This is a genomic window from Tsukamurella paurometabola (assembly GCF_900631615.1).
Taxonomy (GTDB): domain Bacteria; phylum Actinomycetota; class Actinomycetes; order Mycobacteriales; family Mycobacteriaceae; genus Tsukamurella; species Tsukamurella paurometabola_A.
This window is the reverse complement of the sequence record NZ_LR131273.1, coordinates 2461743-2572388: the sequence shown is the minus strand read 5'-3', so window position 1 is coordinate 2572388 and position 110646 is coordinate 2461743. Positions and strand designations below refer to the sequence as shown.

Sequence of the window (110646 nt, the reverse complement as noted above, 5' to 3'; positions counted from 1 at the left end):
GCCGGTCGGCGCCCGCTCCGGAGCCGGTGGAACCGGGAACCGCCGAGGTGCTGCAGGTGTGGGTCCCGCCCGGGAGCCCGGCCGTCGGCCGGCTCTCCAACGACGGTCCGCTCATCTCCCACGCCGTCGAGATCGGGCGGGACGCCGCGCTCCGCGCCCTCGCCGGGTAACGCTCGCGGGGAGCGCTCGCCGACGCCGTGCGGAGCGGGTCAGGTCTCGACGACCGTGCCCTGGTGGAACATCACCGACCACCGGTTCTCGCGGCGGCGCCACACGGTGAGCCGACGGGTGACCCGGCCGCCCTGCGCCAGCGTGTAGGTGAGCAGGTAGACGGAGGCGCCCATCGCGCGGACCTGGAACTCGCTCGTCTCCCAGTCCGATTCGTCCGGCGGCGCGGCGATCCGCTGTTCGGTCACCGCCCGGACGTGCTCGCGGCTGTACCGCCGGCCCGAGGCGCCGACCTCCCAGAAGTCGGGAGCGACGGCGGCGTCGAAGTCCTCGAGCGTGCGCCAGTAGGGACCGTGGAAGACGGGTTCGCGACGGCGGAGCTCCGCGAGCACCTCGCGCAGCTCCGGCGCGGTGGTCCGGTCCGGTTCGTGCGCCTCCTCCATCACTTGCCTAAGGCTACCCTCACTGCCAATCGCGGGACCGCGAGGGCACCGACAGGTCCATGCGCTGCAGCCGATCGGCGACGACGGTGACCGCCCCCTCCGCGTTCTGCAGCTTGCCCCGGATCAGTAGCGCGGGCGCCGACTGCGCCAGCCGCCGATACCGCGCCCACAACCCCTGGCTGCACACCACGTTCACCATGCCGGTCTCGTCCTCGAGGTTGATGAAGGTGACGCCGCCCGCGGTGGCGGGCCGCTGCCGATGCGTGACGGCCCCACCCACCAGCACGCGGTCACCGTCGGGCAACGAGAGCAGGCGGTCGGCCGGGACGACGCCGAGGCGGTCGAGGGTGGGGCGCAGGAACTCCGTGGGGTACGTACCGACGGTGACCGACGTCGCCCAGGCGTCCGCCGCCGCGAGTTCCGTCTCGCTCATGCCGGGCAGGGTCGGCGGGACGCCCGCAGTGGCGGTGCCCGGCAGCCGGTCCGGGCGTTCCCGCGCGGCGGCGCCGGCCTCCCACAGCGCCTGCCGGCGGTCGCGGCCGAAGCAGTCCAGCGCGCCGGAGGTCGCGAGGGCCTCCGATTGCGCGACCGTGAGCTCGACCCGGGCCGTGAGATCGGTGAGGCTCGTGTAGGCGCCGTGCGCGTCCCGCTCGTGGGCGATGCGCTCGGCGAGGTCGTCGCCGATGGTGCGGATCGCGGCGAGCCCGAGCCGGACCTCCGCACCCGCGTTCTCCAGGTTCGCCCACGGCAGGCTGCGGTTCACGCACGGCCCGTGCACGGTGACGCCGTGCCGCCGCGCATCGGCGACGAGCGACTGCGGCGAGTAGAAACCCATCGGCTGGGCCCGCAGCAGCGCCGCGCAGAACGCCGCCGGGTGATAGAGCTTGAACCACGAGGAGTAGAAGACCAGCGACGCGAACGACTGCGAATGACTCTCGGGGAAGCCGAAGTTGGCGAAGGCCGCGAGCTTCTCGAAGATCCGGTCGGCCACCTCCCCCTCGATGCCGTGCCGGTCCCGCGCACCGTCGTAGAAGCGCTGCCGCAGCTGTTCCATCTTCTCGGTGGAGCGCTTGGATCCCATGGCGCGCCGCAGCTGATCGGCCTCCGCCGGAGAGAAGCCCGCGACGTCGGTGGCGAGCTGCATGAGCTGCTCCTGGAAGAGCGGCACCCCCAGGGTGCGCTCGAGCGCCTTCCACATCGACGGGTGCTCGACGGTGGGCTTCTCCTGCCCGTTGCGGCGGCGGATGTACGGGTGCACGGAGCCGCCCTGGATGGGGCCGGGCCGGATGAGGGCGACCTCCACCACCAGGTCGTAGAAGTTCCGCGGCTTCAGGCGCGGCAGCGTGGCCATCTGCGCGCGCGACTCCACCTGGAAGACGCCCACGGAATCAGCGCGGCAGAGCATCTCGTACACGTTCTCGTCGGCGAGGTCGAGCTGCGCGAAGTCCACGTCGATGCCCTTGTGCTCGGCGAGGAGGTCCTTCGCGTAGTGCAGCGCGCTGAGCATCCCGAGGCCCAGGAGGTCGAACTTCACCAGGCCCGCGGCGGCGCAGTCGTCCTTGTCCCACTGGAGCACGCTGCGATCCTCCATCCGGGCCCACTCGGTGGGACAGACGTCGGCGATCGGGCGGTCGCAGATCACCATGCCGCCCGAGTGGATGCCCAGGTGCCGCGGCAGGTCCGCGATCTGCGCGGCCAGCTCGACCACTCGTTCCGGAATCCCCTCGGGCACCGGATCGTTCCGCCAGCCCCAGCTGGAGATCTGTTTGCTCCAGGCGTCCTGCTGGCCCTGCGAATAGCCGAGGGCGCGTGCCGTGTCGCGCACCGCGGACCGCCCGCGATAGGTGATGACGTTGGCGACCTGCGCGGCGTACTCGCGGCCGTACTTCCGGTAGACGAACTGGATCGCCTCCTCACGACGGTCGGACTCGATGTCGACGTCGATGTCGGGCGGGCCGTCGCGCTCGGGGGCGAGGAAGCGTTCGAAGAGCAGCTGATTGCGCACCGGGTCCACCGCCGTGATCCCGAGCGCGAAACACACGGCCGAGTTGGCGGCGCTGCCGCGGCCCTGGCACAGGATGTCGTTCTCGCGGCAGAAGGTCACGATGCTGTGCACGATGAGGAAGTACCCCGGAAAGGTGAGCGTCTCGATCACGTTCAGCTCGTGCTCGATCTGCCGGTACGCCTGCGGGTTCCGCTCCGGTGGGCCGTACCGTTCCAGCGCGCCGCGCCGGGTCAGCTCGCGCAGCCAGGTGGCCTCCGTGTGGCCCGACGGGACGTCGAAGGGCGGCAGGTTCGGCGCGATCAGCTTGAGACTGAAGGCGCACTCGGCGCCGAGCTCGGCGGCTGCGGCGATGGCGCCGGGGTGCTCGGGAAGCAGCAGCGCCATCTCGTCGCCCGAGCGCAGGTGCGCCCCGCCCGCGGCGGGGAGCCATCCGTCCAGCTCGTCCAGGCTGCGGCGGGCGCGGATCGCGGCGAGGGTCGACGCCAGGCGCCGCTGGCCGGGCCGGGCGAAGTGCGCCCCGGTGGTGGCGACGGTGCCCACCCCCATCCGTGCGGCCACCCCCGCCAGGAGGTGATTGCGCTCGTCGTCCTCGGGCACGCCGTGCACGGTGAGCTCCACGCTCACCCGGTCCTCGCCGAACCGGTCGACGAGCTCCGCGAGGGCGGCGGCCGCACCGTCGGGACCCCGCTCGGCGAGGGCGCGCCGGACCGCACCCTTGCGGCAGCCGGTGAGGATGTGCCAGTGGCCGCCGGCCCACTCGGCGAGGCGGTCCGGATGGAAGCGCAGCAGCCCCTTCTCCCCCGCCTCCATGTGCGCCTCGGCCATGGCGCGCGAGAGGCGGCGGTAGCCCTCCTGGCCGCGGGCGAGGACGAGCAGGTGCTCGCCCGACGGGTCCTCGGTGCCGGTGCGGTCGGCGTCGTGCTCGAGGGACAGTTCCGCACCGAAGACCGTGGGCACGCCCAGCTCCAGCGCGGCCTCGGCGAACCGGACGACCCCGTAGAAGCCGTTGTGATCGGTGACCGCGAGCGCCTTCAGGCCGAGCGCGTGGGCCTGCTCGACCATCTCCTCCGGCAGCGCGGCACCGTCGAGGAAGCTGAAGGCGGTGTGCGCGTGCAGCTCCGCGTAGGGCACCCCGGAGACCCCCGGACCGCCGGCGGGCGGCACGTAGGGCTCACGCTTGCGGGACCACGCGGGGGAATCGCCCCCGTCGCCCGGCGGCTCCTCCGCCCGGCGCACCGGCGCCCGCCCGGAGAGCACCCGCTCCATCTCCGACCAGCTGGGCCCGTTACTCCATCCCACACCACCATCGTACGCTCACACGTTCGATCAATACAGAGTGATCGAACACAACGCGCCGCCCGGCAGCGCGCCGCCGGATTCCCCGCACAGCTCGATCGCCGACTACCCGGGACGGCGCAGGGCGGCGAGCAGCGTCGACAGCGCCGGGAGCGGATCGAACTCCGGGTCCGGCAGCGCCAGCTGACGAGTTATCAGGGCGTCGGAGACGTCCATGACCAGGGCGGACTCGGCCGGCCCCAGGCCGATCGCCGCGCCGATCGCCGCCCCCATCCGTTCGACCGCCGCGCGGCCGCGGCGCAACGGCTCCTGCAACTCGGGCTCGACGGCCGCGGCGGCGAACAGGTTGAGCCGCGCGATACTGCGCACCCGCCCCTCTCCGACCGCCCACCGCACATAGGCGGCCGCCCGCGGCAGGATCTCGTCGCCGGACCCCGCGGAGGCGGCGCCGTCGAACCCCGCCCAGAAGGCGAGGTCCTGCTCGACCATCCGCTCGACGACTCCCTTGACCAGCGCCGACCGTGATCGGAAGTGATTCGATGCGGTGCCCTGCGGGGCGGCGGCCACGTCGTCGACGGCGCGGTGCGTCAGGCCGCGGAGGCCCCGCGTTCCGAGCACCTCGATGGCCGCATCGAGCACCTCTTCCCGTCGTCCCACAATGCCGAACACTACCCGTCACTACATCTGTAGTACCGTGAGCGCATGACCACGGCAGCGATCATCGGCGGCGGCATCGGCGGACTGGCCACGGCCGCTCTCCTCACGCGAGCGGGATGGGAGGTGGAGGTCTTCGAACGGGCACCGTCGTTACCCGCCACCGGAACCGCGCTCGGGATGTGGCCCGAGGCGATGGCGGTGCTCGAACGAGTGGGCGCGGCGGACGCGGTGCGCGCGATCGGGATCGATCAGCGGATCGCGGAGATCCGCAGCGCCGGCGGGCACCGACTCGGCCCCGAGGTGCGGGCGAAGGGCGCCACCGTCATCATCTCCCGGCCGCGGCTCCTCGAGTCCCTCGCCGCGTGCGCGCCCGCGGTCCGGTTCGGCGACCGCCGCACCGGCATCGACGGACTCGGGCACGACGTGATCGTGGGCGCCGACGGCATCGGCAGCGTCGTCCGCGCGCACGTCGTGGGGCACGAGGTGAAGCCGCGGCCACTGGGCGTCGACGTGCTCATCGGCCGCTGCCCCGGCAGCACCGACACGTTCACCGAGTACTGGGGCCCGGGAAGACTGTTCGGAGTGACGCCGCGCGACGGCGGCTACATCAACTGGTACTCGGAGTTCGATCCCCGCGCGGTGCCCGCGGGCACACCGGACCCGGACGAGGACCCGCGCGGCTGGCACCCGCGCGTGGTCGAGACCATCGAGGGGATCGAGACGGAGACGGCGCTGCACTACCGCTCACGCGACCTGCCGCGACTGCCGCGGATCGCGCGCGGCAACGTCGCCCTCCTCGGCGACGCGGCCCACGCGATGGCCCCCAACCTGGGCCGCGGCGCGTGCGAGACCCTGCTCGATGCGGCCGCACTGGCCGACGCCCTCGGCACGGCAGCGGATTTCGACGGGAACGCGGCTCCGGCGCTGCGCGTCTACGAATCGGCGCGGCGCCGCGCGGGGCAGCGGACGATGCTGCTCTCCCGGGCGATGCGGCACGTCGCGCTCGCCTCGCGACTGCGCACACCACGGGACCTGCTGCTGCGCACCGTCGCCGCGGCGGCCTGACCGGACCGCGTCACGCCTCGTCGGCGAGGCCCGGGGTGATCTTGGACAGCGCGGCGCGCAGGGCCGTGACGTCGCGGGCCGTGAGGTGATCGAAGACCAGGCGCCGCACCTCCTCGACGTGGCCGCGCGCGGCACCGTCGAGCGCCGCGAATCCCTCGTCGGTGAGCTCCGCGTAGGCGGAACGCCCCTCCGCGTGCCGCACCAGCCATCCGCGCTCACCGAGCTTGCGCAGCACGTGCGACAACCGCGAGGGCGACGAGTTGGCGGCCTCCGCGAGCGCCGACAGGCCGAGCGTGCGGTCCGGCGCCTGCGACAACTGCGAGAGCACCATGAACTCGTAGTGGGTGATGCCGGCATCGGCACGCAACTGCGTGTCCAGCTTGGCGGGGAGCCGCATCGCGACGTGGATGAGGGGCAACCAGGCCGCCATCTCCTCATCGGACAACCACCGGGTGCTTCCCGCGTCCACCATCACACACCCCCGAGCATCACGTCCGCCCAGTTTACCGGCTCGGCATTTCGGTGAACGGCACCTCACCGAGGTGGGTACATTGACCGGTATGAGCAGTCCGAGCACGACGCCGGGACCGACCTCCGACGAGGAGATCCCGGCGTACCTGGAGACCCTCGGCATTCCCGGCCTCGCCGACATCCACGTGCACTTCCTGCCCGAGCCGATGCTGGTCAAGGTGTGGGACTTCTTCGACCGTGCGAGCTCCGAATACGGTACCGAATGGCCCATCCGGTACCGGTTCGACGAGGACACCCGGCTCGAACTGATCCGCGGCATGGGCGTGACCGCCATCCCCGCGCTCACGTACCCGCACAAGCCCGGAATGGCGGTGTGGCTCAACGACTGGTGCGCCGAATTCGCCCGCCGCGTGCCCGACGGCATCCACTGCGCGACCCTCTACCCCGAGCCCGGCGTCGGCGAGTACGTCGCCAAGGCCGTCGCCGACGGCGCCCGCCTGTTCAAGATGCACGTCCAGGTGGGCGTCTTCGCTCCCGACGATCCGCTGCTCGACCCCGCCTGGGACGTGCTGTCCGCGGCCGCGATCCCGGTGGTCATCCACGCCGGATCGGGCCCCGTCGAGGGCCCGTACACCGGGCCGGACCGCGTCGCCGAGGTGCTGCGCAAGCACCCCGACCTGACGCTCGTCATCGCGCACCTGGGCATGCCCGAGTACGACCGGTTCGCCGACCTCGCCGAGCGCTTCCCCCACGTCCACCTCGACACCACCATGGCGGCCACGGACTTCACCGAGCGCACCGCGCCGATGCCGCCCGGCTACGTCGACCGGCTCGGCGCGCTCGCCGACAAGGTGGTGCTGGGCAGCGACTTCCCGAACATCCCCTACGACTACGCGCACCAGCTCTTCGGGCTCGCACGGCTGGGCCTCGGCGACGATTGGATGCGCAAGGTGCTGTGGCACAACGGTCGCGCCCTGCTGGAGCGCGCGGGCGCCTGAGCGCGGGCCGTACGATGGCCCTCATGCAGATCCGGCGCGCCGTGGCGGCGCTGTTCGTCGCGGGAACCCTCGCCGCGTGCGGCGGCGCACCGTCGGCGCCGGACGCCCTCTCGCTCGAGCGGTCCAAGACCGCCTTCGAACAGGTCGGCATCGACGAGACCCGCGACGACGCGACGGCGCTGGTCTCCACCGCCACCCGCCTCGGTGCACGGCTGGCGGCCGGCGACCCCCGCGCCGGGAGCACCGCCGTCTCCCCCTGGTCCGTGCTGAGCCTGCTGGGCATGCTCCGGGCCGGGGCGCAGGGCGAGACCGCCGCCCAGCTCGACGGTGCCGGGCTCGGCGCCGCGAAGGATCTGCCCCGGGCGATGGCGGCCCTCACCGGGCAGGCCGCGCAGTGGGCGGGCGACCCCGGGACCGTCCCCGCCGGATCGCCGCCCGCGACGCCGCTGTTCCAGTCGCAGGTCGCGGTCCTGACCGCGAAGCAACCCGAGGACCGCCGGGTGCGGTCCGAGTACCTCGACGCGTTGTCCGCGAGCTACGACACCGGCGTCTACCCCGTGGACTTCGGCCTCGGCGTGGGGCGACCGCTGGGCGAGTGGGTGGCGGTGAACACCGGCAGCAGCCTCACCTCCGCGCCGCTGCGCACCGGATCCGACACCCGCCTCGCCGCCGCGACCACCGCCTACCTCGCGGCGGCGTGGCGCTTCCCGTTCGACGCGGCCCGCACCCGGCCCGCGCCGTTCACCGCCTCCGACGGTGCGGTGCTCGACCCGCCCACCATGCGCGGCACGGTGCCGGCCCGCGTGGCGGCGGGCGAGGGGTTCACCGCGCTCCAACTGGACTACGGGACCACGCTGGCCCTGCAGATCGTGCTGCCCACGCCGGGCACCCCGCTCCCGGACGCGGCGAGCGAGAGCCGGTTCACCGCGGCCAGGATCGCGCTGGCGGGGGCACCGTCGACGCCGCACGAGGTGAGCCTGCCGAAGTGGCGCACCGCCACCTGGACCGGGCTCGCCGACCCACTCCGCGACGCGGGCCTGACGGCGCTGTTCGCCGGCCCGGGACTCGACGGGGTGGCCCCGGGCGCACCGTTCCTGTCCGACGCCCGTGCCGCCGCCGTCCTCACCGTGGGCGAGAAGGGCACCGCGTCCGACACCGCCACCGCGGCGCCGACACCGGAACCCGCGCCCGGTCCGGCGCCGTTCGTCGTGGACCGGGCCTTCGCCTACTCGGTGGTCGACACGGCGACGGGTCTGCCGCTCATGATGGGGACGGTGAACCGCCCGGGCGGTTAGAGCACCCTCGGCTGTTCGTCATTGCAACACCAGAGTTCGTTCCAGCAGTTGTCCTTTCACCAAAGTCTCGACTTCACGTTAAGGTTGAGGCATGACCTCGAAGCTGACCCGCCCGCTCCGCGCGGCGGCCCGTTCGGCGTGGGCCCTCACGGGCACCGCGCTGCTCGCCGTGCTGATCGCGCTCGTCGCGGGCGGCGCCACCTTCCTCATCGCCGCGGGGACCACTCCGCCGGCGCCCGCGCAGGAGCGGGAGAACGCCGAGAACACGCGCGTCGCCCTCAAGGCCGCCGACGAGTCGCGCGCCCTCTTCGGCCTGCTGTCGAACGCCGTGGTCTCCGCCGGGAACGGCCTGAACACGTCGGCCGGGTCCGTGCCACAGATCTTCGACAGCATCGATACCGCCAAAACCGGTGCCGAGCAGCTGGTCTCGGGCCTCGACGAGGCCTCCTCCCTCTCGGCGGCGCTGAACCAGGTGAACCGGGCGACCGCCACGCTCGGCGGCGCACTCGAGCGCACGCAGGGGCTGCAGCAGGTGGCGGCCGGTACGCGCGCCGCGCTCGTGGCGCTGCGCGGACGACTCATCGAGCACCCCGCGCCCGGCTCGGCCGAGGCCGTCGCGCAGCTCGATCGCGCGCTCGCCGGCTCGAAGGGCGTGGGCGCGCTCGACGACGTGGCCGGACTCCGCGGCACGCTGTCGACCATGACGAGCAGCCTGAGCAGCGCCTCCGCCAACGCCGACGCCTCGCTCACCTCCGCGCGCAGCGCCGCCCGACAGTTGCGGGACGGCTTGACCAAGCTGGCCTCGGCGCGCAAGGACGTCAACGCCTCCGTCACCAACCTGACCACCGGTGTGGGACAGCTGAAGACGGCGCTCGGCGCCATCGACGGCCAGCTCGCGCTGACGCAGACCCGGCTGCGGTCCGTGACCAGCGCGCCCGCCCCGGCGCCGGATCCCGGCATCGCGCGGCCGCTCGCGTGGGCGCTCGTCGTGGGCGGCGCCGCGGGCACCGTCAGCTACCTGGCCGCACTCGCGGTCGCCCATCGCCTGCGCCGCCGGGAGGCGGTCGCCGTGGAGGCAGTCGCAGTGGAGGCGGTCGCCGTGGAGGCCGTCGAAGTCGCGACCGCGGACCTGGCCGAGTCCGCTGGGGACGCCGCCACCGAGGCCACCCCCGCCGAGGAGGTTCCCGTCACAGGACACCACCGGGTTCTGCCGCCGGCCGACGCGATCCCCGACGGGGCCGCGGAGGACGCCCTCGCGGATCCCGTCGGCGACCCCGCCCCCGAGGACGCCGAGGGCACGGCGCTCACGTCCGGGAAGCGGCCGAAGCACCGTCGGAACCGGTTCCGGCCGGCCCCTGCGGACGACACCAATCCGTACCTCTCGGTGGCCTTCTCGGGCAGCGCTGGCTGATTCGCTCGGGCGTTCTCACTCGTACACGCCCTCCACCTCCCATCCCCCGGCGTACTGCAGCAGCAGGGCCCGGCCGTCGTCGCGGCCCGGCGCAGGCTCGAGCAGCACCTGGGCACGGGCCCGGGGCTCGGCGGCACCGTCGGCGGCCCACCAGCGCTCGTCGACCAGCCACGGCCCCGCCCACCAGCGCAGCGGCCAGTCGCGCGAACCCCACACCAGGTGCGTGGGCTCACCCGTGAAGGCGCCGCGCTCGGTGACCCGCACGGCCGCACCCGCGGCATCGGTCATCGTGACCGATGCCCCCGTGACCAGCACCGCGGGCGCCGGCTCCGGCATCCTGCCCGGCCACGGGGCGGCCGGATCGCGGTCCGGGACCGCCTCGTCGCCGAGCGGCACCCAGGTGACCCGCTCGGCCGGGCCGCGACCTCCGCTGCGCACCCCCACCCGCACCGCCTCGCCGCCGAGCAGGCCCTGTACTCGGACCAGAGCGCGGCGGAACCGGGCGGCACCGTCGGCATCGTCGCCCCACATGCCCGCCTGCAGCGCGCCGGCATCGACCACCTCGACGGGCTCGAGCCGCAGCAGGGAGATCGGAGCACCCGGACCGCCCTCCCCGCCGCGCTTCGCGGACCGGCCGGACCGGCCACCGGTGAGCCAGCCGTCGATCTGCCAACGCACCCGGTCGGCGGTGCCGTCCGGGGTGAGCGGTTCGGCGCAGCGCCAGATGCGGCTGTGCCGTTCGCCGTTCGCCGCGATCGCGGAGACCTCCAGCCGCAGGCACGCCACCCCGGCCGCGGACAGCTTGCCGTGCAGTTCCGAGGCCAGGGCGCGGCCGGCGAAGGCCGCCGCGTCGACCCGGTCGATCGGCGGGTCGGGCCGCAGCTCGACCTCCAGCCCGGGTGGCAGGGCAGCGGTGGACGGCGGCCGGTCTCCGGCCGCGCGGGCCTGCCGGTGCGCGGCGATCGCGTCGGTCCCGAAGCGGGTGGCCACGTCGGTCGCGGAGAGCGCCGCGAAGGCGCCGACGGTGCGCAGCCCCAACCGGTGCAGCAGGTCGAGGAGCTCGGTGCGGTCGTCGCCCGCGAGCGCGGGTTCGGCCCCCAGCTGGGCGATGGGCAGCGGGGCGAGGAAGGCCGTCGATTCCCCCGGCGGGACGACGGTGCCGCGGCGGGCGGCGAGGGCCGCGGTGAAGACCTCGTCGGCGATGCCGGCGAGCGACTCCGCCCCCACGGAGGAGGCGGCGTCCACCAGACGCTCGGCGGCCTGCTCCTCGCCGCCGAAGAACCGCGCCGCGCCGCGCGCCGGGATCACCACGAGCCCCGGGCGCAGCACCTCGATGAGCGGGATCAGCGCGGCCACGGCGCCGGCCACGGGCTCGAAGAGCCGCGCGTCCCGCCCCTCGTCGGCCTGGGCGACGTGCAGGCCCGGGCAGCGGGCCTGCGATTCGCGGCGCTTCATGCCGCGGCGCACCCCGTCGGCCCGGGCGGGCGCGTTGCAGGCGACGACCCGGTTGCCGTGCAGGACCGCGACGGGGCGATCGGGCGGCAGGTCCGCGTCCGCCGCCGCGGCAGCCGCCGGCCAGTCCGGGCACCACAGCGCGAGGATGCGCTGCGCGGTCATCGCGCCACCGCCAGGTCCGACGGTGCGCCCTGCGCCGCCCCGCGGTAGGGATTGACGCAGCCGCGGCCGCGCGCGGAGAAGACCAGGTCGATCCCGCGGATCCGGCCGCGCCCGGGGCGGGCGCCGAGGCCGGTGTAGCCCTGCACGCGCGCGCCGAGATGCAGCGCGGCGCCCTCCCAGCGGCCGCCGGTGACGAGCAACACCGAGCCCCGGGAACGGGCCCGGGCGGCGATGGCCCGGCCGCGGCTGGGCGGCACGGCGATGCCGCCCAGCTCGCACAGCACCACGTCGGCACCGTCGAGCAGGATCGAGGCGATGGCGACCGGGTCCGCGAGCGGGCCGGCGATGAGCGCGATGCGCTCCGGATCGGCCCCCTGTTCGAGCGCGGCGGCCATGCCGAAGCCGGACACACCGCACAGCGCGACCCGCGATCCGGCCCGCGAGACGCCGGCCACCAGCGAGACCGCGAGCGAGCCGGCGCCCGTGACCTCCGCGACCGTGCCGCGGGGCAGGCCGCCGCCCGGCAGCAGCCGGGCCAGCTCCTCGTGCACCGGGAGCACACCCATGCCGAGCTGCGATGATTCATCCCGCAGCGGCGCCGCCACCGGCGCCTGCGCCTTCGCCGGACGATGTTTCTGCGGCAGCGCCGCGAGCCGCTTACGCAGCTCCGCCAGCTTCTCCTCACGATTGCCGGCCATCGCCTGAACACGTGCGGACATGTGTCACACCCCTCCCCTACCTTCGGATCCCGCGTCACCGATCAGTGCGGAAGCCGAGCCACGGGGAAGACATGACTAGAACTTCTGTTCGATCTGATCTCAGCGTAAGACCGCCACCGGAGCGGCGTCAAGCGCCGAGGTGGGAGCGGTCCCCGAAAGGCGATGCGCCCAGCACATCACCTGATCTCCGCAGCTCACGACCGATTTCCGAGGCGATGCGTCGCGCGCATCGCCCCACGAGCCGGCCGCGACCCCGGAGACGACGGGCCCGGCGAGGTCCGCCGTCATCGAGCGACGTCGTCAGCCGACGGTGTCGGGATCCCGGTGCGCGGACGCCGCCGCCCGGGGCGACAGGTCGGCCGTCGCCAGGTCGACGGTGGGCGTCTTGGTGATGAGCTTGTGGCCCCACCACAGGCCGAGGAAAAGGATCAGCGCGGCGTAGGTGGTGAGCATCAGCCCGATACCGCCGCTCTCGCCACCGCGCACCGCGACGTAGTACTGGCCGGCGATCACCGCGACGGACATGAGCAGGGCCACGATGGGGCCGGCGGGGTACAGCCAGGCCTTGTACGGCAACTCGTTCAGGTCGCGGCCCTGCGCGTTCCACGCCCGGCGGAACCGGTAGTGCGCCCACGCGATACCGATCCAGGTGACGAAGCCCGCCACCGACGACGCGGTGACGAGCACCGTGTACGCCTTGCCGTCGCCGACCTTGCTCGCCAGGAAGCACAGCGCGCCGATCGCCGCGGTCGCCGCGACCGCGGGCCCCGGCACGCCGGTGCGGGTGACCTTCGCGAAGATCTTCGGCGCGTTGCCCTCGACCCCCAGTCCGTACAGCGCACGGGTCGCCGCGAACAGGCTGGCGTTGCCCGCCGAGAGGATGGCGATGAGGATGACGGCGTTCATGATCGACGCCGCCGCGTCGATGCCCGCGAGCTTGAACACCAGGGTGAAGGGCGCCACCGCGACGTTCTCGTCCGAGGCGTCGAGCAACTCCGGATTGGTGTACGGGATCAGGAAGGCGATGATCGTGAGCGTGCCGATGTAGAACAGCAGGATCCGGAAGAAGACCGTGCGCACGGCCCTGGGGATGGCGCTCTTCGGCTCGACCGCCTCGCCCGCCGCGACCGCGATCATCTCCGTGCCCTGGAAGGCGAAGCCGGCGATGAGGAAGACCGAGAGCATCCCCAGCGGCCAATCCACGAACGGTGCATCGCCGATGGTCCAGTTCGAGAAGCCGGGCGACGGACCGCCGACCACGCCGAACACCATGAGCACGCCGACGATGAGGAAGACCACCACGGCGATCACCTTGATCGAGGCGAACCAGAACTCGGCCTCGCCGAAAGCCTTCACCGCGAACAGGTTCAGCGCCAACAGGCCCACCATGAAGACCAGTGACCAGATCCACGAGGGCACGTCGGGCAGCCAGAACTTCATGATCAGGCCGGCCGCCACCACCTCCGCGGCCAGCGTGATCGACCAGTTGAACCAGTAGTTCCACCCGGCGGCGAAGCCGAAGGACTTGCTGACGAACCGGGTGCCGTACTCCTCGAACGGGTTGCTGCACGGCATGTACGCCGACATCTCGCCGAGGCTCTGCATGAGGAAGAAGACCATGAGGCCCATGACCGCGTAGGCCAGGAGCGCGCCGCCGGGCCCCGCGTCGTGGATCGTGGCGCCGGACGCCACGAACAGGCCGGTGCCGATGGCACCGCCCAGCGCGAGCATGCTGATGTGGCGACTCTGCAGTCCCTTGCGGAGCGAGTCGTCGGGGGTGATTCCAAGAGGGCTGGACACCCGATGAGAGTAGCGACCCCGACACCCATACGGTTAGCATTCGCAGCGTCATGTTCTCCTACGACACCCGATCCGCCCTCGCGAGCGCCGCCGATCTGGTGAACACCGCCCCCGACGCGCGCACGGAGCGCCCCGAGCGCCTGCCCGACGTCGAGTCGCTCCGGGCCTTCGTCGAGCGCTGGGGCTGGACCGGCCCCATTCCGCTGCGTGAGGACGAGCTGGACCGCGTGCACGCCGTGCGCCGCGTCCTGCGCGGCCTGTGGGACCTGGCGGGCGACGAGGCGGGCACCGTCGACCTGGTGAACCGGATGCTCCGCGACGCGGCGGTGCTGCCCCAGCTCGTGCGGCACGACGACTGGCCGTACCACCTGCACGGCTGGAACGATGCGACGCCGATCGCGGAGCGCTTCCTCGCCGAGCCCGCGATGGGCATGGTCGACGTGGTCCGCGCGGGTGCGCTCGACCGGCTGCGCCGCTGCGCCGCGCCGGACTGCGCAGGCGTGCTCGTGGACTTCAGCCGCAACAGCTCCCGCCGCTTCTGCGACGACGGCTGCAACAACCGCTTGAACGTGGCCGCGTACCGCGCGCGCCGGGCCTGACCCTTAGGATCGACGGCGTGGCGGAATCGACGGGTGCGGGCGGAGCGATCAGAGGCGTGCCCGGGCCCGATTACCTGGTCGCCGGCCGCTACCGCCTGACCTCCAAGATCGGGGGCGGCGGCATGGGGGCGGTGTGGCTCGCGCGCGACGAACGACTCGACCGGGACGTGGCAGCCAAGCAGGTCATCTCCACCGAGGGTCTCTCCCGGGAGGAGGCCGACGAGTTGCGTCGGCGCGCCCTCCACGAGGGCCGGCTCGCGGCGCGACTGCAGCACCGCAACGCCGTCGCGATGTACGACGTGGCTCTCGACCGGGGCGAGCCCTGGCTGGTGATGGAGTACCTGCCCTCGCGCTCGCTGGCGCAGGTACTGCACATGACCGGGTCCATGCCCGAGCGGCAGGTCGCCCAGATCGGCGCGCAGATGGCCGACGCCCTCGTCGAGGCCCACGAGTCGGGGATCATCCATCGCGACATCAAGCCCGGCAACATCCTCATCGCGAACCGGGGCCGCGCGTCGGGCACCGTCAAGCTCTCGGACTTCGGCATCGCGCGGGCCAAGGGCGACGATGCCGGGCCAGCGGGGATCATCACCGGCACACCCGCCTACTTCGCGCCCGAGGTGGCCCGCGGCACCGAGCCCTCCGAGGCCTCCGACCTGTACTCGCTGGGCGCCACGCTGTACACCGCGCTCGAGGGCGCACCGCCCTTCGGCGTCGACGAGGACTCCATCGCGCTGCTGCACAAAGTCGCGCTGGGGCAGATCAATCCGCCGAAGAACGACGGTCCGCTCATCCACGTGATCCTGGACATGCTGCAGCCGAGCCCGAAGCGCCGGCCCTCCATGTCCGAGGCGCGGGACCGCCTCGCCGCGGTGGCGGCGGGCGGCGGCAACCCCGCGGCGATCCTGGCCGCCCCGCTGCAGGCCACCGAGGGCGCGCCCGCGGTGTGGCTGCGGCGCACGGCCGGCGAACGCTCCGCCGGTGACCGGGCCGGCACGAGCCGTTCGGCGGCGTCGGGACCGATCGAGCGGAAGCGGCCCGTACCTCCCCCGCCGCGGCCCAGCACCTACGTACCGCCGCCCGTGGCGCCGCCGTCAGGGATGTCGAACACCGTTCTCGCAGCGTGGATCATCGGCGGGTTCATCGTGCTGGCCGCGATCATCGCGGGCATCATCATCGCGATCGGGTGAACGCCCCGGGGCGAGTCAATCGGCGAGGTGGCGCGTGTGCGCCCAGCGGGTCAGAGCGTTGCGGTTGCTCTGCTGCGTCTTGCGCAGCACGTTCGAGGCGTGGGTCTCGACGGTCTTGACCGAGATGAACAGATCCTCGGCGATCTCCCGGTAGGTGTAGCCGCGCGCCAGCAGGCGCAGCACCTCGAGCTCACGCGGGGTCAGTGAGTCCAGCTCCGGATCCAACGCGGGCTCGGGCACGGGCGAGCGGCCGGTGAAGGAGTCGAGCACGAAGCCGGCGAGCCGGGGCGAGAACACCGCATCGCCCTCCGCGACGCGGCGCACCGCGTCGGCCAGCTCCTCCCCCGAGATCGTCTTGGTCACGTAACCGCGAGCGCCGGCGCGGATCGTGGCGATCACGTCCTCCGCGGCATCGGAGACGCTGAGCGCGAGGAACACCGGCGCCTTCTCGAGCTTCGCTCGCGGGGCACCGTCGGCCACGCCGCGCAGCACGGCGACGCCGCCACCGTCGGGCATGTGCACGTCGAGCAGCACCACGTCGGGGGCGGTGGACAGGATCCCCGCCACGGCCTCGCCGACGGCACCCGCCTCGCCCACCACCTCGATGGAATCCTCACGGGCCAGTTCGGCGCGCACGCCGGACCGGAACACGCCGTGATCGTCGACCAGGAACACCCGGTAGCTCACGCACTCTCCTCCGCTGTCTCCGGCGCGACGGTCTCGTCGCCCTCGTGGAGCCTCGCCATCGACAGCCGCACCTCGGTGCCCCGGCCCGGGGCGGTGCGGACCACGACGCTGCCGCCGCGGCGCTCCATCCGGGACCGGATCGACTTGGCCAGGCCCTGCCGGTCCGACGGTACCCCGTCCGGGTCGAATCCGACGCCGCGGTCGCGCACGAAGACGGACACCGACGTCTCGTCGACCTCCGCGTAGGTGTCGATGCTCTCGCAACCGGAATGCTTGGCGGCGTTCACCATCGCCTCCTTCGCCGCGCCGAGCAGGGCGGTGAAGCGGTCGTCGACGCCGAGCTCGGCGCCCTCGACGTCGCCGACGGTGATGACGTCGACCGCCACCGAATGCGCGTCCTCGACATCGGCCGCGGCGGCCTTGAGTGCCGCGGCCAAGGACTGCGCGGGCGCCTCGGAACCGCCGAACAGCCACTCCCGCAGCTCGCGCTCCTGGCTGCGCGCGAGCCGCTTGACGGCGGCACCGTCGGCCGACTGCTTCTGGATCAGGGCGAGCGTCTGCAGCACGGAATCGTGCAGGTGCGAGGCGATCTCCTCGCGCTCGATGGTGCGGACCCGGGCGGCGCGCTCGGCGCCCAGGTCGCGCCACATGCGCACCCAGATCGGCACGGTCAGCAACGCGACCCCCACCAGGGTGAGGACGACGGCGGCGAGGGCCGTCGGGAGCGCTGCCACGTCGACGCGGCCCAGGAACACCACGGCCAGTCCCACGACCACCAGCGTGGCGCCGCCCAACACGCGCAGCCACGTGACGAACCGGGAGCCGCCGGGCGTGGACGACGGTGTCCGCGACGCGGAATCGGCCTCCCGCCAGACGAGAGCCGCGCCGATCCCGATGACCAGGACGGGCACCACGAATCCGGCGCTGGTGTTGCTCGCGACGGACGCGAGCGTCGCGGCACCGACCACGCCGAGGACGGCCAGCGCGAGCCCCTGCCGTCGCTCGGCGGGATCGGGATGCTCGGTATCGGTGCCCGGCCTGCACATGAACCACAGCAGCGCGTACATCACCACGCCCGCACCCAGCAGCGCGAGCAGAGTGAAGGCGATGCGGACCTTGGTGGCGTCGACGCCGAGGTGGTCGGCGATGCCGCCGCACACGCCGCCGATCACCGCGCCGCCGTTGCGGCGGTGCATCCGGGGGTACGACGGTGCCGGGGCCGGCTGCACCGGGGGCGGGACGACCGCCGGCGACGGGCCGGGCGCGCGGAACCCGGCGGCCTGCGCCTGCCCCGCGCTCGGCTGCCACTCCCGCTGCCAGTTCTGCCAGCCCTGCTGCCACGCCTGCTGGCGAGCCTGGTGCCGCACCCACCGGCGCTGTGCTCGTCTGCTCATGATCCCTCGATGGTGGCACGGATCCTCGCCCCCGGGTATCGGGGAAGCCCCTGAAAGATCACCCCTCACCCCGAGGCGCGGCGCCGCGATTTCAGGGTAGATCCCGATGGACCGGGGCGGCCGCGGCCCGCAGGATCGATGGCATGGATACGACAAATCTCTCCAGCCAGCTCCGGCAGATGTGGGAGACCAGGCCGCTCCGGGCCCGCAACGCGCCGATCGCCGGCGTGTGCACGGGCTTCGCGCGCCGCTACCAGGTGGACGTCGCGCTGGTCCGTGCGGCCTTCATCGGGGCGACGGTGCTGGGCGGGCTCGGTTTCATCGCCTACATCGTCGGTATCTTCGTCCTCCCCAAGGAGTCCGAGTACGCCTACGGCACGCCCGTGCAGCGCTCCGGACCTCCGACCTTCGTCCTCATCATCGCCGCGGTGCTCGCGGTGACCATGGGCAGCGGCATGAGCTCCTCCTGGCCCGGCGCCGGGGTCATCAGCCTCGCTCTGCTCCTGGCGGGCTGGTACGCGCTGCACCAGCGCCTGCCGGTTCCCCCGCCCGGCACCGCCGTCTCCGCGCGGCTCGCGCCGCCGGCCCCCGTCGGGGCGTGGCAGCCGCCCGCGGCGCAGTTCCCGTGGCAGCCCGTGTGGACCCCGCCCACCGGCACGCAGCCCACCGGCGGACCGACGGCGACCCCGCCGGCCGGCACCGTGCCGGAGGACGCACCCGAGAACGACCGCACGGAGCCGACCCCGGCCACGGCACCGTCGGACCCCCTGAACCTCCGGAAGGCACCGGCTCCCGAGCCCGCCCCGCGCGTGCAGGCCCCGGTGACCGAGGAGATCCACCCGCCCCGCTGGGACCCGCTGGGCGCGGCCCCGTTCGCGTGGGATCTGCCCGAGCCGGCGGCGGCGAACGCCCCGGTCCCGGTGGAATCCAAGCGCCGCACCCGGATCACGCCCGTGACGCTGGGCATCGCGCTGCTCACGGCGGCGGCGATCGCCACCGTCTCCCTGGTCTTCGGCGTGCCGATCTCGCCCGTGGTGGCCGCCGCCATCGTGCTCGGCGTGGTGGGCACCGGGCTCGTCGCGGGTGCCTTCCGGCGCAGCGGCTACGGCCTTCTCGCGGTCGCCATCCCCCTGGCCGGCTTCGTGATCGTGGGGACGATGGCGCAGAACGTGATGAGCGGGCTCGCCGACGCGCCGCGCGGCGACAAGCAGTTCGTGGTGCCCGCCCCCGCCGACCTGCAGGAGCAGTACGTCCTCCAGGTGGGCTCGCTCCAGCTGGACCTGCGCCAGCTCACCCTGGACCACGACCGCACCGTGACCACCCGGGTCGGCGTGGGCGACACCCGGATCCAGATCCCCGCCGGGATGAACGTGAAGGTGCAGTGCCAGGTGTCGGTCGGGGACTCCGACTGCCCGACGGCCCTGAACACCGTCGTCACCCCCGGCGCTCCCACTCTGACCATCGACGCCCAGGGCAACGTGGGCAACGTGGAGGTGAACCGTGTCCGCTGAGACCGAATCGAGCCGCGCCCGCGGCGTCTCGCCCGCCCTGCTCGTCGCCGGGATCGCGGCCCTCGCGATCGCCGTGTGGGGCGTCGTCGGCGGCCCCCGCCTCGTCGACGCCGGCACCCTGCTCGGGATCCTCGCGATCGGCGCCGTCGTCGTGGCGGGGGTGACCCTGATCAGGCCGCGAAGAGGCTCCGATTCCGCGCCGCCCACTGCGCCAGGCTCATCGCCGGACGCCCACTGAGTTCCTCGACCAGCGAGTTCGCCTCCTGCCGGTACCGGCGGGAGGCGTCTTGCAGGTCCAGGTACCAGCCCGCCATGTCGCCCATCTCGGCGCGCAGCGCCTCCTCGGCCTCCTCGCGGCTGATCTGCTCGAAGCCCACCTCGCGGCCGATGCCCTCGCCGATCTGCGCGGCCATCTCGACCCGGGTGAGGAAGCTCGGTCCGGTGAGCTCGTAGACCTTCCCGATGTGCGCCGAGTGGTCCTCGGCCGCGAGCAGCGCCGCCGCGACCGCCGCGATGTCGTCCATCGCGATCGGCGCGCTCCCCGCATCCGGGTAGGGCTCGCGGACCACGCCCGTCGCGACCTGCCCCGCCCAGCCCGCGAAGTTCTCCATGAACTCGCCCGGACCGAGCACCGTCACGTCGAGGCCGCTCGCCAGGATCGTGTCGGTGAGCGCCTGCCAGTGCGCGCTGCCCGAGGTGGCGACCACGTACTCGACGCCGGCGTCCTTCGCCCGCCGCAGCACCTCGGTCGCGGTCGGTTCGTAGGGCGCGAGGTACATCCCCGTCACGCCCTCGAAGGCGCCGTCGAGCGTCTCCGGCTTGCCGATGAAACCGCTGAAGGCCTCCACCCCGCTCGGCAGCGCCGCCTTCGCGGGGTTCGTGGTGAGCGCCCGGATGTCGCCGACACCCCTCGCCACCAGCTCGTCGACCACTTTCCGCCCGATGTTGCCCGTTGCACCCGTCACCAGAATCGTCATGGCATCGACGGTACCGACGGCACCGGTCAGAACGTGACCGTTACGTCATTCCCCCGGGGGCTCCGCCCCCGAGCCCCCCGCCCTACTCCCACTCGATGGTCCCCGGCGGCTTGCTCGTCACGTCGAGCACCACGCGGTTGACCTCTTCGACCTCGTTGGTGATGCGGGTGGAGATGATCTCGAGCGTCTCGTACGGCACGCGCGTCCAGTCCGCCGTCATCGCGTCCTCGGAGCTGACCGGGCGCAACACGATCGGATGACCGTAGGTGCGGCCGTCGCCCTGCACGCCCACGCTGCGGACGTCGGCGAGCAGCACGACCGGGCACTGCCAGATGGTCCCGTCCAGGCCCGCGGCGGTGAGCTCCTCGCGGGCGATCGCATCCGCCTTGCGCAGCAGGTCGAGGCGATCCTTGGTGACCTCGCCGACGATGCGGATCGCCAGGCCCGGCCCGGGGAAGGGCTGGCGGCCGACGATCTCCTCCGGCAGGCCCAGCTCGCGGCCGACCGCTCGCACCTCGTCCTTGAACAGCAGCCGCAGCGGCTCGACCAGCGTGAACTCGAGGTCCTCCGGCAGGCCGCCGACGTTGTGGTGGCTCTTGATGTTCGCGGTGCCGGCGCCGCCGCCGGACTCCACCACGTCGGGATACAGCGTGCCCTGGACGAGGAAGTCGATGGTGTGCCCCTCGGCCGCCCGCGCCCCCAGCGCCTCCGACACCACGTCCTCGAACGAGCGGATGAACTCGCGGCCGATGATCTTCCGCTTCTCCTCGGGATCGGAGACGCCCTTGAGGTGACCGAGGAACGTGTCCTCCGCGTCGACCGTGATCAGGCGCGCGCCCGTCGCCTCGACGAAATCCTGCTGCACCTGCTCGCGCTCCCCCTGCCGCAGCAGGCCGTGATCGACGAAGACACAGGTCAGACGGTCACCGATCGCCTTCTGCACCAGCGCGGCGGCGACGGCCGAGTCGACACCGCCGGACAGGGCGCACAGCGCGAGACCGTCGCCGACCTGCTCGCGGACGTCGGCGATGAGCTGCTCGGCGATGTTCGCCGCGGTCCACGTCGGCTGCAGCCCGGCGACCTCGTACAGGAAGCGGGTCAGCACTTCCTGGCCGTGCGGGCTGTGCAGGACCTCCGGGTGGTACTGGACTCCGGCCATCTTCTTCTCGACGTTCTCGAACGCCGCGACCGGGGCGCCCGGCGTCGACGCCACCGTCGCGAACCCCTCGGGGGCGACCTGCACGGCGTCGTTGTGGCTCATCCACACCGGCTGCTCCGCCGGGAGCCCGGCGTGCAGCACACCGTCGCCCGTCGGGGTCAGGGTGGTCCGGCCGAACTCGCGCCCGCCCGTGTTGGCGACGGTGCCGCCCAGCGCGCGGGCCATCATCTGGAAGCCGTAGCAGATGCCGAACACCGGAACGCCCAGGTCGAAGACCGCGGGGTCGAGGTTCGGCGCGTCCTCCGCGTACACCGATGCGGGGCCGCCCGACAGCACGATGGCGGCGGGGTTCTTGGCGCGCACCTCGTCGGCGGTGATGGTGTGCGGCACCACCTCCGAGTAGATCCGCGCCTCGCGGACGCGGCGCGCGATCAGCTGCGCGTACTGCGCGCCGAAGTCGACGACCAGAACGGGGTTGGGTGAGGAGTCCGTCACCCGCGTCAGTCTAATCGCCGGCCGGGGCGTGCTCCGACATCAGGGCCGGTCATCGGGGCACGTCGACCAGCTCCCACAGCGGCACGTGCGCGTACCAGGGGAACTCGTCGGGGGTGACGCGGACCTCACGCCCCGCGAGGATCGCCTCGTTCTCGCCGCGCGCATGCGGAGAGAGCACGTCGATCGCGGCCTCCGCGACCCGATGGAGGTCGGCCTCGTCGAACCGGGCCCACAGCACCCGGCAACGCCGGTCGGCCGGCGGGGTGCCCGGGTGTTCGATCGCCCACTGCCGCAGCAGCGACGGGTCCTCCGGGGAACTCGCGAACTCGAACAGCGCGGCGCCGGCGCCGAGCCGATCGCCGATGGACGCGGTGACGCGCGGCTCGTCGTCGGGCCGAATGAGGACGGTGACGAGAGGGAATCCTGCGGACATGCGGTCACGCTACGGCGGAGGTGCCGCCGCCGTCATCAGGGTTTCTCCCTGTTCCGCCCCTGATAACGCCCGGTCTACCCCTCGCGGCGGCGGACGATCTCGGCGATCCAGATCGGCGCGAAGGGCGAGGTGCATCCCTTCGACACCGGGTAGTCGGCGAGCACCTGCAGGTCCTCGCCGATCGCGATGGCGCGCTCGCGACGCGACGCGTCCTCGATGCCGATGGTCGCGAGGGTCTCGTTCATCGCCCACTGCAGCTTCGGTTCGGCGTCGCGCATCTCGCAGGCGACGGTGTCGAGCAGGGCGTCCCGGTCGAGGTCAGCGGTCGTCACCGCGTGCGTCGTGAGCGCCCAGCCTGCCGCCCGGACCCTCGGGTCCGGATCGTCGAACCACCGGGTCCGCAGGGCGGCGGCGTGCGGCGACTTCTTCACCACGTAGTTCAGCAGCCAGTCGTGCGCCTTGTCGCTGCGAGTGGTGCGCAGCATCGTGTCCAGCTCGTCCTCGGTGAACGCCTTCGGCTTCACGATGAGCAGTGCGACGAGCTGCGCGGCCACGTCGCCGCAGGTCCACAGCTCGCGGGCGAGATCCGGGTCCGTGCCGATCGCCTTCGCCACGGCCCGCAGCTTCGTCAGGTTCACCCCGTGCGGATCGCCGTGCCGCTCGTTGACGGCCCGTGCCTTCGGGTCCTCCAGCGCCGCCAGCTCGGCCACGACCTCATCGACTCGCGTCATGCCCCGAGGTTAGCGCTGACGAAAGTCGCATCCTGCGGGCGGCCGAGGCGAAATCCCGCCTCGGTGGGCCGTAGAACGCGACTTTCGGAAACCGTGATCGGCTCAGGCCTGCGACTCCTGCGCCGGACGGACCTTCGGCAGGGGCAGCAGCAGCTGGCCGGGCGCACCGGCGGGCACGGCCGGCGCCTTCGGCGCGGTGGGGGCGATGCGCTGGTAGCCGGTGCCCTGCGCGGGGCGCGGGTCCTGCTCGCCCTTGTTCGGCCACAGCGACGCGGCGCGCTCGGCCTGCGCCGCGATCGACAGCGACGGGTTGACGCCGAGGTTCGCGGAGATGGCGGCGCCGTCGACCACGAACAGCGACGGGTAGTTGTGGATGCGGTGGTACGGGTCGATGACGCCGGTCTCGGGCGTCTCCGAGATCGCCGCACCGCCGAGGAAGTGCGCGGTCATCGGGACGTTGAAGATGTCGCCCCAGGTGCCACCGGCGACGCCGTTCAGCTTCTCCGCGCCGATGCGGGCGGCCTCGTTGCCCGCGGGGATCCAAGTGGGGTTCGGCGCGCCGTGCCCCTGCTTGGAGACCATGCGGCGCTTCTTCGAACCCGGGATCTTCTTGGTGTAGGTGGTGATCGAGTTGTCGAGGCTCTGCATCACCAGCAGGATCAGCACGCGCTGACCCCAGTCCTTCTGCGTGAGGAGCAATTTCAGGTCCGAGGGCTTCTTCGCGAGGCCCTTGAGGAAGCCGCCGAGGCGGGTGCGCTGCTCGCCGCCGTCGACGAGCAGCGTCTGCAGCAGGCCCATGGCGTTGCGGCCCGGGCCGTAGCGCACCGGCTCGATGTGCGTGTCGGGCGTCGGATAGAAGGAGCTGGTGATCGCGACGCCCTGCGACAGGTCCTGCGACGGGTCGGCGTGCACGCGGGCCGACCCGAGGATCGACTCGGAGTTGGTGCGGGTGAGCACGCCCAGGCGGTCCGAGAGCTTCGGCAGCGCGCCGGTGTCCTTGAGCGAGTGCAGCAGCGTCTGCGTGCCCCACGTGCCGGCGGCGAAGACCACGTTGTCGGCCGTGTAGACGGTCCGGTTCTTGCGCGCGACCGCGCCGGTGCGCACCGTCGAGACCTCCCAGACGCCCTTGCGGCCCTCACGCAGGCCGGTCACCGTCGTCATCGGGATGAAACGCGCCCCACCGGCCTCGGCGAGGTGGATGTAGTTCTTCATCAGGGTGTTCTTGGCGCCCACGCGGCAGCCCGACATGCACTGGCCGCACTCGGTGCAGCCCGTGCGGGCGGGGCCGGCGCCGCCGAAGAACGGGTCCGCGTCGGTGCGGCCCGGCTGGTTGAAGTACACGCCGACCGGCGTCTCGGTGTAGGTGTCCGCGACGCCCATCTCCTCGGCGATCTGCTTGATCACCCGGTCCGACGGGGTCTCGTGCGGGTTCTTCACCACGCCCAGCATCCGGCGGGCCTGGTCGTAGAACGGGCTCAGCTCGTCGTCCCAGTCCGTGATGTCGCGCCACTGCGGGTCGTTGAAGAACGGCGCCGGCGGCTTGTACAGCGTGTTGGCGTAGTTCAGCGAACCGCCGCCGACGCCCGCGCCCGCGAGCACCACGGCGTCGTTGAGCACGTGGATCCGCTGGATGCCGTAGCAGCCGAGCTTCGGCGCCCACAGGAACTTCTTGAGGTTCCAGGTGGTCTCGGCGAAGTCCTCGTCCTCGAAGCGCTGACCGGCCTCGAGCACGCCGACGCGGTAGCCCTTCTCCGTGAGCCGCAGCGCCGTGACGCTGCCGCCGAATCCGGAGCCGATCACGAGCACGTCGAAGTGATCGCCCGACTTCTGCTTGACTGCCTTGGCCATCTGGCACCCCTCACCCGTCCGCGGTGGACATGTGTCGTCACCGGGCCGCGGCTGAAGCGGCCCTACTGACGGGTAACGGTACTACTAAACGCCACTCAATAACAGGCCTTCGCGGTCAGTACGCGACGTTGAGGCCCACCTTCTGGAACTCCTTGAGCTCGCTGTAGCCCGCCTTCGCCATCGACCGGCGCAGGCCGCCGACCAGGTTCATCTGGCCGTTCGGCTCCGTCGACGGGCCGGTGAGGATCGTGGCGAGCGACGGCGCGGTGCCCGCCGCGGCGCCCTCGCCCGCGTCCAGTCCGCCGAGCTGCGCGGGCGCGACGGCGCCGCGCGGCATCGACGGGTGCGCCGCCACCGACGGCCAGTACCAGCCCTTGCCCGGGGCCTCCGCGGCGATCGCCAGGGGCGCGCCCAGCATGGTGGCGTCGGCGCCGCAGGCGATGGCGCGGGCGACGTCGCCGGAGCTGTAGATGTCGCCGTCGGCGATCACGTGCACGTACCGGCCCCCGGTCTCGTCCAGGTAGTCGCGACGGGCCGCCGCGGCGTCGGCGATCGCCGTCGCCATCGGGACGCCGATGCCGAGCACCTCGCGGGTCGTGGTGGCGCCCTCGGCCGAGCCGTAGCCCACGATGACGCCCGCGGCGCCCGTGCGCATGAGGTGCAGCGCGGTGCGGTGATCGCTCACGCCGCCCGCGACCACCGGCACGTCGAGATCACCGATGAAGGTCTTCAGGTTGAGCGGCTCGCCCGACGAGTCCTCGGCCGAGACGTGCTCGGCGGAGATGATCGTGCCGTGGATGACCAGCAGGTCGATACCGGCCTTGACCAACACCGGCGTCAGCTCACGGGCGCGTTGCGGCGAGACGCGCACGGCCACCGTCACCCCGGCATCCCGGACCCGGCCGACGGCGGCGGCCAGCAGCTCCGGATCGAGCGGCGCGGCGTGCAGCTCCTGCAGGCGGCGGATCGCCGCGATGCCGGTGATGTCCGACGCGGCCAGTTCGACGACCTGCTCCAGCTGCGCCTCGGCGTCGCGGTGCCGCGAGAACAGGCCCTCGGCGTTGAGCACACCCAGGCCGCCCAGTTTGCCGAGCTCGATCGCGAAGTCCGGTGATCCGATCGCGTCCGTCGGGTGCGAGAGGATCGGGGTGTCGAAACGGTACGCGTCGAGCTGCCAGGCGGTGGACACCTCCTTCGAGGAGCGGGTGCGCCGCGAGGGGACGATGTTCACGTCCTGCAGCTCGTAGGTGCGCCGGGCCGTGCGGCCCATGCCGATCTCAACCATGTCGCGCAACGCGCTCAGTCCTTCCGGTTCCGGAGCGAACGCCCCGAATGTGCCTGTTCAGCAGGGGTCTAGCGCGTGGTGTAGTTCGGCGCCTCGACCGTCATCGTGATGTCGTGCGGATGCGATTCTTTCAGACCCGCTGCGGTGATCTGCACGAACTGGGCGCGGTTGAGGTCGGCGATGGTCTGGCTGCCGGTGTAGCCCATGGCCGCGCGGAGGCCGCCGGTGAGCTGGTGGATCACCGAGCCGAGCGGACCGCGGAAGGGCACGCGGCCCTCGATGCCCTCGGGGACCAGCTTGTCCTCGGAGAGCACGTCGTCCTGGAAGTAGCGGTCCTTGGAGTACGACTTGCCCTGGCCGCGGCCCTGCATGGCGCCGAGGCTGCCCATGCCGCGGTAGCTCTTGAACTGCTTCCCGCCGACGAGGATGAGCTCGCCCGGGGACTCCGCGGTGCCTGCGAGCAGCGAGCCGAGCATCGCCGTCGACGCGCCGGCCGCGAGGGCCTTCGCCACGTCGCCCGAGAACTGGAGGCCGCCGTCGGCGATGACGGGGACGCCCGCCGGCGCGCACGCGGCCGTCGCCTCGAGGATGGCCGTGATCTGCGGGGCGCCGACACCGGCGACCACGCGGGTGGTGCAGATGGAGCCGGGGCCGACGCCCACCTTGACGCCGTCGACGCCCGCCGCGACCAGCGCCGCCGCGCCGCCGCGGGTGGCGACGTTGCCGCCGATGAGCTGCACGTCGTCGCCGATCTCGTGCTTGAGCTTCTCGATCATGTTCAGCACGCCGCTCGAGTGGCCGTGCGCCGAGTCGACCACCAGCACGTCGACGCCAGCGTCGCGCAGCGCCATGGCGCGCTCCCACGCCTCGTCGCCCGCGCCGACGGCGGCACCGACCAGCAGGCGGCCGTCGGAGTCCTTGGTGGCGTTCGGGTGCTGCTCGGTCTTGACGAAGTCCTTGACCGTGATGAGCCCGGTCAGCTTGCCGCTGCCGTCGACGATGGGCAGCTTCTCGATCTTGTGCCGGCGGAGCAGACCCAGCGCGGCCTCGGCGGTGACGCCCTCCTGCGCGGTGATCAGGGGCGCCTTGGTCATCACCTCGGCGACGGGGCGGTCGAAGTCGACCTCGAACCGCATGTCGCGGTTGGTGATGATGCCGACCAGCGTGCCCTTGTCGTCGGTCACGGGCAGGCCCGAGATGCGGAACCGCGCGCACATCTCGTCGACCTCGCGCAGGGTGTTGGTGGGGCTGCAGGTGACCGGGTCGGTGACCATGCCGGCCTCGGAGCGCTTGACGGTCTCGACCTGCTGCGCCTGCGCCTCGATGGAGAGGTTGCGGTGCAGCACGCCCATGCCGCCGTTGCGGGCCATCGCGATGGCCATGCGGGCCTCGGTCACGGTGTCCATCGCCGAGCTGATGAGCGGCACCTTGAGCGAGATCTCGCGGGTGAGTTTGGTGGAGATGTCGACCCCCGACGGGATCACGTCGGAGGCGGCGGGAACGAGGAGGACGTCGTCGAAGGTGAGACCGAGCATGGCGACCTTGGCGGGGTCGTCGCCCCCGATGAAAACGTTGCCGGATGCGGGCGCGGAAGAGGCGGAGCGCGTCATGTATCCATGGTACGCGGCGGATTCCTGCGCTCGTACAGCGCGTGTGACTGGCCTTCCCCGGGCATTTCTGCGTACCGTGGGGGCGTGCGCAACAATCTTCCCCCCGGCCTCCCGCCGGACCCGTTCGCCGACGACCCGAGCGACCCGACGGCCGCGCTGGACTCGCTCGACCCCGGTCAGCCGCTCGATCCCGCCGAACGACTCGCCGTCGAGGAGGACCTGGCGGACCTCTCCGTCTACGAGGCGCTGCTCGCGCACCGCGGCGTCCGCGGTCTGGTGATCTGCTGCGACGACTGCCAGGAGGATCACTACCACGATTGGGACATGCTGCGCGCGAACCTGCTGCAGCTGCTGGTCGACGGCACCGTCCGTCCGCACGAGCCCGCCTACGACCCGGCGCCCGACGCCTACGTCACGTGGGACTACTGCCGCGGCTACGCGGACGCGGCGATGAACCTCGCGAACGAGGACTGATCGGCTCCGGCGCACCCCGGACACGGCGAAGGCCCCCACCGCTGCGGTGGGGGCCTTCGCCGTCCTGCGCCCGGGCGGCCGCCCGTGTACCGGGGACCGTCAGCGCGGGAGCCACTCCTCGGGAACGATCGTCAGCACCGAGGTCGACGCGGCCGTCGTGGTCGTGGCCGTCGGGCGGGGCCGCGTCGTGGTCGTCGTCGGTGTGGTCGTCGTCGTGGTCGTCGTGGTGGTCGGGTCCGTCGACGTCGGATCGGGCGTCGTGGTCGTCACCGTCGTCGTCGGGGTCGTCGGCCGCGTCGAGGTGGGGCGCGTCGGCGTCGTCGGGTGCGTCGGCTCGGTCGGGATCGTCACCGTCGGCTCCGTGGTCGACGTGGGCGAGGTGGGCGGGATCGGCGACGAGGGCGTCGTCGGCCGCGTCGAGGTGGGCAGGTCGGTGGACCCGACCGGCAGCCCGGCCCGCGCCTCCGCGGCCCGGATCCGCTCCTCGAGCGCGGCCCGGTCCTTGTCGTTCTTCACCTTCGCGGCCTGCTGGCGCGCGCTGACCAGCGCGGCCTGCGCCTCCGCCTGGTTGCTGGAGTCGATCGCCCGGTCCGCGTTCTCGAGCTGCACCTTGGCCTCCGACGTGGCGATGGTCTGCGAGGCGGCGTCGGAGAAGACGACCTCCTTGACACTCCACAGCGCACCGTCGCCCGGACTCGCCGAGTTCACGAGCACCGTGCCGCCGCCGAGGATCGCCACTGCCGCGGCGGCCGCGCCGGCCACGAGACCGAAGCGTCTGCCGCGGCGCGACGGAGCATCCCCGATGGGGGTGACGTCGCCGTCCTCGTCGCCCGACGGTGCGCCGCCGGCGGCGGGCGCCGGGGGCACCGGCCGGGTCGCCCGCGACGGGCGGGCGCTGCGGCCGCGGCGCCCCGTCTCGGTGGCCGCCACCAGCTCGTCGATCGACGGGCCGGACGGGACCGGTGTGGTGACGATCTCGTCGCGCCAGTCCGCGAGGAGCGACGCGAGCGCGAACTCGGTCTGGTCCGCGGTCGTGACGGCGCCGCCGGCGGCGAGCGCCTCGATCAGGTCGTCGTCGCGGCGGACCGCGGCCACGTCGACGGGTGCGCCGTCGTCCGTGACCCGGTCCACGAAGCCGGTGTCCTCGGCTCCCAGCTCGCGGGGCGCGCCGGGCCGCATCGGGCGCATCGGCGGACCCAGACGGTGAGCGGCCGTGCGCTCGGGGTCGTGCGCATCGCGCCCGTGGTTGCCGCCCCGCTTGTCGTTGTCGTCGGCCATGTCAGTTCTCACCTTCTTTCGCGATCTGGTTCTTCAGCTTGGTCAGCGCTCGGTGCTGAGCCACGCGGACGGCACCGGCGGTACCGCCCACGGCCTCCGCGGTCTCCTCGGCGGACATGCCGACGACCACGCGGAGGATCAGGATCTCGCGCTGCTTCTCGGGGAGCGTGCTCAGCAGGCGGGCCATGTCACGGCTCGCCTCGGTGGCGAGCGCGTGGCTCTCGGGTCCGCCTTCCAGCGACGCTCTCTCTGGAATCTCGCCGACGGGGTCGGATTTGTTACGGGAGGCGTTCCGGAAGCCGTCCGCGACCTTGTGCGCGGCGATGCCGTACACGAACGCCATGAACGGACGCCCCTGGTCTTCGTAACGGGGCAGAGCCGTCATCACAGCCATGCACACCTCCTGCGCGAGATCCTCAGCCGACAGCGAGTGCCGCTCGCCGCCCCCGACCCGCGCGCGGCAGTACCGCACGACGAGAGGTCGGATGGTGTCGAGGACATCTGCGAGCGCGGACCTGTCACCGCGCGCTGCCTCGCGCACGGCCCGGTCGAGCTCCTCACCTGTCAGATTCATCGCCAGCCTGCATTCCGCCGTTACACCCCTGCCAGATCCGCGCCATCACGAATCCATTCCTCCTCCAGAGCAGCGACGATCCTCGCCGTGGCCGCCCCCCGCTCCTCTCCTGACGTGCCGCTCATCATTTTCGCACCGGCCCACCTTAGAGGATTCAACACCGACTCCGTGGCGACCTGGTAGCCCTGCTCGACGAGTTCGGCGGCGCGGTCCCCCTGCCCCGCGGCCATGGCGGCGGCGCCCGCGATGAGGAGCGTCTTCGCGTGGTGACGCGCCCGCCCGACCCCCGGATCGGCCGTGAGCAGCGCGTCGACGGCGGCCGCAGCGCCCGCGGCGTCCCCGGAGTACACGGCGAGCTCCGCGGCGACCCAGTCCCGGCGCAGGCGCGCGCGGGGCACGGTCCACCACGGGGCCGGCGCCCCGTCGCGGAGCGGACGGTCGGCCGGTGTCGCGGTGTGCGCGGTGTGCGCGGCGTGCGCGGCGAGGTGCTCGTCGGCCCGCTGGAGGAGGCGCGCACTCAGCGCGAGGCGGCCGGTCCCCAGGGCGTCCGCCGCGAGGCCCACCGTCGCGTCGACCGTCGACGCCACCCCGAGGTGGTATCCGGGTTGTCCGAGTGCGGAGATCGCAGCGGCGAGCGCGGCACCGTCGGGCACGGTGGCGGCACGGTGCCTTCCCGACTGCCGGAGCATCGACGCCTCGAGGCAGCGCGCGGCGGAGACGAAGGGGCCCTCCGCGATCCGGGCACAGCGCGTCCGCGCGGCGGCGAACCGTCCGGCCCCCGCGAGCGCCACCGCGCGGAGCCACGCGCGCCCGTCGGGTCCGTCGAGGAGCCCCGCGGGACCGCAGTCCGATCCGAAGGCCGCGACGAGGAGCGCGTCCGCCGAGGCGCCCGGATGTCCAGTTTCCAAAGATTTAACCTTCCAGAATTTGCAGACGTGACAATGGCTCAGGAGGCTTGTTCTCGGGCGTTGACGTTACCGTCATGTAAGAGTCAAGTCGCGCACCGACCGGCCCTCGTCGCGTCCGCATCCCGCCGGAAAACGCCGTAAAACATGTCGTTACCTGCGGCGACCAGGCCGCCGATTCGGGGTTCACGGTCGCAATTCATCAGGTTCACATCGACTCAATGAATGAACGCGACGTTAATTCTCACGCTGATCGAATCACCCCCCAGATGCCTCGGAACGGGTTGACCTTCGTCTGGCGAACTGCCTACGGTGAGAGCGCGAGAGGAACAACGACGTTTCCACGCCCGCGAGAACGCCGAGTGTCTGGAGAATGCGCATGCCTCAACCCAACGAACTCCCCGGTCCCAACTCGGACTTCTGGGATTGGCAGATGCATGGCGTGTGTCGCGGGGTCGACAGCTCGGTGTTCTTCCATCCCGATGGCGAACGCGGCCGCGCCCGCGCTCAGCGCGAGCGTCGCGCGAAGGAACTGTGCCGCACCTGCCCCGTTCTCGCGCAGTGCCGCACCCACGCGATCGCGGTCGCCGAGCCGTACGGCATCTGGGGCGGCCTGTCGGAATCGGAGCGCGCCGCCCTGACCGCGAAGTCGCGGGTCAAGACGAGCCGCATCGCGGGCTGACCCCCGCTCCCCGGAACGCCGGAGCGCCCCCGACCTCGCGGTCGGGGGCGCTCCGTTTCTCGGTCGAGCCGGGGGCGGCTAGTGCGCGTGCCCCGCGTGCGCGTCCTCGGCCTCCTCGGCCGGCTTGTCGACGACGGTCGCCTCGGTGGTGAGGATCATCCGCGCCACGGACGCGGCGTTCACCACGGCGCTGCGGGTGACCTTCACCGGGTCGATGACGCCGTCGGCGATGAGGTCGCCGAAGGCCAGCGTGGCGGCGTTGAAGCCCTTGCCGGTCTCGGTCACCTGGTTGACGATGACCGCGCCGTCCTCGCCCGCGTTGCTGGCGATCCAGAACAGCGGGGCGGTCAGCGCGCGACGGAACGCGCGCACGCCGAGCTTGACGTCGCCCTCGGCGCCGTCCTCGAGGTCGGCCAGCTGCGCGCTGACCTTGACCAGCGCGGTGCCGCCGCCGGAGACGATGCCCTCCTCGACCGCGGCGCGCGCGGCGGAGACGGCGTCCTCGACGCGGTGCTTGCGCTCCTTGAGCTCGGTCTCGGTGTGCGCACCCACGCGGATCACGGCCACGCCGCCGGCCAGCTTCGCGAGGCGCTCGGAGAGCTTCTCGCGGTCCCAGTCGGAGTCGCTGTTCTCGATCTCGGCCTTGATCTGCGCCGCGCGCTTCTTGACGTCCTCCGAGGAGCCCGCACCGTCGACGATGGTGGTGGCGTCCTTGGTCACCTCGACCCGGCGGGCGCTGCCCAGCAGGTCGATACCGGCCGTGGCCAGGGTCAGGCCCAGGTCGGTGTTGATGACGGTGCCGCCGGTGACGATGGCGAGGTCCTCGAGGAAGGCCTTGCGGCGATCACCGAAGAACGGCGCCTTCACGGCGACGGCGCGGATCGTCTTGCGCAGGGTGTTGAGCACCAGGGTCGAGAGCGGCTCGCCCTCGACGTCCTCGGCGACGATGAGCACGGGCTTGCCGGTCTCGACGATCTTCTCGAGCAGCGGCAGGAAGTCGGGCAGCGACGTGATCTTGTCGCGGACCAGGAGCACGAGGGCATCGTCGAAGACGACCTTGCGCTCCTCGAGGTCGGTGACGAAGTTCGGGGAGATGTAGCCCTTGTCGAACTGCACGCCCTCGGTGACGACCACGTCGGTCTCGACGCCCGAGCTCTCCTCGACCGTGACGACGCCGTCGGCGCCGACCTTGGTCATCGCCGAGCCGATCATCGTGCCCAGCTCCGCGTCGCGCGAGCTGACGGTCGCGACCTGCGCGATCGCCTTCTCGCCGTCGACCGGGGTGGCCTGGGAGACGAGGATCTCGGCGGCCTTGTCGGCGGCCGCGCCGATGCCCTTGCCGAACTCGATCGGGTTGGCGCCGGCCGCGACGTTGCGCAGGCCCTCCTTGACGAGCGCCTGCGCGAGCACGGTGGCGGTCGTGGTGCCGTCGCCGGCGATGTCGTTGGTCTTCGTGGCGACCGACTTGACCAGCTGGGCGCCCAGGTTCTCGACCGGGTCCTCCAGCTCGATCTCCTTGGCGATGGTCACACCGTCGTTGGTGACGACGGGGCCGCCGAACGCCTTCGCCAGCACCACGTGCCGGCCGCGGGGGCCGAGGGTGACCTTGACGGCGTCGGCGAGCTCGTCGACACCGGCCTCCAGGCTGCGGCGCGCCGACTCGTCGAATGCGATTTGCTTAGCCATGTTTCAAAGCTCCTAAGCTCTGCGGAAACGGCCGGACCGCCCGTCCCCGGCGGTTTCCCAGGGGGCCGGGCGGTCCGGAATTCGCACGTGTGCGCCGTTACTTGCCGATGACGGCCAGGACGTCGCGCGCGGAGAGCACCAGGTACTCCTCGCCGTTGTAGTTGAACTCGGTGCCGCCGTACTTGCTGAACAGCACGGTGTCGCCCTCATTGATCCCGGTGGGGACCCGGTTGCCCTGCTCGGTCACGCGGCCCTCGCCCACGGCGACGACGGTGCCGGTCTGCGGCTTCTCCTTGGCGGTGTCCGGAATAACCAGGCCCGAAGCAGTGGTGGTCTCGGCCTCGGTGGCCTTGACCAGGATCTTGTCGTCAAGCGGCTTGATGTTCACGCTTGCCACAGTTCGCCTCCATGTGTGGATATCGGTGTCATGTTGTCTGGCCCGAAAGTCACAGCCGTCGTCGCGGGTGCCGGCGTCACCTTGTGCGCGCGGGATGCCCCGCACGCACGAACCACTTAGCACTCTACCGATGGGAGTGCTAGCACTCAAGGGCGGCGTTGGAACAAGCTCCGGATCACCCCGATCGATCGGCCCCCGGCGGCAGGTAGCCGGCCAGGTGCGGCGCCCTCCCGAGGATCTCACCGAGCGCGGCGTCGGCCCCGTCGGCGCCCCGGCCGAGGGCGCGCCGCGTCCCGTCGTCCATCGGATAGAAGGCCTCGAGAACGAGACTCTCGAGCACCACGTCGTGAGGCCCGCCGAAGGTGGTGAGCGTGCTGACGAAGGCGAGCTCCGCGCCGTCCTCGCCCCGCAGCCGGAACGGGACGAAGACGCCGGGCACCGGGTCGGGCGCGGCGGCGACGGCCGGCGCCGGATAGTCGCGCAGCTCGCGGTACAGGTCGGCCAGGCGGGGGTCCGCGGTGCGCTCGTGGGTGCGCCGGACCCGCGCGAGCACGGACTCCCGCACCTGCGCGTGGTTGAGCAGGCGCGGTGCGAGCCCCGCGGGGTGCAGCGTCAGCCGCATGACGTTGAGCGGCGGGGCGAGCAGAGCGGCGTCGACACCGGCCACGAACAGCGCGGCCCCGGTGTTGGCGGTCACCAGGTCGAATCCCGCACCGAGGACCAGCGCCGGATACGGCTCGTGCGCGGCGAGAACGGTCTCGAGCGCCGCGCGGACGGGCCGCATCGGGGCGTCGTCGAGACCGTGCGCCGAATAGGCCGGAGCGAAACCGGCGGCGAGCAGCGCCGCGTTGCGCGCGCCCAGGGGCATGTCGAGGTGCTCCCCCAGCGCGGTCACGAGGCGCCGGCTCGGCCGGGCCCGGCCGGTCTCGACGAAGCTCAGGTGGCGTGCCGAGACGCCCACCGCCAGCGCCAGATCGAGTTGGGTCCGCCGCCGTCGCAGCCGCCAGTCCCGGATCATCTCGCCGCAGGTCACGGTTCGACGCTAGCGCCGGCCGGTGCGTGGCCGCTTTACCTCCGAGGTAATCGACGGTCCCACTGCGCCGGCGCAGACTCGGCGGCATGACGATCACCGAATCCGTCTCCGACCGCCTGGCGCCCGCCTTCACCGCGATGGCGGCGGGCCGTATCGCCTGGGGCGCCGCCGCCGTTCTCGCCCCGCGGGCCAACCTGCGGATCGCGGGCGCCCCGTCGCTCGGCGCCCCGCACACCGACTACCTCATCGGGGTGTTCGGGGTCCGGGCCCTCGCGATCGGGCTCGGGTACGTCACCGGCGACGCCGCGACACGCGCCCGGTGGCGCCGCCTCGGGCTGCTCGTCGACGTGGTCGACACCGTCAACGGGGTGGCGCGGCTTTCGGCGACCGACGATGCCGAGTCGCGCCGCGCCGGGCGCCTCCTGGTGGCGATCACCGGCGCGTACGCGACCGTCGGGCTGGCGGACGCCGCCGCCGGGATCCTGCGATCGCGTCAGGCGGTGCGCCGCGGGTGGTCCGAGCGGGCCGCGTAGGCCGCACCCACCCCGAGCAGGGTGATGCCGACCAGCAGGAAGGCGATCACCCGCGCCGCGCCGTCGAGCGCGGCGAGGTCGAACAGGAAGAGCTTCGCGACCGCGCCGGCGATGAGGGCCAGGCCCGCGACGGTTCCGGTGGCGCCCCCGTCCCGGCGTCGCTGCAGCAGGAGGTACGCGCCGGTCGCGATCCACGCGACGGTGGCGGCGCCGTGGCCCCACCGCGCACCCTCCTCACCGCCGAACGCCCAGCCGAGGTTCGCCAACAGCGCCGTCGCCGCGCCGAGCGCCGCGACACCGCAGACCACGCCGACGAGGTTCCGCGTGTCCTCGGCCACCTGCGGCACCAGGCGCCACGCGGCCACCGCCGCGAAGGCCAGCGCGAGCGCGGCGGTCGCGATCACCGGCCCGGTTCCGGCGCCCCGACGGACCGCCTCGTCGGCCACGGTCACGGTCGCGCCGTACTGCTCGAGGGCGATCGCCAGGCCCGCGCCGCCGAGGGCCGCGCCGGCCCAGCAGGCCGACGGTTCGCGACCGCCCGCGACGAGCGCGCCGAGGCCGAGCGCGAGGACGGCCGCGGGCAGCGCCGCGGCGGGCGTGGCGACCACGGCGCCGATGAGCGCGGTGAACGCGGCGACCCCGAACCACACGCCCCGAACCGTGGGCGCCGTGCCGGGCATCAGCCCCAGCGCGACCGTCCCGGCCGCGAGCGCGAGGGCGGCGAACGCCGCGGCCCAATCGGGGGCGCCGATGATCGCGAGCAGGACCGGAGCCGAGGAGACGATGCCGGCCGCGACCAGCGCCCCCGAGCGGCCCGACCGGGCCTCCGGATCGGCGGCGGCGAGCAGGCCGACGACCGCGCCGAGAACCGTCGCTCCGAGGACCGGCAGGGCGTCGGACGGGCCGGCGGCGAGGGCGAGCACCGCGAGGGTCAGCGACGTGCCGGCCGAGCGGACCACGTGCAGCCACGGCCACGCGGCCGGGCGCGAGACCCCGATCGACGCGATCGCGAGGATGAGCGTGAAGCCGCCGAGCAGATAGGCGTTGTCGGCGAGCGGAGGCGCCAGCAGGTAGACGGGCGCGTACAGCGCGATGCCGAGCCACTGGCTGCGCCACCGCATCGCGAGCGCGAGGCCGCCGAGGGCGATCAGGCCCGACAGCGTGAGGCCGACCACCGGGGGAACCCACTCGTAGATGCCGGTGACGGCGACCGTGTCGAGGTAGGCGGCGGCGATGCCGGTCGCGGCGAGAGCCGCCGACCCGATCCCGCCGCCCGGACGGCGGTGCAGCCACAGCGCCGCACCGAGGAGACCGGCGGCGAGGACGGTTCCGAGACCGACGCGCACGGCGGGTCCGAGGAGTCCGGCCTGCGCGGCGAGCACGAGCAGCAGCGCGACACCGATCAGCGTGACGAGAACGCCCGCACCGGCGAGCATCCGCGCGACGGTGAACACCGGCGGCCGGGCGGGCCGCGCCGGCGCCGGGGCGTGGGCAGGGGCAGGGGCGGGGGCGGGGGCGGGGGCGGGGAACGGTACGGGCGGAGGCGGCGGCACCGGCCGCGCCTGCGGCTGCGGCGCGGGCCGCGCCGAAGACGCAGCGGGCGGGGTCGCCGGCCGCTGCGCCTGGGTGATCAGCACGGGCGCGGCGGCGGGCCGCCGCAGCGCACCGAGCTCGGCCTGCATCCACTGCAGGCGCTGGACGGTGATGGCGAGTTCGCTGGAGAGCCGGGCGAGCCGGGCGTCCGTCTGCGGGACGTTCTGAGGCATGCCCTTACGCTGCCGCGCCGGGATGCGGCGCGGCAGCGTAGGACTACTCAGTGGGTGCCGGTACTTCCCACCCCGGCCCGCGCCCCGGGCGCGGCCTCCGCGGCGGGTGCGGCGCCGTCGGACCGGCCCGGGCGGGCCAGGGCGAGGACCGTGACGGTGCCCGCCAGGCCGACGAGCGTGAGCCCGACGACCACGGCGATGGCGGTGGTCATGCCGGGCAGCAGCTGCCCCGGCAGGGCCTGCGTGCCCGCGCTGGTGGTGATCGCGGTGACGACGGCCATCATCACGGCGCCGCCGACCTGGATGAAGGTGTTGAGCAGGCCGGAGGCGAGGCCCTGCTCGTCGTCATCGACGCCCTCGGTGGCCTGCGAGTTCACGGCCGGGAAGGTGAGCGCGAAGCCCACGCCGAGCAGCAGGATCGTCGGGAACAGGAACAGCCAGTAGCTGGCGCCGGCCTCCGCGCGGAGGAACCAGACGTACGCGCCGAGGAAGGCGGTGAGCCCGATCGCGACGAGCACGGTGCTGTTCACGCGGTCGAGGACGGCGTCGATCTTGGTCGCCGAGGCCACCACGAGCAGGCCCGCCGGCAGGAAGGCCAGCGACATGGCGACGGGGCTCCAGCCCAGCGAGTCCTGCACGTACAGCGTGACCAGGAACTGGAAGGCCGCGTAGCCGCCGAACATGACGAAGCCGGCGAGGTTGGCGTGCACCAGCCGGACGGAGCGCAGGATGCCCAGCCGGACCAGCGGGTGCCGGTGCTTGGCCTCGATGACGACGAAGGCGACCGCGAGCAGCGCGGAGACGGCGAACAGGGTCAGCACCGTCGGCGAGGCCCAGCCCAGGTGCGGCGCCTGGACCACCGTGTAGACGAGGATCAACAGGGCGCCGGTCGAGGTGACGGCCCCGGCCACGTCGAAACGCTTGAGCGCGAACGTCTCCGACGGTGCGGTGCGGGGGATGACCTTCCAGCCCAGGACGACGAGCGCGAGGGCGATCGGGCCGGGGAAGAGCAGGGTCAGCCGGTAGGAGACCTCGGTGAGCAGGCCGCCGAAGACGAGCCCCATCGAGAAGCCGGAGGCGCCGGCGACCGTGTAGATGGAGAACGCCTTGTTCCGGGCGGGCCCCTCGGCGAAGGTCGTGGTGATGATGGACAGGCCCGCCGGGACGGTGAAGGCCGCGGCGACGCCTTTGACGAAGCGCAGCGCGATGAGCGCGGCGGGCAGGTCGACGACGGCGGTGGCGACGGAGGCGACGCCGAAGACGAGGACGGCGCCGAGGAAGACGGGGCGCCGGCCGATCAGGTCCGCCGCGCGGCCGCCGAGGAGCAGCAGGCCGCCGTAGCCGAGGACGTACCCGGAGACGATCCATTGCAGGGCCGAGGGTTCCATGCCGAGCGCGGCCTTGATGGAGGGCAGTGCCACGCCCACCATCGAGATGTCGAGGGCGTCCAGGAACAGGGCGCCGCAGAGGACGAGCAGGAGCAGCCAGGTGCGGGAGGTCCAGCCGGAGGCGGTGGTGACGTGGAGCTCTTCCCTCCCGGGGGTCGGGGTCGACGGTGCTGTCGGGGGTTCGTGTGTCGTGGTCACTCCCGAGACTCTATGCGCATGCATTAAATGTGTCTACATTTAATGCGAAGGAATATTTTGCGGAGGTCCGGTGTAGACTGCGGGCATGAGCGTCAAAGGTGACGTCGTTCCGGCCGACGCACGAACCTGCACCCCCGCGGATGACGCGCTGGCGGAGCAGTGGCACCGCCTCATGCGCGACTACTCCCGGATGACCTGCGCGCTCGACCGCGCGCTCGCCGCCCACGAGCTCACCTCGTCCGAGTTCGAGGTGCTCGAGCAGCTCGAGCGTGCCCGGTCGGGCGCGCTCGACGGCGGCGAGAAGGTCCGCATGGCCGACCTGGCCGAGCACGTACATCTCTCGCAGTCGGCCCTCTCGCGCCTCGTGGCGCGCCTGGAGAAGGACGGCCTCGCCACCCGCGCCATGTGCGAGAGCGACCGCCGCTCGGTGTTCACCTCGATCACCGACAGCGGGCGGGAGCGCTACGCAGCGGCCCGGCCGACCCAGCGCGCGGTGCTGCGCGCCGAGTCGGCCGAGTGCGAGATGCGGGAGTACCTCTGCGGCGACGAGTGACCACGCCACGCAGGACCGGCCCGCCGGTCAGCCCGCGAGGCCGGCGACCGCGCGGTCGATCAGGTCCGCGATCTCCCGCGGGTGCGAGGCCAGCGAGGCGTGACTCGCGTCGAGTTCGACCACCTCGCGGGCGCCGATGCGCTCCGCCATCCGGCGCTCGTTGTCCGGGTGGATCATGCGGTCCTGGGTGGACACCTGGTACCAGCTGGGCTTGTGCCGCCACGCCGGATCCGTCACGGTGTCGCCGAAGGTCGAGCCGAGCGGCGCCTTCTGGGTGACGGCCATGACGAGTGCGGCGTCCTCGTCGAGGTCCTGCGCGAAGCTCTCGCGGAAGCGGTCCTGCGCGATCCACAGGTAGCCGTCGGAATCGGGGGCGATCGCGTCGACGGCGGCGGGCGGGTGCTGCTCCGTGATCGCGCCGGGGCTCTCCCCCGCGTCGGGAGCGAAGGCCGCGATGTAGACCAGCCCCGCGACGTTCGGCTGGTTGCCGGCCTCGGTGATGACGGCGCCGCCGTAGGAGTGGCCGACGAGCAGCACGGGGCCGTCGACCTGGGCGATCATCTTCCGGGTGCGCTCCGCATCGTCGGCGAGGGAGGTGAGGGGGTTCTCGACGGCGCGCAGCTCGGGGTAGCCGCGGCGCCGCAGCTCGATGATGAGCTCGCCCCAGTGGGCGGCCCCGCCCCAGAATCCGTGAACCAGGACGATCGTGGGCTTCTCCGTCATCGGTCGTGACCTTTCGTCTGCAGTGGACTATCGTTACCCTGTCCACGCTAGAAGGATGCGGAGTCAAATCCCATGCCTGATTCACCCTCATTCTTTGCCGATCGTCCAGGGGATTCGCCGGATGCACTGAGCGCTCTCCTGCGCGCCGTGCACCTGCGCGGGAACCGTGTGCGGCGCGGATCCCCGGCCGGACCGGTCGCGCTCCGCGTCACCGGCCGCCGGGTCGTGCACCTCGCGGTCTCCCCCGGCATGACGGTGCGGGTGGACGACACGACGGTGCCGCTGGGCGCGTCCGACATGGCACTGCTCCCCCGCGGCGACGAGCACGTGCTGACGGGACCCGCGGGCTCCGAATGGGTCACCGGGGAGTACACCGCCGACCACACCGTCGCCGATCCCGTGCTCGCGGTCCTACCGCCGGTGATCCACTGCTCCGGTGCGGCGCCGGACGCGCAATGGCTGCGTGCGAGCCTGGAACTCCTCCTCGCGGAGACGGATTCGCCGAGCCCGGGCAGCCATGTGATGGCGGCGCGGATCCTGGATCTGCTCTTCATCCACGCGCTGCGCCAGTGGGCGGCCGAGGCCGATTCCGGACCGGGGTGGCTCACCGCCGCGATGGACCCGCGCCTGGGCCCCGTCCTGACCGCCGTGCACGCGCATCCCGAACACCCCTGGAGCATCGACGAACTCGCACGCGTGGCGAACCTGTCCCGGTCGGCGCTGGCCGCGCGGTTCACCCGCTCGCTGGGTGTTCCACCCGCGGCCTACATCGCCGCGCAGCGCCTCGATCGCGCCGCGAACCTGTTGCGCGAGATCGATTCCCCGGTGGCAGAGGTGGGCCGCGCCGTCGGGTACGCGTCGGAGGCGGGGTTCAGTCGCGCGTTCCACCGCCGCTTCGGCGCCCCGCCCCTGCGGTGGCGCGCGCAGCAGTAGGACGCGCCGTCACGCCCCGGCGGGCGCGCGCTCTACTCCGCCTCGGCCGGAACCGCGGCCGGTGCGGCCTCCTCCGCCTGCGCGGCCTGCGGCTTGGGGATCAGCAGCGCGATGACGCCGGCGAGGATCGCGGCGACGGCGGCGACCACGAAGATCGTCTCGAAGGCGCCCTGCGTCGGGATGACGTGCCCCGCCATGGTGACCGATTTCGCGGAGATGATCGCGGCGGCGACGGCCGAGCAGATCGTCGTGCCCAGCGAGCGCATCAGCGCGTTCAGGCCGATGGCGGCCCCGGTCTCGTTCTGCGGCACCGACGACATGATGATCGTCGGCATCGCGGCGTAGGCGATCGCGACGCCGACGGTGCCGACGATCGACGCGAGCGAGAGCTTCCAGGCGGCGTCCATCAGGAAGTAGGCGAGCACGTAGCCGCCGGCCACGACGAAGGCGCCGATCGCGAGGGTGACGGCGGGGCCGACCTTCTTGATGAGGATGCTGGAGACCGGCGCGAAGATCATCATCATGATGCCGCCGGGCATCATCCACAGCCCCGCCTCGAGCATGCTCTTGCCCAGGCCGAAGCCGGTCGCGGTGGGGTACTCCATGATCTGCGGGACGCACAGCATCATCGCCATCATGCCGAAGCCGATGGTCACGGTCGCGATGTTGGTGATGAGCACCCGGGGCCGCGCGGAGGTGCGCAGGTCGACGAGCGGATCGTCGTGCCGCAGCTCGTAGGCGCCCCACGCGAACAGCACGATCAGGCCGCCGATGAGCAGGCCGAGGGTGGTGCCGGAGGTCCAGCCCCAGTCGTTGCCCTTGGAGACGGCGACGAGCGTGGCGACCAGTCCGACGGCGAGCCCGATCGAACCGACGACGTCGATGCGGCCGCCGACGCCGGGGGCACCGTCGGGCAGGACGAACAGCACGGCGGCGAGGATGAGCGCGGCGAGCACCGTCGAGACCCAGAACAGCATGTGCCAGTCGTAGGTCTGGGCGATCCAGGCCGAGAGCGGCAGGCCGATGGCGCCGCCGACGCCGAGGGTCGCGCTCATGGCGGCGACGGCGGTCGCGGTCATCGCCGGCGGCGTGACCTCGCGCATCATCGAGATGCCGACGGGGATGAAGGCCATGGCCAGGCCCTGCAGCACACGGCCGAGCAGCATCAGCAGGAGCCCGGTCGAGAGGGCCGCGGCGAGCGACCCGGCGACGAGCAGCGCGGCACTGAGGACGAGGACGCGCCGCTTGCCGATCATGTCGGCGAGGCGGCCGCCGATGGGCATGGCGACCGCAGCGGCGAGCAGCGTCGCGGTGATGACCCAGGAGGCGTTCGCCGTCGAGGTGTTCAGCAGTTGCGGCAACTCGGGCTGGATCGGGATCACGAGCGACTGCATCAGAGCCGCGACCATGCCGCCGAAGCACAGGATGATCACGGTCACGAGTGGGTGGTTCCGGCGGGAGCCGCTCGGCGCGAGCGCTCCCTGCTCGGTAACGGTGCTGGTCACGAGGACCACCTCTCTACGCAGGGCACGATTGGATGTGTGTAACATACATATCGTTGAACTGTGCAACCATATGCCTCGGGCGGGCACCGTGCAACACGGACATTCCGCCGGCCTGACAGAATCGGCGGATCGATCGTCGAGGAGGAAGCATGGACGACGCGGCGCGCCGCCTCGAGCGGGAGATCAACGCCCTCGGGCGGCACATGCGGGCGCGCCCGCGGTCGATGGAGTTGCACCTCGACCGGTCCGCGTACGTCCTGCTCCTGCTCCTCGACTACGCGGGCCCGAGCACGCTCAAGGAGATCGCGACCGAGCTCGAACTCGAGCAGTCCACCGTGAACCGTCAGGTCAACAAGGCCATCGAGCACGGCCTGCTCGAAACCGACGGTGCGGTGTCCGGCCCGAAGCGCATCTGCGCGACCGACGCGGGCCGCGCCGCCTTCCACCGCGATCGCGACGTGAAGCTGCGGGGCATCGGCTCGATCCTGGCCGACCTCGACGAGGCCGACCGGGAGGCGCTCATCTCCGGCCTCACGGCGCTCAACGCGGCGCTGGGGGCCCGCGCCGCGGAGTCCTGACTGCCGGGCGCCCTACAGCTTCGTCAGCCTGACCGAGAGTCCCGGGTCGGTCGCGGCACCGAGGTCGGTGGGCGTCGGATCCGCGTCGATCACGTGGGCACCGAGTGCGGCGATCATCACGCCGTTGTCGGTGCACAGCCGCGGCTTCGGCACGCGCAGTTCGATACCCGCCGCGTCGCAGCGCTCCTGCGCGAGCGAGCGGATGCGGGAGTTCGCGGTGGCACCGCCGCCGAGCACCATCGTCTCGACGCCGACGTCCTGCGCGGCGCGGATCGCCTTGAAGGTCAACACGTCCGCGACCGCCTCCTGGAAGGACGCGGCGATGTCCGGAACGTTCAGGGGACGTCCCGCGGCGTTCTCCGCCTCGACGTGGCGGGCGACCGCGGTCTTGAGCCCGCTGAACGAGAAGTCGTGCCGCGCGTCCTGCTGCCGCGTCATGGCGCGCGGGAAGCGGATGGCGTTCGGGTCGCCCTCGCGCGCCAACCGGTCGATCACGGGTCCGCCGGGGTAGCCGAGGCCGAGGAGGCGCGCGACCTTGTCGAAGGCCTCGCCCGCGGCGTCGTCGACCGTGGTGCCGAGCTCGGTGATGGGGGCGCCGAGGTCGGTCACGTGCAGCAGGTGCGTGTGCCCTCCGGAGACCAGCAGGGCGATGCACGGCGGCATCGGGCCGTGCTCGAGCGTGTCGACGGCGACGTGACCGCCGAGGTGGTTGAGGCCGTAGAAGGGGACGTCCCACGCGGCCGCGTAGGCCTTCGCCGCGGCGACGCCCACGAGGAGGGCTCCCGCGAGGCCGGGCCCGATGGTGACGGCGAGGGCGTCCGGCCGGTCGACGCCGGCGGCGGCGAGCGCGCGGTGCATCGTCGGGACGATGGCCTCGAGGTGCGCCCGCGAGGCGACCTCGGGCACCACGCCGCCGTACCGGGCGTGCTCGTCCTGCGAGGAGGCGACCTCGTCGGCGAGCAGCCTCGCCGTCCTCGACTCCGGATCCCACTCGACGATGCCCACGCCCGTCTCGTCGCACGAGCTCTCGACACCCATCACGATCATCGCTGTCCCTGCGCTTCCCGCTTCATCGTGTACGCGTCGGCCCCGGACGGCCGGTAGTAGTTCTTCCGCACCCCGACGGTGGCGAAGCCGTTGCGCTCGTACAGGGTCCGGGCGGTGTCGTTGTCCGTGCGCACCTCGAGGAAGACGGCGCCGCCGTGACGGTCGGCCTCGTCGAGGAGGGTGCGCAGGAGCGCGTACCCCACTCCCCTGCCCTGGTACTCGGGGTCGACCCCGATGGTGAGGACCTCGGACTCGGGGAAGAAGGTGTTGCCCAGCAGGCCGATCCCGGCATAGCCGACGAGCCTGCCGCCCGCGGTCTCATCGCGCGCGGCGAAGAAGCGGGTGTGCCGCTCGGGCGTGAACGCCGATGCGGGCCACGGGCTGTCGCCGGCGAACAGGACGGTCTCCAGTTCCGCGCAGCGCTCGGCCTCGTCGGGACGCAGCGGTCCGATCGGGATATCAGGCACGCGCGGCCATTTCGACGGCGTCGGGGCGGCGCAGGTAGAGCGGTACGAGCGGCTGCGGCTCGGTGCCGAGCAGATGCTCGCCCACCGCGACGAGACTCGCCGGCGTGGGCGAGCCCTCGACGACGCGGGCGCCGTCGGCGTCGAGCTCGGCGGGTTTGAGGACGCCCGGGCCCGCGGTCCGGACACCGTCGGCGTACCGGGCCCAGTAGACCTCCTTGCGCCGGGCGTCGGTCACGACCACCACATCGCCGGGCTCGCCGTGCGCGATGGCGTCGAGGCTGCACACGCCGTGCACCTCGATGCCGAGGGCGTCGCCGAACGCGGCTCCGGTGGCCATGCCGACCCGCAGGCCGGTGAACGGACCGGGACCGCAGCCGACGATGACGGCGCCCAGGTCGGTGCGTTCGAGCCCGGCGTCGGCGAGGCATTCGAGCAGGTACGGAACGAGCACCTCGGCGTGGCCGCGGGCGTGGGTGCGGTCGCGGCGGGCGAGCACGGCCCCGGTCTCGGAGTCGACGATGCCCACCGTGAGCGCCGGCGTGGCGGTGTCCAGGGCGAGCACGTACATATGTCCAGGTTACCGCCTCGCGGCCGGTCGCCCGAATCCGCGAGGGCGGTCAATCCGTGCGCATGAGCGCGCGGATGAATCGGGCGATCACGGCCCGGACCTCGGCCGACGCCGCGTCCCGGTCGTCGGCGCGCGTCACGTAGAGGGCGGATTCGTCGAGCATGCCGAGGATCACGTGCGCGAGCGGACGGACGGGCTGCGGCGCCATCCAGCCCTGTTCGACCGCCCGCGTGACGAGCCCCTCGATGACGGCGAGCCCGTACTTCTCCCCGCGGGCGCGCCAGCCCTCCCAGCCGAGCACTGCGGGCGCGTCGATCATGGTGATCCGCGTGATGCCCGGGGCCGCGATCGCCTCCAAGAAGGTGTCGACCGCGAGCAGCATGCTGTCGACCGGATCGAGGTCGCCGGCCGCGAGCACGGCACGGGCCGCACTGCTGACGGTCTCCTCCTCGACCGCGTCGAAGACGGCCTCGAACAGGCCGCGCTTGTCGCCGAACTGGTGGTAGAGCGCGCCGCGCGTGACGCCCGCGGCCTCGACGATCGCCTGGGTACCGACACCGGCGTAGCCGCGCTCCGCGAACAGCGTCCGGGCCGCGGCGATCAGCGCGGCGCGGGTCGCGGCGGTGCGCTCCGCCTGGGTCCGGCGGCCGCCCCGATCCTCACCATTGACTTCCATACAGGTTGCACGTAACTTTCATACCGAGTGTTCGTAACTACGCTCAGACCTTAGCCCCCGACTCCGAACAGGGTGTGTCATGCGGCGGTTCTACCTGGTCATGATGGTGATCGGCACCGTGGTGCCGTGGGCCTGCTTCGGCGGCTTCTTCGCCGCCGAGGGCCTCGATCTCCCCCTGTTCGCGACGAGCCTGTTCGCCAACGGTGCGGCAGCGGGGTTCACGGCCGACGTGCTGCTGTCGATCGTCGTCTTCCTCGCCTGGTCGGCGAGCGACGCGCGACGGATCGGGGTCCGGCGATGGTGGCTCGTGATCCCCGCGACGTGCCTCGTCGGGCTGTCGCTCTCGCTCCCCCTGTACCTCTACCTGCGTGCGGGCCGCGCCGCCCCGGAGCCCGCCGGCGGCGCCCCGTCCGTACCGCAAGGAGCCCCCGCATGAGCCTCGCCTCCCTCCCCACCGGCACCGTCGATTTCCACGTCTACGGCCCTGAGACCTCCGAACACCCGGCCGTGCTGTTCGTCCACGGCGCGGTCGTCGACCTCCAACTGTGGGACCGCGTCGCCGGCACGCTCGGTGCCGCCGGGCACCGCTGCTGGTCGGTCACGTGGCCGCTGGGCTCGCATCGCATCGCCTGCCCGGACGCCGTCGCCGACGGTCCGCGCGGCGTCGCCCGGATGATCGCCGACTTCATCGACGATCAGGGCCTGGCGGGCTGCACGCTCGTCGGCAACGACACGGGCGGCGCCATCTGCCAGTACCTGCTGCGCGACCGACCCGAACTGATCGGCCGGGTCGTCCTCACCAATTGCGACGCCTTCGAGACCTTTCCGCCGCAGCCGTTCGCGATGCTCTTCGCGCTGCTGCGGCACCGCGCGCTGATTCGCCCGCTGATGGCGACGATGCGGTCAACGGCGCTGCGGCACTCACCGATCGGCTTCGGACTGCTCGTCGGCGACCCCGACCCGGAGGTCACCGCGTCCTGGGCGCGGCCCACACAGGTCGCCGCGAAGATCCGCGCCGACCTCGCGGCGCTGCTCGCCGGGATCGACCCGTCGGACCTGGCCCGGGTGTCGCCCGCGATGCGCGACTTCCCCGGCCCCGTGACGCTGGTCTGGGGCATGGCCGATCGATGCTTCACGCCCGCGCTGGGGCGCCGGCTCGCGGCCGCGTTCGGGGACGACCGGCCGGGCGGCACGCGGTTCATCGAGGTCGACGGTGCCCGCACCTTCGTCTCACTCGACGAACCGCGAGCCGTCGTGCGGGCGATCACCGAGATCGCCGCGGTCCCAGCCCGATAGCTCCCGCCGGCGCATCGCCGCCCCTCCGGTCAGAAGGGTGGAGATTCCGCACCACCGACCGGATCCGTTCATATCTTCATCGCACTCCTGCTCTATGGCATCGCACGAGCCGAACATGGCGGAACCGTCGAACTCGTCGGTGCCGGGGAGCACCATGGAGTCATGAGCGAGAACACCGATCCCCTCCCCGACTGGGCGCCGCTCGTCCGCGGCCTGCACACCCGATTCCGCACCCGCGACTTCACCGCCGGCCTCGAGCTGGTCACCGCGTTCGCCGCCGAGGCGGAGGCCGCGAATCACCACCCGGACCTCACACTGCGGTACGGCACCGTCGACGTGCTGCTCTACAGCCACGACGCCGGCGGCGTCACCGACCGCGACCGGAGGCTCGCGGCCCGGTTCTCCGAGATCGCCCGCGAGCGCGAGATCACCGCGAACCCCGGGGAATCCTCGGTGGTCGAGCTGGGCCTCGACACCGCCGACGCCGCGGAGATCGCGCCGTTCTGGTCGGCTGTGCTCGGTGCCGAGGTGCAATCCGGAATCGAGGGCGTGGAGGTCCGCACCCACGGCGCGGACGCGATCCTGTGGTTCCAGCACACCGACCCGCACGAGACGCCACGACAACGGTTCCACCTCGACGTCTGGGTCGATCCGCGGGAGGCACGCGGCCGCATCGACGCCGCCCTCGCGGCGGGCGGCCGCCTGGTGTCGGACGCGCACGCGCCCAGCTTCTGGGTGCTCGCGGACGCCCAGGGCAATCACGCGTGCATCTGCACGGTCGCCGGGAGGGACTGAACGGACCGGGTCAGGCCCCGTCGACCCACTCCCAGGTGACGGTGCGGACGTCCGTGCCCTCGGCGCGCCGCAGGCGCACCATCAGGTGCCGGTCGGCGAGGCGTTCGGCCACGCCCTCGCCCCACTCCACGACGACGACGCAGTCCTCGAGATCGGTGTCGAGGTCGAGGGCGTCCAGCTCGTCGAGTCCGCCGAGACGGTAGGCGTCCACATGGACGAGGCCCGGGCCGCCGGGCTCGCCGGGCCGGTGTTCGCGGGCGATGATGAACGTCGGCGACGAGACGCGCCCCGTGACGCCGAGGCCGGCGGCGATTCCGCGGGTCAGCGCGGTCTTGCCGGCCCCGAGCGGGCCGTCCAGGATGACGAGATCGCCGGCGGCGAGACCGGCGGCGAGTTCCCGGCCGAGGGCCTCGGTGTCCTCCACCTCGGGCAGGACCCGCTCGCCGCGGGCATCGTCGCCGCGCACCCCGCCGCTCACCGGGTCACCCGCGCCACGAGGTCGGCGATGGCCCGCGCCACCCGCGGCGCGGACTCGAGGATCAGCATGTGCCCGGTGTCGGCGAGCACGATGAGCTCGGAGTCGAGCTCCTCCGCGAGCGCCGCGGACTTGCCCAAGGGCGTCATCCAGTCGTGGTCGCCGCACACCACCGACGTCGCGATCCGGCGGAGCACCGGCAGCGCGGCCCGCTCGTCGTAGTCCTCCAGCGCGGGCATGAACCCCGCGTAGGTGCCGAGAGGCGCGGACAGGCTCATCGTCGACGAGAAGTCCGTCATCGTGGCGCTCCGGTCACCGGGCGCGTACGCGCCCGCCGTCACGAACGGCGTCGCGATCGGCTTGATCACCTCGCGACCGCGGCCCACCACCGAGGGCAGGAAGCGGATCGCGGTGCGCACCACGTCGAGCACCGGGTTGCGCAGCGCCGCGGCCAGTCCCGCATCGGTGAGCGCGTGCGAGGCGGTGCCGAGCAGCGCGGCGCCCACCACCCGCGTGCCGACCAGCTCGGGGTGCCCGGTGGCGAAACCACAGATCGCCATGCCGCCCATCGAGTGCCCGGCGAGCACGACCGGCCCCTCGGGGACCAGGGCGCGCAGGAGGGTGGCGATGTCGTCGCCGAGCAGCGCGACGGTGCTCTGTTCCGGCGTGCAGCCACCGGAATCGCCGTGGCCGCGGCAGTCCGGGAAGACCATCCGCACGTCGTCGCCCCATCGGGCCCGCAGCTCGTTCCGCACGAGCACCCACGACGCCGTGCGCAGCGTGAAGCCGTGCACGAAGAGCACCGTCACCGGGGCGGACCGGGGGCCGACCTCACGGACGTGCAGCGGCACCCCGTCGGTGCTCATGACGATCGACTCCCGGTCGGCCCGGAACACCAGATCGTCGGGCGAGACGGGATCCTCGCCCGCGCCGCGCACGCCGAGAGCCCTTGCGGCGGCGGCGATCCCCGTCAGCGCGGCGACCGCGACCCCCGTGCCGAGCCCGGCAAGCAGCGCCGGCCCTGGCGGGCGCGCGGGGATGTGGATACGGCCGCGGTCGTCGTTCACTGCTCCCCCGTGTACGTCCGGACGGCGCGCCCGCGGACGCCGGTGAGGATCTCGTAGTCGATGGTGCCGACCTTCTCGGCCCAGTCGGCGGCGACATCGGCACCGGGAGCGTCGCCGAACAGCACGGCGGTGTCGCCCTCGGACACCCCGCCACCGTCGGGCCCGAGGTCGATCACGCTCTGGTCCATGCAGACCCGGCCCACCTGCGGGAACCGCCGCCCGCCGATCGCCACCTCGATGCGGCCGCTCAGGGGGCGCCACACGCCGTCGGCGTAGCCCGCGGGTATCAGCCCGACGACGGTGTCGCGCGGCGCGATCCAGGTGTGGCCGTAGCTCACCCCGTCGCCCTTACGGAGCCGCTTGACCAGGATGACGGGCGCGGCGAAGGTCAGTGCGGGCCGCAACCCGAAGTCCCTGCCGGGCACCGGCACTCCGCCGTAGAGCGCGATCCCCGGACGCACGAGGTCGAAATGCAGGTCCGGGCGCGTGAGCGTCGCGGCCGAGTTCGCGGCGTGCACCTGCGTGGGCGTCAATCCGTGCGCGCGAGCATCGGCGACGGTGGCGGCCAGGGCGTCGCGCTGCACGTCGAGGAAGGGGTGTTCCGGCTCATCGCCGTGCGCGAGGTGCGTGAAGAGACCCTGCAGTTCGACGGTGCCGTCCCGCTCCGCCGCGATCAGGCCCTCGCGCAGGGCCGGCCACTCGTCCGGCGCGACGCCGTTGCGGTTCAAGCCGGTGTCGACCTTCGCGTGGACGATCGCGGGCCGGCCGACGGTCCTCGCCGCGGCCACGACGGCGGCCAGTTGCCGCGGCGAGCTGACACCGATCCGCACGTCGGCGTCGATGGCCCGCTCGAAGCCGCTCGTGCTGAGCCAGCTGAGCAGTGGCGCGGTGACGCCGCCCTCGCGGAGCGCAACCGCCTCGTCGACCGTGGTCACCCCGATCTCGGTGGCGCCGCCGGCGAGGACCGCCCGCGCGACCTGCAGGGCGCCGTGACCGTAGGCGTCGGCTTTGAGCACGGCCATCACGGCGGCGCCGGGGGCGTGGTCCGCCACGATCCGCGTGTTGTGCGCGATCGTGCCGAGGTCGATCTGCGCGGTCAGCCGCTCCAGCCCGGTCGCGGGAATCGATGTCTTCATGGCGCTGCCAGCCTAGTCGCGCAGCACGGCGCGCAGGACGCCCGGCACCGCCGCGCTGATCGCGGCGGCGTGCGTCGGCGCACCGTCTGCGGCGCGGGCCGCGGCGAGGCCGTGCACCCGCGCGGCGCAGGCGGCGGCGTCGAGCGGCGTGAGCCCCGAGGCGAGGAGCTTGCCGACGAGGCCGGTCAGCACGTCGCCCGACCCGGGCGTGGCGGCCCACGACGACCCCGCGGTGTCGGCCACGGCGGTGCCGTCGGGCGCGGCGATCACCGTGACGTGCCCCTTGAGCAGCACCGTCGCGTCGAGCTCGCGGGCCGCCTCCCGCGCGGCCGCGACCCGGTCGTTGCCGATGGGACCCACGAGCCGCGCGAACTCCCCGGCGTGCGGGGTGAGCACCGTCGGGGCGGTACGTCCCGCCAGCAACCCCGGGTGCTCGGCCAGCAGGGTCAGGGCGTCCGCGTCGAGCACCGTCGGGAGGTCCTGGTCGAGGACCCGGGCCAGCCGGTCCGCGGCGGCGCCGTCGACGCCCATGCCGGGGCCGGCGGCCCAGGCCTGGACGCGCCCGGCGTCGGCGACATCGTCACTCGCGACCGCCTCGGGCCACGCCGCGAGGACGGCGGCGCGGGCGGTGCCGGCGTACCGGACCATCCCCGACGTGGCGCGGATCGCCGCTCCCGTCGCCAGCACGGCGGCGCCCGGGTAGGCCTCGCCGCCCGCGACGACGCCGAGCACGCCGAGGCTGTACTTGTCGTCGGCGGGGCCGGGGACCGGCCAGCGCGCGGCCAGGTCGGCGTCGTCGTAGGCGCGCAGCTCGCCCGTCCCGAGCGCGAGCCCGATGTCGACGAGCTCGACGCGGCCGCAGTGCGCGGGAGCGAGGGCGTGCACGGGCTTGAGCGCCCCGAACGCGACGGTGACCGCGGCGGCGACGGCCGGTCCGTGGACGACGCCCGTGCGCACGTCCACGCCGGAGGGCGTGTCGGCGGCGACGATCGGCGCGGCGAGCCCGGCGACGACGGCCGCGGCCTCGGGGCGGAGCGCGCCGCGGGCGCTGATCCCGACGATGCCGTCCACCACCAGGTCCGGGCGGTCCGGGGCGGCGACGATCCGGCCCCCGGCGCGCCGCAGCGCCCGCAGGCCCGCGGCGTGGGCGCGGTCGGGCGCGAGCAGCACCGCCTCGACAGCGACGCCGCGGCGGCGCAGGAGGGCGCCGGCGTGGAGTGCGTCCCCGCCGTTATCGCCGGAGCCGACGAGCAGCGTCACGCGGCGGCCCGACGTGCCGCCCGTGCGCACCGACAGCTCGGCCGCGCAGACCCGCGCCAGTCCGTACGCGGCGCGGCGCATGAGGGCACCGTCGGGCAGGGCGGCGAGGAGGGGCGCCTCGGCCGCACGCACGGAGTCGGGGTGGTGAAAGTGCCGCACACGGCCACGCTACGGCAGCCGGCCGGAGGGCGATCGACTAACGTGAGCCCCGTGACTGACGCGGGCAAGCTGGTGAAGAAGCTGCAGAAGCGCGGGCCGCACCGCGTTCTCAAGGGCGACCTGGGCGTCGCGGGCCTGCCCGGCGTGATCTACACGCCCGAGAGCGGCTCCAACCTGCCCGCGGTGGCCTTCGCGCACGACTGGCTGACCCCGCCGAAGCGGTACACCAAGACCCTGCAGCACCTCGCGTCGTGGGGCTTCGTCGTGGCCGCGCCCGACACCGAGGGGGGCATGCTGGCCTCCGACGGCCGGCTCGCGATCGACCTGGGCACCGCGCTCGACGTGATCACCGAGGTCCGCCTCGGCGACGGCGCGATCACCGTGAACAAGGCCAAGCGCTCCGTGGTCGGTCACGGCTGGGGCACCGGCGCCTCGCTCATCGCCGCGGCCGCGGACTCCCGCATCGAGTGGCTCGCCGCGCTGTTCCCGGCGCCGACCTCACCGCAGGCGGAGAAGGCCGCGACCGGCACGCACGCCAACGCGCTGATCCTGGGCGCACCGGGCGACGAGCACTCGATGACCTCGAACGCGGGCGTCCTCTCCCTCCGCTACGCCGGACCGACGGAGCTGCGGATCGTCCCCGGCGCCGAGCCCGGTGGCCTGGCGGAGGGCATCTCGCTGCGCGGGGCGCTCGGCGCGGGCGGCTCCGACAAGTCGACGCAGCGGACGGTCCGCGCGCTGCTCACCGGCTACCTGCTCGGCGGGCTCGCCGACGACAAGGAGTACAAGGTCTTCGCCGAGGTCGGCGCCGACCTGGGCGACAGCTCGTACGTGTGGGACCCGAACGCCGAGCCGGAGCAGCCCAGCGCGCTGCAGCGGCTGCGCAGCCTGGTCTGACGCCCGGCCCCGGCGCTCAGCCCGCGCTGAGCCAGGACTCCGGCTGCTCGGTGCGCGCGATCACCGGGATCGGCTGCGTGATCGCCGCCGGTTCCGGGGCGACACCCGCGACGCGCAGCAGCTCGTCGAACAGATCCTGGCGCTCGGCGATGCGGATCGCGCGGGCGTGATCCTCGGGACAGGGGTCGGTACTGCTCATCGTGTCTCCTAGCTGCCACTGACCGCGAACTCCGCTCCAGTGCCCTGGTCCGCCGCCTCCGCAGGCGGGCAGGGCTCCTCCGCGGGTGCGGAGTTCGGCGCGGGCGCGGGGTTCTGCGCGCCGTCGTTCGCGGGCCGGGCCGGAGTGACGGGCACGACCGGGCTCGGGGTGGCCGACGGGGTCGCGCCCCCGGCTCCGCCGCCCGTCCCGGAGGGGGATGCCGCCGCGGGCGTCGCGCCCGCGCCGGTCTGCGCCGACTCGGGCTTCGCGCCGGAGCCGTCCGCGCCCGCCCCGTCGTTGCCGGTTCCGCCCTGCGCCGCGTCCTTGCCGGCACCGTCCTTACCGGCGGCGTCCTTGCCAGCCCCGTCCTTGGCGTCGACCGCGGTGAGCTTGCCGTCCTCGCCGACCTTGAGGGTGGCCTTCTCGGCGACCGTGCCGTCCGGCTTCTTGGCGGTGACCTCCACGGTCTTGCCGTCCGGGCTGAGCGTCGCGGTGACGGTGCGCCCGAGGGCGTCGACGCCGAGCACCTTCTCGCCCTTCGCGGCCTTGTCCCCCGCCTTGTCCGCGTCCTTGTCGCCGGCCTTGTCCGTGTTCTTGCCGTCGCCGGTCTTGTCCTTGTCGCTCAGGCCGAGCTGCTCCGCGATCTTCGGGAGCAGCTGCGAGAGCCAGGACGGCGTGCCGCTGCCCGTGCCCGTCCCGGTGCCCGTGCTGGGCGTCGCGCTCGACGGGGTGGTGCTCGCGCCCGTCGTGGTGGGCGTCGTCGTGCCGGTCGTCGTGCCCGTCGTCATGGGGCTGGTGGACGTCGGGCTCGTGCTGGGGCTGGTGGAGGTCGGGGACGTGCTGGACGGGCTCGTCGACGTCGGCGAGGCGCTGGACGGCGAGGACGTGCTCGGCGACCCGCTGCCGCCCCCTCCTCCGCCGCCGCTGGTGACGGGGGACGTGGTGGTCGGGCTCGTCGTGGTCTGCGTGGTGGTCGCGGTGATCGCGCCGAACGTCGGCGCCGGGAACGCCGACGAGTCGATTCCCTTCGCCGCCTCGGGCACGGTCGCGTACGCGGCCTGGATCGCGGAGCTCGCGGTCGTGCAGGCGCCGCGGAACGTGACGAGATCCGCTCCCAACTGCTTCTCGAATCGGATTCTGACTTCGTTGAGCTCGTCCATCGTCACCGTACCCATGGTGAGCGCGCCGACGACCGTCATCTTGAGCCCGCTCCCCCAGCCGATGTTGAACTCCTTCGTCGTGAACTCGCTGAGCGCGGAGATCTTGGCCGCCACGGCCGCGACCACCGCGTCCGGTACGGCCTCCGCGGCGGTCGCGGCGCGTTCCAGCACGGTCGCTACCGGCTCGCTCCGCGTCTGATGCGCGTTCAGGGTGGTGACGGCGGCGCGGCCGGCGTTGTCCGGCCAGGCCGTCTGCACACTCGTGCGCGCGCCGGACTGGTCGGTGGCCGCCTGCCGCGCCGCGGTCGCCTGCTGACGGAGCATGACCGCGTCGCCGCGGAGCGAAGCCAGGTCGATGCCGCGTTCGTTGTCGTAGTTGCGGCAGACGTAGTCACGCCAGTCGGGCCACTTCCGGAACGAGAGCCATTTCGCGATGTCCAGCATGTCCTTGAAGTACTGCAGACACGCCGCGCCGCCGTCGAGCATCTCGTCGACGGTCTTCTCCGCCACGGATCAGGCCCCGGTGACGGCGGCGGCGCCGCTATCGTCGGTGGTCTTGTGCGCCGACGCGGAGGTGGTCAGCCCGGTGCCGCACGCACGGGAACCCGCCTGCCAGGCGTCGATGCCCTTCGCGAGACTCTCCATCGTGGCGGCGTAGGCGGCGCCGTCCGCCTGGTACTTCCGGCCGAAGTCCCCGGCCTCCGCGGTGAATCCGCGGATCCGGCCGGCGACGGTGCCGAGGTTGTCGGCCACCGTCGAGTACGTGCCCCCGGCCGCGCTGACGGCGGCCGCGTCGATCTTCGTGCCCATGCGATCCCCCTCGCTGCGACGTCCCCTTACTCATTGGACGCACCAGTGGGCGGATCGGTTCCCCCGAATCCGTCAGATCGCGCCGGCGGCGCGCACCGCGTCGAGCAGCCCGGCCGGTCGCCGATCCACCGGAAGCGGCTCGACCTGCGCGAAGCCGCAGCCGAGGGCGCGGGCGGCACCGTCGGCCTCGGCGCTGTCGCCGACCATGAGCACCCGCTCCGGCGGCAGACCGAGTGCCTCCGCGGCGGCACGGAAGACCGCGAGGTCCGGCTTGGCGTGCCCCACCTCGAAGGAGAGGACGAACTCGTCGACGAGGCCGTCGATGCCCTCGCGCGCGAAGGCCGGCCGGATGTCGTAGCCGATGTTCGACAGCACGCCGACCCGCAGACCGGCGGCGCGGGCGGCGCGGAGTACGTCGGCGGTGTCGGGGTAGATCGTCCAGTTCAGCGGGTTCGAGAACTCGCCGTACAGCCGGTCCCGCTCGGCCTCGTCGGCGATGCCGGAGTGCTCCAGGATGTGCAGGTACGCGCCCCGGTGATCCGCGGACGAGAGGTCGCGGGCGTGCCAGGTGCGCAGCGCCTCGCCCTCCATCGGGACGGGCGGCCCGACGGGCACCGTCATCCGGTGCAGCAGCTCCCGCTGGGCGGCGTCGTCGAGGACACGCCCCGCGGCGTCGGTGAGGCCCGCGAACCACGCCGGGTCCGGCTCGAGCCGGAACAGCGTCCCGGAGAAGTCGAACAGCACACCCTCGTAACCGGTCATAGCCACACGCTACCGGTTATGAAAACGTTTCGACAAGAGGTCGGGGGAACCGGGTGCTCAGGAGATCAGGCCGGCGAGGCGCTCCGCGGTGCCGCGCGCGACCTCCTCGGTGGGCGCCTCGACCATGACGCGGACGAGCGGCTCCGTGCCCGACGGGCGCAGCAGGATCCGGCCGGCCTCGCCGAGCGCGGCCTCCTCCGCGGCCAGGGCCGCGACCAGGTCCGACGAGGCCATCGCGGCGGCCTTGTCGATCACGCGGACGTTGACCAGTACCTGCGGCAGCACCGTGAGCACGGACGCGAGCTCGGCCAGCGACGAGCCGGTCTGCGCCATCCGCTCCATGAGCTTGAGGCCGGTGAGCACGCCGTCGCCCGTCGTGCCGAGCGCCGGCAGCACGACGTGCCCCGACTGCTCGCCGCCCAGGGCGTAGCCGCCGGTGCGCAGTTCCTCGAGGACGTACCGGTCGCCGACGGCGGTGGTGCGCAGGGTGATGCCCGCGGCCTTCATCGCGAGGTGCAGGCCGAGATTGCTCATCACCGTCGCGACCAGCGTGTTGTCGGTGAGCTCGCCCGCCTCGTTCATCGCGATGGCGAGGATCGCCATGATGGCGTCGCCGTCGACGGTCCGCCCGTTCGCGTCGATCGCGAGGCAGCGGTCGGCGTCGCCGTCGTGCCCGAGCCCCAGATCGGCCTCGTGCGCGAGCACCGCCGCCCGCAGCCCCTCGAGGTGGGTCGAGCCGCAGTCGCGGTTGATGTTGAGGCCGTCCGGAGCGTCGTGGATGGCGATCACCTCGGCGCCCGCATCACGGTAGGCCTTGGCGGCCACCGTCGAGGCGGCACCGTTGGCGGCGTCCACGACGACCTTGATGCCCGTGAGCGGGACGTGCACGGCCGACTCCAGGTGCGAGACGTAGCGGTCGACCGCGTCGAAGGCGCGCGTGACGCGGCCGATCGCGGCGCCCGTCGGGCGGGGCGGGGCGGGATCGTCCAGGGCCGCCTCGATGGCGTCCTCCTGCGCGTCCTCCAGCTTGTGCCCGCCGCGGGCGAAGAACTTGATGCCGTTGTCCGGCATGGGGTTGTGCGAGGCGGAGATCATCACGCCGAGCGCCGCGTCGTACTCCGCGGTCAGGTGCGCGACGGCGGGCGTGGGCATGACGCCCACGAGCAGCACGTCGACGCCCGCGCTGGTCAGGCCCGCGGAGACCGCGGCGGAGAGCATCTCCGACGATGCCCTCGGGTCCCAGCCGACGACCGCGAACGGCCGCTGCGGGCCGTCCGGGTCGTGCGCACCGAGCACGGCCGCCGCGGCGGCGGACAGGCGCAGAGCCAGGTCGGCGGTCAGATCCTTGTTGGCCAGGCCGCGCACACCGTCGGTCCCGAACAGACGCCCCATGGGTTCAATACCTCACACGTAGAGAGACGGGTGGAAACGAGACCAGGGCAGGCGCCCGCACGGATGCGGGTGCCTGCCCTGGTGGAAAGCCTGCAATCAGCGCTTGCTGTACTGCGAAGCCTTGCGGGCCTTCTTCAGGCCGTACTTCTTGCGCTCGACGGCACGCGGGTCACGCGTGAGGAAGCCGGCGCGCTTGAGCGCGGGGCGATCCTCGGGCGAGACCTCGATCAGCGCGCGGGCGATGGCGAGGCGCAGCGCGCCGGCCTGGCCCGACGGGCCGCCGCCGGAGAGGTTGGCGGCGATGTCGAAGGACTCGAGACGCTCGACGGTGACCAGCGGGGACTTCACCAGCTGCTGGTGCAGCTTGTTGGGGAAGTAGTCCTCGATGGTGCGGCCGTTCAGCACGAAGTTGCCGGTGCCGGCGGTCAGGCGCACGCGGACCACGGCCTCCTTGCGGCGGCCGACGGTCTGGACGGGGCGCTCGACGACCACGGGGCCACGGGGGGCGCGGGTCTCGACGGCGGCCTCAGGGGTCTCCGAGGTGTACTCGTTGGGAACGACCTCGGCGTCGCCCTCGAAGTTCTCGATCGTGTCGCTCACTGCGCCACCTGCTTGATCTCGTAGGGAACCGGCTGCTGCGCGGTGTGGGGGTGGTTCGGGCCGGCGTAGACCTTCAGCTTGCCGCCGATGGCGCTGCCCAGCTTGTTCTTGGGGATCATGCCCAGAACGGCCTTCTGCACCACGCGCTCCGGGTTCTTGGAGCCGAGCACCTCACCGATCGAGCGCGAGCTCAGGCCGCCCGGGAAACCCGAGTGGCGGTAGTGCCGCTTGTCGGTGAGCTTGGCGCCCGAGAGGGCGACCTTCTCAGCGTTGATGATGATGACGTAGTCGCCGCTGTCCACGTTGGGGGCGTAGGTCGGCTTGTGCTTGCCGCGCAGCAGGTTGGCGGCTGCGACGGCGAGGCGGCCGAGCACCACGTCGGATGCGTCGATGACGTGCCACTGCCGGGTCACGTCACCCGCCTTCGGGGTGTAAGTAGGCACAGGAGATCCTCTGCTCGATGGTTCGGTGCCGGTCCCATGCGTGACGAGAGCGCTCCCGGCGACCAACGGAGACCCGGGACTCGACTCCGCACCGCCCCGAGAGGGCAGCGCGGCGCCACACACCAGCGGACCAGAGTACTCGGGCGCCCCGCCGCAGGTCAAAACGGGCCGGGTCCGATCGCCGCCGTCTCGCCCCGGGCCCGGCGGTGCCGCACCTCAGGGTCCGGTCGGGGGCTTTCCCGGATGTGGGCGGGCACCGTCGGGAAATAGCGTCGGGGCATGACGATCGCGACCGACCCCGTGGAGCATCCCGCGGACGACATCTCCCCCGCCCCCGCCCCGTGGACGCCCGCCCGGAAGGTGGCGTTCCGGCTCCTGTTCACGGTGGGCGGCGGGCTCGTCGTGCTGTCCGTCTTCGGCAGCCTGCTGTTCAACTTCGCCCTCGCGCCGGTCCAGACGTGGTTCGGCCGGCTCGGCGCCTTCCTCAGCGGCACCGGCTACGACGTGATCCGCAGCACCGCCTCGGGCGACAGCGCCGCGATCTGGCAGTACCACTTCGGCTGGGCGGCGACCGCCGTCGTGATCACGGCCGTGTGGACGCTGCTGGACCGGCGCAGCACGGACTACCGCGCGCTCGGCGGGCTGCTGTGGCAGGTGGGCCGGATCGCGCTGGCGAGCGGCATGCTCTTCTACGGCCTCGGTAAGGCCGTCCCCTCGCAGTTCGTGTTCATGCAGCTGCCCACGTACGCGCTGCAGCCGGCCGGCGACATCAGCCGGATGAACATGCTGTGGGGCTTCATGGGCGCCTCGGACGGCTACTCGATCGTGACCGGGCTCGTCGAAGTGGTCTCCGGCCTCCTGCTGCTGTCCCGGCGCACGTGGATCCTCGGCGCCCTGGGGTCCATCGTGTCGATGGTCCAGGTGGTCCTCATGGACACCTTCTACAACGTGCCCGTGAAGTTCCTCGCCGTCGAGTTCCTGGTGATCGCGATCGCGATGCTCGCGCCGCAGTGGCTGAACCTGATCCGCGTGACCCTGGGACGGGCGGCGGGGCCGATGCCGGGCCTGTGGCGCGCGGCCGGCGCGGACCGGACCTGGCTCCGCCGGACCGGCGTCACGGTGGCGGCGCTGATCGTCGCCGTCATGCTGGTGCTCGGCACGGCGATGGGCGTCTCGTCCCAGCTCGCCCTCAAGCAGCCGCGCACAGCGATCGACGGGGTCTGGACCGCGACGTCGGTCCGCGTCGACGGCCGCGAGGCGGCGGTGGCCGACCGCCCGTGGATCAATGTCGCCATCACCTACCGCGGCCGGGGATTCTGGGAGAAGGTCGGCGACGGCTGGACGAACTTCGTCTCCCAGGATCCGACGGGTGCCGTCACGCCGTGGTTCCTCGAGGTCGGCGACGGCTCCCTGACGATCAAGGCGCGGAAGAACGGCCCCGAGTCGGTGCTGTCGTACGCGCAGCCCGACCCCGATCGCCTGACGCTCTCCGGCACCGTCGACGGCCGTCCCTTCGCCGCGACGTACGAGCGCCGCGCGATGGCGCGCGCGTCGGAGGACATCCGCATCACCCACCCCGCCCCGGACATCGACGCCCCGGTGCTCGACTTCCCGTGACCCCCCATGACATCTGACACTGGATATGGTCGTGAGCGATACATACGATTCGGGCATGAGCGCACCGGAACCCGCACTCGGCCCGCAGCAGCCCTCCATCCCCGTACCGCAGCCCACACCCCGGCCCGCGACACCGCCCGTGCCCCAGCCCGCCGGCCCGCCGCCGGCGGCCGGAACACCGTGGACCTCCGCGCAGAAGCTGGCCTTCCGCCTGCTGTTCGTGATCGGCGGCGGGTTCCTCGTCCTCTCGCTGTACGGGAACCTCGGCCTGCTGTTCGTGTGGTACTCCAGCGGGATCTACTGGGTGCTGGCGCAAGTGGGCAGCTACCTCACGCGCGGCGAGGGTGTGGAGGTGTTCCTCTCCAACAACGGCGATCCCCTGTGGGTGTGGTGCTGGCACCTCGGGTGGATCGTGGTGAGCATCGTGATCGTCGCGATCTGGAGCGCGCTCGACCGGTCGCGCCGCGATTACCGTTCCCTCCTGGGGCTGCTGGGCGTGTTCGCGCGGGTGAGCCTGGCGCTCACCATGATCAAGTACGGGCTGATCAAGGTGCTGCCCACCCAGATGGGCTTCATGGAGCTGCCGGCGTACCGGCTCCAGCTCACGGGCGACACCAGCCTGTTCGGCACGTTGTGGGGCTTCATGGGGGCGTCCACGTGGTACTCGGTGGCGACGGGGCTGGTGGAGCTCGTCGCGGGGCTGCTGCTGCTGTGGAAGCGGACCGCTCTCCTCGGCGCGCTGCTGGCGGTCGTCGCGACCGTGCAGATCTTCCTGCTCAACTTCTTCTACGACGTGCCGGTCAAGATCCTGGCGACCGAGCAGCTCGTGATCGCGGTCGGGCTGACGGTGCGGTACTGGCCGAACCTGCTCCGGGCCGGCACCAATCGCCCGGCGGGGCCGCCCGTCCCGGACCTGCCGGTCGCGGGGGCCGGGAAGTCCGGCCTGCGGATCACCGGCGTCGTGGTGAAGTACCTGGCGGCGGCGCTGCTGATCATGTCCGGCATCGCGAACGGCATCCTCGGGATGTACATCATCAAGACGCCGCGCTCGCCGCTCGACGGCGAGTGGCGAGCGACGTCGTTCCGCATCGACGGTGCGCCGGCGACGCTGACGCAGCGCGGGCCGGCGCCGTGGCCGAACGTGGCGATCACCCTGCGCGGCAACGCCACCAACGAGGCGTTGAAGGCGATCAGCACCAGTTACGACAGTGTGGTGACCCAGGATCCGTCCGGGTACACCACCGCGTGGCGGTTGGAGCTCGACGGCGACGTGCTGCTGCTGCGCAAGAAGGAGGGCGATGCTCCCCTGCGCGTGACGGCGCGCCTCGACGGCGACCGGCTGCACCTGAACGGCACCGTGGACGGCAAGACCGTCGAGGGCGTCTACGAGCGCCGCTTCATGGAACGGGACCGTTCGCACTTCCGGTTCGTCCAGCCCGACGGTGCCGCCGGCGCCGCCCCCGACCAAGGAGGTTCCTGACATGACCAGACCGTTCCGCTTCGCGGTGACCGCGATGCCGGTGCCGCAGCTCGGCGACTGGGCCACGTACGCCCGGTCGGTGGAGGCCGACGGCTTCGACGTGCTCGCGCTGCCCGAGAACTACCCGTTGCCCGACGGTTTCACCGCGGCGGCGGTGGCGCTGGGCGCCACGTCGACGCTGGAGGTGGCGAACTACGTGGTGGCCTCGCCGCTGCACGATCCGAAGCACGCGGCGTGGCAGGCGCATTCGCTCGCGACGATCAGCCGTGGCCGGTTCCGGTTCGGTATCGGCACCGGCCGTCCCGACGTGGCCGGGGACGCCGCCGCGCTCGGCGTGCCGTTCGGCACGGGGCCCGAGCGCCTGGCCCGGGTGGTGGAGACGCTGGACGCGCTCGCCGCGCTCGACGGTGCCGAGCACACCCCGGTGCTGATGGCCGCGGGCGGGCCGAAGGCCCTCGCCGTGGCGCGGGAGCGGGCCGATACGGTGGCCGTGGCCGCGGCGCCCACCACCCCGGCCGCGGCGCTCGCGGAATCGACCGCGCCGCTGCGCGACCGGGTGGAGTTGGCGACGTCGGTCTTCGCGGTGAACGGCTTCGCCCCCGACTACGTGAGCGCGTTCATCGGCACCGACCTCGACGCGCTGCGCGCCGTCGACAACCCGGCTCTGGTGGACGGCTCCGTGGACGAGATCTGCGAGACCCTGATCCGCCGCCGCGAGGAGTACGGCTTCTCGCTCATCGTGCTCGGTGGGCACACGGTGGACGCGATGCGCCCGGTGGTCTCGCGCCTGGCCGGCACGTGAGCCGCCGACGGTGTCCGTCCCCCACCGTGCAGGCGCATGATGGAGGTATGCGTCCAGAGTTGAGGTCCGTGCCCGGCACCGCCCCGCGGGGCGTGATCTTCGGCGATCCCCACGTCACGTCCGACGGGACGACGGTGATCACCGTCTCGCGGGTGCGGCGCAGACGCACCGGCGAGGACCGCGTCACCGCGATCGGCGTGTACACCGTCCGCGAGGGACGGACCACGTGGACACCGGCCGTCGATGCGGACCGGATCGCCCTGATCGGCGTGGTGACCGGCCTCATCGCCGCGACGCTGGGGTCCCTCGCCGTGCTGCGCAAGCCGCCGTGGCCGGCGATGACCGGGACGATCACGGTGCACCGGGACCGCTAGGCGGCTCCGGCTCGGCCACCATCGCGACCTGCACCAGTTCCACACCGCGCGCCCGGGAGACCCAGGTGCCGCGGCCGGGCGGCTGCGGCGACATCTTCACCGCACCGAGGACCGTGCCCTCCTCGCGGGAACCGCTCATCACCAGGCCGTCCGCCGCCAGGTCGCGGAGCCGGGCGAGGAAGCTCTCGTACAGGCCGCGGGCGAGGCCGCCGCTGCGGCGGGCGACGATCACCTTGAGCCCGATGTCGCGCGCCTGGGGCAACAGATCCAGCAGCGGCGCCAGCGGGTTGCCGGTGGCGCTCGCGACCAGGTCGTAGTCGTCGACGATGAGGTAGATGTCCGGGCCGGTCCACCACGAGCGGTCCTTGAGCTGCTGCGGCGTGACATCCGCGCCGGGGCAGCGTTCGCGCAGCACCCGCACGAGGTGGTCGACCATGGGGGTCAACGCGTCCGACGAGGAGGCGTAGCCCGCGAGGTGCTCGCCCTCGACCGCGCCGAGGAGCGTCCGGCGATAGTCGACGAGGATGATCTTCGTCTGCTTCGGGGTGCCGCCGGCGACGAGGCCGGCGATGATCGTCCGCAGCGTCTCGGTCTTGCCGCACTCGCTGTCGCCGAGCACCAGGAAGAACGGCTGCGTCTCGAACTGCAGCGTCGCCGCGGCGAGCTCGGACTCCCCGACGCCGAACACCGCGTGCGTCGGCGGCGCGTCCCGTCGCGCCGGGATCCGGTCGCGCAGCACCAGGTCGGGCAGCATCCGCACCTCGGGCGCGCGCTCGGCGTGGCGTTCGCCGATCTCGGCGACGAGGGCCTCCTGCGCGGCGGGGAGGTCGTCCGGTCCCGCACCGCAGGGCAGGGCGATCAGCATGTGCAGCTGCTCGGACGTGATGCCGCGGCCGGGGCGGCCCACCGGCACGGAACCGGCGACGCGACGGCCCATCTCGGAGTCCATCGGGTCGCCGAGCCGCAGTTCGATCCGCGTGCCCAGTTGGTCCTTCACCGCGGGGCGCACCTCGCCCCAGCGCGACGCGGAGATCACCAGGTGCACCCCGTAGGACAGGCCCTGCGCCGCGATGGCGTTGACCTGGGGTTCGAGCGGCTCGAACTCGCTACGGAGCACCTGCCAGCCGTCGATCACCAGGAAGACGTCGCCGAACGGGTCGGCCGCGGCGGCCGGGTGCGCTCGGTACTGCTCCATCGACGCGACGCCGTGCGTGCGGAAGGAGGCCTCGCGCCGGCGGATCACGCCGGTCACCTCGGCCACCGTGCGCCGCACCCGGTCCGGGTCGAGCCGTCCGGCCACCGAGCCGACGTGCGGGACGCCCGCGATACTCGCGAGTGAGCCGCCGCCGAAGTCGAGCACGTAGAACTGGACCTGCCGGGGCGTGTGCGTGAGTGCCGCCGAGGCGACGAGTGTCCGCAGGGCCGTGGACTTGCCGGATTGCGGGCCGCCGACGACCGCGACGTTGCCCTGCGCGCCGTTGAGGTCCACCACCAGGAGGTCGCGCCGCTGGTCGTAGGGGCGATCGACGACACCGATCGCGACGCGCAGCGGCGTCGAGTCGTTCCGCCGCAGGTGCTGGGCGAGCTCACCCACCGCCGCGGACTCATCGAGCGGGGGCAGCCACACCTCGTGCGCGGGCAGCCCGTGGCCCGCCAGTCGCGCGACCATCGTCTGCAGCAGCGACGGCGCGCCCACACCGGGAGCGGCTGCGCCCGCCGGGCCGGCCGGGGGCACGGGATCGCCGGGCTGCGCGGGGATCCGCATGAGCCCCTCGGGCAGCCCCGGCGATCGCCGCCGCTCGACCGGGGCGGGTGCGTTGAGGTACTCCCGGACCGTCGCGCTGCCGACGGCCCCGCGGCGCACCGTCGACGACGCGGCGGCGCTCGGCGCCTCGTACTCCCCCGAGACGTAGCAGGCGTGGAATCGGCGCGGCGGGTCGGCGTCGAACTTGAGGTAGCCCGCGCCGGGAGTCGACGGCAGGTGATAGGCGTCCGGAACGCCGAGGACTGCACGGGACTCGCTGGCGGAGAAGGTCTTCAGTCCGATCCGGTACGACAGGTGGGAGTCCAGACCGCGCAGCTTGCCCTCCTCGAGCCGCTGCGAGGCCAGCAGCAGGTGGATGTGCAGCGACCGTCCGAGGCGGCCGATCGCGACGAACAACTCCGCGAAGTCCGGCTTCTGCGCGAGCAATTCGGAGAACTCGTCGACGATGACGACGAGCGCGGGCATCGGCTCCAGCGGCGCGCCCGCGCGGCGGGCCTTCTCGTACTCGCCGACGTTGGCGAAGTTGCCGGCCCGGCGGAGCACCTCCTGGCGGCGGTTCATCTCGCCGGAGAGGGCGTCCCGCATGCGGTCGACCATCGCGATCTCCTCTTCGAGGTTCGTGATGACCGCGGCGACGTGGTTGAGCGACTCGAGGCCGAGGAACGTCGCACCGCCCTTGAAGTCGACGAGCACCAGGTTCAACGCCTCCGGCGGGTGCGTGGCGACCATCGACAGCACCAGGGTGCGCAGGAACTCGGACTTGCCGGACCCCGTGGCGCCGATGCACAGCCCGTGCGGCCCCATGCCGTTCTCGGCGGCCTCCTTGAGGTCGATCTCCACCGGTTCGCCCCGGGGCCCCACGCCGATCGGCACGCGCAGGCGCTCCCGGGCGGTGCGCTCGCGCCACACGGTTTCGGGTGTGATCGCGGCGGCGTCGGTGATGCCGATCAACGCGGGAAGACCCGGGTCGGTGGCGCCCGCGTCCCCGTCGAAATCGAGCAGCTCCGCCATCGACGCGGGACGGTACCGACCGATCCGGCGCGCCGTGACCTGTGCGGCTCCCGCGGTCACGGCGTCCGGCTGGGCGAAGTACTCCACACCGGCGGCGCTCCGTGCGCCCAGCCGGCGGGCGTCGTCGATGACCAGTTGCAGCCCGCTGCGGACCGCGAGCGCGTCGGGCTCGGGCGAGAGATCGAGCACGGTGACCCCGTCGATGCCGACCGCGGCGTCGAGCGCGCCGCCGGGAGTCACCGCGATCCCCCGGTCCAGGAGGATCACGTAGTGCGTCCGGGTGGGATCGACGGGCGCGGACCGCGCGAACGGCCCGCGCTCCGCGAGCTCCGGGGCGATCGCGGCCTCGAGTTCCGCGGCGGAGCCGTACACGGTGCGCACCGGGCCGAGGCCGTCGCACGCCGACGGGTGCGCCACGTGCGGAAGCCATTTCAGCCACCCCCATTCGGCGGAGTCGACCTCGGGGGTCGCGGCGACGATCCGAACGTGGTCGGGGCCGTGCAGTGCGGCGAGGGCCAGCAGCATCGCGCGCGCGGTGTCGAACACCTCGGCGCGCGGCCCGCTCAGCCCCACCGCGGGGAAGCCGCGCAGGGCCACGGCGACGGGCAGTCCGGGCACGGAGGCGCCGTGCCGGACGAAGCGCCGCAGGGCGACCGTCGACACGGGTTCGAGGTCCTCGAGCGGGCCCGTCTCCGGCGGCACCAGGCGCGTGGCGAGCCGTTGGCTGCCGACACCGACCCGCACGTGCAGGAAGTCCGGGTCGGCGGGCCGGCGCTCCCACATCCTGCGGGTGCCGACGCATCCGGGCAGCGCGGCGGGATCGGGATGGATCCACTCGAGCGCAGCGCGCTGTTCGGTCCGGGTGCGGTCCACCTGGGAACGGATCTGCCCCAGGTACCGCAGGTAGTCCTTGCGGTCCTCGTTGAGCTCGGCGGCGGACGCGCCGTTTCCGCGGTTGTTCATGCCGTACATGCCGAACATCGACATGAGCATCATGATCGGGAACATCATCATGAACGGGCTCTGCATCATGGCGCTGCCCGAGGTGAACATCAGCGCGATCATGCCGATCACCGCGACCACCATGACCACGGGCAGGAGCTTGCCGAGCAGTCCGCCCGGCACGGCGCGCGGGATCTCGGGCGGCGCCTGCAGCGCCACTTCGCCGCCGGGCGTACGCGGCGGCGCGAGCCGCTGTTTCCGCGCGAACCCCTCTGTGACCGGCTCGAAAACCACGTCGGTCGTGTCAGCCACCGTCGGCCTCCCCCACGGACTGCGGCGCGCCCCCACGCGCCGTCGTGGCACCACTGTGCACGCCCTCGTCCGGACGCGGACGACTTTCGGCGAACTCGGCACGGAAGGGAACCGAACGGGGCGCTGGTGCGTCCAATGAGTATCGGGCCCTGTCGTCACGGGCGCGGGTGAGGCACGCGAGGGGGCGCTATGACCGACGTGATGGAGGAGACGACCGCCGAGGTGGCGCGGCTGAGCCGCGTCTCGGTGCTGTGCGGCGGAACGCAGGTCGACGTCTCCCTGCCGCTGCTCACCCCGACGGAGGTGCTGATCCCGGAACTGGTGCGGCTCTTCGGCGACCGGATCGGCGGCTCCGCCGAGTCGGCGTGGTCGCGGCCCTGGCGCCTCGCGCCCGTCGGGGGTGAGCCGCTGCCCGGCCCGCAGACGCCGGCGGACGCGGGGATCACCGACGGCGCACTCCTGGTCCTGTTCGTGGCGGAGGCGCCGCCCCCGCCGCCGGTCTTCGACGACGTCTTCGACCGCACCGCGGCCGATCTCGTCGCGGGCCGTCGCTGGGACGAGCGCTCGGCGATGATCGTCGGGCTGGTGGTGCTCGGCCTGGCGACGGTGGCGTCGGGTGCCGTGGCGCTGCGACTGGGCCTCGCCCCGCGCGGAGCCGACGGCGCGCGGCCCGCGGTCGATCACGTCTTCGCGCAGCTGTGGTGCGGTGCGGCCGCGCTGGCCCTGCTCACCGGTTCCCTGCTGTCCGCGCGCCGGATGGCCGCCCCGGGGCCGGTGCCCACGGCGCTCGCGATGTGCGCCACCGTGCTCGCGGGGGTGACGGGTGCCCTGGTCGTGCCCCTCGGCGCGGACGGCCGCTACGGGCCGCCGCACGCGCTGCTCGCCACCGCGACGGCCGCCGTCGCCGCACTGGTCGCGCTCCGGTTCACGGGCCGCGGCACGGTCGTGCACACGGCGCTGCTCTGCGGCGCCGCGCTCGCCGGCCCGGCGATGTTCGCCGCACTGTGGCTACCCGGTCGCCGCGCCGCGATCGCCGCCACCGGCGCGATCGCCGCGTACCTCGTGCTGGTCTTCGCCGCCCGGATCGCCGCCGTCGCGGCGCGCCTGCCGTTGCCCCACGTGCCGGCCGCCGGGGAGCGGATCGACCCCATCGACGACGACCCGCCGCCCACGGTCGCGGGCGTCGGCGCGGTGGCGTCGGGCCTCGACGAGGACCCGCAGGAGCGGGACGTCCCGCCGCGATCCGATCTGGCCCAGCTCATCTGCACCGGGATCACGGTGGGCGCCGCCGCCGCGGGAGCGGTCGCCACGCTCGCGGTCGGTGCCGCAGCGCGCGAGCTGCCGGGCCACCATCTCGCCTTCGCCCTGGTCATGGCGGTCGCCTTCTGCCTCCGGGGACGCACGCACGCGGAGCCCGTACAGGCGGGCGCCGGCGTGCTCGCCGGGGCGGTCATCGCGATCGGCACCGCCACGGGTCTCGCCTGGGGGTTCGGCTCGTGGCCGGTGGTCGGGCTCGTGGGGTTGGCGACGGTGGGCGTCCTCGCGCTCGCGTGCGGCGTGCTCGCACCCGGTGTCGTCTTCAGTCCGGTGCAGCGGCGCCTGGCGGAACTGGGCGAGTACCTCACGATCGCCGCGGCCGGCCCCCTCCTGGGCTGGGTGTGGGACGTCTACGCCACCGTCCGGAACCTCTGATGGGTCGGCGGTTCCGGGCCGCCACGGCGGCGGCGGTGCTCGCCCTGGCCGTGCCGGTGGTGCCCGGCGGGTCCGCGTCCGCCGACCCGCCGCCCGACGGGGCGCCGCGCGGCCCCGTCGGCCCGTTGGCGCCGACGGTGCAGCGCTCCCAGTGCAACGCGCTCCGCACGCAGCCCGGAACCGACTACACGCGCGCGGATCACGCCGCCCGATCCCTCCGCTTCGATCAGGCTTGGCGGTTCACCCGCGGCGAGGGCCAGAAGGTCGCGGTGATCGACACGGGCGTCACGCCGCACCCGCGGCTCGGCGAGGTGATCCCGGGCGGCGACTACGTCTCGGCGGGCGACGGTCGCGACGACTGCGATGCGCACGGCACCGCCGTGGCGGGGATCATCGCCGGCCGGCCGGCGCCCGGCGACGCCTTCTCCGGCGTCGCGCCCGCGGCGTCGATCATCGCCATCCGCCAGGCCAGCGCGGCCTTCGAACCGCAGCAACGCGGGGTGAACAGCCACGGCAACGTGACCACGATGGCCTACGCCGTGGTCCGCGCGGTCGACCTGGGCGCCACCGTCATCAACATCTCGGAGGTCGCCTGCGCGGCGTCGGCCGCCGCGCTCGGCGACGACGCCCTCGGCAGGGCCGTGCGCTACGCCGCCGACCGGAACGTGGTCCTCGTCGCAGCCGCCGGCAACGTCGGCTCCGGTTCGGCGTGCGCGGAGCAGAACGACAACCCCGCCGCGCCGCGTACCATCGCCTCGCCGGCCCGCTTCGCCGACCAGGTGATCGCCGTCGGCGCCACCGAACCGGACGGGCGGGCCGCGGAGTTCTCCCTCGCGGGTCCGTGGGTCACCGTCGCCGCACCGGGTACCGACGTGACCACGCTCGAACCGCGTGGAGCGGGACTCGCCAATGCCCAGGTGACGCGGGAGGGCACGACCCCGCTCGCCGGAACCAGTTACGCCGCACCGTACGTCGCCGGAGTGGCGGCTCTCGTACGGGCGCGGTTCCCACAGCTCAGCGCGGCCCAGGTGCGCGACCGAATCCTGGCGACCGCGCGGCGATCGGCGGGCATGGGCGGGGCGGGGATCGTCGATCCGGCGGCGGCGGTGTCGGCGGAGGTGCCCGGCGAGGCACCCGCGGCCGGACGCCTCGCCGTGGCGGCCGCGCCCGCACCGGACGCGCGACCGCGTACGTACGCCCTCGCCGGGCTCGCGCTCCTCGCGGTGGCCGCGGTCGCGGCGTGCCTCGCACGCCGCTGAACCGTGGTGCGGATCGTCAGCGGCTCACCGTCACCGGGGTGCCGTCGCGGGTCATCGAGGCGGCGGCGCGCGTGAGGTCCGGTCCCGCGGGGATCGCCGCAAGCACCGACCACGCCACCGGCCTCGGCTTGTGCTGCAGACCCAGGATCTGCGCGGTCTCCGCGTTCGGGATGCCGTATCGCACACCCGAGTCCGAGATGTAGAAGAGTCCGTCCCGCCGCTCGCCGCCGGGCTCCGCGGCCACCACGTACTCGCCCGAACCGGACGGGATGGCCGCGGCGTCGAGGGCGTCCCCGGCACCGTCGGCCCCCGCGAGCGCAACGGGTGCGCCGGGACCGGGCGAGGCCCGGAAGGTCCGCAGTTCGACGGTCCCGCCGCCCGCGCCGTCGGTGGACGCGGCGGCGCAGATGACCGGCGCGTCCCGCACCGCGCGGACCGCCGGTCGACGGTCGGGCAGGTCGGCGACGGGGACCGAGCGCCGGGTCGCCGCAGCGGCCACCGCGGAGGCGGGCGCCGTCCCGATGGCACTGCCCGCGGGATCACCCGCGCGGATCAGGTCGGCCGCCCACGCACCGACCGGCTGCACCCCGTCGGCGAGCACCACGTACAGGCGATCACGGTCGCTGTCGGAGACGCGCACCACGTCGCCGACGCGGGCACCGGGCACGACGCTCGACGGTTGTCCCCGCCCCGGGATCTGCGGGACGGCAACGGGATCGATCGGTTCGAAGGCGTTGAGCAGCGGCGCGCTGACCGCCCGCGCGGCGGCACCGTCGATCCCGGCGACCCTGCGCACCACGGGGTCCGACGGGTTCACCGCGGCACGCACGCCCCGGAACAGGAGGAAGTAATCGGCGCCGCGGCGGACGAGCACCGCGCCGTCATCGGCGGTGCCCTCGTCGACGGACGAGACCATCGTGTCGAGCGAGTCCCGCGCGGTCGGCTTGTCCGACGGTGCCGGCCGGGTGCGGTCGCACAGCAGCCACGGCGCCGCGCCCTCGGTCCAGGCCGAGACCGGGCCGAGGATCTGGGCGGGTGCGCCGACGATGCCGACCTCGGGACCGCGGCGGAAGTCGCTGAGCCGCTTGTCCTTCACCGAGGTCGGCTGCGCCGCCTCGCCGACCACGAGGCGGGCGGAGGCCAGCCCGGTCACCGGATGCAGGACGTCCTCCACGCGGACGTACAGCGCTCCGGATTCCTTGGCGAGCACGATCTTCGCGTCTCCCACCGCCCCCTGTGGGCGGAGCAACGCGAGCACGCCGCAGCCGCCCGTGATGACCAGCGCGAGGATCAGGCCGACGACGAGGGACCGCGACTGCGACGCCATCGGATCCGAGATCATGCGCGGATCCCGCCGCAGCAGGGCGTGATCCATCCGCCGCAGGATGAATCGGTACCCACTGACCTGCGCGCGCGTGGTCAACTGCTTCCGCATGACGCCCTCCCCCAAGGTGCGTGCCGGCCGCTTCCCCCGAAGCGGCCGTCCTGACGCCCAGGATACGGTACTTTCGGCGCACGGCAGCACGTTTCGGGGGAGACGACGCCGGGTCAGGGGGACCGGAACATGGATCGGACAACGGGATCGGCCGGGCTCGTCGCGCCCGGGCGCTGGCACCGCGCGGCATGGCCGTCGAGCGGAGCCGTCCTCCTCGCGGAGGCGACCGCCGCCGCCGCGGGGCTGAGCACCGCCGCGCTCGGCGGGCCGCACTGGGCCGCCGCGTCCGCGGCGCTCGTCGCCGGCGCGGGGACGCTCGTCCGCGTGCGCGGCACGTCGGGAGCCGAGTACGCGGCGGACCGGCTGCGCGTGCGCGGTTCCGGGGGCGCCACCGTCGAAGCCGCCCCGTATCCGAGTGGCGGCGAGATCGGCGTACGCCGCGCGAACCGCAGGCTGACCGCGTTCGTGCGCCTCGCACCGACCGCGCCGCACCTGGTTCCGATGCTGGGACGGGAGGATCCGGCGGTCCCGCTGGGTCTGCTCGCCGACCTGCTCGACCACGCGGATACACCCGCTTCGCGGATCGATCTGATGCTCGCGGGCGGGCGCGTTCCGGGCGAGCCGCCGGCCCCGCGCATGCGCTACCAGCAGTTGCTCGGTCCCGTGCACCGCTGGGCCACCGCCGACGTGCTCATCGCAGTCACCATCGACCCCGCCGATTGCGCGGCGGCCTGCGGCCGGCGCGGCGGCGGGCCGTCCGGCGAACTGCGGGCGGCGGCGCTCGCGGCACAGCGGGCAGTCGACGTGCTGCGCGCCCGGGGGATCACGGCGGCGCCGCTGCGCCCGCCGGAGATCGCCGGTGTCGATCCGGACGCGCCCACCGAATCCGTGCCGTGCGATCCGGAGGACCTGGCCCGGGGCGACCTCGGCGCGGTCTTCGCGGGCGATGCCCCCGGTCGCGCCGGCATCACCGTGCACCGCGACCGTGCGGGTGGGATCCGTGTGGGGGCATGGCGATCCGGTGCGGATCCGGAGCGCCGCGGGCGGCGCGGCGACGGCGAAGCGAGCGGACCCGCCGCGGCGCTCGAGACGCTGCACGTCCCCCTCTGCGGCAGTGGCCAGATCCTCGGCTCCGACGCCACCGGTGGACCGGTCTCGGCACGGCTCCACGGCCGGGGCGTTCGCACCGTGTGGGCCGCGGTGGCCGACGATCCGGCGCGGCAACTGGTGGAGCGGGCCGTCGCCACCGGCGCACGCGTCCTGATCGTGACGGGCCGGCCGGCCATGTGGCAGCCGCTCGTCAACTGGGTGGGATCGCCGCGAGAGCTGTGGATCTCCGGCTGGCGCTATCCCCAGCAGCTGACCGGCCTCGGACCGGCCGACTACACCGTCACGGTGCTCGACGGCACCGCCGCGGGACTCACGCCCGGGTCGGTGGAGCCCGCCGGAACGGTGTGGCGGATCGAGCAGGCCGGGATCTCCCCCGTCACCGAGGCCGACGTGGTGCTCAGCCAGCCGCTGCCGGGCATGCTCACCGTGCGCACCGACGGCGGCGCGGCGACGCTCCGGCTCGTCGCCTAGCCCCCGGAGGAATCACTCCCGGAAACGGATCGGGCCCGGCGGCCGCAACGGCTGCCGGGCCCGACACCAGCGGTGCGGAGCAGGTCCTAGGTCCAGCCGTCCGCGGCCTTGGTGTTGGTCTGCTGCATCGAGGCCACCGCGTTCTCGGCCGCGGTCTTGACCCTCGTGAGCAGGTTGGTGATGTCCTCGAAACTGGTGTTCCACCGGGTCTGGACCGCCTGGTACGCGGTCGCCGACTGCGGGTCCTCCCACGCTCCCGCGAACTTGTTCTGCTCGGTGCGGATCGCGTCGGCCTGCTGCATCAGCACCGTGCTGCGCTGCGCGATGTCGTCGAGCGCGGCCCGGATGGTGGCGTAGTCGTAGCGGATCATGTCACTCATGCTGGTACTCCCCCTTGGTCTTCCGAATCCGAACTACAGGCTCAGGGCCGTGATGTCGGAGGTGTTCTGATCCTCCTGCGAGCGGTAGCTCGACGTGTTGCCCGAGAGCATGGTGCTGATGTCGACGAGCGCGGTGTTGACCTTCGCCGCGCTCTCGTCCCACCGCGCCATCACGCCCAGGAAGGCGACCTGGGCCGCGCCGGCCCACACGCCCTGCGTCGCCTCGACATCGCCGCGCAGCTGGTTCAGGGTCGTCTTCATCTGTGCCCCGAGGTCGTCCAGCGTGTCGGCGCCGGTCTGCATCGCCGCGAGTTCGGCCCTGGTTCCGCTTGCCATGTTGTACTCCTCCCCGCCGGTCGTGCCGGCACCATCGGCGCGCGCCGGTCGGCGCGCGCCGTCCCCGGTCACGGCGTCCAGCCGCCACCCGGAAGTTCCTCGCAGGCCCGCCGCAGCGCCCTGCCGACCCGGTGCGCGCTGCCGTCGGCGACGGAGATCCACGCCTCCGCGCCCGGCTCGCCCGCCGTCCGCACCACGACGCGCCCGCTGGGCGAGTCGATCACCGCGACCACCGTCGCGCAGCGGCGGTCACCCGCGTGCACCGTGAATTCGACGCAGCGCTGTGAGCGGGCGAAGACGCGCCCGATCAGCCGCGCGGCGTCGGCGTCCACCCCGATGGCGCGCAGGGCCGCTCCGATCTCCCCCGCGTCGCCCGCCCGGAGCGCCGCCCGGCCGGCCACCGCCGGGAAGGAGGCCGCCACCACGGGATCCGCCTCCGGGGCGCTCCCCAGGATCGGGGCGACGAGGGCCGCCAGCCGGTCCGCGGAGCCGTCGCAGTGCGGGAGGTCGACCGTGGCGGTTCCCGCGGCCCGCACCACCCGCGCGGTCACGTGACCCGCACGGGCGAGGCACAGCCGGGCATCGAGCGCGCCCGTCGCGCGGGCCTCGATCCGCACCTGGGGCGCGGCGAGCACCCGCAGCGCGTCCGTCTCGTCGGCGTCGAGAGCGTTCTCGTCCAGCGCATCCGGGACCACGTCGCGCCGGGGATCGGGCGGGGTCCACAGCACCGGCGGCACCTCGGTGCCGAACCGGGCGCTCAGCGCCGCCACCGCGTGCGCAGTCACGGTTCCTCCGCCAGCGACTCGCCGTGGGCACCGAGCACCGCCGGAGCGGCATGCACCACGAAGGCGTCGTTCTCGTCGTCGGCGCCCGCAGCCGGCAGGGCCCCCGCGGGCTGCGCGGCGTGCTTCGCCGCCGCCGCGGCTCCCGCGGCACCCATCATCCCGGCGGGCATCATCGGCACACCGCGGCCACCGGGCGAGGTGGTGCTCGCCGCCGGTGGCGGCGGCGCGGCGCGACCGCCCTGATCGCGTTGCACCGCGCCGACCGGAAAAGCGCCGAGCGGTGCCGCCGGCACCCCGACCCCGCCGGAACCTCCGCCGCGGGCGGACGCGGCCCCGCCGCCGGACGCCTTGTCCTTCGGCGTCCTGGTCCGCGCGCCCGGCACCTTCGGCGGCGCGGTGAACTCCCACGGCGCGCGCAGCGGCTCCGCCGCCCGCTCGAATCCGGCCATCACCGCCGCGGCTGTCCCGTGCGCCTGCTGCTCGACCCGCTCCGAGTCGACGGCGGCCCCGACGAGCGCCGCGACCGCGGGCTCCGGCCCGCCCGCCGCCGCGGCGGCCTGGGCGTTCTCCCGGTCCGTGCGCATCCGGGTCGCGTCGGCGACCGACGGCATCGCGCGCGCCGCGGTCTCGTAGGCGGCGGCCTGCCCCGCGAGCTTGGCCGCGTACTCCGCAAGATCGGCGGCGTGCCGTGCGAGCCAGCGCGCGTAGTCGGGCAGCGGGCCGGTGCGCCGCACGTCGGACTCCGCACGCCCCAGGTCGACCGCGCCGTCGAGCCGCACCACGAGACGGTCCAGCTGGACCGCCGCGGCCCCGTACGCCGAGGCCAGGCGCGCGGTCTCCTGCGCCGCCGTGGTGAGCGGCCGCGCCCCCGCTCCGCCCAGCAGGTCACCGGCGAGCCGCTCGGTGGTGCGGGCCGACCAGTCGACGCCGGTGAACCCCGGATCGCGGAGCACCGTCAGACCACCAGGCCGAGCGTGGCGCCGAGTTCGGCATCACCGCGCTGCACCGCGGTGACGTGCCCCGACAGCGCTTCGCCGAGCCGACGGAGGTCGGCGACCGCGGTCTCCGCGGCGCGGAGTTGGTTCTCGCCCATGCGCTGCGTGGTGCGCGCCACCGTCACGGAGACCTCGTCCCGGCCCGTGGCCGCCGGCGCGGCGTGCGCTTCGAATCGCTGCTGCGCGCCGCGCAGGTCCTCGACGATCCGCTCGATGCCGCGGGCGATCTCCCGCGCCTCCTGCGGATCCATGCTCAGCTTGCTTCCTGCCACGATGTGCCCTCCCCCGAAGTCGTCCCTTATCCATTAGACGCACCGGCTCCCGGTACGGTTCCGCCTCTTACAGACGAAGTTCCACGTCCGGCTCGTCGTACTGCTCCGCGGGCAGGGCGTCGCCCACCACTTGCGGTCCGACGAGCGGGAGATCACCCAGGACCCGCTCGCCGTTGTCACTGGTGACCAGGTAGTCGGGCACCGAGTGATCGTTCGCCGACGCCGCACGCGCACCCGCCGCGCCCATCGGCATCATCGGGGCCGCCATCCCGCCACGGGTCACGACGTCCGACGATGCCGGCACGGTCCGGGCACCGCCCTCCACCACCGGGGTCCGCGCCGCCGGCGCTGCGGACTGCGGCTGCGCGAGCGACGCCGCGGCGGCCCCCACGCCGGAGCCGATCCCGCCCATGACGGCCCCACCCGCGCCGGATCCGGCCCCGCCAGACCCTGTGCCGGTCAGCGCCGTCGCCGCCGGGAAGTCGCCCGTGACGGCCGTTTCCGAGTCCGCCGCGGCCGCATCGTCGTCGGTCTCCCCCGCCGACTCCGCGAGCCCGCTCAGGGCCTCGCCGGCCGAGGTCGCAACACCGACCGCGGTCTTCACCGCGCCGGACACCGTGTCGGTGGCGAGCTTGCCGACGGCCGTGACGGCCCCCGTCGCCGCCGAGACGACCCCGGGAATGATCGAGGCGGCGGCCTGCGCCGCCGCGCTCGCCGCCGCCGTCGGCGGCGTCGCGACCGGGACCTTGCGGCCGGCCGCGCCCACCTGGGCGCTCAGCCCGGAGAGTTGACTCTTGGTCCGCGTCACGACCTCCGTCGCCTGCGCGAGATGTTCCTGGGCCGCGGCCACAGCCGCGGCCTGCCCCGGAGGCAGCCACAGCGACGGCCCGAGCGCCGAGATCACCGCCATGAACGAGTCGATGATCGCCTGCAGCTCCGCCTCACCGGTACCGACGACCGTCGCAGCCTCGCCGACCGCGGTCGACAACTCCGCCCCCTGCTCCGCGACCAGCCCGGTTCCGGTCGCGGCCTCGAGTCCCTTCCCCGTCGCGGCGGTGGCCGCCGGCCCCTGCCACACCGAGGAGAGCTGGCTGATCGCCTGCATACCGGTCGAGACGCCCTGTTCGAGAGCCTTCGACGCGCTGGACAGCGCCGCCGACGGGTCGAGTCCCTCGAAACTGCCGGAGCCGAAGGTCGAGAGAAGATCCGTCATGGGCTTGACCAGCCCGGCCACGTCGAACCCCGGCACCTGCGGGGCTTCCGGCACCCCCTTGGGCGCCGCCGGGAGTTCCTGCTGCGGCGGCGTTTCCGGCGCCGTGGGCACGGGCGGGAGCCCGAGCGCGGCGAGCACCTCGTTGACGGGCCGGTCGAGCATGGCCCGGATCGCCGGGTCGAGCGCGGTGTCCGGGGCCACCGGCACCCCCACGGGATCGGCCACCGTCAGATCCCCACGGAGCCCAGCCCGGCGACGTTACCCGCCTCCGTCAGGCCGTACGCGGCGACCGTTCCCGCCGAGGACGCCGCGATCCCGCCGTACAGCACCGCCAACTCCGCGACGGACTCCACGTGCACGGCCTGCGCGGCGGCGAACGCCGCGAGGAAGTCCTGCCCGATCAGTCCCAGTGCCGGATTCAGGGCCGCGACGTTGGCCGCCGCGTCCACCGAGCCCGCCGTCGCGACCGCCGCCCCGATCCCGGCGTTCGCGGCCCCGAAGGCCGAGATCGCCGAATTCACCGCCATGAACATTGCTCTCCCCCATCGTCTCCAGCGGGCCCGGTGCGTGAGGCCCTCATCAATTGGACGCACCAGCTCGGGAATCGGATCCCGAATTCCTTCCCCGGCCCGCGGTCAGCCCGCCGCGAAGTCCGCGTGGAAGCGCTCCATCACCGCGGCGCGGCGCGCCTGCACCTCGCGCGCCGCGACGGCGCAGACGTCGACGATGCGCCGGCCGAGCACGGCACCGTCGGACCGGCAGGCCGCCGGGGTCAGGGTCAGCCCGACCAGCGCGCAGACCCCGTCGAGCTCCACCCGGATGGCGCCGTCCGGGCTGGACACCGCGACGCGGACGCCGTCGAGCTCCGCACTGGTCCGGCGCAGCACCCGCAGCTGCTCGTGCGCGCGGGCCTCGATGCGGTCCATCTCGGCGCTCATCAGACCCGCCGCAGCCAGGTGCCGACGGCGTCGTCCGCCTCGGGTGCCGGTACCGCCGCGGGCTCCGGGAGCCGCAGCGCGCGCAGGACCTCGGGTCCCACGCCCGCGCGCTCCAACTCGGCGCGGCGCCGCAGACCGGCGGTGGTCGCCGCCTCCCGGCAGAGCCGGACGATCGCGTCGGCCAGGTCCTGCGGTTCGCGCCGCAGTTCCGTCCGCTCGATGGCGATGTGCAGCGGCGTCCCCTGATCGTTGGCGCGCACCCGCACGCCGCCGTTGGTCGATGTGGCGATGGTCATCTCTCCCCCTTCATGGTTCATTCCTCCCGCACGGTGCCGACGGCCCGCTCGCACGCACCCGCGAGCGGGGCGGCCGTCCGCCCCGCCTCACACCCGACGCTGAGCTGGGCCGTGCCCGCGACCACGACGTACCAGTCGACGAACCGCTCCGCATCGAGTCGCTCGCGGTAGCCGATGACCTCGCGCCCCGCCACGAGCGTGCTCGGGGTGAGATCGGTGATCCGCCGGTCGGCCCGGCGCGCGAGCGCGGACTCGAGGTCGGCCGCGACCGCCGCGAGATCCGACGGTGCCCGCAGGCGCGTGCGGACCACGGTGACGCGGCGACCGTCATCGGCCTGCGCGAGCCTGCGATCCGGTCCGGGCTCGCTCACGGCCCACCCGCGCGGGAGGTCGACGGAGGCGCCGTCGAAGGCGACGCGGACGAACGTCTCGTCGGGCGGGGCGGGCCGTACCGGTGCGGCCGGTGGCGCACCCGGCAGGCACGCCACCGCGCCCGCGGCGACCAGGCCGACGGTGCCCGCGCCGGCCACGACGAGCGGCCAACGACGCGGACGGCGGTGCGCGGCGGCCGGTTCGGGCTCGGGATCGGGCGGGCGGGGCTCCGCCGCCGGCGGCCCGTCCGGGCCGAGCGCCAGCACGTCCGCGGGATCGGTACGGACCACCCGCCAGAGGTGGACCGTGGCCAACGCCGCGCGCACCGCGCGGTAGACCTCGGGCGGACCGTCGACGATCGCCTGGTCGACCTCGTCGTCGACGACCCGGCGCGCGGCGCGGACCGGATCCGGGTGGGAGGCGGCCGCGACCGGGCGCCAGGCACCGTCGGCCAGGACCAGGACGTGGGCCTGCGCCACCGCGCCACGGCATTCGAGGACGAGGGCGCGGCGGCAGAACAGGACCCCCGCGGCATCGGCGAGCGCCGCCGCGCGCGGCAGCACGTCGGCATCCACCCCCAACGCCGCAGCCGCAGCGGCGATCAAGCTGCGGCGCGGGGCGCCGAAAACGCTGGGCGCCAGCACCGTCCAGGTGCGCGACGGCGCGCTGCCGCCGGCCGCATCGGCGAGCCACTGCGCCCACTGCCGGGTCGCGACCGCGGGCGCGACGAACTCCTCCACGTCCGCCGGCGCGGCCGTCGATCGCACGGCACCGTCCGGCCCGCGCACATACCACTCATCCCCCGCGCAGTCGATGACGATGCGCTCCGGGTCCCCCAACCCGATCATGCGGAGGAGGTTAGCGCGTGGCGGGCTCCACCGGAGCGGCTTCCGCGGATTCGCGCTTGCGGGCGCGGCGGCGGGTGATCACGGTGATGGCGATGGGGACGATGATCGTCAGCGCGGAGCCGATGAACAGCACCTCGAGGTTGTTCCGCAGGAACGGGACGCCGCCGAGGAAGTAGCCGAGCAGCACGATCCCGTCGCACCACAGGATCGAGCCGAGAACCGAGAAGATCGTGAACTTGCGGTGATCCATCTTCGAGAAGCCCGCCAGCACCGGCACCAGCGTGCGGACGATGCCGATAAACCGGGCGAAGAGCACCGTGAACGGGCCGTACTTGTCGAAGAAGGCGTACGTCTTGTCGACCGGGCCCTGGCCGATGAAGTTCATGACCCTGCCCCGCATCACCCTCGGCCCGGCGTACCGGCCGAGCGCGTAGCCGCACTGGTCGCCGAGGATCGCCGCGATGGGCAGGAACAGCAGCAGCTGCCACAGCTGCGCGAACGGCGTGGGCTGCGCCGCGAAGATGCCCGCGGTGAACAGGATCGAATCCCCCGGGAAGATGAAACCCACCAGCAGACCGGTCTCGATGAAGATCAGCAGCACCAGGCCGATGAGGCCCGCGGAACCGAGGAAGCCGGTGACGTCGAAGGGGTTCACATCAGCCGAGTATCCACGCGGCGGGCATCGCGATCATGAACTCCCGGCGAACGGCGGCTCAAGCTCCGTCAGTCGCCGCAGCAGCCGCCCGCGCCCGACCCCGGGCCGTCGACCTCGCGCTTCTCGCGGGTGACCCGGTTGCGCTCGGCGAGCTCGTCGTCCGCAGGGTAGTCGACGCGCACCAGCGTGAGCCCGCACGCGGCGGCCACGTTGATGGCGCTGGAGCGCTCGCGCTCCGCGAGCAACCCCGCGACCCAGTCGGCGGACCGTCGCCCCTCCCCGACCGCGGCGACCGCCCCGACCAGGGAGCGCACCATCGACCAGCAGAAGGCGTCGGCGGAGACCTCCGCGGTGAACACCCCGTCGGCGTCCCGGCGCCAGGCGAAGCGCTGCAGCTCGCGGATCGTCGTTGCCCCCTCGCGGCGGCGGCAGAAGGCGGCGAAGTCGTGCAGGCCCAGCAGCCGGTCGCTCGCCTCCTGCATCCGCTCCAGGTCGACGGGCCGGCGCCAGGGCGCGGTGTCGCGGGCGCGCAGCGGGTTCGCGCCGAAGGGCGCGTCGGTGAGACGGTACTCGTAGTGGCGGCGCAGCGCCGAGAAGCGGGCGTCGAACTCGGGCGGAGCCTCGGCGATCGCGGTGACCCGGACGTCCAGCGGCAGCATCCGCGCGAGCCGGCGGACGAGACCGTCGGGCAGCGCGACGTCGGTGTCCAGGTGCGCGACCTGGCCCGTGGCGTGCACGCCCGCGTCGGTGCGGCCGGCGACGGTGAGCTGCACGTCCGTCCGCAGGATCGTGCCGATCGTCTCCTCCAGCACACCGCACACCGTGCGGCGCTCGGGCTGGCGGGCCCAGCCGCTGAAGTCGGTGCCGTCGTAGGCGATGTCGAGGCGGTAGCGAGTCATGTCGCCGGTGACTCTACCGCTGCCGCGAGCCCGTCCAGGTAGCGCGTGAGGGCGGTATCGAGCAGCACGTCCGCGTCATACGGGTAGCTGGTGCGCAGCATCTCCGCCATCACCGGGAAGCGGTCGGCGGGGGCCGCCGCGCGCAGCTCGTCCAGCTGGGTGTCGATCCACTCGTCCTCGGTCACCCCCGTCGCCGCGCGGTCGGCGAGCTCGGGCTCGATCGTCGCGCCCAGGCCGCGCACGAGGTTCAGCAGGCACAGGTACTCGGTGAACGCCGCCCGCGGCGGCAGGCCCGCGGCCCGCAGCGACGCGAGCAGGTGCTCCGACATCGGCATCGCGCCCGGCAGCACCGCCGGCCGGGTCATCGACATCGCCCCCGGCAGCCACGGGTGGGCCTTCATGGACTCCCACAGCGCGCGCAGCAGCGCCTCGACATCGGCGCGCCAGTCCGCGCCCCGTGGCGGGATGTCCAGCTCGCCGAGCACGCGGTCCAGCATCGTCGACTGCAGGTCCTCACTGCTGGGCACGTAGCGGTACACCGCCATCGTGGGGATCTCCAGCGTCGCCGCGAGCCGGCGCATCGAGACGGCCGGCAACGACTCGGCGTCCGCGATCGCGACGGCCGCGGAGATGACGTCGGCCGTGGTCGGCGCGGGGGCGCGCGGCCGGTCCGGTGCGAGCACGACGCTGCCGCGTCCGGGCGCCGAGTCGATCAGCCCCTCGGCCTGCAGCAGGGACAGGACCTTCGAGGCCGTGGCCATCGCCACGCCGTGATCGCGCATGATCGCCCGCGTCGACGGTGCCCGGTCCCCGGGCCGCAACCGGCCGGACGCGATCCGCTCGCGCAGCAGCGCCGCGACCTCCTCGGCGCGGGTCACCGCGTCTCCCTCGCACCCGATGCACTAGTGCACTTTCTTCGAATATCCACGTCAACACTGTAGCGTGATGCACTCGATACGGCGTACGTTCGCCCTATGAATCAGCTTCGGATCCTCATCAGCGGCGCGTCGATCGCCGGTCCCGCCGCCGCCCTCCTCCTCGCCCGCCAGGGGCACCGCGTCACGATCGTCGAACGCGCACCGTCGCTGCGGGCGGGCGGCCAGACCGTCGACCTGCGCGGCGCCGGCCGCACCGTGATCGACCGGCTCGGCCTCGGCCCCGCCAGCACCGAACGGCTGCTCGACCAGCGCGGCATCGTCAAGGTCGACGACCGCGGGCGACGCGGCGCGCGCATGCCCGTCGAGGCCTTCGACGGCAACGGCGTGGTCTCCACCCACGAGATCCTGCGCGGCGATCTCGCCGAGGTGCTGGCCGCGGCCGTCCCCGACGACGTCGAGTGGCTGTGGGACGACACCGTCACCGCGATCGAACAGGACCGTGCCGTCGCCCGCGTGACCTTCGAGACCGCGGCACCGCGCGAGTTCGACCTGGTGATCGGCGCCGACGGCCTCGGCTCCGCGGTGCGTCGCGCCGCCCTCGGCCCGGACTCCGGCGTACTCGCGCCGATCGGGCTCCGGTACGCGTGGTTCACCGCCGCGATCGACGAGGACACCCGCGGCTGGTACCTCATGCACACCGCCGGCCGCGGCCGCGTGGTCTCGGTCCGGCCGTCGCGCACCGCCGGGACCGTCAAGGCCGGCCTCGCGATCCGGGGCACCGACCCCCACCGGCTCGGCCGGGAGGAACAGTTCGCGCTGTTCGAGCGGGAGTTCGCCGACGTCGGGTGGGTCGCGCCGCAGCTGCTGCGGGCCATGCGCACCGCCGACGACTGGGCGTACCAGGACCTCGCCCAGGTGACGCTGGACGGCTGGACCCGCGGCCGGGTCGCCCTCGTCGGCGACGCGGGCTACTGCCCCACCCCGCTCACCGGACTCGGCACCACGCTCGCACTGGTGGGCGCATACGTCCTCACCGGCGAACTCGGCCGGGCGGACGGGGACGTCACCCGCGCCCTCGCGCGGTACGACGCGGTGATGCGGCCCTTCGTGACGAAGGCGCAGGAGCTGCCGCCGGGAAGTCCCGCCGGGTTCGCGCCGATGGGCCGGCTCGGTGCGGCCCTGGGCGATCTGACCTACCGGACCGCCACGCGCTGGCCGATGCGGCTGGTGTGGGCCGCGCAGTTCGCGAAGGCCGACGGGATCGACCTGCCGGACTACTGAGCCGGCTCACGATGTCGCGTTCTGCGGCGGTGCAACTGCGCTGAGACATCTCCTCGCACGCAGAACCCGACATCGTGAGCGGCGTAGCGTCGAGAGCGTGACCGAGACCGCGCAGACCGTCACCGTGTTCGCCGACGTCCCGCCGTCCGTGCTGTTCGAGGCCCTCACCCGCCCCGCGGTGCATGCGGCGGCCGACGGCTCCGGCATGCTCCGCGGCGTCTCCGCCGACAGCCCCGAGACGATCACCGGCGTCGGGCAGACCTTCGGCATGGAGATGACCGACGAGCAGGGCCGCCCGTACTCGGTGGACAACCACGTGGTCGCGTTCGAACCGGGCGCGCGGATCGCCTGGCTGCCCGCCGGGCGGGGCAAGCCGCCCGTCGGCGTCGAGTGGTCGTGGGAGTTCATCCCGGAGGGGGACGGGACACTCGTCGCCGTCACCTGCGATTGGTCGCGCGTGACGAACGAGGCGTACCTGGCGCGGTTCACGCTGCCGCGGGTATCGGCGGACCAGGTTCGGGCCACCGTCGACGCCGTGATCGCGACGACGCGACGCTGACCCGCAGACGACGAAGCCCGCCACCTGCGATGCAGGTGGCGGGCTTGCGTGCGGGGTGACTACTCCGAGTCGGAGGCGTCCTCCTGCTGCGACTTCGGCAGCGAGTAGCCCGCGGCCTCGGCCGAAGCCTCGTCCGCGAACCAGATCTCGGCGACCGTCGAGTCGAAGAAGCGGGTACCGGGGCGGTGGTACAGCTTCGAGTCGGCGTTGCCCTTGATCGGGAAGCCCTCGGGGGCCTCGTTGACGTCCTCGAGCGGCGCGTGCGCGCCGGCGGGGAGGTCCGAGCCCTCGGCCGGAGCCTCGTTCTCGACGATCTCCGCGGCCTCGACGGCGGCGGACTTGGCAGCGGCCTGCGAGGCGGCGACGCGGGTGGCGCGCGAGGCCTCGGTGGCGGCGAGCTGCTCGGTCACGATCTCGATGACCGCCATCGGGGCGTTGTCGCCCTTCCGGTTCTCGGTCTTGATGATCCGGGTGTAGCCGCCCTGACGGTCGGCGACGGCCGGAGCGATCTCCGCGAACAGCACGTGCACGACGTCCTTGTTGCGGATCTCCTTCATGACCTCGCGGCGGTTGGCCAGCTTGCCGTGCTTGGCGTGGCTGATCAGCTTCTCCGCGTAGGGACGCAGGCGCTTGGCGCGGGACTCGGTGGTCTCGATGCGGCCGTGCTCGAAGAGCGCGGTCGCGAGGTTCGCCAGAATGTGCTTCTGGTGCGAGGCCGAGCCGCCCATCCGGGCGCCCTTAGTGGGCCTAGGCATTGTTTCTCCTGTGGGTGTTTAAGAAGAGCTCTGGGGTCAGAGCTGCTCGGTCTCGGCGTAGTCCTGGTCGCCATCGGCATCGCCCGAGAACGACGGCTCGTCGCTCCAGGTGCCGGTGGCGGGGTCGTAGCCGTCGACCTGCGACGGATCGAACGACGCGGGGCTGTCCTTGAGGGCCAGACCCAGCGCGTGCAGCTTGACCTTGACCTCGTCGATCGACTTCTGACCGAAGTTGCGGATGTCGAGAAGGTCGGACTCGGTGCGGGCCACGAGCTCGCCCACGGTGTGCACACCCTCGCGCTTGAGGCAGTTGTACGAGCGCACCGTCAGGTCGAGGTCCTCGATCGGCAGCGAGAACGCCGCGATGTGGTCGGCCTCGGCCGGCGACGGGCCGATCTCGATGCCCTCGGCCTCGACGTTCAGCTCCCGGGCGAGCCCGAACAGCTCGACCAGGGTCTTGCCCGCCGACGCCAGCGCGTCCCGCGCGGTCATCGAGTTCTTGGTCTCGACGTCCAGGATCAGACGGTCGAAGTCGGTGCGCTGCTCGACACGGGTCGCCTCGACCTTGTAGGTCACCTTCAGCACGGGCGAGTAGATCGAGTCGACCGGGATGCGGCCGATCTCGGCGCCCGACGCCTTGTTCTGCACGGCCGGCACGTAGCCGCGGCCCCGCTCGACGACGAGCTCGATCTCGAGCTTGCCCTTGTCGTTCAGGGTGGCGATGTGCAGGTCGGGGTTGTGGACGGTGACCGACGCCGGCGGGACGATGTCGCCCGCGGTGACGGCGCCCGGACCCTGCTTGCGCACGTACATGGTGACCGGCTCGTCGTCCTCCGACGAGACGACCAGGCCCTTGAGGTTCAGGATGATGTCGGTGACATCCTCCTTCACGCCGGGGACCGTGGTGAACTCGTGCAGCACGCCGTCGATGCGGATGCTGGTCACGGCCGCGCCCGGGATGGACGACAGCAGCGTGCGGCGGAGCGAGTTGCCCAGCGTGTAGCCGAAGCCGGGCTCCAGCGGCTCGATGATGAACTTCGAGCGCGCCTCGGAGATGACCTCTTCGCTGAGGGTGGGTCGCTGCGAGATGAGCATGAGTTTCCTTCTCTCTGGGCGTCCGCTATTTGACGCCCGTAGAAGGCCGCCGGCGGCTGTTCCGCCGGCGACCGTGCACTACTTACTTCGAGTAGTACTCGACGATGAGCTGCTCCTGGAAGGGCACGACGATCTGCTCACGCTCGGGCACGCGGTGCACGAGGATGCGCAGGGTCGACGGGACCACCTGGAGCCATGCCGGAGCGGTGCGCTCGCCGACGGTCTCCCGCGCGATCTGGAACGGCGTGGTGCCGAGCGACTTCGGGCGGACGTCGATGATGTCGTACTGCGAGACGCGGTACGAGGGCACATCCACGCGGACGCCGTTCACCGTGAAGTGACCGTGGGTCACCAGCTGGCGGGCCTGACGACGGGTACGGGCCAGGCCGGCGCGGTACACGACGTTGTCGAGGCGGGTCTCGAGGATCTGCAGCAGGGCGTCGCCGGTCTTACCCGAGGCGGTCTTGGCCTCCTGGTAGTAGCGGGAGAACTGCTTCTCCATCACGCCGTACAGGAAGCGCGCCTTCTGCTTCTCCTTGAGCTGCAGGAGGTACTCGGACTCCTTGATCCGCGCGCGGCCGTGCTGGCCGGGCGGGTACGGACGACGCTCGAACGCCTCGGAACCGCCGACGAGGTCGACGCCCAGACGACGGGACTTACGGGTGACAGGGCCGGTATAACGAGCCATGGTTTCTCTCTCCTACCTTCCCTAGACCCGACGCCGCTTGGGCGGACGGCAGCCGTTGTGCGGCTGCGGCGTCACGTCGGAGATGGTGCCCACCTCCAGGCCGGCGGCCTGGAGCGAACGGATGGCGGTCTCGCGGCCCGAACCCGGGCCCTTGACGAAGACGTCGACCTTCTTGACGCCGTTCTCCTGCGCCTTGCGGGCAGCGTTCTCGGCGGCGAGCTGCGCGGCGAACGGGGTGCTCTTGCGCGAGCCCTTGAAGCCGACGTGGCCCGAGGAGGCCCAGCTGATCACGTTGCCGTTGGGGTCGGTGATCGAGACGATCGTGTTGTTGAACGTGCTCTTGATGTGAGCGTGGCCGTGCGGGACGTTCTTCTTTTCGCGACGACGCGAAACGCCCTTCTTCGCGCCCGTGGCGCGCGACTTCGGAGGCATTACTTCTTCTTTCCGGCGATGGTCTTCTTCGGACCCTTACGGGTGCGAGCGTTGGTCTTGGTGCGCTGGCCACGCACGGGCAGGCCACGGCGGTGGCGGATGCCCTGGTAGCACTGGATCTCGATCTTGCGACGGATGTCGGCCTGCACCTCACGGCGCAGGTCGCCCTCGACCTTGTAGTCCGTGCCCTCGATGTAGTCACGGAGCTTGGTCAGGTCCTCGTCGCTGAGGTCCTTGCTGCGCAGATCCGGGCTCACGCCGGTGGCGTCGAGGATCTCAGTCGCGCGGGTACGGCCGATGCCGTAGATGTAGGTCAGTGCGATCTCCATGCGCTTCTCGCGCGGGAGATCGACACCCATGAGACGTGCCATTCTTGGCGTTTCCTTCTTCTTCGTCGGAGGTCTGCTCCCCGCCCGTCCTCGGTGATTCCGGCGCTTTCACGCCGGCCGAGGCCCCGGCCTCCGAACCGGGGGTCCGCAGGGGCTCGTCTGCCCCCGTTGGTGCGGAGAGGTCATCGTGTGTTCAAGCGGCGAACCGCTCGAAGCGCAGTGATCAGCCCTGACGCTGCTTGTGACGCAGGTTGTCGCAGATCACCATGACCCGACCGTTACGGCGGATCACCTTGCACTTCTCGCAGATCGGCTTGACGCTGGGGTTGACCTTCACGTCAGTCCTATCCAGTTGTGTTCAGTGTTTTCCCGCACCGCCACCGGTGACCGGAGGGGTGCCACGGCAGGCACGACGAAGCCGCGCACGCACGCGATGATCCAGTGTACGCTTCGCAGCCGTCGGCCCCAAATCAGCCGCGAACAGCGCACGCGCGACGCGCGCACGGGGTCTCTCATGCTAGCCTCAGGAACGATCGGTGATGCACTATTCACCACCGAAGATTCCGTGATCTGATCCCTCGATCCGATAGGACCCCGCGATGCGTCTGTCCCCCACCCGCCGCCTGGGCGTCGCCGCGACCGCCGCCCTCGGCGTCGCGACCTCCCTCCTCGTCACCGCCGCCCCGGCGAGCGCCGCGCCGCGCGTCGTCGTGGGCCCCGGCTCCGAGATCGACGTCGTGCAGAACGAGACGGCCGACGGCATCGAGGTCGCCGCGTGCACGCTCGGCGTGCTCGCCCTCACCCCGGACGGCCGCCGCGTCGGCGTCACCGCCGGTCACTGCGGCAAGGTCGGCCAGGAGGTCACCGTGCCCGCGCCCGGCCAGGCCCGCGCGCTCATCTCCGTCGGCAAGTTCGAGAAGTCCTCGAACCCGCCCACCAAGATCATCGACGGCCGCGAGGTCTCCACCAACGTCTCGCACCCCGACTGGGGCACGGTCTCCTTCAAGCCGGGCGTGCCGCTCGTCAACCGCCTCGGCAAGGCCGCCCCGCGCTCGCTCGGCAAGGCCCGGATCGGCGACAAGGTGTGCAGCCAGGGCCGCACCAGCGGCTGGGTCTGCGGCACCGTCACCGACATCACGGCCAACCGCTTCCGCACCGACCTCAAGCTGCGCTCGGGCGACAGCGGCGCCTCGCTGATCCGCCTCTCCGACGGCGCCGCCCTCGGCATCCACGCCACCGGCTCCTCGGAGCCCGGCCGCGACGGCTCCGAGGTCTCCGACTACTGGGACCTGGGCTTCGTCCTCGCCCAGGCGGGCGGCCTGCGCCTCGCGGTGTAGCACCGGGAAAACGAAGAAGACCCACCCCGCGGGGTGGGTCTTTCTCGTATCCGGATGCGCGCGCTACGCGGTCACTTGTACCGGTAGACGATGCGCCCGCGCGTCAGGTCGTAGGGAGACAGCTCCACCACGACCCGGTCCTCGGGCAGAATACGAATGTAGTGCTGCCGCATCTTGCCGCTGATGTGGGCGAGCACCTTGTGCCCGTTCTCCAGCTCGATGCGGAACATTGCGTTGGGGAGCGGCTCGACGACGCGGCCCTCCACCTCGATGGCTCCGTCCTTCTTCGCCATACCCTCCACGATCCTGTTGTCTTGAGCGGACGCCGTGTGCGACCTGTGCCCCTCCTGAGCGGACGGGCGTGCGGCCGAACGCCGCGCTACCCGTCTATTCTACGCGCTGCGGACTCGTCCGACGAATCCTGCCCGGAACCGCCCCCGGCGCTGACGAGGTGCAACGCGAGTTCGACCGAGTCCGGAACGAAGTCCGCGGGGTCCGCCGCGACGGCCGCCAGCAGATCGGCCGGCGCCATCCACTCGCCGCTCGCCACCTCCTCCGGCTGGTGCACGACGGCACCGTCGTACGTGCAGACGTACTGGAAGCACACGAACCGGGTCCGTGCGTCGGCGTAGGCCCGCACGCCGACGGGGCGCAGCGCCACCCCGTGCACGCCGAGCTCCTCGAAGGCCTCGCGTGCGGCACCGTCGTCGGGCGACTCCCCCGCCAGCAGCACCCCGCCCGCGCAGAAGTCGCGCAGGCCCGGGTAGACGTCCTTGACCGGGGTGCGGCGGTGCACGTAGATGCGGCCGGCCGAGTCGAAGACGAGGATCCCGGTGGTGCCGTGGCGCAGGTTCTCGGCGCGCACGCGCGACCGCGGCGCCGAGCCCGACGGGCGCCCGGCATCGTCGTACAGCGCGACGATCTCCTCCACGACGGTGCCCTCCTTTTCTCCACAGTATGAGCCAAACCCTGGACACCGCGGCGCCCGTGCACTTGTATCGGGGCCATGAGCAATCCGGACAGCCCGAACTGGCATTTCGAGACCACCCAGATCCACGCCGGGCAGACGCCCGACGGCGCGACCAACGCGCGGGCGCTCCCGATCTACCAGACCACGTCGTACACGTTCAACAACACCGATCACGCCGCGGCGCTGTTCGGGCTGGCCGAGCCGGGCAACATCTACACCCGCATCATGAACCCGACGCAGGACGCGGTCGAGCAGCGGATCGCCGCGCTCGAGGGCGGCGTCGCCGCGCTCCTCGTGGCCTCCGGCCAGGCCGCCGAGACCCTCGCGATCCTCAACGTCGCGGAGTCGGGCGACCACATCGTCAGCTCCCCGTACCTGTACGGCGGCACCTACAACCTGCTGCACTACACCCTCGCCAAGCTGGGCATCGAGGTCAGCTTCGTGGAGAACCCGGACGACCTGGAGCAGTGGCGCGCCGCCGTCCGCCCCAACACCCGCGCCTTCTTCGCCGAGACCATCGCGAACCCGCGCGGCCACGTGCTCGACGTCGCCGGCGTGGCCGGTGTCGCGCACGAGAACGGGCTGCCGCTCATCGTCGACAACACCGTCGCGACCCCGTACCTGCTGCGCCCGCTCGAGCACGGCGCCGACATCGTGGTGCACTCGGCCACGAAGTACCTGGGTGGCCACGGCTCGGCGATCGGCGGCGTCATCGTCGACGGCGGCAACTTCGACTGGACGCAGGGCCGGCACCCGAACTTCACCACCCCGGACCCGTCGTACCACGGCGTCGTCTTCGCCGACCTCGGCGCGCCCGCGTTCGCCCTCAAGGCCCGCGTGCAGCTGCTGCGCGACCTGGGCCCCGCGATCTCGCCGTTCAACGCCTTCCTGCTCGCGCAGGGCATCGAGACGCTGAGCCTGCGCGTGGAGCGGCACATCGAGAACGCGCAGAAGGTCGCCGAGTTCCTCTCCGGCCAGGAGGGCGTCACCGAGGTGATCTACGCCGGGCTGCCGTCGTCGCCGTACCACGAGCGCGCGAAGTCGCTGCTGCCCAAGGGTGCCGGCGCGATCGTCGCCTTCGAGCTGGCCGGCGGCGTGCCCGCGGGCAAGGCCTTCGTCGACGCCCTGCAGCTGCACAGCCACGTCGCGAACATCGGCGACGTGCGCTCGCTGGTGATCCACCCCGCGTCGACCACGCACAGCCAGCTCACCGAGCAGGAGCAGCTCGAGGCCGGGGTCACGCCGGGCCTGGTGCGCCTGGCCGTGGGCATCGAGCACATCGACGACATCCTCGCCGACCTGCAGCTGGGCCTCAAGGCCGCGGCGAACGCGTCCTAGGGAGCCGGCGATGCGCGCGCTGCGGTGGTTGCGACGGGCGGCCCGTTCCGTCCTCCAGGACGACGGTGCCTGGACCGCGGCCGTGCAGCGCGGCTGTACCTGACATCACGTTCTCCTCTTGAAGGCACCCCCGAGTCACGGACTCGGGGGTGCCTTTTTCCGTGCGCTCTCGAAATCCTGTCCGCTTCGGGCAGGGATTTCACTGGGATCGCATTGGGATACGCCTAGTAGATTGGCCCCATGGAAGCAACAGTGGATTCTGTGGGCCGGATACTCGTCCCGAAACAGCTCCGCGACGCCCTCGGCATCACACCTGGCTCGGTGGTGGATATCTCCTGGTACGGCAGCGGAGTTCAGATCACGCCCGGCGGCCGCACCGCGCGGCTCGAGCGTGACGAGGACGGGCGCCTCGTCGCCGTCGGGGGCGGCCCGCTGACCGACGAGATGATGTTCGCCCTGATCGACGCCGGGCGCCGGTGACAGATTCGGCACTCGTCGCGGTGGACACCTCGGTCTCGGTGCCGCTCCTGTTCTCCGAACACGAACACCACGCTCGCCTCCTGGGCGCGAGGCAGGCGCCTCCCCCTCAGCGGGCACGCCCTCGCGGAGACCTATTCCGTCCTCACGCGTCTCCCCGGCGAGCGTCGCCTTGCGCCTGATGACGCCGTTGCGACGATCGACGACAGCTTTCCACTGCAGCTGATCCCGGCGGCGCGGAACATCGCCGGTGGCGCGGTCCACGACGCGCTCGTCGCGTTCGCCGCGCGCGACAACGATGCTGTCCTCGCCACTCGCGACGCCCGGGCGCGGAGCACGTACGACCGGGTGGGCGTCACCACGATGTTCATCCCCACGTAGCAGGTCATCACCGCTCCAGGGCCGCGCGCACCTGGTTCTCCAGGGCCACCGTGGCGGCCTTCGGCAGGTCGATGAGGCCGTCGAGCTCGGCGCGGGCGCGCTGGTAGGCCTGCTGGCGCTCCGGGCCGGTGGCCGAGCCGTCGAGCGCGACGGCCAGCAGCCGCTGCGCCTTGGCGAGCCGCTCCTGCTCCAGCGGCGAGAAGTCACCGCGGCGGCGGCGCTTGGCCTCCTGCTCCGCGACGTCGAAGGCCGCGGCGTAGGCGTGCACCGCGTCGCGGTACTGCTCGACGTCCGCGGCCGACGCACCGTCGGGCCCGTCCGGGCGGAGCAGGTCCGCGCGACGCTTGGCCTTGTGGAAGTCGACGGTGAGCGGCTCCCGCATGTCGATCATCATCGGGTAGTCGAGGATCGTGGCGAGGTCGGTCTCGTAGCCGAACCAGCGGGTGTCGACGTCGTCGTGCTCCGCGACGGCGCGCTGGAGCTCCCGCTGGACCTGCGCCGCGTCGATGCGGCCCATGCCCTTGGCCTGCGCGAGCGCGACCTTGGTCTCCTGCTTGATGCGGTACCGCTCGAGGCGGCGGGCGGCCCGGCGCTCGTTCCACGCCCCGACCGCCCGCACGCCTCCCGCGAGGGATCCTCCCAGGGGGAACACCAACCACCAGAAGTTCCTGGCGAACTCGAGCACCTGGTCCACACGACCAGCGTACTGACCTCGACGAAGGACCGAGGACTACTTCTGCTGCTCCGCGTTCGCGACGACCACGTCGCGCACGAAGCGCGCGAGACCCGGGGCGATCTCCTCGTAGTACTTCGTGAACCGCTCGTCGGCGACGTACATCTCGGCGATGCACGCCTGCAGCGCGTGGTCGCAGTCGTAGAACCGCTCGATGCCCGCGCGGTGCCGCTCGGCGAGCTCGTTCGCCTCCGCCGACCCCGGCTGCACACCGCGCGCCAGCGCGTCCGCGAACGCGGCGTTCACCTCGTCGCCCTGCGCCTTGATCTCGCGCCAGTCGTCCTTCGTGAAGCTCTTCTGGCGCTCCGCGCTCTGCTTCCAGGCGTCGGTGTCGCCCCAGCGCTCCTCCGCCTCGGCGGCGTACTCCTCGCCCATCCAGTTGTCGCCGAAGATCTCGGCCTGCTCCTCCGCGGTCAGCTGGACGCCCTGTTGCTTGCTGTTCATCATGTCCTCCACAGCCGCGACCATCCGGTGCAAACGGTCGATCCGCTCGGACAGCAGCTTGCGCTGCTGCTCGAGGTGGGCCATCGCGTCGGCCGACGGATCGTCGAGCAGGGTCGCTATCTGCTCGAGGGGAAATCCCAGCTCGCGGTACGTGAGCACCTGATGCAGGCGCTCGACGTCGGCATCGTCGTACACGCGGTACCCCGCCGACGTGCGTCCCGACGGCACCACCAGTCCGATCTCGTCGTAGTGGTGCAGGGTGCGCACGCTGACGCCGGTCATCCGCGCGATCGCACCGACGGTGCGCGATCCGGGCTTTCCTTCGTTCACGTCGACCACTCTCCGGCCTCACGTCGCGTGAGGGTCAAGTCCTATTCCGGGCGGGGCGTGAGGATGCGCGGACCGTCGGCGGTGACGGCGACGGTGTGCTCCCAGTGGGCGGCGCGGGCACCGTCGTCCGTGACGACGGTCCAGTCGTCCTCGAGGACGGAGGTGTCGGGGGTGCCCAGGGTGAGCATCGGCTCGATCGCGAGGGTCGAGCCGATGACGAGGTGCGGGCCCTTGCCCGGATCGCCCTCGTTGGCGAGGAAGGGCTCCATGTGCATCTCGCGGCCGATGCCGTGGCCGCCGTAGCCGTCGACGATCGCGAGGTCGCGGCCCAGGCGCGCGGCCTGCGCGTACGTGGCGGTCTCGATGGCGTGCGAGACGTCGGTGAGCCGGTTGCCGTCGAGCATGGCGGCGATACCGGCCTCCATCGCGAGGCGGGTGGCCTCCGAGAGGTCCCGGTCCTCCGGGGACAGCTCCCCCACGCCGAACGTCCACGCCGAATCGCCGTGCCAGCCGTCGAGGATCGCGCCGCAGTCGATGGAGACCAGGTCGCCCTGCGCGAGCACCGTCTCCCGGTTCGGGATGCCGTGCACCACGACCTCGTTGACCGAGGAGCAGATCGAGCCGGGGAAGCCGTGGTAGCCCTTGAACGACGGGACGGCGCCGGCCTCGCGGATCACCGTCTCGGCGACCTCGTCGAGTTCGAGCGTGGAAACGCCGACGCGGGCGGCGTCGCGGACCGCGACGAGTGCGCGGCCCACGACGGCGCCCGCGGCGGCCATCGCGTCGAGTTCCCCCGCGGAGCGGAAGGGAACGGTCTTCTTGCGGCGGAATCGACTCACTTGTCGAGCTGCGCGGTCACGCGGCCCAGCACCTCGTCGACGGTGCCGACGGCGTCGATGTGCGTGACGAAGTCGCCGTAGTAGTCGAGCAGCGGAGCGGTCTGGTTCGCGTACACCTGCATGCGGTTGCGGATGACGTCCTCGGTGTCGTCGGCGCGGCCGCGGGCGAGCATGCGCTCGACGACGGTGTCCTCGGGGACCTCGAAGGAGACCACGGCGTCGAGCTTCTCGCCGCGCTCGGTGAGGATCTCGGCCAGCGAGTCCGCCTGGTCGGTGGACCGGGGGAAGCCGTCCAGGATGAAGCCGTTCTTCGCGTCCGGCTCCGTCAGGCGCGAACGCACCATGTCGACGGTGACCGACGAGGGCACGAGCTCGCCCGCATCCATGTACTTCTTCGCCTCGACCCCCAGCGGAGTCCCCTCGCTGATGTTGGCGCGGAACAGGTCGCCCGTCGAGATGTGCGGAATGCCGTACTTCTCCGACAGTCGTTCGGCCTGCGTGCCCTTGCCCGCGCCGGGAGGGCCGAGAATAACGAGTCTCACTTGAGGAATCCTTCGTAGTTACGTTGCATCAACTGGCTCTCGATCTGCTTCGTGGTGTCGAGCGCCACGACCACGATGATGAGGATCATCGTGCCGCCGAACGGCAGGTTACTCATGTTGGAGCCGCTACCGGTGAGTTCGATGAACAGGTTCGGGAGGATCGCGATGATGCCGAGGTACAGCGAACCGGGCAGCGTGATGCGCTGCAGCACGTAGTTCAGGTAGTCGGCGGTCGGCTTGCCGGGGCGGATGCCCGGGATGAAGCCGCCGAACTTCTTCATCTCGTCCGCGCGCTCCTCCGGGTTGAAGGTGATCGCGACGTAGAAGTACGTGAAGAAGATGATCAGCGCGAAGTAGATCACGATGTGCCAGGTGCTGCCGGGGTTCACCAGGTTCGTCTGGATCCACTGCACCCAGCCCGCGGTCGAGTCCGCCGCGACGAGCTGGATCACCAGCTGCGGCAGGTAGAGCAGCGACGAGGCGAAGATGACCGGGATGACGCCGGCGGTGTTCACCTTGAGCGGCAGGTAGGTCGACGAGCCGCCGTACATCTTGCGGCCGACCATGCGCTTGGCGTACTGCACCGGGATGCGGCGCTGGCCCTGCTCGACGAAGACGACGGCGACGAGGATCAGGAAGACCGCGAAGCAGACGAGGCCGAAGGTCAGGCCGCCCTGGCTCTGCAGGATCTGCTGGCCGTCGGCGGGCAGGCGCGAGGCGATGCCGGCGAAGATGAGCAGCGACATGCCGTTGCCGATGCCGCGCTCGGTGATCAGCTCACCGAACCACATCACGAGGATGGCGCCGGCGGTCATGGTGGCGACGATGACCGACAGGGAGAAGATGCCGTTGTCGTCGAGGATGCCGGGGCAGTCGGGCAGCAGGTTGCCGCGCGAGGCCATCGCGACGATCGCCGTGGCCTGCAGCAGCGCCAGCGCCACCGTGAGGTAGCGGGTGTACTGCGTGATCTTCGCCTGCCCGGCCTGGCCCTCCTTGCGCAGGGTCTCGAAGCGCGGGATGACCACCATGAGCAGCTGGATGATGATCGACGCCGTGATGTACGGCATGATGCCGATCGCGAACACCGACAGCTGCAGCAGCGCGCCGCCGGAGAACATGTTGATCAGGGAGTACACCTGACCGCTGTCGCCGCTCGTGGCCTTGTCGACGCACTCGGTGATCGTCCCGAAGTTCACACCGGGCGAGGGCAACGTGGCGCCGAGCCGGTAGAGCACGAGGATGCCCAGGACGATCAGGATCTTCCGCCGCAACTCCGGGGTCCGGAAGATCGGGACTAGGGCCGAAAGCACACATCCTCCTGGCAGCCGGGCGGCCCGGGCGGGCCGCCCCACGCTCGTGGACACCTGCTCCGCGCGCGGCGGAGCACGTCGTCCTCATGGGTAATCCTGCAAACGTATGAACTCTAACAGCCGCACTCATCGCGGCTGTTCACGGCGTGTACCGCCCGGCAGGAGGCAGGCGGCACCGTCGACGAGCGAAACGAGAGCCGCGGTAGGCACCGGTGACCGGCGCCTACCGCGGCGTCCACGTTGCGCAGCGCGAGGACTAGGCCTCGGCCTTGGCGGCGAGCTCGGTGGCGGTGCCACCGGCGGCCTCGATCTTCGCCTTGGCGGCGCCGGTGACCTTGGTCGCCGTCACGTCCACCTTGACGGTGATCTCGCCGTCGCCCAGCACCTTGACGACGCGGTTCTTGCGAACCGCACCGGCGGCGACGAGTTCGTCGATACCGACGGTGCCGCCCTGCGGGAACAGGCGGGCGATGTCGCCCACGTTCACCACCTGGTACTCGACGCGGTTGCGGTTCTTGAAGCCCTTGAGCTTCGGCAGCCGCATGTGCAGCGGCATCTGGCCGCCCTCGAACGCCACGGGGACGTTCTTGCGCGCCTTGGTGCCCTTGGTACCACGGCCCGCGGTCTTACCCTTCGAGCCCTCACCACGACCCACGCGGGTCTTGCTGGTCTTCGCGCCCTTGGCGGGACGGAGATCGTGCAGCTTGATGGCCATCGGTTACACCTCCTCCACTTCCACGAGATGCGACACGACCTGGATCAGGCCGCGGTTCTGCGCGGTGTCCTCGCGAACGACACTCTTGCGAATGCCCTTCAGGCCGAGGGTGCGCAGGCTGTCGCGCTGGTTCTTCTTGGTCCCGATGGTGCCGCGCACCTGGGTGATCTTCAGCTCTGCCATGACTTACGCTCCCTGGCCTGCACGGGCGCGGAGCATGCCGGCCGGGGCGACGTCCTCGATGGGCAGGCCGCGACGAGCCGCGACCTCCTCGGGACGCTGCAGCTCCTTGAGAGCCGCCACGGTCGCGTGCACCACGTTGATGGCGTTGTCGGAGCCCAGGCTCTTGGCGATGACGTCGTGGACGCCGGCCGCCTCGAGCACGGGGCGCACGGCGCCACCGGCGATGACACCGGTACCCGGGCTGGCGGGACGCAGCAGCACGACGCCGGCCGCGGCCTCACCCTGAACCGGGTGCACGATGGTGTTGCCGATCATGGGGACGCGGAAGAAGTTCTTCCGGGCCTCCTCGACGCCCTTCTGGATGGCCGCAGGAACTTCCTTGGCCTTGCCGTAACCGACGCCGACCATGCCCTGGCCGTCGCCGACGATCACGAGGGCGGTGAAGCTGAAGCGACGACCACCCTTCACGACCTTCGAGACACGGTTGATGGTGACAACCTTCTCGATGTAGTTGCTCTTCTCGGCCTCGTTGCGGCCACCGCGCTGATCGCGGTCGCGGCCACCCCGACCGCCGCGGCGGTCGTTCGAGTTCTCGTTGCTTCCGGCGGGGCCGTTGTTGCCGCCGTCACGACGCTGACGTCCGGGCATCAGGCTGCCTCTCCTTCGATGGAAAACATGGTGGTGTAGGTCATCAGAACGTCAACCCGCCTTCGCGAGCGGCGTCCGCGAGCGCGGCGATCCGGCCGTGGTACTTGTTGCCACCACGGTCGAAGACGACGGCCTCCACACCGGCAGCCTTGGCACGGGCGGCGATGAGCTCGCCGACCTTCTTGGCCTGGGCCGACTTGTCGCCGCCCGCAGCCTTGACGTCCGCCTCCAGGGTCGACGCCGCGGCCAGCGTGTGGCCCTTGAGGTCGTCGATCAGCTGGACGTGGATGTGGCGGCTGGAGCGCTTGACCGCGAGCCGCGGACGGACCGCGGTGCCCTCGATCTTCTTGCGCAGACGGAAGTGGCGACGGGCCTTCGACGTGCGGCGGCGCGTCGAGACGTCCTTGCCCTTCGGGATGCGCTTGATGTTCTCAGTCTGAGTTGCCATGAGTTACTTACCCGTCTTTCCGACCTTGCGACGGATCTGCTCACCCTCGTACCGCACGCCCTTGCCCTTGTAGGGATCGGGACGACGGAGCTTGCGGATGACCGCCGAGACCTGGCCGACCTGCTGCTTGTCGATGCCGGACACGGAGAACTTGGTGGGGCTCTCCACCGCGAAGGTGATGCCCTCGGGCGCCTCAATCGGGACCGGGTGGCTGTAGCCCAGGGAGAACTCGAGGTCCTTGCCCTTGAGCGCCACGCGGTAACCGACGCCGTAGATCTCCATCTTCTTGGTGTAACCCTCGGTCACACCCGTCACCATGTTGGCGACCAGGGTCCGCGACAGACCGTGCAGCGCCTTGTTGCGCCGCTCGTCGTCGGGGCGGGCCACCACGATGGCGCCCTCTTCGTTCTTCGACACCGAGATCGGCTCGGCAACGGTCAGCGCCAGCTGGCCCTTGGGGCCCTTGACGGTGACGTCCTGGCCGGCGATCTGCACGTCGACGCCCGCGGGAACGACCACGGGGTGCTTACCAATTCGCGACATAAGTTCCTGTCCCCTTACCAGACGTAAGCGAGGACTTCGCCGCCCACGCCCTGCTTGGCTGCCTGGCGATCCGTGAGGAGGCCCGAGGACGTGGAGATGATCGCCACGCCCAGGCCGCCCAGGACCTTCGGCAGGTTGGTGGACTTCGCGTACACGCGCAGACCGGGCTTCGAGACGCGGCGCAGGCCGGCGATCGAACGCTCACGGCTCGGGCCGTACTTCAGCGAGACGACGAGGTTCTTGCCCACCTCGGCGTCCTCGGTACGGAAGTCGGTGATGTAGCCCTCGGCCTTGAGGATCTCGGCGATGTTCGCCTTGATCTTCGAGTGCGGGAGCGTCACCTCGTCGTGGTACGCCGAGTTGGCGTTGCGCAGACGGGTCAAGAAGTCTGCGATCGGATCAGTCATGGTCATGACAGTGTCCGTCTACCTTTCTCGCAGCGGTTCCCATGCATCGACGGCGATCTGGTGCCCATCCCCGACAGCGCGGGAGACGGGCCTGGAACGTCCGACGGTGGGCCTACTACGAAGCAAACCGTCCTGCAATACCGTTGCACTGCAGGGATTCCGGACCGGCGAACCGGTTCGGGGAAGTGCGCCGGCCGTGCTCGAAGCACGACAGGCAACCTCACTAGTGTAGAGAAAGTGCCGGTCAGAGTCGAATCGGCGGCCTCTTGTCCCCGGACGCCCGGCGGCCTAGCGTGAGGATCATGTCCTCGGTGAACGATCTCGTCCGCGATCCCCGGCTCTATCAGGCGGCCGCCGCCGGGCAGGCGGTGGACGCCGCGATCTGCGTCCAGCCCATCCCGTACGTCGCGAAGTGCCTCGACGACGTCGGCTGGCCCGACGGTGGCCGCTGGTTCTTCCCGCTGGTCAAGGGGGCTTCGGCGCTCGGGCTCGCGGCGGCGCCGCGGTGGCCGGGACTCGCCCGGCTCACCGCGATCATGCTGACGCTGTACTTCTGCACGGCCGTCGGGCTGCACGTGCGCGCCCGCGACCTGCGACTGAACTTCGCCGCCGCGTCGTCGCTGCTGCTGTTCTACGGCGCGCTGGCCGCGACGGGACCCCGGACGCCCTCCTCGTAGGCGCTGTCGCGCCGCCCGAGTCCGACGGGCACCGCTAATTCATAAAGATATTGCAATGTATGCATGATTGGTGGGAGGATCGGTGCCACGACGTTCTCGACTACGGGAGGGCACCGATGTCATCACTTCCCCTCGACTGCACGGCATTGTCCAAGTCCTACGGACGGGTCGTCGCCCTCGACGGCGTCGACCTGCACGTCCACCCCGGCGAGATCCACGGCTTCCTCGGCCCCAACGGCGCCGGCAAATCGACCACGATCCGCGCAGTCCTGGGGCAGATCCGCCCGGATGCCGGTACCGTCCGGATCTTCGGCACGGACGGCTGGTCGGACGCGGTGGCGGCGCACCGTCGCCTCGCCTACGTCCCCGGCGACGTGGCGCTGTGGCCCGGCCTCACCGGCGGCCAGTGCATCGACCTGCTCGGCGCACTCCAGGGCAGTCCCGATCCCCGTCGCCGCGACGACCTGATCGAGCGGTTCGAACTCGACCCGACGCGGCGCACCCGCACCTACTCGAAGGGCAACCGACAGAAGGTCGCCCTCGTCGCCGCCCTGTCGACCCGCGCCGATCTGCTGCTGCTCGACGAGCCGACCAGCGGCCTCGACCCGCTGATGGAGGCGCAGTTCCAGTCGGTGGTGCGCGAGCTCGCCGCTGAGGGCACCTCGGTGCTGTTGTCCAGCCACATCATGGGCGAGGTCGAGGCGCTCTGCGACCGGGTGAGCATCATCCGGTCGGGCCGGATCGTCCGTGTCGGGACCCTCGACTCGCTGCGCGCCGACGCCGCGGCCACCCTCTCCTGCACGACGGCCGCGCCGATCGCCGCCCTCCGCACCACGCCCGGCGTCACCGTGATGGACGAGCGCAGCACCGGCGACCGGATTCACACCGTCGCGCGAGCGCAGTACGAAGCGGTGCCCGCCGCTCTGGCGGCGCTGCTCGCCGCCGACGCGAGCGCCATCACCGTGCAGCCGCCCTCGCTCGACGAGATGTTCCTCGACCACTACCGCGGCGAGCAGCCCGAGCGGACGGCGGTGCCGTCGTGAGCGGCGAACTGCACGGCACGACGGCGCTGATCCGCGTGCACCTGCGCACCATGGGCGTGCAGACCGCGGTCACGGTCGCGGGGATCGCGGGGATCGCGGTGGCGGTGATGACCGGGGTGCTCTCGCTGTTCGAGACCGCGGAGTCGCGGACCCGGTACGCCGCCACGATGGGCAGTTCCCCCGCCACCGCGGCGATCAACGGCCGCGGGCACGACCTCGACACCATCGGCGGTATCGCCACCTACGAGGTGGGCTTCTTCGGCCTCCTCGTGCTCCCCGCTCTCGTCCTCGCCCTGACGATCCGGTCCGCGCGGGGCCAGGAGGACCTGGGCCGGGTGGACCTCGTGACGGCGGCACGGGTCGGTCGGCTCGCGCCGTTGGCCGCGCCGATGACAGTGACCTTCGCCGCCATCGCGGCCGCGGCCACCGGGATCGCGATCGGGGCGACCGCGGTCGGGCACGACGGTGCGGGCTCCGCCCGGTACGCGCTGGCGGTGGCGCTCTACCTCGGCACCGTCGCGGGCTTCGGGTTCCTCTGCGGCGAGGTGGTGCAGTCGGCCCGGGGTGCCGCCGGATTCGCCTTCGGCGTCCTCGGCCTGCTCTACCTCGTGCGAGCGGTGGTCGACGGCCGGTCACTGGATCTGCCGTGGCTCACGCCCGCGTCGTGGCTGGCCGCCGCGCGACCGTTCAGCACCGCGCCGCCCGCGTGGCCCTATCTGGCCCTGGCCGGGACGACGATCCTCGCCGGCGCCGCCGCCCTCCGGCTCCGCTCCCGGCGCGATCTCGGCGCCGGTGTGCTCCCACCGCGTCCGGGGCCCGCCACGGGGCGCATCCGCACCCCGCTCGCGCTCGCCGCGCACCTCAGCCGGGGGTCCGGGGCGGGATGGCTCGCGGGGGTGGCCGCCTGGGGTGTGGTGATGGGCCTGCTCGCCCAGGAGATGAGGTCGATGATCGGCGGCAATCCCGAGATCGCCCGCGCCCTCACCGGATCCGGGTCCGGCGCCCCCGACGATGCACTCGTGTACCTGAGCACCGTCGTGATCGGGGTCGCCGCCGCCGGGGTCGGGGTGCAGATGGTGGGACGGCTCGCAGCGGAGGAATCGGCCGGGCGCTTCGCCCTCGTGCTGTCGGGAGCAGTCTCCCGTCCCGCGTGGGTGGCCGCGTCGGGTGCGGTGGTCGCAGCGCAGATCGTCGCGGTGCTGGTCGTCGGCGCGGTCGCCTTCGGCACCGGTGCGACGCTCGCCGGATCGCCGTGGCCCACGTCCACCAGTGCGGCCGGCGCGGTGCTGGTCTACGGCGCAGCGGCCGCCCTGATCACCTCGGTCGCGCTGGCACTGTTCGCGTGGTCACCCCGGCGGGCGGCACTGGCCTGGGCCCTGCCGGTGTGGGCACTCCTGGTGGCGCTGCTCGCGGAGACCCTCCGGATGCCGCAGTGGCTCCGCGACACGTCGCCGCTGCACTGGCTCGGGCGCCTCCCGATGGACTCGCTCGATCCCGTTGCGACCGCGGTGATCCTGGCGACGACCCTCGCGCTTCTCGCCCTGGGGTTCCGGCGGCTGACGGTCCGCGACGTCGCCGGTTAGCCGACGCGCAGCGTCGTCGTGACCGGCGTCGCGTTCTGGGTGAGGTCCAGGACCGGGCAGTGCGCGTCGACGGTCTCGGTGAGTTCGCGGTATCGCTCCTCCGTGTCCGGCCCGGTGATGTCGACGGTGACCCGCACCGCGGTGAAGCCCGGGCGGACGTTCTCGTCGAGGCCGAAGAAACCGCGCACGTCGAGGTCGCCCTCGGCGCTGAGCCGCAGCTCGTCGATCGTGATGCCCAGCTTGTCCGCGTAGAACCGGTAGGTCACCACCTGGCAGGACAGCAGCGCACCCAGGTACGCCTCGACCGGGTTGATCGCGGTGTCGTCACCGCCGAGCGTCGGCGGCTCGTCCACGACGAGGGTGTGCTGCCGCGCCGTCGTCACACTGCCGACGGTGCCCTGCGGGACCGCCGTCGCGGCGAAGACGACGTGCGCGTTGGCGGTGTTGCGCGTGACGGCCTGGTCGGTCGCGTCGATGATGGCGGCGAGGGTGCCGGTGGCGGATGCGGTCATGATCACTCCTGGAGGGAACGGGCGCTTGTCCGCGGACCATATGTCCGGTCCGGGCGCGAGCACAGCGGTTGCACTCACCGTGATTGCCGCCGGATACCCTGAGGGCCGTGTCCACCACCCTGACGGTCGCCCTGCTCGCGGTGCTCACCACGGTGGGCCTGGTCGCGGCGGTGGCGACCGACGGTGCCGCGTCGCTGGTGCTGGCCGTCGCGACCGTCGTCGTCGCGGGCGTCCTCGCCGTACGGCTGCGGTCCGCCCCGCCCGGTGCCGCGTGGGCGGCCGCCCTCGCCACCGGCATCGTCATCGTCTCCGCCGGCATCCCGGCGACGATCGTGCTGACCGAGACCGGCGGCCGCGGATCGTCGGCGTTCGCCGCCCAGGAGGAACAGCCGATCGACCCATCGGCCGAGCTCCGTCGTGCACTGGCGAAGGCCGGCGACCTCCTGCCCGGCGGGGCCGACTCGGTCCTGTCGATCGACATCGACGAGCAATCCACCCGGGTGGACGTCCTGGACCTGGCGAAGGGACAGCGGATCTCCGCGAACTACTCGCAGTCCAGCGACGAGTGGTACGACCCGAGCAGCACGTCGACCAACGACCGCGCCGACGCCGCGTTCCGTTCTGCGGATATCGTGAACCTGGATGTGACCGCGGCGCGGAGGAGGGTCGACGACAGCGCGCGCGGGCTCGGCGTCGACCTGTCCAGGCGGTCGTCGTCCGACGGCGTGGTGATCGCGCGGCGCAGCGCCGACAAGAAGCTGGTCGCGACCTTCGACCTGACCTCGCGGGTGAAGTTCGAGACCGACCAGGCGGGGAACCTGCCGGACAACCTGGCGCTCGCGAAGGTCGACGGCCTGCTGCCGGCCGCGGAACGCCTGCTGCGCTCCCACGGGATCGATCCGGCGATGCCGGTCCTCGACGAGCTGGAGTACCGGGTCTTCGCGGAGAACGCCTCCAGCGTCGGCTCGGCGAATCCCGGCACCATCGACATCCGGGTCACCGGCAGCAGGAACGGCACGCTCAAGGAGACCGTCGGGCGGTTCCCGGAGATCCGGCTGTACGACTCCAGTGGCACGAGCAGCCGGGCGTTCGCGCTCACCGCGATCACGGCCGCCGGCATCGAGAAGGCGCGCGCCGAGCTCGAGCGACGCTCCGCCGTGCCGCCGATCGACGCGCACGCGATCTCCCTGGAGGTCGCGGGCGATACGACCTCCCCCGGCTGGATGCGCGGCGGCCTCCCTCCGTTGCTGAGACTGGGCCTCGGCCCGGGCTCCGACGATCAGGCCTACTTCCGCCCGGACGGCACCTTCGTCAAGGCCGCTCCGTGATCAGGTGCGTGCGGCGGTGAGACGGCGGACCGTCGCGACCTCGGCGTCCCTATAGGGGCGACCGTCGGGCCAGAGCAGGTCGTGGAACCACTGCTGCGGCTGCCGCGCCCCGACGTAGGGCTGCTTCCACGAATCCCACGGGTAGTAGGTCTGGCTGCGGCCGGCGACGAAGCCCCACTGGTAGGCGTCGATGCCGAGTTCCTTGCAGATCGGCAGGATCGTCTCGATGGTGCTGCCCTGCGGCCGGGCCATGTACTCGGTCAGCAGCATCGGCCGGCCCTGCTTCGCCAGGTCGGCGGCCATGGCGCGGAACTTCTCCGGCGGGTCGTAGCTGTGGAAGCTGATGACGTCGGACTGCTCCAACTGGATGGCGCGGATCTCGGGGCGGGTGTCGGCCCAGACGCCGGAGGTCAGCGGCTGCGTCGGATTCCCGGCGCGGGCCCACGCGAAGGCCTGCGGCAGCAGCTTCGCGACGCGGGCGACCTTGTCGGGCGGGCTCAGCGGGTACGAGTCGGCGAGGTTCTCCGGCTCGTTCCAGACGTCCCAGGCGACCACGCGGGGATCGTTGGCGAAGGCCTTGACCACGCCGGTCGCGTACGCCTGCAGGCCGGCCGTGTCGGCGGCGGTGAGGCCCGCGGCACCGGGGCTCTGCACCCATGTCGAGTTGTGCACGCCGGGGGTGGGTTCGCGCTGCACACCGGGCTTCGGGTTCGGGTCCCAGCACGAGTCGAACAGCACGAACATGATCTTGATGCCGTTGTTGTGGGCGATCGTGAGGAACTGGTCGAGTCGCTGCACGAAGCCGGTGGGGTCGGCGGTCCACAGCTGGTCCTGCAGGAAGACCCGCATCGTGGTCATGCCGAGGCCGCGGGCCCAGCCGAGCTCGAGGTTCATCCGGTTCGGGTCGAAGGTCTGCGCCTGGAACATCTCGAACTGGTTCCCGGCGTTGGCGTTGATGTAGTTCGCGCCGACCATCCACGGGTTCTGGGTGCGCCACTGCTGTGCGCGCTCGGGCGTCCATCGCGCGGCAGGCGCTGCGGGTCCGGCGGGCGCAGCGGGTCCGGCCGGAGCCGCGCCGGGTGTCGTCGCGCCCGGGGCCGTCGGCCCCACGGTTCCGCCCGCTCCCGCCCCGGAGCCCGGGTCGGCGGCCGCGCGCGCGGCCAGCATCACGGCCGGCATCGCGGCGGCGGTCCCCAACAGAACCCGTCGAGTCACAACAGTCACATCAACATCATACGCAACAATTGTCACTTCATTTCGGACATCGGTCGCGGCCGCGCGTCGTGCTCGCAGCGTGTTCGCCCCTGCAGGGAGCCGGACTCCCGGTCGGAACGTGCACTCCCACTGACTGCAGTCGCGGGGAGACCAGCCGAAGCCGGGGACACCGGCCCCCAGCTGGGAGCGGAAGCACCCGCCGCGACTCAGCCCTCGATCGCCTTGCGGGCCTGCGCCTCCAACTCCGCGCGGAAGCGGGGCTGCGCGCGGAGCACCCCGCGATCGACGAGCCGATCGACGGTGCTGACCACCTGGCCGAGGTATGCGGCCCGCTCGGCGGCGACGCTCGACGCGGCGTGCCGGTACAGCTTGAGGCCGCGGTCGAGATCGCGCACGTCCTCCTCGGCGAGCCCGGCCGAGCCGGTGCTGCGGGCATGCCGATCCGCCGCGTACCAGCTGGTGCGCAGGTCGGTCACGGCGTCCGCGTACTCGGCACCCGCCGCGTCGCCCGGGTACTCGTCGGTGCGCAGGGCGCCGGCGCGCTCCAGGGCGTCGTGGAAGGCGATCACCTTCGGCGAGCTGAGGTCCCACATCGCGGGGAAACGCAGCAGCATCTCGGGGTCGAGCTCGTAGGCCGCGTACTCGCCGAGCACCGTGTCGTGCCGGCCGGTGGCGCGCTCCCACGCCGCCCGGCCCGAGGGCGCCGCAGCCGGCTTCGGCCGCACCCGCGGCTCGGGCGGGGCGTCGACGAAGCGCAACGGGTCGTTGCGGACGGCCTTCGCCGGGTCGCCGTTGCCGCCCAGTAGCACGATCATCCCCACGATGAGAGCGCCGCCGAGGAGCAGCGTTCCGTAGGCGGGCGTGAAGCGCAGGACGATCAGCCCGATCGCCGCCACGCCGAGCACTCCTGCGATGGCCGTGTTACGCATCGGAACCACTCACGCCCTCAGCGTAGTCGTCAGGCCGCGAGCGCCCGCTCCCCGATCGGCGGGGACGCGGCGGCACCGTCGGCCGACGGGGGCCGGGCGATGCGCGCGTAGGCGACCGCCATCGCGCCGGCGGCCCCGAGGAGCGCGCCGGCGGCGAGGTAGCCGCTCTGCGCGATGGGCACGCTGAGGTAGCGGATCGCGAGGAGGATCGCGACGAAGGTCAGGGCACCGCCCACGACGGTCGCGATCCGGCGCGCGTGCCAGCCGTCCTCGGGGCGGACCAGTGCGGCCTCAAGGGTCAGGGCGAAGACGAAGCCGGCGATGAGGTCGACGCCGTAGTGGGCACCGAGGCCCAGCGTCGCGGAGATCGTGCACACCCACCAGAAGACGCCGAACAGCTTGAGCGCCCGCGGCCCGCGCAGGGAGTGCAGCAGGATCGCCGTGGCCCAGGCGGTGTGCAGGCTGGGCATGCAGTTGCGCGGCGCGGCCTGGCTGAAGTACGCGGAGACGGGCTCGAGCGAGGTGGGCACGACGTGCGGCCAGACGTTCATCCATCCGGCACCGGCGACCTCGTTGCCGAAGGCGTACGCGGGCCCGACGACGGGGAACAGGAAGTAGACGATGGGGCCGATCGCGCCGATCAGGATGAACGACTTCACGATGTGGTGCCGCGGGAAGCCCTTGGTGGAGCTGCGGCGCAACTGGAAGAAGGCGACGACCGCGGCGCCCACCGGGAGGTAGGTGTAGACCTTGGTGATGAGCCACAGGTACCAGCCGTGCTCCTGCACGAACCGGCCCATCACCCACGACGGGCTGCCGAGCGCGCGGTCGGCGACCTCGACGAAGTGGTCGGCGACGTAGGGCAGCGCCTCCATCGTGAGTCCCAGCCACACCGCGGAGCAGGCGTTCGCGACGATGAGGATCCCGGCGACGCCGGCGGCCTTGAGCGCCGCCGCCCGCTCACGGCCGGTGAGCCGGAGGCCGGCGTAGGCGGCGAGGGCGACGAGGCCCCACATCACGCCGTTGCCGAAGTGCAGCGGCGACCCGGCGGCGAGGCGCTCGGCGTTGAACAGCACCTCCGTGCCGGCGACCACCCCGACGAAGGGCAGGCGCAGGCGCGCGGGCATGCACATCAGTGCGAGCGCGAGCGCCGCGACCTTGACCTCGCCGGTGACGGGGCGGCCGACGAAGTCCTTCGCCAGGCCCTCGACGGGGCCGGGCAGGCCGTAGGCCATCGCGGCCGCCTGGATCGCCAGGACGAAGACGACGACCGCGAGCACGGCCCATACCCACCACGGCCGGTTCCGGATCCCGCGGCGGGGCTGCTCACCGCGCGGACCTCGCGGGAGCGCGAAGTCTGCACGCACCAACATGAGATGACAGCATAGTTAACAGGCGGGTAACTCTGTGAATCCGTCGCCCGTTTCGTGATGCGAATCGCCCTGCGCACCGCGCGCGGCCGCCCCGGGGGGGACGCGACACCGGCCACGACACCGGCCACGACACCGGCCACGACGAAAGGGCGCGCACCCGCCGAAGCGGATGCGCGCCCTTCGCGCGTATCGGTCCCGGGTCAGGCCCGGGGTTCACTCACCAGCTGCTCTTGTGCACACCGGGGAGCTCGCCGGCGTGCGCCATCTCGCGCAGGCACACACGGCAGAGGCCGAACTTGCGGAACACCGAGTGCGGGCGGCCGCACTTGTTGCAACGGGTGTACGCGCGGACGGCGAACTTCGGCTTCTTGTTGGCCTTGTTGACCAGCGCCTTCTTTGCCATGGCTCAGTTCTCCTTGAAGGGGAAGCCGAGGTGCTTGAGCAGCGCGCGGCCTTCCTCATTGTTGGTGGCAGTGGTGACGACGGTGATGTCCATACCGCGCGGGCGGTCGATGGAGTCCACGTCGATCTCGTGGAACATCGACTGCTCGTTCAGGCCGAACGTGTAGTTGCCGTTGCCGTCGAACTGGTTGCCGTTGAGGCCGCGGAAGTCGCGGATACGGGGCAGCGCGATCGAGGTGAGGCGATCGAGGAACTCCCACATGCGGTCGCCACGGAGGGTGACGCGCGCGCCGATGGGCATGCCCTCACGCAGCTTGAACTGCGCGATGGACTTGCGGGCCTTGCGGATCTCCGGCTTCTGGCCGGTGATGAGCTCGAGGTCCTTGACGGCGCCGTTGATCAGCTTGGCGTCGCGGGCGGCGTCGCCGACGCCCATGTTCACGACCACCTTGACGACGCCGGGGATCTGCATGACGTTGTCGTACTTGAACTCGCTGTTCAGCGCGTCCTTGATCTCGGCGCGGTAGCGGGCCTTCAGCCGGGGCTGGGTCTTCTCAGCGGTGCTCATAATCAGATGTCCTTCCCGTTCTTGCGGGAAATCCGCACGCGCTTGCCGGTCTCCTCGTCGGTCCGGTAGCCCACGCGGGTGGGGTTACCGTCCGAGTCGACGACCATCACGTTCGAGACGTGGATCGGGGCCTCCTTGACCTCGATCCCGCCCTGCGCGGTGGCGGAGGTGCTGGTGTGCTTCTTGATCCGGTTGACGCCCTCGACGAGGACCTTCTCAGCCTTGGGGAAGGCCTCGACGACCTTGCCCTTGGCGCCCTTGTCGGGTCCCGAGATCACGATGACGGTGTCGCCCTTGTGCACCTTCATGTCAGAGCACCTCCGGAGCCAGCGAAACGATCTTCATGAACTTCTTGTCGCGCAGCTCGCGGCCGACCGGGCCGAAGATGCGGGTGCCACGAGGGTCGTTGTCGTTCTTGATGATGACAGCGGCGTTCTCGTCGAACTTGATGTACGAGCCGTCCGGACGGCGGCGCTCCTTGGCGGTCCGCACGATGACGGCCTTGACGACCTCGCCGCGCTTGACGTTGCCGCCGGGGATGGCGTCCTTGACGGTGGCGACGATGATGTCGCCGATGCCGGCGTAGCGGCGCGAGCTGCCACCGAGCACGCGGATGCAGAGGATTTCCTTAGCACCCGTGTTGTCGGCGACCCGCACCCGCGATTCCTGCTGAATCACTGTTGCAGTCTCCTCAGACCTGGATTTTCATGCGCGCCGGATTACCGACCCGGACACGCGCGGTCCGTCACTTGCGGCGCAGGGCCGCAGGCAACCCGTCCATGATAGGGGAAGTCGCAGGTAGATGTCGAATCCGAGCGGGCTATCGTTCAAGGGTGCAGCTCTCCGATCTGCCCGTGGGCGGTGTCGCGCGACTGCGGGGCACGTCCGCCGCAGCGCTCGCGTCCGCCGCCGAGCGCCGCGGACCGCAGGACCCGGTCGTGGTCTTCCCCGGGCTCACGCTGCCCCTGCCCTCCTCCCCCGGCGCGATCATCGACGACGTGCTGAGCCGCGCGGTCGCGGTGGCCTTCGAGGTGTTCCCCGCCTGGCTGCCCGACCCGGCGATCCGCCCCGCGTCCGCCGGCACCCTCGACCGGTTCGGCGCCCGCGAGATCGCGTCCGCCCGCAGCAGCGGCGCGATCGCCACCGCGCTGGGCGCGCTCGCCACCGCGGCGCTGCGACCCGAATCGGCCTGCGGCTTCGCCGAACTGCCCGCCGCCGACCGGCGCGGCGCCCTCGAGTTCGCGCTCACGCGCAGCTACCACGCACCCGGCGTCGCCCTCGCGATCGAGGTGGAGCGACCGCTCGCCCCGCACCTCGGCGACGCGCTGTCCGCGGCCGCGCGGTGGCTCGCGCGCGGCGACAGCACCGTCTGGCTGTTCGGGCCGGGCGCCGCGCCGCTCGACCGGTTCCCCGTCGTCGACGGTCCGCCGGTGGTCGCCGAGCTGCGACCGGAACCGTCGGAGTTCACGGCCGGACTCGAGCCGCTGCCCGTGTACCCGCCCGTGGCCGGCCGGCCGCACCCCGCGAGCGCGGCGGAGCAGCACCTCGAGCGCGGATTGGTGGGCCAGGCGTGGGCCGTGGCCCGGCACTGGAACTACGCCGTCGACCTGGGTGCACCGGCCCGGCCCGTCCGCGTCGACCTGCTGTTCCCGCAGCCGCGACTCGTGGTGGAGGTCGACGGCCCCGGCCACCGGGCGAACGACAGGTACGAGGCGGACCGGCGCCGCGACGCCGACCTCATGCTGGCGGGATTCCGGGTGCTGCGGCTGACCAACACGCGGATCCTGGACGACCTCGCGGAATCGTTGGCGATCATCCGTAGATTGGTGACTGCAACGGGAACGGGCCACGGGAGGGGTGCGTGATGAGCGAGTCGATCGCGGGCCTCACGGGCACGGAATCCGCTGTGCTGCTGGTGCTCGCGTCCGCCGCGGAACCGGTGCGCAACCCCGACCTCAAGCTGCTCGGCCCCGCGCTCGAGGCCCCGTCGCGGCGCAAACTGGTCGAGCGCGGCCTGCTGGACGTGGAGGTCGGCGAGCGCCGCGCGCTGCTGCTGTCCCTCACCGACCGGGGCTGGGCGGCGGCGGCCGCGCTGCTCGAGGCGCCGCCGCCGCCCCGCGCGACCCCGCAGCTGCGCGCGCTGTTCACCTTCGCCGCCGGCATCGGCCGGTACCTGCGCCGCGAATCCCTCGCGCTCGGCGAGGTGGTCACGCCGGCCGACGCCCCGTCCGCCGTTCCGGAGCCCGCCCCGGAGCCCGTTCCGGCGCCGCCCCCGGCCGCACCGCCCGACGGTCCGCCGTCGGCGCGGGTCCGGGAGGCCTACCGCCGCATCGCGGTGCCGGGCGCGTGGGTGGCGCTGCGCGACCTCCGCGCGGCGCTGGCCGGCGTGCCGCGCACCGTCGTCGACGAGGGCCTGCGCGCCCTGTACCCCGAACCCGGCGTGCACATCGTCGCCGAGGACAACCTCAAGGCCCTCACCCCGGACGATCACGCCGCCGCGCTGCAGCTGGGCGGCCGTCCCCTGCACGCGATACGGATCACTCGATGACGCTCTCCGATGTGCAGCGCGCGGCGCTGCGTTCCGTCCGCCTGAGCTGGGCGCCCACCTACGAGGAGGTGTGGGACGCGGCGTCGGCGGACACGCACGTCGACGGCCTGCACACCGACGTCTGGGAGGACCTCGAGGACGCCCTGGGCGATGCGGTCGCCTCGACGGGCGCCTCCCCGACCGGGCTGGTGATCACGGGCAACGCGGGCACCGGCAAGACGCACCTGCTCACCCGGTTCCGGTCCGAGGTGCAGGCCGCCGGGCACTA

Annotated in this window: 121 protein-coding genes and 1 pseudogene (2 of these 122 running past the window's edge); 39 read left to right on the top strand and 83 right to left on the bottom strand. The window is 72.4% G+C overall.

All coding sequences use genetic code 11. The features are described 5' to 3' along the window. On the top strand, positions 1–170 hold the end of the coding sequence (locus tag ELY19_RS12875) for a patatin-like phospholipase family protein (RefSeq protein ID WP_126196550.1). It extends 706 nt beyond the left edge of the window; 170 of the gene's 876 nt are visible here — the last part of the coding sequence; the start codon falls outside the window, past its left edge; the stop codon is at positions 168–170. A gap of 39 nt (positions 171–209) precedes the next feature. Here ELY19_RS12875 and ELY19_RS12870 read toward each other — a convergent pair whose 3' ends face one another. From ELY19_RS12870 to ELY19_RS12860, 3 genes are all read right to left on the bottom strand, one after another. Beyond that, on the bottom strand, positions 210–611 hold the full coding sequence (locus ELY19_RS12870) for a nuclear transport factor 2 family protein (RefSeq protein WP_126198826.1): 402 nt from the start codon (positions 609–611) through the stop codon (positions 210–212). A 19-nt stretch (positions 612–630) separates the two neighbouring features. Next, complete coding sequence (locus ELY19_RS12865; RefSeq protein WP_126196549.1) at positions 631–3915, bottom strand: error-prone DNA polymerase; 3285 nt, start codon at positions 3913–3915, stop codon at positions 631–633. A 102-nt stretch (positions 3916–4017) separates the two neighbouring features. Then, the gene (locus tag ELY19_RS12860; RefSeq protein WP_164711593.1) at positions 4018–4569 is read right to left on the bottom strand and encodes a TetR/AcrR family transcriptional regulator; all 552 of its coding nucleotides are present in this window, start codon (positions 4567–4569) and stop codon (positions 4018–4020) included. 45 nt (positions 4570–4614) lie between these two features. Here ELY19_RS12860 and ELY19_RS12855 point away from each other — a divergent pair, with 45 nt between their 5' ends. Continuing rightward, positions 4615–5634: an FAD-dependent monooxygenase gene (locus tag ELY19_RS12855; RefSeq protein WP_126196547.1), complete on the top strand. Its 1020-nt coding sequence runs from the start codon at positions 4615–4617 to the stop codon at positions 5632–5634. 10 nt (positions 5635–5644) lie between these two features. On the opposite strand, the gene ELY19_RS12850 is transcribed toward ELY19_RS12855, so the two are convergent. Continuing rightward, a complete protein-coding gene (locus ELY19_RS12850; RefSeq protein WP_126196546.1) occupies positions 5645–6106 on the bottom strand; it encodes a MarR family winged helix-turn-helix transcriptional regulator in 462 nt (153 codons plus the stop codon). A gap of 88 nt (positions 6107–6194) precedes the next feature. On the opposite strand from ELY19_RS12850, the gene ELY19_RS12845 reads away from it, so the two are divergent. The 3 genes from ELY19_RS12845 to ELY19_RS12835 all read left to right on the top strand — a co-directional run bounded on the left by ELY19_RS12845 (position 6195) and on the right by ELY19_RS12835 (position 9809). Further along, the gene (locus ELY19_RS12845; RefSeq protein WP_126196545.1) at positions 6195–7103 is read left to right on the top strand and encodes an amidohydrolase family protein; all 909 of its coding nucleotides are present in this window, start codon (positions 6195–6197) and stop codon (positions 7101–7103) included. A gap of 23 nt (positions 7104–7126) precedes the next feature. After that, positions 7127–8398 carry a serpin family protein gene (locus ELY19_RS12840; protein WP_164711592.1) on the top strand — a complete coding sequence of 424 codons (1272 nt, stop codon included), beginning with the start codon at positions 7127–7129 and terminating at the stop codon, positions 8396–8398. 91 nt (positions 8399–8489) lie between these two features. Continuing rightward, positions 8490–9809 carry a hypothetical protein gene (locus tag ELY19_RS12835; RefSeq protein ID WP_126196543.1) on the top strand — a complete coding sequence of 440 codons (1320 nt, stop codon included), beginning with the start codon at positions 8490–8492 and terminating at the stop codon, positions 9807–9809. 15 nt (positions 9810–9824) lie between these two features. Here ELY19_RS12835 and ELY19_RS12830 read toward each other — a convergent pair whose 3' ends face one another. The 3 genes from ELY19_RS12830 to ELY19_RS12820 form a co-directional block, all read right to left on the bottom strand. Beyond that, positions 9825–11426, bottom strand: coding sequence for a Y-family DNA polymerase (locus ELY19_RS12830; RefSeq protein ID WP_126196542.1), 1602 nt, complete (start codon positions 11424–11426; stop codon positions 9825–9827). Further along, entirely contained in the window at positions 11423–12145 is a 723-nt protein-coding gene (gene imuA', locus ELY19_RS12825; protein WP_126196541.1) for a DnaE2-dependent mutagenesis accessory factor ImuA', read from the bottom strand. The genes ELY19_RS12830 and imuA' overlap by 4 nt, the downstream gene beginning before the upstream one ends. Positions 12146–12445: 300 nt before the next feature. Further along, positions 12446–13945: an amino acid permease gene (locus ELY19_RS12820; protein WP_126196540.1), complete on the bottom strand. Its 1500-nt coding sequence runs from the start codon at positions 13943–13945 to the stop codon at positions 12446–12448. A gap of 50 nt (positions 13946–13995) precedes the next feature. Between ELY19_RS12820 and ELY19_RS12815 the strand changes: the two genes are divergently transcribed. Continuing rightward, positions 13996–14544, top strand: a complete 549-nt coding sequence (locus ELY19_RS12815) for a CGNR zinc finger domain-containing protein (RefSeq protein ID WP_126196539.1) — start codon at positions 13996–13998, stop codon at positions 14542–14544. Positions 14545–14561: 17 nt separating this feature from the next. Further along, positions 14562–15734: a serine/threonine-protein kinase gene (locus ELY19_RS12810; RefSeq protein WP_126196538.1), complete on the top strand. Its 1173-nt coding sequence runs from the start codon at positions 14562–14564 to the stop codon at positions 15732–15734. A gap of 15 nt (positions 15735–15749) precedes the next feature. On the opposite strand, the gene ELY19_RS12805 is transcribed toward ELY19_RS12810, so the two are convergent. Continuing rightward, positions 15750–16421, bottom strand: a complete 672-nt coding sequence (locus ELY19_RS12805; protein ID WP_126196537.1) for a LuxR C-terminal-related transcriptional regulator — start codon at positions 16419–16421, stop codon at positions 15750–15752. Further along, positions 16418–17815 carry an ATP-binding protein gene (locus ELY19_RS12800; RefSeq protein ID WP_227966800.1) on the bottom strand — a complete coding sequence of 466 codons (1398 nt, stop codon included), beginning with the start codon at positions 17813–17815 and terminating at the stop codon, positions 16418–16420. The genes ELY19_RS12805 and ELY19_RS12800 overlap by 4 nt, the downstream gene beginning before the upstream one ends. Before the next feature lie 143 nt (positions 17816–17958). Between ELY19_RS12800 and ELY19_RS12795 the strand changes: the two genes are divergently transcribed. Together ELY19_RS12795 and ELY19_RS12790 are read left to right on the top strand one after the other, a co-directional pair. Then, positions 17959–19326 (top strand): PspC domain-containing protein, encoded by a 1368-nt coding sequence (locus tag ELY19_RS12795; protein ID WP_126196536.1) that lies wholly within the window; start codon positions 17959–17961, stop codon positions 19324–19326. Then, positions 19316–19564, top strand: coding sequence for a hypothetical protein (locus ELY19_RS12790; RefSeq protein WP_126196535.1), 249 nt, complete (start codon positions 19316–19318; stop codon positions 19562–19564). Before ELY19_RS12795 ends, ELY19_RS12790 begins: the two co-directional genes overlap by 11 nt. Here the strand turns inward: ELY19_RS12790 and ELY19_RS12785 are convergent. The 7 genes from ELY19_RS12785 to guaB form a co-directional block, all read right to left on the bottom strand. Further along, entirely contained in the window at positions 19497–20303 is an 807-nt protein-coding gene (locus tag ELY19_RS12785) for an SDR family oxidoreductase (RefSeq protein ID WP_126196534.1), read from the bottom strand. The two genes, ELY19_RS12790 and ELY19_RS12785, sit on opposite strands and share 68 nt — an antisense overlap. An 82-nt stretch (positions 20304–20385) precedes the next feature. Further along, entirely contained in the window at positions 20386–21957 is a 1572-nt protein-coding gene (guaA, locus tag ELY19_RS12780; protein WP_126196533.1) for a glutamine-hydrolyzing GMP synthase, read from the bottom strand. Between the two features lie 49 nt (positions 21958–22006). Beyond that, entirely contained in the window at positions 22007–22390 is a 384-nt protein-coding gene (locus ELY19_RS12775) for a hypothetical protein (RefSeq protein WP_126196532.1), read from the bottom strand. A 74-nt stretch (positions 22391–22464) separates the two neighbouring features. Next, entirely contained in the window at positions 22465–23121 is a 657-nt protein-coding gene (locus tag ELY19_RS12770; protein ID WP_126196531.1) for a DNA alkylation repair protein, read from the bottom strand. Positions 23122–23223: 102 nt separating this feature from the next. Further along, positions 23224–24969, bottom strand: a complete 1746-nt coding sequence (locus tag ELY19_RS12765) for an FAD-dependent oxidoreductase (protein ID WP_126196530.1) — start codon at positions 24967–24969, stop codon at positions 23224–23226. 115 nt (positions 24970–25084) lie between these two features. Further along, on the bottom strand, positions 25085–26263 hold the full coding sequence (locus tag ELY19_RS12760; RefSeq protein ID WP_126196529.1) for a GuaB3 family IMP dehydrogenase-related protein: 1179 nt from the start codon (positions 26261–26263) through the stop codon (positions 25085–25087). 59 nt (positions 26264–26322) lie between these two features. Then, entirely contained in the window at positions 26323–27864 is a 1542-nt protein-coding gene (gene guaB / locus ELY19_RS12755; RefSeq protein WP_126196528.1) for an IMP dehydrogenase, read from the bottom strand. A gap of 84 nt (positions 27865–27948) precedes the next feature. Between guaB and ELY19_RS12750 the strand changes: the two genes are divergently transcribed. Then, on the top strand, positions 27949–28338 hold the full coding sequence (locus ELY19_RS12750; RefSeq protein ID WP_126196527.1) for a DUF5319 domain-containing protein: 390 nt from the start codon (positions 27949–27951) through the stop codon (positions 28336–28338). A gap of 99 nt (positions 28339–28437) precedes the next feature. Here ELY19_RS12750 and ELY19_RS12745 read toward each other — a convergent pair whose 3' ends face one another. The 3 genes from ELY19_RS12745 to ELY19_RS12735 are packed head-to-tail and all read right to left on the bottom strand — an operon-like array spanning position 28438 to position 31098. Then, a complete protein-coding gene (locus tag ELY19_RS12745; protein ID WP_126196526.1) occupies positions 28438–29616 on the bottom strand; it encodes an anti-sigma-D factor RsdA in 1179 nt (392 codons plus the stop codon). 1 nt (position 29617) lies between these two features. Next, positions 29618–30190 (bottom strand): sigma-70 family RNA polymerase sigma factor, encoded by a 573-nt coding sequence (locus ELY19_RS12740; RefSeq protein ID WP_126196525.1) that lies wholly within the window; start codon positions 30188–30190, stop codon positions 29618–29620. A gap of 20 nt (positions 30191–30210) precedes the next feature. Beyond that, entirely contained in the window at positions 30211–31098 is an 888-nt protein-coding gene (locus tag ELY19_RS12735; protein ID WP_126196524.1) for a hypothetical protein, read from the bottom strand. Positions 31099–31474: 376 nt separating this feature from the next. Between ELY19_RS12735 and ELY19_RS12730 the strand changes: the two genes are divergently transcribed. Beyond that, complete coding sequence (locus ELY19_RS12730; RefSeq protein ID WP_068523271.1) at positions 31475–31777, top strand: WhiB family transcriptional regulator; 303 nt, start codon at positions 31475–31477, stop codon at positions 31775–31777. A gap of 78 nt (positions 31778–31855) precedes the next feature. On the opposite strand, the gene groL is transcribed toward ELY19_RS12730, so the two are convergent. The 3 genes from groL to ELY19_RS12715 form a co-directional block, all read right to left on the bottom strand. Further along, the gene (gene groL / locus ELY19_RS12725) at positions 31856–33463 is read right to left on the bottom strand and encodes a chaperonin GroEL (protein WP_126196523.1); all 1608 of its coding nucleotides are present in this window, start codon (positions 33461–33463) and stop codon (positions 31856–31858) included. Positions 33464–33560: 97 nt separating this feature from the next. Continuing rightward, positions 33561–33860, bottom strand: coding sequence for a co-chaperone GroES (gene groES / locus ELY19_RS12720; RefSeq protein ID WP_068522534.1), 300 nt, complete (start codon positions 33858–33860; stop codon positions 33561–33563). Between the two features lie 175 nt (positions 33861–34035). Next, a complete protein-coding gene (locus ELY19_RS12715; protein WP_227966797.1) occupies positions 34036–34893 on the bottom strand; it encodes an MmyB family transcriptional regulator in 858 nt (285 codons plus the stop codon). Between the two features lie 86 nt (positions 34894–34979). Between ELY19_RS12715 and ELY19_RS12710 the strand changes: the two genes are divergently transcribed. Further along, on the top strand, positions 34980–35426 hold the full coding sequence (locus ELY19_RS12710; RefSeq protein ID WP_126196522.1) for a hypothetical protein: 447 nt from the start codon (positions 34980–34982) through the stop codon (positions 35424–35426). On the opposite strand, the gene ELY19_RS12705 is transcribed toward ELY19_RS12710, so the two are convergent. After that, positions 35387–37192 carry a DUF2339 domain-containing protein gene (locus ELY19_RS12705; RefSeq protein WP_164711591.1) on the bottom strand — a complete coding sequence of 602 codons (1806 nt, stop codon included), beginning with the start codon at positions 37190–37192 and terminating at the stop codon, positions 35387–35389. The two genes, ELY19_RS12710 and ELY19_RS12705, sit on opposite strands and share 40 nt — an antisense overlap. Before the next feature lie 47 nt (positions 37193–37239). Next, positions 37240–38802 (bottom strand): MFS transporter, encoded by a 1563-nt coding sequence (locus ELY19_RS12695; protein WP_126196519.1) that lies wholly within the window; start codon positions 38800–38802, stop codon positions 37240–37242. A gap of 61 nt (positions 38803–38863) precedes the next feature. Between ELY19_RS12695 and ELY19_RS12690 the strand changes: the two genes are divergently transcribed. Further along, positions 38864–39331 (top strand): MarR family winged helix-turn-helix transcriptional regulator, encoded by a 468-nt coding sequence (locus tag ELY19_RS12690; RefSeq protein WP_126196518.1) that lies wholly within the window; start codon positions 38864–38866, stop codon positions 39329–39331. A gap of 27 nt (positions 39332–39358) precedes the next feature. Here the strand turns inward: ELY19_RS12690 and ELY19_RS12685 are convergent, their stop codons facing one another. Then, a complete protein-coding gene (locus ELY19_RS12685) occupies positions 39359–40054 on the bottom strand; it encodes an alpha/beta hydrolase (RefSeq protein ID WP_126196517.1) in 696 nt (231 codons plus the stop codon). 72 nt (positions 40055–40126) lie between these two features. Here ELY19_RS12685 and ELY19_RS12680 point away from each other — a divergent pair, with 72 nt between their 5' ends. Then, positions 40127–40987, top strand: coding sequence for an AraC family transcriptional regulator (locus tag ELY19_RS12680; protein WP_126196516.1), 861 nt, complete (start codon positions 40127–40129; stop codon positions 40985–40987). 32 nt (positions 40988–41019) lie between these two features. Here the strand turns inward: ELY19_RS12680 and ELY19_RS12675 are convergent, their stop codons facing one another. Further along, positions 41020–42537 carry an MFS transporter gene (locus tag ELY19_RS12675; RefSeq protein ID WP_126196515.1) on the bottom strand — a complete coding sequence of 506 codons (1518 nt, stop codon included), beginning with the start codon at positions 42535–42537 and terminating at the stop codon, positions 41020–41022. Positions 42538–42641: 104 nt separating this feature from the next. Between ELY19_RS12675 and ELY19_RS12670 the strand changes: the two genes are divergently transcribed. After that, entirely contained in the window at positions 42642–43070 is a 429-nt protein-coding gene (locus ELY19_RS12670; protein ID WP_126196514.1) for a MarR family winged helix-turn-helix transcriptional regulator, read from the top strand. Between the two features lie 12 nt (positions 43071–43082). Here ELY19_RS12670 and tsaD read toward each other — a convergent pair whose 3' ends face one another. Genes tsaD through ELY19_RS12650 form a run of 4 tightly spaced genes read right to left on the bottom strand, consistent with a single transcriptional unit; the run spans position 43083 to position 45828 of the window. Next, positions 43083–44117, bottom strand: a complete 1035-nt coding sequence (gene tsaD, locus ELY19_RS12665; RefSeq protein ID WP_126196513.1) for a tRNA (adenosine(37)-N6)-threonylcarbamoyltransferase complex transferase subunit TsaD — start codon at positions 44115–44117, stop codon at positions 43083–43085. Next, positions 44114–44584, bottom strand: a complete 471-nt coding sequence (rimI, locus tag ELY19_RS12660; RefSeq protein WP_227966792.1) for a ribosomal protein S18-alanine N-acetyltransferase — start codon at positions 44582–44584, stop codon at positions 44114–44116. The genes tsaD and rimI overlap by 4 nt, the downstream gene beginning before the upstream one ends. After that, entirely contained in the window at positions 44577–45152 is a 576-nt protein-coding gene (gene tsaB / locus ELY19_RS12655; protein ID WP_126196512.1) for a tRNA (adenosine(37)-N6)-threonylcarbamoyltransferase complex dimerization subunit type 1 TsaB, read from the bottom strand. The genes rimI and tsaB overlap by 8 nt, the downstream gene beginning before the upstream one ends. 49 nt (positions 45153–45201) lie before the next feature. Then, positions 45202–45828, bottom strand: coding sequence for a TetR/AcrR family transcriptional regulator (locus ELY19_RS12650; protein WP_126196511.1), 627 nt, complete (start codon positions 45826–45828; stop codon positions 45202–45204). Positions 45829–45907: 79 nt separating this feature from the next. Between ELY19_RS12650 and ELY19_RS12645 the strand changes: the two genes are divergently transcribed. The 3 genes from ELY19_RS12645 to ELY19_RS12635 all read left to right on the top strand — a co-directional run bounded on the left by ELY19_RS12645 (position 45908) and on the right by ELY19_RS12635 (position 47919). Beyond that, positions 45908–46264, top strand: a complete 357-nt coding sequence (locus ELY19_RS12645; RefSeq protein ID WP_126196510.1) for a DUF2834 domain-containing protein — start codon at positions 45908–45910, stop codon at positions 46262–46264. Further along, a complete protein-coding gene (locus ELY19_RS12640; protein ID WP_126196509.1) occupies positions 46261–47124 on the top strand; it encodes an alpha/beta fold hydrolase in 864 nt (287 codons plus the stop codon). Before ELY19_RS12645 ends, ELY19_RS12640 begins: the two co-directional genes overlap by 4 nt. Before the next feature lie 162 nt (positions 47125–47286). After that, entirely contained in the window at positions 47287–47919 is a 633-nt protein-coding gene (locus ELY19_RS12635; protein ID WP_126196508.1) for a 4a-hydroxytetrahydrobiopterin dehydratase, read from the top strand. A 10-nt stretch (positions 47920–47929) separates the two neighbouring features. On the opposite strand, the gene tsaE is transcribed toward ELY19_RS12635, so the two are convergent. Genes tsaE through ELY19_RS12615 form a run of 4 tightly spaced genes read right to left on the bottom strand, consistent with a single transcriptional unit; the run spans position 47930 to position 52016 of the window. Continuing rightward, positions 47930–48397 (bottom strand): tRNA (adenosine(37)-N6)-threonylcarbamoyltransferase complex ATPase subunit type 1 TsaE, encoded by a 468-nt coding sequence (tsaE, locus tag ELY19_RS12630; RefSeq protein ID WP_227966790.1) that lies wholly within the window; start codon positions 48395–48397, stop codon positions 47930–47932. Further along, complete coding sequence (locus ELY19_RS12625; protein ID WP_126196507.1) at positions 48394–49461, bottom strand: alpha/beta fold hydrolase; 1068 nt, start codon at positions 49459–49461, stop codon at positions 48394–48396. Before ELY19_RS12625 ends, tsaE begins: the two co-directional genes overlap by 4 nt. Further along, positions 49458–50597 (bottom strand): alanine racemase, encoded by a 1140-nt coding sequence (gene alr / locus ELY19_RS12620; RefSeq protein WP_126196506.1) that lies wholly within the window; start codon positions 50595–50597, stop codon positions 49458–49460. Before alr ends, ELY19_RS12625 begins: the two co-directional genes overlap by 4 nt. 12 nt (positions 50598–50609) lie before the next feature. Beyond that, positions 50610–52016, bottom strand: a complete 1407-nt coding sequence (locus ELY19_RS12615; protein WP_126196505.1) for an NAD(P)H-hydrate dehydratase — start codon at positions 52014–52016, stop codon at positions 50610–50612. A 51-nt stretch (positions 52017–52067) separates the two neighbouring features. On the opposite strand from ELY19_RS12615, the gene ELY19_RS12610 reads away from it, so the two are divergent. Further along, positions 52068–52913: a dienelactone hydrolase family protein gene (locus ELY19_RS12610; RefSeq protein ID WP_322745650.1), complete on the top strand. Its 846-nt coding sequence runs from the start codon at positions 52068–52070 to the stop codon at positions 52911–52913. A 16-nt stretch (positions 52914–52929) separates the two neighbouring features. Here ELY19_RS12610 and ELY19_RS12605 read toward each other — a convergent pair whose 3' ends face one another. The 7 genes from ELY19_RS12605 to rplM form a co-directional block, all read right to left on the bottom strand. Continuing rightward, positions 52930–53112: a hypothetical protein gene (locus ELY19_RS12605; RefSeq protein WP_126196503.1), complete on the bottom strand. Its 183-nt coding sequence runs from the start codon at positions 53110–53112 to the stop codon at positions 52930–52932. A gap of 8 nt (positions 53113–53120) precedes the next feature. Continuing rightward, positions 53121–54782, bottom strand: a complete 1662-nt coding sequence (locus ELY19_RS12600) for a hypothetical protein (protein ID WP_126196502.1) — start codon at positions 54780–54782, stop codon at positions 53121–53123. A gap of 3 nt (positions 54783–54785) precedes the next feature. Next, positions 54786–55082 (bottom strand): hypothetical protein, encoded by a 297-nt coding sequence (locus ELY19_RS12595; RefSeq protein WP_126196501.1) that lies wholly within the window; start codon positions 55080–55082, stop codon positions 54786–54788. A gap of 72 nt (positions 55083–55154) precedes the next feature. Beyond that, positions 55155–55844 (bottom strand): HAD family hydrolase, encoded by a 690-nt coding sequence (locus ELY19_RS12590; protein ID WP_126196500.1) that lies wholly within the window; start codon positions 55842–55844, stop codon positions 55155–55157. A gap of 57 nt (positions 55845–55901) precedes the next feature. Continuing rightward, positions 55902–57236 carry a phosphoglucosamine mutase gene (gene glmM / locus ELY19_RS12585; RefSeq protein WP_126196499.1) on the bottom strand — a complete coding sequence of 445 codons (1335 nt, stop codon included), beginning with the start codon at positions 57234–57236 and terminating at the stop codon, positions 55902–55904. Between the two features lie 96 nt (positions 57237–57332). Then, entirely contained in the window at positions 57333–57836 is a 504-nt protein-coding gene (rpsI, locus tag ELY19_RS12580) for a 30S ribosomal protein S9 (RefSeq protein ID WP_126196498.1), read from the bottom strand. After that, a complete protein-coding gene (gene rplM / locus ELY19_RS12575; protein ID WP_126196497.1) occupies positions 57833–58279 on the bottom strand; it encodes a 50S ribosomal protein L13 in 447 nt (148 codons plus the stop codon). The genes rpsI and rplM overlap by 4 nt, the downstream gene beginning before the upstream one ends. A 279-nt stretch (positions 58280–58558) precedes the next feature. Between rplM and ELY19_RS12570 the strand changes: the two genes are divergently transcribed. The 4 genes from ELY19_RS12570 (at position 58559) to ELY19_RS12555 (ending at position 62552) form a co-directional block, all read left to right on the top strand. Next, positions 58559–59896, top strand: coding sequence for a hypothetical protein (locus tag ELY19_RS12570; RefSeq protein ID WP_126196496.1), 1338 nt, complete (start codon positions 58559–58561; stop codon positions 59894–59896). Between the two features lie 55 nt (positions 59897–59951). Continuing rightward, complete coding sequence (locus ELY19_RS12565; RefSeq protein WP_126196495.1) at positions 59952–61376, top strand: hypothetical protein; 1425 nt, start codon at positions 59952–59954, stop codon at positions 61374–61376. 1 nt (position 61377) lies between these two features. Further along, positions 61378–62178 carry an LLM class flavin-dependent oxidoreductase gene (locus tag ELY19_RS12560; protein ID WP_126196494.1) on the top strand — a complete coding sequence of 267 codons (801 nt, stop codon included), beginning with the start codon at positions 61378–61380 and terminating at the stop codon, positions 62176–62178. Positions 62179–62246: 68 nt separating this feature from the next. Further along, positions 62247–62552: a hypothetical protein gene (locus tag ELY19_RS12555; RefSeq protein ID WP_416222709.1), complete on the top strand. Its 306-nt coding sequence runs from the start codon at positions 62247–62249 to the stop codon at positions 62550–62552. Here the strand turns inward: ELY19_RS12555 and eccCa are convergent. After that, a complete protein-coding gene (gene eccCa / locus ELY19_RS12550) occupies positions 62530–66582 on the bottom strand; it encodes a type VII secretion protein EccCa (RefSeq protein ID WP_227966788.1) in 4053 nt (1350 codons plus the stop codon). The genes ELY19_RS12555 and eccCa overlap by 23 nt on opposite strands. A gap of 189 nt (positions 66583–66771) precedes the next feature. Here eccCa and eccD point away from each other — a divergent pair, with 189 nt between their 5' ends. Beyond that, entirely contained in the window at positions 66772–68274 is a 1503-nt protein-coding gene (gene eccD / locus ELY19_RS12545; RefSeq protein WP_126196492.1) for a type VII secretion integral membrane protein EccD, read from the top strand. Continuing rightward, on the top strand, positions 68274–69533 hold the full coding sequence (gene mycP / locus ELY19_RS12540) for a type VII secretion-associated serine protease mycosin (protein ID WP_126196491.1): 1260 nt from the start codon (positions 68274–68276) through the stop codon (positions 69531–69533). Before eccD ends, mycP begins: the two co-directional genes overlap by 1 nt. A gap of 16 nt (positions 69534–69549) precedes the next feature. Here the strand turns inward: mycP and eccB are convergent, their stop codons facing one another. Further along, a complete protein-coding gene (eccB, locus tag ELY19_RS12535) occupies positions 69550–70968 on the bottom strand; it encodes a type VII secretion protein EccB (RefSeq protein ID WP_126196490.1) in 1419 nt (472 codons plus the stop codon). A gap of 129 nt (positions 70969–71097) precedes the next feature. Between eccB and ELY19_RS12530 the strand changes: the two genes are divergently transcribed. Beyond that, complete coding sequence (locus ELY19_RS12530) at positions 71098–72549, top strand: type VII secretion protein EccE (protein ID WP_126196489.1); 1452 nt, start codon at positions 71098–71100, stop codon at positions 72547–72549. Positions 72550–72635: 86 nt separating this feature from the next. On the opposite strand, the gene ELY19_RS12525 is transcribed toward ELY19_RS12530, so the two are convergent. The 13 genes from ELY19_RS12525 to ELY19_RS12465 form a co-directional block, all read right to left on the bottom strand. Further along, positions 72636–72929, bottom strand: coding sequence for a WXG100 family type VII secretion target (locus ELY19_RS12525; protein WP_126196488.1), 294 nt, complete (start codon positions 72927–72929; stop codon positions 72636–72638). A gap of 33 nt (positions 72930–72962) precedes the next feature. Next, a complete protein-coding gene (locus ELY19_RS12520) occupies positions 72963–73265 on the bottom strand; it encodes a WXG100 family type VII secretion target (RefSeq protein ID WP_126196487.1) in 303 nt (100 codons plus the stop codon). 68 nt (positions 73266–73333) lie between these two features. Continuing rightward, positions 73334–74050 carry an ESX secretion-associated protein EspG gene (locus tag ELY19_RS12515; RefSeq protein WP_126196486.1) on the bottom strand — a complete coding sequence of 239 codons (717 nt, stop codon included), beginning with the start codon at positions 74048–74050 and terminating at the stop codon, positions 73334–73336. Further along, a complete protein-coding gene (locus ELY19_RS12510) occupies positions 74047–75003 on the bottom strand; it encodes a PPE domain-containing protein (protein ID WP_164711590.1) in 957 nt (318 codons plus the stop codon). The genes ELY19_RS12515 and ELY19_RS12510 overlap by 4 nt, the downstream gene beginning before the upstream one ends. 2 nt (positions 75004–75005) lie before the next feature. Then, positions 75006–75317 (bottom strand): PE family protein, encoded by a 312-nt coding sequence (locus tag ELY19_RS12505; RefSeq protein WP_126196484.1) that lies wholly within the window; start codon positions 75315–75317, stop codon positions 75006–75008. Between the two features lie 67 nt (positions 75318–75384). Then, complete coding sequence (locus tag ELY19_RS12500; protein ID WP_126196483.1) at positions 75385–76755, bottom strand: hypothetical protein; 1371 nt, start codon at positions 76753–76755, stop codon at positions 75385–75387. Between the two features lie 2 nt (positions 76756–76757). Beyond that, positions 76758–77057: a hypothetical protein gene (locus tag ELY19_RS12495; protein ID WP_227966786.1), complete on the bottom strand. Its 300-nt coding sequence runs from the start codon at positions 77055–77057 to the stop codon at positions 76758–76760. A 108-nt stretch (positions 77058–77165) separates the two neighbouring features. Continuing rightward, positions 77166–77468, bottom strand: a complete 303-nt coding sequence (locus ELY19_RS12490) for a YbaB/EbfC family nucleoid-associated protein (protein ID WP_126196481.1) — start codon at positions 77466–77468, stop codon at positions 77166–77168. Next, positions 77468–77764 (bottom strand): hypothetical protein, encoded by a 297-nt coding sequence (locus tag ELY19_RS12485; RefSeq protein ID WP_126196480.1) that lies wholly within the window; start codon positions 77762–77764, stop codon positions 77468–77470. Before ELY19_RS12485 ends, ELY19_RS12490 begins: the two co-directional genes overlap by 1 nt. Before the next feature lie 17 nt (positions 77765–77781). Then, complete coding sequence (locus ELY19_RS12480; RefSeq protein WP_126196479.1) at positions 77782–78984, bottom strand: type VII secretion-associated protein; 1203 nt, start codon at positions 78982–78984, stop codon at positions 77782–77784. A gap of 10 nt (positions 78985–78994) precedes the next feature. After that, complete coding sequence (locus ELY19_RS12475) at positions 78995–79639, bottom strand: DedA family protein (RefSeq protein WP_126196478.1); 645 nt, start codon at positions 79637–79639, stop codon at positions 78995–78997. Between the two features lie 68 nt (positions 79640–79707). Further along, positions 79708–80538, bottom strand: a complete 831-nt coding sequence (truA, locus tag ELY19_RS12470) for a tRNA pseudouridine(38-40) synthase TruA (RefSeq protein WP_126196477.1) — start codon at positions 80536–80538, stop codon at positions 79708–79710. Beyond that, a complete protein-coding gene (locus ELY19_RS12465) occupies positions 80535–81416 on the bottom strand; it encodes a GntR family transcriptional regulator (RefSeq protein WP_126196476.1) in 882 nt (293 codons plus the stop codon). Before ELY19_RS12465 ends, truA begins: the two co-directional genes overlap by 4 nt. A gap of 96 nt (positions 81417–81512) precedes the next feature. On the opposite strand from ELY19_RS12465, the gene ELY19_RS12460 reads away from it, so the two are divergent. Beyond that, positions 81513–82697 (top strand): FAD-dependent monooxygenase, encoded by a 1185-nt coding sequence (locus ELY19_RS12460; RefSeq protein ID WP_126196475.1) that lies wholly within the window; start codon positions 81513–81515, stop codon positions 82695–82697. A gap of 97 nt (positions 82698–82794) precedes the next feature. Further along, positions 82795–83256 (top strand): SRPBCC domain-containing protein, encoded by a 462-nt coding sequence (locus ELY19_RS12455; protein WP_126196474.1) that lies wholly within the window; start codon positions 82795–82797, stop codon positions 83254–83256. 59 nt (positions 83257–83315) lie between these two features. Here ELY19_RS12455 and rplQ read toward each other — a convergent pair whose 3' ends face one another. From rplQ to rpmJ, 6 genes are all read right to left on the bottom strand, one after another. Continuing rightward, positions 83316–84011, bottom strand: coding sequence for a 50S ribosomal protein L17, sunset domain variant (rplQ, locus tag ELY19_RS12450; protein ID WP_126196473.1), 696 nt, complete (start codon positions 84009–84011; stop codon positions 83316–83318). Between the two features lie 36 nt (positions 84012–84047). Continuing rightward, positions 84048–85106, bottom strand: a complete 1059-nt coding sequence (locus tag ELY19_RS12445; RefSeq protein WP_068522636.1) for a DNA-directed RNA polymerase subunit alpha — start codon at positions 85104–85106, stop codon at positions 84048–84050. Between the two features lie 82 nt (positions 85107–85188). Further along, positions 85189–85794: a 30S ribosomal protein S4 gene (gene rpsD / locus ELY19_RS12440; protein WP_126196472.1), complete on the bottom strand. Its 606-nt coding sequence runs from the start codon at positions 85792–85794 to the stop codon at positions 85189–85191. 21 nt (positions 85795–85815) lie between these two features. Continuing rightward, complete coding sequence (gene rpsK, locus ELY19_RS12435) at positions 85816–86226, bottom strand: 30S ribosomal protein S11 (RefSeq protein ID WP_068532990.1); 411 nt, start codon at positions 86224–86226, stop codon at positions 85816–85818. Beyond that, positions 86226–86597: a 30S ribosomal protein S13 gene (rpsM, locus tag ELY19_RS12430; RefSeq protein WP_126196471.1), complete on the bottom strand. Its 372-nt coding sequence runs from the start codon at positions 86595–86597 to the stop codon at positions 86226–86228. The genes rpsK and rpsM overlap by 1 nt, the downstream gene beginning before the upstream one ends. A gap of 181 nt (positions 86598–86778) precedes the next feature. After that, complete coding sequence (rpmJ, locus tag ELY19_RS12425; protein ID WP_013127970.1) at positions 86779–86892, bottom strand: 50S ribosomal protein L36; 114 nt, start codon at positions 86890–86892, stop codon at positions 86779–86781. A 262-nt stretch (positions 86893–87154) separates the two neighbouring features. Between rpmJ and ELY19_RS23505 the strand changes: the two genes are divergently transcribed. Continuing rightward, a complete protein-coding gene (locus ELY19_RS23505) occupies positions 87155–87892 on the top strand; it encodes a chymotrypsin family serine protease (RefSeq protein ID WP_164711589.1) in 738 nt (245 codons plus the stop codon). Between the two features lie 71 nt (positions 87893–87963). Here the strand turns inward: ELY19_RS23505 and infA are convergent, their stop codons facing one another. Both infA and ELY19_RS12410 read right to left on the bottom strand, forming a co-directional pair. Beyond that, positions 87964–88185 carry a translation initiation factor IF-1 gene (gene infA, locus ELY19_RS12415; protein WP_005140011.1) on the bottom strand — a complete coding sequence of 74 codons (222 nt, stop codon included), beginning with the start codon at positions 88183–88185 and terminating at the stop codon, positions 87964–87966. An 86-nt stretch (positions 88186–88271) separates the two neighbouring features. Beyond that, on the bottom strand, positions 88272–88823 hold the full coding sequence (locus ELY19_RS12410) for an NUDIX hydrolase (protein WP_227966785.1): 552 nt from the start codon (positions 88821–88823) through the stop codon (positions 88272–88274). 75 nt (positions 88824–88898) lie between these two features. On the opposite strand from ELY19_RS12410, the gene ELY19_RS12405 reads away from it, so the two are divergent. The 3 genes and pseudogenes from ELY19_RS12405 to ELY19_RS23820 all read left to right on the top strand — a co-directional run bounded on the left by ELY19_RS12405 (position 88899) and on the right by ELY19_RS23820 (position 91058). After that, positions 88899–90200 (top strand): bifunctional o-acetylhomoserine/o-acetylserine sulfhydrylase, encoded by a 1302-nt coding sequence (locus ELY19_RS12405; protein ID WP_126196470.1) that lies wholly within the window; start codon positions 88899–88901, stop codon positions 90198–90200. Positions 90201–90440: 240 nt separating this feature from the next. Beyond that, entirely contained in the window at positions 90441–90680 is a 240-nt protein-coding gene (locus tag ELY19_RS12400; RefSeq protein WP_126196469.1) for an AbrB/MazE/SpoVT family DNA-binding domain-containing protein, read from the top strand. Continuing rightward, positions 90677–91058, top strand: a pseudogene (locus tag ELY19_RS23820) (PIN domain-containing protein). Before ELY19_RS12400 ends, ELY19_RS23820 begins: the two are co-directional and overlap by 4 nt. Positions 91059–91065: 7 nt before the next feature. Here the strand turns inward: ELY19_RS23820 and ELY19_RS12390 are convergent. The 11 genes from ELY19_RS12390 to rpsH all read right to left on the bottom strand — a co-directional run bounded on the left by ELY19_RS12390 (position 91066) and on the right by rpsH (position 98206). After that, positions 91066–91752 carry a hypothetical protein gene (locus ELY19_RS12390; RefSeq protein ID WP_126196468.1) on the bottom strand — a complete coding sequence of 229 codons (687 nt, stop codon included), beginning with the start codon at positions 91750–91752 and terminating at the stop codon, positions 91066–91068. A 36-nt stretch (positions 91753–91788) separates the two neighbouring features. Further along, complete coding sequence (locus ELY19_RS12385) at positions 91789–92517, bottom strand: MerR family transcriptional regulator (protein WP_232015627.1); 729 nt, start codon at positions 92515–92517, stop codon at positions 91789–91791. Positions 92518–92606: 89 nt separating this feature from the next. Further along, positions 92607–93404 carry a type I methionyl aminopeptidase gene (gene map / locus ELY19_RS12380; protein ID WP_126196466.1) on the bottom strand — a complete coding sequence of 266 codons (798 nt, stop codon included), beginning with the start codon at positions 93402–93404 and terminating at the stop codon, positions 92607–92609. After that, positions 93401–93946 carry an adenylate kinase gene (locus tag ELY19_RS12375; protein WP_126196465.1) on the bottom strand — a complete coding sequence of 182 codons (546 nt, stop codon included), beginning with the start codon at positions 93944–93946 and terminating at the stop codon, positions 93401–93403. Before ELY19_RS12375 ends, map begins: the two co-directional genes overlap by 4 nt. After that, positions 93943–95256 carry a preprotein translocase subunit SecY gene (gene secY / locus ELY19_RS12370; RefSeq protein ID WP_126196464.1) on the bottom strand — a complete coding sequence of 438 codons (1314 nt, stop codon included), beginning with the start codon at positions 95254–95256 and terminating at the stop codon, positions 93943–93945. Before secY ends, ELY19_RS12375 begins: the two co-directional genes overlap by 4 nt. A 256-nt stretch (positions 95257–95512) precedes the next feature. Beyond that, positions 95513–95971, bottom strand: a complete 459-nt coding sequence (gene rplO / locus ELY19_RS12365) for a 50S ribosomal protein L15 (protein ID WP_126196463.1) — start codon at positions 95969–95971, stop codon at positions 95513–95515. A gap of 3 nt (positions 95972–95974) precedes the next feature. Further along, positions 95975–96154 (bottom strand): 50S ribosomal protein L30, encoded by a 180-nt coding sequence (gene rpmD, locus ELY19_RS12360; RefSeq protein ID WP_126196462.1) that lies wholly within the window; start codon positions 96152–96154, stop codon positions 95975–95977. Between the two features lie 3 nt (positions 96155–96157). Beyond that, positions 96158–96802, bottom strand: coding sequence for a 30S ribosomal protein S5 (rpsE, locus tag ELY19_RS12355; protein ID WP_126196461.1), 645 nt, complete (start codon positions 96800–96802; stop codon positions 96158–96160). Between the two features lie 43 nt (positions 96803–96845). Beyond that, positions 96846–97250 carry a 50S ribosomal protein L18 gene (gene rplR, locus ELY19_RS12350; protein ID WP_126196460.1) on the bottom strand — a complete coding sequence of 135 codons (405 nt, stop codon included), beginning with the start codon at positions 97248–97250 and terminating at the stop codon, positions 96846–96848. A 3-nt stretch (positions 97251–97253) separates the two neighbouring features. Next, a complete protein-coding gene (gene rplF / locus ELY19_RS12345) occupies positions 97254–97793 on the bottom strand; it encodes a 50S ribosomal protein L6 (protein ID WP_126196459.1) in 540 nt (179 codons plus the stop codon). A 14-nt stretch (positions 97794–97807) separates the two neighbouring features. After that, positions 97808–98206 (bottom strand): 30S ribosomal protein S8, encoded by a 399-nt coding sequence (gene rpsH / locus ELY19_RS12340; protein WP_126196458.1) that lies wholly within the window; start codon positions 98204–98206, stop codon positions 97808–97810. A gap of 296 nt (positions 98207–98502) precedes the next feature. Here rpsH and ELY19_RS12335 point away from each other — a divergent pair, with 296 nt between their 5' ends. The 3 genes from ELY19_RS12335 (at position 98503) to ELY19_RS12325 (ending at position 101503) form a co-directional block, all read left to right on the top strand. Beyond that, the gene (locus ELY19_RS12335; protein WP_126196457.1) at positions 98503–98877 is read left to right on the top strand and encodes a DoxX family protein; all 375 of its coding nucleotides are present in this window, start codon (positions 98503–98505) and stop codon (positions 98875–98877) included. Positions 98878–98993: 116 nt separating this feature from the next. Continuing rightward, a complete protein-coding gene (locus ELY19_RS12330; protein WP_126196456.1) occupies positions 98994–99920 on the top strand; it encodes an ABC transporter ATP-binding protein in 927 nt (308 codons plus the stop codon). Further along, complete coding sequence (locus ELY19_RS12325) at positions 99917–101503, top strand: ABC transporter permease (RefSeq protein WP_126196455.1); 1587 nt, start codon at positions 99917–99919, stop codon at positions 101501–101503. Before ELY19_RS12330 ends, ELY19_RS12325 begins: the two co-directional genes overlap by 4 nt. Here ELY19_RS12325 and ELY19_RS12320 read toward each other — a convergent pair. Continuing rightward, entirely contained in the window at positions 101500–102015 is a 516-nt protein-coding gene (locus ELY19_RS12320) for an OsmC family protein (RefSeq protein WP_126196454.1), read from the bottom strand. The genes ELY19_RS12325 and ELY19_RS12320 overlap by 4 nt on opposite strands. A 107-nt stretch (positions 102016–102122) precedes the next feature. Between ELY19_RS12320 and ELY19_RS12315 the strand changes: the two genes are divergently transcribed. Then, positions 102123–103343, top strand: a complete 1221-nt coding sequence (locus tag ELY19_RS12315; RefSeq protein ID WP_126196453.1) for a hypothetical protein — start codon at positions 102123–102125, stop codon at positions 103341–103343. Here the strand turns inward: ELY19_RS12315 and ELY19_RS12310 are convergent, their stop codons facing one another. The 7 genes from ELY19_RS12310 to rplN form a co-directional block, all read right to left on the bottom strand. Continuing rightward, a complete protein-coding gene (locus ELY19_RS12310; RefSeq protein ID WP_227966784.1) occupies positions 103344–104567 on the bottom strand; it encodes a cellulase family glycosylhydrolase in 1224 nt (407 codons plus the stop codon). Positions 104568–104764: 197 nt separating this feature from the next. Further along, positions 104765–105487, bottom strand: coding sequence for a hypothetical protein (locus tag ELY19_RS12305; protein ID WP_227966783.1), 723 nt, complete (start codon positions 105485–105487; stop codon positions 104765–104767). 29 nt (positions 105488–105516) lie between these two features. Next, positions 105517–106860, bottom strand: a complete 1344-nt coding sequence (locus ELY19_RS12300) for a phosphatase PAP2 family protein (RefSeq protein WP_126196452.1) — start codon at positions 106858–106860, stop codon at positions 105517–105519. A 217-nt stretch (positions 106861–107077) separates the two neighbouring features. Beyond that, positions 107078–107263, bottom strand: a complete 186-nt coding sequence (locus ELY19_RS12295) for a type Z 30S ribosomal protein S14 (protein ID WP_068522657.1) — start codon at positions 107261–107263, stop codon at positions 107078–107080. A 3-nt stretch (positions 107264–107266) separates the two neighbouring features. Further along, positions 107267–107830, bottom strand: coding sequence for a 50S ribosomal protein L5 (gene rplE / locus ELY19_RS12290; RefSeq protein ID WP_126196451.1), 564 nt, complete (start codon positions 107828–107830; stop codon positions 107267–107269). Positions 107831–107832: 2 nt separating this feature from the next. Further along, entirely contained in the window at positions 107833–108138 is a 306-nt protein-coding gene (gene rplX, locus ELY19_RS12285; protein WP_126196450.1) for a 50S ribosomal protein L24, read from the bottom strand. Position 108139: 1 nt separating this feature from the next. Continuing rightward, the gene (rplN, locus tag ELY19_RS12280) at positions 108140–108508 is read right to left on the bottom strand and encodes a 50S ribosomal protein L14 (RefSeq protein WP_013128004.1); all 369 of its coding nucleotides are present in this window, start codon (positions 108506–108508) and stop codon (positions 108140–108142) included. 155 nt (positions 108509–108663) lie between these two features. Here rplN and ELY19_RS12275 point away from each other — a divergent pair, with 155 nt between their 5' ends. The 3 genes in view from ELY19_RS12275 to ELY19_RS12265 are tightly spaced (each overlapping or abutting the next) and all read left to right on the top strand, a layout consistent with a single transcriptional unit that may run on beyond the window. Continuing rightward, positions 108664–109695, top strand: a complete 1032-nt coding sequence (locus tag ELY19_RS12275; protein ID WP_126196449.1) for an endonuclease domain-containing protein — start codon at positions 108664–108666, stop codon at positions 109693–109695. Then, complete coding sequence (locus tag ELY19_RS12270) at positions 109695–110378, top strand: hypothetical protein (RefSeq protein ID WP_126196448.1); 684 nt, start codon at positions 109695–109697, stop codon at positions 110376–110378. Before ELY19_RS12275 ends, ELY19_RS12270 begins: the two co-directional genes overlap by 1 nt. Then, positions 110375–110646: the start of a helicase HerA domain-containing protein gene (locus ELY19_RS12265; RefSeq protein WP_227966782.1), read on the top strand. 3031 nt of this gene lie beyond the right edge of the window; 272 of the gene's 3303 nt are visible here — the first part of the coding sequence; it begins with the start codon at positions 110375–110377; its stop codon lies off the right edge, out of view. Before ELY19_RS12270 ends, ELY19_RS12265 begins: the two co-directional genes overlap by 4 nt.

Bases quoted from the DNA above. Each gene is read 5' to 3' on its own strand.
- ELY19_RS12870 (WP_126198826.1), bottom strand. From the start codon at position 611: ATGGAGGAGGCGCACGAACCGGACCGGACCACCGCGCCGGAGCTGCGC.
- ELY19_RS12855 (WP_126196547.1), top strand. From the start codon at position 4,615: ATGACCACGGCAGCGATCATCGGCGGCGGCATCGGCGGACTGGCCACG.
- ELY19_RS12850 (WP_126196546.1), bottom strand. From the start codon at position 6,106: ATGGTGGACGCGGGAAGCACCCGGTGGTTGTCCGATGAGGAGATGGCG.
- ELY19_RS12845 (WP_126196545.1), top strand. From the start codon at position 6,195: ATGAGCAGTCCGAGCACGACGCCGGGACCGACCTCCGACGAGGAGATC.
- ELY19_RS12840 (WP_164711592.1), top strand. From the start codon at position 7,127: ATGCAGATCCGGCGCGCCGTGGCGGCGCTGTTCGTCGCGGGAACCCTC.
- ELY19_RS12835 (WP_126196543.1), top strand. From the start codon at position 8,490: ATGACCTCGAAGCTGACCCGCCCGCTCCGCGCGGCGGCCCGTTCGGCG.
- ELY19_RS12830 (WP_126196542.1), bottom strand. From the start codon at position 11,426: ATGACCGCGCAGCGCATCCTCGCGCTGTGGTGCCCGGACTGGCCGGCG.
- imuA' (WP_126196541.1), bottom strand. From the start codon at position 12,145: ATGTCCGCACGTGTTCAGGCGATGGCCGGCAATCGTGAGGAGAAGCTG.
- ELY19_RS12815 (WP_126196539.1), top strand. From the start codon at position 13,996: ATGTTCTCCTACGACACCCGATCCGCCCTCGCGAGCGCCGCCGATCTG.
- ELY19_RS12800 (WP_227966800.1), bottom strand. From the start codon at position 17,815: ATGAGCAGACGAGCACAGCGCCGGTGGGTGCGGCACCAGGCTCGCCAG.
- ELY19_RS12795 (WP_126196536.1), top strand. From the start codon at position 17,959: ATGGATACGACAAATCTCTCCAGCCAGCTCCGGCAGATGTGGGAGACC.
- ELY19_RS12785 (WP_126196534.1), bottom strand. From the start codon at position 20,303: ATGACGATTCTGGTGACGGGTGCAACGGGCAACATCGGGCGGAAAGTG.
- ELY19_RS12775 (WP_126196532.1), bottom strand. From the start codon at position 22,390: ATGTCCGCAGGATTCCCTCTCGTCACCGTCCTCATTCGGCCCGACGAC.
- ELY19_RS12770 (WP_126196531.1), bottom strand. From the start codon at position 23,121: ATGACGCGAGTCGATGAGGTCGTGGCCGAGCTGGCGGCGCTGGAGGAC.
- ELY19_RS12765 (WP_126196530.1), bottom strand. From the start codon at position 24,969: ATGGCCAAGGCAGTCAAGCAGAAGTCGGGCGATCACTTCGACGTGCTC.
- guaB (WP_126196528.1), bottom strand. From the start codon at position 27,864: ATGACGCGCTCCGCCTCTTCCGCGCCCGCATCCGGCAACGTTTTCATC.
- ELY19_RS12745 (WP_126196526.1), bottom strand. From the start codon at position 29,616: ATGGCCGACGACAACGACAAGCGGGGCGGCAACCACGGGCGCGATGCG.
- ELY19_RS12740 (WP_126196525.1), bottom strand. From the start codon at position 30,190: ATGAATCTGACAGGTGAGGAGCTCGACCGGGCCGTGCGCGAGGCAGCG.
- ELY19_RS12730 (WP_068523271.1), top strand. From the start codon at position 31,475: ATGCCTCAACCCAACGAACTCCCCGGTCCCAACTCGGACTTCTGGGAT.
- groL (WP_126196523.1), bottom strand. From the start codon at position 33,463: ATGGCTAAGCAAATCGCATTCGACGAGTCGGCGCGCCGCAGCCTGGAG.
- ELY19_RS12710 (WP_126196522.1), top strand. From the start codon at position 34,980: ATGACGATCACCGAATCCGTCTCCGACCGCCTGGCGCCCGCCTTCACC.
- ELY19_RS12705 (WP_164711591.1), bottom strand. From the start codon at position 37,192: ATGCCTCAGAACGTCCCGCAGACGGACGCCCGGCTCGCCCGGCTCTCC.
- ELY19_RS12695 (WP_126196519.1), bottom strand. From the start codon at position 38,802: ATGCATGCGCATAGAGTCTCGGGAGTGACCACGACACACGAACCCCCG.
- ELY19_RS12690 (WP_126196518.1), top strand. From the start codon at position 38,864: ATGAGCGTCAAAGGTGACGTCGTTCCGGCCGACGCACGAACCTGCACC.
- ELY19_RS12685 (WP_126196517.1), bottom strand. From the start codon at position 40,054: ATGACGGAGAAGCCCACGATCGTCCTGGTTCACGGATTCTGGGGCGGG.
- ELY19_RS12680 (WP_126196516.1), top strand. From the start codon at position 40,127: ATGCCTGATTCACCCTCATTCTTTGCCGATCGTCCAGGGGATTCGCCG.
- ELY19_RS12675 (WP_126196515.1), bottom strand. From the start codon at position 42,537: ATGTTACACACATCCAATCGTGCCCTGCGTAGAGAGGTGGTCCTCGTG.
- ELY19_RS12670 (WP_126196514.1), top strand. From the start codon at position 42,642: ATGGACGACGCGGCGCGCCGCCTCGAGCGGGAGATCAACGCCCTCGGG.
- tsaD (WP_126196513.1), bottom strand. From the start codon at position 44,117: ATGATCGTGATGGGTGTCGAGAGCTCGTGCGACGAGACGGGCGTGGGC.
- tsaB (WP_126196512.1), bottom strand. From the start codon at position 45,152: ATGTACGTGCTCGCCCTGGACACCGCCACGCCGGCGCTCACGGTGGGC.
- ELY19_RS12650 (WP_126196511.1), bottom strand. From the start codon at position 45,828: ATGGAAGTCAATGGTGAGGATCGGGGCGGCCGCCGGACCCAGGCGGAG.
- ELY19_RS12645 (WP_126196510.1), top strand. From the start codon at position 45,908: ATGCGGCGGTTCTACCTGGTCATGATGGTGATCGGCACCGTGGTGCCG.
- ELY19_RS12640 (WP_126196509.1), top strand. From the start codon at position 46,261: ATGAGCCTCGCCTCCCTCCCCACCGGCACCGTCGATTTCCACGTCTAC.
- ELY19_RS12635 (WP_126196508.1), top strand. From the start codon at position 47,287: ATGAGCGAGAACACCGATCCCCTCCCCGACTGGGCGCCGCTCGTCCGC.
- alr (WP_126196506.1), bottom strand. From the start codon at position 50,597: ATGAAGACATCGATTCCCGCGACCGGGCTGGAGCGGCTGACCGCGCAG.
- ELY19_RS12605 (WP_126196503.1), bottom strand. From the start codon at position 53,112: ATGAGCAGTACCGACCCCTGTCCCGAGGATCACGCCCGCGCGATCCGC.
- ELY19_RS12595 (WP_126196501.1), bottom strand. From the start codon at position 55,082: ATGGGCACGAAGATCGACGCGGCCGCCGTCAGCGCGGCCGGGGGCACG.
- ELY19_RS12590 (WP_126196500.1), bottom strand. From the start codon at position 55,844: ATGACCGGTTACGAGGGTGTGCTGTTCGACTTCTCCGGGACGCTGTTC.
- glmM (WP_126196499.1), bottom strand. From the start codon at position 57,236: ATGGGGCGTCTGTTCGGGACCGACGGTGTGCGCGGCCTGGCCAACAAG.
- ELY19_RS12570 (WP_126196496.1), top strand. From the start codon at position 58,559: ATGACGATCGCGACCGACCCCGTGGAGCATCCCGCGGACGACATCTCC.
- ELY19_RS12565 (WP_126196495.1), top strand. From the start codon at position 59,952: ATGAGCGCACCGGAACCCGCACTCGGCCCGCAGCAGCCCTCCATCCCC.
- ELY19_RS12560 (WP_126196494.1), top strand. From the start codon at position 61,378: ATGACCAGACCGTTCCGCTTCGCGGTGACCGCGATGCCGGTGCCGCAG.
- eccD (WP_126196492.1), top strand. From the start codon at position 66,772: ATGACCGACGTGATGGAGGAGACGACCGCCGAGGTGGCGCGGCTGAGC.
- mycP (WP_126196491.1), top strand. From the start codon at position 68,274: ATGGGTCGGCGGTTCCGGGCCGCCACGGCGGCGGCGGTGCTCGCCCTG.
- eccB (WP_126196490.1), bottom strand. From the start codon at position 70,968: ATGCGGAAGCAGTTGACCACGCGCGCGCAGGTCAGTGGGTACCGATTC.
- ELY19_RS12530 (WP_126196489.1), top strand. From the start codon at position 71,098: ATGGATCGGACAACGGGATCGGCCGGGCTCGTCGCGCCCGGGCGCTGG.
- ELY19_RS12525 (WP_126196488.1), bottom strand. From the start codon at position 72,929: ATGAGTGACATGATCCGCTACGACTACGCCACCATCCGGGCCGCGCTC.
- ELY19_RS12520 (WP_126196487.1), bottom strand. From the start codon at position 73,265: ATGGCAAGCGGAACCAGGGCCGAACTCGCGGCGATGCAGACCGGCGCC.
- ELY19_RS12495 (WP_227966786.1), bottom strand. From the start codon at position 77,057: ATGGCGGTGAATTCGGCGATCTCGGCCTTCGGGGCCGCGAACGCCGGG.
- ELY19_RS12490 (WP_126196481.1), bottom strand. From the start codon at position 77,468: ATGAGCGCCGAGATGGACCGCATCGAGGCCCGCGCGCACGAGCAGCTG.
- ELY19_RS12485 (WP_126196480.1), bottom strand. From the start codon at position 77,764: ATGACCATCGCCACATCGACCAACGGCGGCGTGCGGGTGCGCGCCAAC.
- ELY19_RS12480 (WP_126196479.1), bottom strand. From the start codon at position 78,984: ATGATCGGGTTGGGGGACCCGGAGCGCATCGTCATCGACTGCGCGGGG.
- truA (WP_126196477.1), bottom strand. From the start codon at position 80,538: ATGACTCGCTACCGCCTCGACATCGCCTACGACGGCACCGACTTCAGC.
- ELY19_RS12460 (WP_126196475.1), top strand. From the start codon at position 81,513: ATGAATCAGCTTCGGATCCTCATCAGCGGCGCGTCGATCGCCGGTCCC.
- rplQ (WP_126196473.1), bottom strand. From the start codon at position 84,011: ATGCCTAGGCCCACTAAGGGCGCCCGGATGGGCGGCTCGGCCTCGCAC.
- ELY19_RS12445 (WP_068522636.1), bottom strand. From the start codon at position 85,106: ATGCTCATCTCGCAGCGACCCACCCTCAGCGAAGAGGTCATCTCCGAG.
- rpsD (WP_126196472.1), bottom strand. From the start codon at position 85,794: ATGGCTCGTTATACCGGCCCTGTCACCCGTAAGTCCCGTCGTCTGGGC.
- rpsK (WP_068532990.1), bottom strand. From the start codon at position 86,226: ATGCCTCCGAAGTCGCGCGCCACGGGCGCGAAGAAGGGCGTTTCGCGT.
- rpsM (WP_126196471.1), bottom strand. From the start codon at position 86,597: ATGGCACGTCTCATGGGTGTCGATCTCCCGCGCGAGAAGCGCATGGAG.
- ELY19_RS23505 (WP_164711589.1), top strand. From the start codon at position 87,155: ATGCGTCTGTCCCCCACCCGCCGCCTGGGCGTCGCCGCGACCGCCGCC.
- infA (WP_005140011.1), bottom strand. From the start codon at position 88,185: ATGGCGAAGAAGGACGGAGCCATCGAGGTGGAGGGCCGCGTCGTCGAG.
- ELY19_RS12405 (WP_126196470.1), top strand. From the start codon at position 88,899: ATGAGCAATCCGGACAGCCCGAACTGGCATTTCGAGACCACCCAGATC.
- ELY19_RS12400 (WP_126196469.1), top strand. From the start codon at position 90,441: ATGGAAGCAACAGTGGATTCTGTGGGCCGGATACTCGTCCCGAAACAG.
- ELY19_RS12385 (WP_232015627.1), bottom strand. From the start codon at position 92,517: ATGACCGGCGTCAGCGTGCGCACCCTGCACCACTACGACGAGATCGGA.
- rplO (WP_126196463.1), bottom strand. From the start codon at position 95,971: ATGGCCATCAAGCTGCACGATCTCCGTCCCGCCAAGGGCGCGAAGACC.
- rpmD (WP_126196462.1), bottom strand. From the start codon at position 96,154: ATGGCAGAGCTGAAGATCACCCAGGTGCGCGGCACCATCGGGACCAAG.
- rpsE (WP_126196461.1), bottom strand. From the start codon at position 96,802: ATGCCCGGACGTCAGCGTCGTGACGGCGGCAACAACGGCCCCGCCGGA.
- rplR (WP_126196460.1), bottom strand. From the start codon at position 97,250: ATGGCAACTCAGACTGAGAACATCAAGCGCATCCCGAAGGGCAAGGAC.
- rplF (WP_126196459.1), bottom strand. From the start codon at position 97,793: ATGTCGCGAATTGGTAAGCACCCCGTGGTCGTTCCCGCGGGCGTCGAC.
- rpsH (WP_126196458.1), bottom strand. From the start codon at position 98,206: ATGACCATGACTGATCCGATCGCAGACTTCTTGACCCGTCTGCGCAAC.
- ELY19_RS12335 (WP_126196457.1), top strand. From the start codon at position 98,503: ATGTCCTCGGTGAACGATCTCGTCCGCGATCCCCGGCTCTATCAGGCG.
- ELY19_RS12330 (WP_126196456.1), top strand. From the start codon at position 98,994: ATGTCATCACTTCCCCTCGACTGCACGGCATTGTCCAAGTCCTACGGA.
- ELY19_RS12320 (WP_126196454.1), bottom strand. From the start codon at position 102,015: ATGACCGCATCCGCCACCGGCACCCTCGCCGCCATCATCGACGCGACC.
- ELY19_RS12305 (WP_227966783.1), bottom strand. From the start codon at position 105,487: ATGCGTAACACGGCCATCGCAGGAGTGCTCGGCGTGGCGGCGATCGGG.
- ELY19_RS12300 (WP_126196452.1), bottom strand. From the start codon at position 106,860: ATGTTGGTGCGTGCAGACTTCGCGCTCCCGCGAGGTCCGCGCGGTGAG.
- ELY19_RS12295 (WP_068522657.1), bottom strand. From the start codon at position 107,263: ATGGCAAAGAAGGCGCTGGTCAACAAGGCCAACAAGAAGCCGAAGTTC.
- rplE (WP_126196451.1), bottom strand. From the start codon at position 107,830: ATGAGCACCGCTGAGAAGACCCAGCCCCGGCTGAAGGCCCGCTACCGC.
- rplX (WP_126196450.1), bottom strand. From the start codon at position 108,138: ATGAAGGTGCACAAGGGCGACACCGTCATCGTGATCTCGGGACCCGAC.
- ELY19_RS12270 (WP_126196448.1), top strand. From the start codon at position 109,695: ATGAGCGAGTCGATCGCGGGCCTCACGGGCACGGAATCCGCTGTGCTG.